General features: G+C 63.3%; 107 protein-coding genes and 1 pseudogene. 71 read left to right on the top strand and 37 right to left on the bottom strand.

Annotated features, from left to right (window positions below):
* The first annotated feature begins 273 nt into the window (after positions 1 to 273).
* On the top strand, positions 274 to 1,347 hold the full coding sequence (locus tag A3OO_RS0108800; protein WP_018407474.1) for a DUF2778 domain-containing protein: 1,074 nt from the start codon (positions 274 to 276) through the stop codon (positions 1,345 to 1,347).
* Between the two features lie 170 nt (positions 1,348 to 1,517).
* Positions 1,518 to 3,068, top strand: a complete 1,551-nt coding sequence (locus A3OO_RS0108795) for a B12-binding domain-containing radical SAM protein (protein ID WP_018407473.1) — start codon at positions 1,518 to 1,520, stop codon at positions 3,066 to 3,068.
* Positions 3,069 to 3,234: 166 nt separating this feature from the next.
* Here the strand turns inward: A3OO_RS0108795 and A3OO_RS0108790 are convergent, their stop codons facing one another.
* Positions 3,235 to 3,897 carry a tRNA1(Val) (adenine(37)-N6)-methyltransferase gene (locus tag A3OO_RS0108790; protein ID WP_245257138.1) on the bottom strand — a complete coding sequence of 221 codons (663 nt, stop codon included), beginning with the start codon at positions 3,895 to 3,897 and terminating at the stop codon, positions 3,235 to 3,237.
* Positions 3,898 to 4,154: 257 nt separating this feature from the next.
* Between A3OO_RS0108790 and A3OO_RS0108785 the strand changes: the two genes are divergently transcribed.
* Positions 4,155 to 5,165: a polyprenyl synthetase family protein gene (locus tag A3OO_RS0108785; RefSeq protein ID WP_018407471.1), complete on the top strand. Its 1,011-nt coding sequence runs from the start codon at positions 4,155 to 4,157 to the stop codon at positions 5,163 to 5,165.
* 136 nt (positions 5,166 to 5,301) lie between these two features.
* Here A3OO_RS0108785 and A3OO_RS0108780 read toward each other — a convergent pair whose 3' ends face one another.
* Together A3OO_RS0108780 and A3OO_RS0108775 are read right to left on the bottom strand one after the other, a co-directional pair.
* Positions 5,302 to 5,631 (bottom strand): PsiF family protein, encoded by a 330-nt coding sequence (locus A3OO_RS0108780; RefSeq protein WP_018407470.1) that lies wholly within the window; start codon positions 5,629 to 5,631, stop codon positions 5,302 to 5,304.
* Between the two features lie 161 nt (positions 5,632 to 5,792).
* A complete protein-coding gene (locus A3OO_RS0108775) occupies positions 5,793 to 5,963 on the bottom strand; it encodes a hypothetical protein (protein ID WP_156824782.1) in 171 nt (56 codons plus the stop codon).
* Positions 5,964 to 6,116: 153 nt separating this feature from the next.
* Here A3OO_RS0108775 and A3OO_RS0108770 point away from each other — a divergent pair, with 153 nt between their 5' ends.
* Positions 6,117 to 8,279, top strand: coding sequence for a S9 family peptidase (locus tag A3OO_RS0108770; RefSeq protein ID WP_018407468.1), 2,163 nt, complete (start codon positions 6,117 to 6,119; stop codon positions 8,277 to 8,279).
* 58 nt (positions 8,280 to 8,337) lie between these two features.
* Here A3OO_RS0108770 and A3OO_RS0108765 read toward each other — a convergent pair whose 3' ends face one another.
* Entirely contained in the window at positions 8,338 to 8,703 is a 366-nt protein-coding gene (locus A3OO_RS0108765; RefSeq protein WP_018407467.1) for a hypothetical protein, read from the bottom strand.
* Positions 8,704 to 8,853: 150 nt separating this feature from the next.
* On the opposite strand from A3OO_RS0108765, the gene A3OO_RS0108760 reads away from it, so the two are divergent.
* Complete coding sequence (locus A3OO_RS0108760; protein WP_018407466.1) at positions 8,854 to 10,152, top strand: O-acetylhomoserine aminocarboxypropyltransferase/cysteine synthase family protein; 1,299 nt, start codon at positions 8,854 to 8,856, stop codon at positions 10,150 to 10,152.
* A 208-nt stretch (positions 10,153 to 10,360) separates the two neighbouring features.
* On the opposite strand, the gene A3OO_RS0108755 is transcribed toward A3OO_RS0108760, so the two are convergent.
* Genes A3OO_RS0108755 through A3OO_RS0108745 form a run of 3 tightly spaced genes read right to left on the bottom strand, consistent with a single transcriptional unit; the run spans position 10,361 to position 13,105 of the window.
* A complete protein-coding gene (locus A3OO_RS0108755) occupies positions 10,361 to 11,416 on the bottom strand; it encodes an extracellular catalytic domain type 2 short-chain-length polyhydroxyalkanoate depolymerase (protein WP_040573761.1) in 1,056 nt (351 codons plus the stop codon).
* Between the two features lie 52 nt (positions 11,417 to 11,468).
* Positions 11,469 to 11,999 (bottom strand): bifunctional adenosylcobinamide kinase/adenosylcobinamide-phosphate guanylyltransferase, encoded by a 531-nt coding sequence (gene cobU / locus A3OO_RS0108750; protein ID WP_018407464.1) that lies wholly within the window; start codon positions 11,997 to 11,999, stop codon positions 11,469 to 11,471.
* Positions 11,996 to 13,105, bottom strand: a complete 1,110-nt coding sequence (locus tag A3OO_RS0108745; protein ID WP_026222818.1) for a cobalt-precorrin-5B (C(1))-methyltransferase — start codon at positions 13,103 to 13,105, stop codon at positions 11,996 to 11,998. Before A3OO_RS0108745 ends, cobU begins: the two co-directional genes overlap by 4 nt.
* 92 nt (positions 13,106 to 13,197) lie before the next feature.
* Here A3OO_RS0108745 and A3OO_RS0108740 point away from each other — a divergent pair, with 92 nt between their 5' ends.
* The 4 genes from A3OO_RS0108740 (at position 13,198) to A3OO_RS0108725 (ending at position 17,082) form a co-directional block, all read left to right on the top strand.
* Complete coding sequence (locus A3OO_RS0108740; protein WP_018407462.1) at positions 13,198 to 13,752, top strand: YbhB/YbcL family Raf kinase inhibitor-like protein; 555 nt, start codon at positions 13,198 to 13,200, stop codon at positions 13,750 to 13,752.
* Entirely contained in the window at positions 13,749 to 14,711 is a 963-nt protein-coding gene (gene cbiB / locus A3OO_RS0108735) for an adenosylcobinamide-phosphate synthase CbiB (RefSeq protein WP_018407461.1), read from the top strand. Before A3OO_RS0108740 ends, cbiB begins: the two co-directional genes overlap by 4 nt.
* A 153-nt stretch (positions 14,712 to 14,864) precedes the next feature.
* A complete protein-coding gene (locus A3OO_RS0108730; RefSeq protein ID WP_026222817.1) occupies positions 14,865 to 16,166 on the top strand; it encodes a polyhydroxyalkanoate depolymerase in 1,302 nt (433 codons plus the stop codon).
* Positions 16,167 to 16,242: 76 nt separating this feature from the next.
* Positions 16,243 to 17,082, top strand: coding sequence for a class I SAM-dependent methyltransferase (locus A3OO_RS0108725; protein WP_051080396.1), 840 nt, complete (start codon positions 16,243 to 16,245; stop codon positions 17,080 to 17,082).
* Between the two features lie 141 nt (positions 17,083 to 17,223).
* On the opposite strand, the gene A3OO_RS0108720 is transcribed toward A3OO_RS0108725, so the two are convergent.
* Positions 17,224 to 18,273, bottom strand: a complete 1,050-nt coding sequence (locus tag A3OO_RS0108720) for a WcbI family polysaccharide biosynthesis putative acetyltransferase (protein ID WP_040573758.1) — start codon at positions 18,271 to 18,273, stop codon at positions 17,224 to 17,226.
* Between the two features lie 162 nt (positions 18,274 to 18,435).
* Here A3OO_RS0108720 and A3OO_RS0108715 point away from each other — a divergent pair, with 162 nt between their 5' ends.
* The 4 genes from A3OO_RS0108715 (at position 18,436) to A3OO_RS0108700 (ending at position 22,168) form a co-directional block, all read left to right on the top strand.
* Positions 18,436 to 19,500, top strand: coding sequence for a GSCFA domain-containing protein (locus tag A3OO_RS0108715; protein WP_026222816.1), 1,065 nt, complete (start codon positions 18,436 to 18,438; stop codon positions 19,498 to 19,500).
* A gap of 79 nt (positions 19,501 to 19,579) precedes the next feature.
* Positions 19,580 to 20,008 (top strand): anthrone oxygenase family protein, encoded by a 429-nt coding sequence (locus A3OO_RS0108710; protein ID WP_018407456.1) that lies wholly within the window; start codon positions 19,580 to 19,582, stop codon positions 20,006 to 20,008.
* A gap of 93 nt (positions 20,009 to 20,101) precedes the next feature.
* Positions 20,102 to 21,526 (top strand): dihydrolipoyl dehydrogenase, encoded by a 1,425-nt coding sequence (gene lpdA, locus A3OO_RS0108705; protein WP_018407455.1) that lies wholly within the window; start codon positions 20,102 to 20,104, stop codon positions 21,524 to 21,526.
* A gap of 75 nt (positions 21,527 to 21,601) precedes the next feature.
* Positions 21,602 to 22,168: a hypothetical protein gene (locus tag A3OO_RS0108700; protein ID WP_018407454.1), complete on the top strand. Its 567-nt coding sequence runs from the start codon at positions 21,602 to 21,604 to the stop codon at positions 22,166 to 22,168.
* Between the two features lie 684 nt (positions 22,169 to 22,852).
* Here the strand turns inward: A3OO_RS0108700 and A3OO_RS0108690 are convergent.
* A complete protein-coding gene (locus A3OO_RS0108690; protein ID WP_018407451.1) occupies positions 22,853 to 23,464 on the bottom strand; it encodes a L,D-transpeptidase in 612 nt (203 codons plus the stop codon).
* 278 nt (positions 23,465 to 23,742) lie between these two features.
* Between A3OO_RS0108690 and A3OO_RS0108685 the strand changes: the two genes are divergently transcribed.
* Positions 23,743 to 24,645, top strand: a complete 903-nt coding sequence (locus A3OO_RS0108685; protein WP_198008855.1) for a histone deacetylase family protein — start codon at positions 23,743 to 23,745, stop codon at positions 24,643 to 24,645.
* 104 nt (positions 24,646 to 24,749) lie between these two features.
* Here A3OO_RS0108685 and ykgO read toward each other — a convergent pair whose 3' ends face one another.
* The 3 genes from ykgO to queC all read right to left on the bottom strand — a co-directional run bounded on the left by ykgO (position 24,750) and on the right by queC (position 28,141).
* A complete protein-coding gene (gene ykgO, locus A3OO_RS0108680; protein ID WP_018407448.1) occupies positions 24,750 to 24,875 on the bottom strand; it encodes a type B 50S ribosomal protein L36 in 126 nt (41 codons plus the stop codon).
* Positions 24,876 to 24,982: 107 nt separating this feature from the next.
* Positions 24,983 to 27,271, bottom strand: a complete 2,289-nt coding sequence (locus A3OO_RS0108675; RefSeq protein WP_018407447.1) for a TonB-dependent receptor — start codon at positions 27,269 to 27,271, stop codon at positions 24,983 to 24,985.
* A gap of 126 nt (positions 27,272 to 27,397) precedes the next feature.
* Positions 27,398 to 28,141: a 7-cyano-7-deazaguanine synthase QueC gene (gene queC, locus A3OO_RS0108670; protein ID WP_018407446.1), complete on the bottom strand. Its 744-nt coding sequence runs from the start codon at positions 28,139 to 28,141 to the stop codon at positions 27,398 to 27,400.
* A gap of 126 nt (positions 28,142 to 28,267) precedes the next feature.
* On the opposite strand from queC, the gene A3OO_RS0108665 reads away from it, so the two are divergent.
* Genes A3OO_RS0108665 through kdsA form a run of 3 tightly spaced genes read left to right on the top strand, consistent with a single transcriptional unit; the run spans position 28,268 to position 30,369 of the window.
* The gene (locus A3OO_RS0108665; protein WP_018407445.1) at positions 28,268 to 28,879 is read left to right on the top strand and encodes a glutathione S-transferase family protein; all 612 of its coding nucleotides are present in this window, start codon (positions 28,268 to 28,270) and stop codon (positions 28,877 to 28,879) included.
* On the top strand, positions 28,879 to 29,520 hold the full coding sequence (locus tag A3OO_RS0108660) for a uracil-DNA glycosylase family protein (RefSeq protein WP_018407444.1): 642 nt from the start codon (positions 28,879 to 28,881) through the stop codon (positions 29,518 to 29,520). Before A3OO_RS0108665 ends, A3OO_RS0108660 begins: the two co-directional genes overlap by 1 nt.
* Before the next feature lie 12 nt (positions 29,521 to 29,532).
* Positions 29,533 to 30,369, top strand: a complete 837-nt coding sequence (kdsA, locus tag A3OO_RS0108655; RefSeq protein WP_018407443.1) for a 3-deoxy-8-phosphooctulonate synthase — start codon at positions 29,533 to 29,535, stop codon at positions 30,367 to 30,369.
* A 76-nt stretch (positions 30,370 to 30,445) separates the two neighbouring features.
* On the opposite strand, the gene A3OO_RS0108650 is transcribed toward kdsA, so the two are convergent.
* Together A3OO_RS0108650 and A3OO_RS0108645 are read right to left on the bottom strand one after the other, a co-directional pair.
* On the bottom strand, positions 30,446 to 30,796 hold the full coding sequence (locus A3OO_RS0108650) for a hypothetical protein (RefSeq protein ID WP_018407442.1): 351 nt from the start codon (positions 30,794 to 30,796) through the stop codon (positions 30,446 to 30,448).
* A gap of 82 nt (positions 30,797 to 30,878) precedes the next feature.
* Complete coding sequence (locus tag A3OO_RS0108645) at positions 30,879 to 31,568, bottom strand: Crp/Fnr family transcriptional regulator (RefSeq protein WP_245257137.1); 690 nt, start codon at positions 31,566 to 31,568, stop codon at positions 30,879 to 30,881.
* A 170-nt stretch (positions 31,569 to 31,738) separates the two neighbouring features.
* Between A3OO_RS0108645 and A3OO_RS22930 the strand changes: the two genes are divergently transcribed.
* Positions 31,739 to 32,821 carry a HoxN/HupN/NixA family nickel/cobalt transporter gene (locus A3OO_RS22930; RefSeq protein ID WP_083909747.1) on the top strand — a complete coding sequence of 361 codons (1,083 nt, stop codon included), beginning with the start codon at positions 31,739 to 31,741 and terminating at the stop codon, positions 32,819 to 32,821.
* Here the strand turns inward: A3OO_RS22930 and A3OO_RS0108630 are convergent.
* The 3 genes from A3OO_RS0108630 to A3OO_RS0108620 form a co-directional block, all read right to left on the bottom strand.
* Positions 32,733 to 34,436: an adenylate/guanylate cyclase domain-containing protein gene (locus tag A3OO_RS0108630; RefSeq protein ID WP_018407438.1), complete on the bottom strand. Its 1,704-nt coding sequence runs from the start codon at positions 34,434 to 34,436 to the stop codon at positions 32,733 to 32,735. The two genes, A3OO_RS22930 and A3OO_RS0108630, sit on opposite strands and share 89 nt — an antisense overlap.
* A 108-nt stretch (positions 34,437 to 34,544) precedes the next feature.
* The gene (queF, locus tag A3OO_RS0108625; protein ID WP_018407437.1) at positions 34,545 to 35,006 is read right to left on the bottom strand and encodes a preQ(1) synthase; all 462 of its coding nucleotides are present in this window, start codon (positions 35,004 to 35,006) and stop codon (positions 34,545 to 34,547) included.
* Between the two features lie 63 nt (positions 35,007 to 35,069).
* Entirely contained in the window at positions 35,070 to 35,846 is a 777-nt protein-coding gene (locus tag A3OO_RS0108620) for a hypothetical protein (RefSeq protein ID WP_018407436.1), read from the bottom strand.
* A gap of 239 nt (positions 35,847 to 36,085) precedes the next feature.
* On the opposite strand from A3OO_RS0108620, the gene eno reads away from it, so the two are divergent.
* Together eno and A3OO_RS0108610 are read left to right on the top strand one after the other, a co-directional pair.
* Complete coding sequence (eno, locus tag A3OO_RS0108615; protein WP_018407435.1) at positions 36,086 to 37,369, top strand: phosphopyruvate hydratase; 1,284 nt, start codon at positions 36,086 to 36,088, stop codon at positions 37,367 to 37,369.
* Positions 37,370 to 37,518: 149 nt separating this feature from the next.
* Positions 37,519 to 40,227: a valine--tRNA ligase gene (locus tag A3OO_RS0108610; protein WP_026222813.1), complete on the top strand. Its 2,709-nt coding sequence runs from the start codon at positions 37,519 to 37,521 to the stop codon at positions 40,225 to 40,227.
* Here A3OO_RS0108610 and A3OO_RS0108605 read toward each other — a convergent pair.
* Entirely contained in the window at positions 40,224 to 40,988 is a 765-nt protein-coding gene (locus tag A3OO_RS0108605) for a phosphodiester glycosidase family protein (protein WP_018407433.1), read from the bottom strand. The genes A3OO_RS0108610 and A3OO_RS0108605 overlap by 4 nt on opposite strands.
* Positions 40,989 to 41,042: 54 nt before the next feature.
* Entirely contained in the window at positions 41,043 to 41,702 is a 660-nt protein-coding gene (locus A3OO_RS0108600) for a TetR/AcrR family transcriptional regulator (RefSeq protein WP_018407432.1), read from the bottom strand.
* A gap of 50 nt (positions 41,703 to 41,752) precedes the next feature.
* Here A3OO_RS0108600 and A3OO_RS0108595 point away from each other — a divergent pair, with 50 nt between their 5' ends.
* The 4 genes from A3OO_RS0108595 (at position 41,753) to ribB (ending at position 44,042) form a co-directional block, all read left to right on the top strand.
* Positions 41,753 to 41,983 carry a DUF4287 domain-containing protein gene (locus A3OO_RS0108595; RefSeq protein WP_040573753.1) on the top strand — a complete coding sequence of 77 codons (231 nt, stop codon included), beginning with the start codon at positions 41,753 to 41,755 and terminating at the stop codon, positions 41,981 to 41,983.
* A gap of 50 nt (positions 41,984 to 42,033) precedes the next feature.
* The gene (locus A3OO_RS0108590) at positions 42,034 to 42,438 is read left to right on the top strand and encodes a DoxX family protein (RefSeq protein ID WP_018407430.1); all 405 of its coding nucleotides are present in this window, start codon (positions 42,034 to 42,036) and stop codon (positions 42,436 to 42,438) included.
* 224 nt (positions 42,439 to 42,662) lie between these two features.
* A complete protein-coding gene (locus tag A3OO_RS23990; RefSeq protein ID WP_198008775.1) occupies positions 42,663 to 42,869 on the top strand; it encodes a hypothetical protein in 207 nt (68 codons plus the stop codon).
* Between the two features lie 87 nt (positions 42,870 to 42,956).
* Positions 42,957 to 44,042 carry a 3,4-dihydroxy-2-butanone-4-phosphate synthase gene (gene ribB, locus A3OO_RS0108580; RefSeq protein WP_018407428.1) on the top strand — a complete coding sequence of 362 codons (1,086 nt, stop codon included), beginning with the start codon at positions 42,957 to 42,959 and terminating at the stop codon, positions 44,040 to 44,042.
* 258 nt (positions 44,043 to 44,300) lie between these two features.
* Here the strand turns inward: ribB and A3OO_RS0108575 are convergent, their stop codons facing one another.
* Positions 44,301 to 45,287, bottom strand: coding sequence for a tyrosine recombinase XerC (locus A3OO_RS0108575; protein ID WP_018407427.1), 987 nt, complete (start codon positions 45,285 to 45,287; stop codon positions 44,301 to 44,303).
* Between the two features lie 36 nt (positions 45,288 to 45,323).
* The gene (locus A3OO_RS0108570; protein ID WP_026222812.1) at positions 45,324 to 45,647 is read right to left on the bottom strand and encodes a DUF1476 domain-containing protein; all 324 of its coding nucleotides are present in this window, start codon (positions 45,645 to 45,647) and stop codon (positions 45,324 to 45,326) included.
* 269 nt (positions 45,648 to 45,916) lie between these two features.
* On the opposite strand from A3OO_RS0108570, the gene A3OO_RS0108560 reads away from it, so the two are divergent.
* From A3OO_RS0108560 to purQ, 5 genes are all read left to right on the top strand, one after another.
* Positions 45,917 to 46,186, top strand: coding sequence for a hypothetical protein (locus A3OO_RS0108560; protein WP_026222811.1), 270 nt, complete (start codon positions 45,917 to 45,919; stop codon positions 46,184 to 46,186).
* 311 nt (positions 46,187 to 46,497) lie between these two features.
* The gene (gene purC, locus A3OO_RS0108550; protein WP_014892432.1) at positions 46,498 to 47,292 is read left to right on the top strand and encodes a phosphoribosylaminoimidazolesuccinocarboxamide synthase; all 795 of its coding nucleotides are present in this window, start codon (positions 46,498 to 46,500) and stop codon (positions 47,290 to 47,292) included.
* 50 nt (positions 47,293 to 47,342) lie between these two features.
* Positions 47,343 to 47,876, top strand: coding sequence for a Uma2 family endonuclease (locus A3OO_RS0108545; RefSeq protein WP_245257136.1), 534 nt, complete (start codon positions 47,343 to 47,345; stop codon positions 47,874 to 47,876).
* Positions 47,877 to 47,944: 68 nt separating this feature from the next.
* Positions 47,945 to 48,181: a phosphoribosylformylglycinamidine synthase subunit PurS gene (gene purS / locus A3OO_RS0108540; RefSeq protein WP_018407422.1), complete on the top strand. Its 237-nt coding sequence runs from the start codon at positions 47,945 to 47,947 to the stop codon at positions 48,179 to 48,181.
* Positions 48,181 to 48,870, top strand: a complete 690-nt coding sequence (gene purQ, locus A3OO_RS0108535; protein WP_018407421.1) for a phosphoribosylformylglycinamidine synthase subunit PurQ — start codon at positions 48,181 to 48,183, stop codon at positions 48,868 to 48,870. Before purS ends, purQ begins: the two co-directional genes overlap by 1 nt.
* Before the next feature lie 3 nt (positions 48,871 to 48,873).
* Here purQ and A3OO_RS0108530 read toward each other — a convergent pair whose 3' ends face one another.
* Positions 48,874 to 49,575 (bottom strand): winged helix-turn-helix transcriptional regulator, encoded by a 702-nt coding sequence (locus A3OO_RS0108530; protein ID WP_018407420.1) that lies wholly within the window; start codon positions 49,573 to 49,575, stop codon positions 48,874 to 48,876.
* A gap of 56 nt (positions 49,576 to 49,631) precedes the next feature.
* Between A3OO_RS0108530 and A3OO_RS0108525 the strand changes: the two genes are divergently transcribed.
* From A3OO_RS0108525 to A3OO_RS0108515, 3 genes are read left to right on the top strand one after another with little or no spacing between them, the layout of a single operon-like run.
* Positions 49,632 to 50,066, top strand: coding sequence for a VOC family protein (locus tag A3OO_RS0108525; RefSeq protein WP_018407419.1), 435 nt, complete (start codon positions 49,632 to 49,634; stop codon positions 50,064 to 50,066).
* Entirely contained in the window at positions 50,063 to 50,419 is a 357-nt protein-coding gene (locus tag A3OO_RS0108520) for a DUF1428 domain-containing protein (protein ID WP_018407418.1), read from the top strand. Before A3OO_RS0108525 ends, A3OO_RS0108520 begins: the two co-directional genes overlap by 4 nt.
* On the top strand, positions 50,416 to 51,069 hold the full coding sequence (locus tag A3OO_RS0108515; RefSeq protein WP_018407417.1) for a glutathione S-transferase family protein: 654 nt from the start codon (positions 50,416 to 50,418) through the stop codon (positions 51,067 to 51,069). Before A3OO_RS0108520 ends, A3OO_RS0108515 begins: the two co-directional genes overlap by 4 nt.
* Positions 51,070 to 51,079: 10 nt before the next feature.
* On the opposite strand, the gene holA is transcribed toward A3OO_RS0108515, so the two are convergent.
* The 4 genes from holA to A3OO_RS0108495 form a co-directional block, all read right to left on the bottom strand.
* A complete protein-coding gene (gene holA / locus A3OO_RS0108510) occupies positions 51,080 to 52,105 on the bottom strand; it encodes a DNA polymerase III subunit delta (protein ID WP_018407416.1) in 1,026 nt (341 codons plus the stop codon).
* Positions 52,106 to 52,130: 25 nt separating this feature from the next.
* The gene (locus A3OO_RS21365) at positions 52,131 to 52,760 is read right to left on the bottom strand and encodes an LPS assembly lipoprotein LptE (protein WP_342446754.1); all 630 of its coding nucleotides are present in this window, start codon (positions 52,758 to 52,760) and stop codon (positions 52,131 to 52,133) included.
* Complete coding sequence (gene leuS, locus A3OO_RS0108500; protein ID WP_018407414.1) at positions 52,747 to 55,383, bottom strand: leucine--tRNA ligase; 2,637 nt, start codon at positions 55,381 to 55,383, stop codon at positions 52,747 to 52,749. The genes A3OO_RS21365 and leuS overlap by 14 nt, the downstream gene beginning before the upstream one ends.
* Positions 55,384 to 55,528: 145 nt before the next feature.
* On the bottom strand, positions 55,529 to 56,092 hold the full coding sequence (locus A3OO_RS0108495; RefSeq protein WP_018407413.1) for an HdeD family acid-resistance protein: 564 nt from the start codon (positions 56,090 to 56,092) through the stop codon (positions 55,529 to 55,531).
* A gap of 189 nt (positions 56,093 to 56,281) precedes the next feature.
* Here A3OO_RS0108495 and A3OO_RS0108490 point away from each other — a divergent pair, with 189 nt between their 5' ends.
* Complete coding sequence (locus A3OO_RS0108490) at positions 56,282 to 56,953, top strand: YggS family pyridoxal phosphate-dependent enzyme (protein WP_018407412.1); 672 nt, start codon at positions 56,282 to 56,284, stop codon at positions 56,951 to 56,953.
* Positions 56,954 to 57,173: 220 nt separating this feature from the next.
* Here A3OO_RS0108490 and A3OO_RS0108485 read toward each other — a convergent pair whose 3' ends face one another.
* Complete coding sequence (locus A3OO_RS0108485; RefSeq protein WP_026222810.1) at positions 57,174 to 57,716, bottom strand: L,D-transpeptidase family protein; 543 nt, start codon at positions 57,714 to 57,716, stop codon at positions 57,174 to 57,176.
* Between the two features lie 80 nt (positions 57,717 to 57,796).
* On the opposite strand from A3OO_RS0108485, the gene A3OO_RS0108480 reads away from it, so the two are divergent.
* From A3OO_RS0108480 to A3OO_RS0108460, 5 genes are all read left to right on the top strand, one after another.
* Positions 57,797 to 58,429 carry a winged helix-turn-helix domain-containing protein gene (locus tag A3OO_RS0108480; protein WP_018407410.1) on the top strand — a complete coding sequence of 211 codons (633 nt, stop codon included), beginning with the start codon at positions 57,797 to 57,799 and terminating at the stop codon, positions 58,427 to 58,429.
* A 72-nt stretch (positions 58,430 to 58,501) separates the two neighbouring features.
* A complete protein-coding gene (locus A3OO_RS0108475; protein WP_018407409.1) occupies positions 58,502 to 58,972 on the top strand; it encodes a cyclic nucleotide-binding domain-containing protein in 471 nt (156 codons plus the stop codon).
* Positions 58,973 to 59,106: 134 nt separating this feature from the next.
* Positions 59,107 to 59,583, top strand: coding sequence for a hypothetical protein (locus tag A3OO_RS23985; RefSeq protein ID WP_018407408.1), 477 nt, complete (start codon positions 59,107 to 59,109; stop codon positions 59,581 to 59,583).
* A 134-nt stretch (positions 59,584 to 59,717) separates the two neighbouring features.
* Positions 59,718 to 61,358, top strand: coding sequence for an alpha-D-glucose phosphate-specific phosphoglucomutase (locus A3OO_RS0108465; protein WP_018407407.1), 1,641 nt, complete (start codon positions 59,718 to 59,720; stop codon positions 61,356 to 61,358).
* A 68-nt stretch (positions 61,359 to 61,426) separates the two neighbouring features.
* Positions 61,427 to 62,746, top strand: coding sequence for a DUF3422 family protein (locus A3OO_RS0108460; RefSeq protein WP_018407406.1), 1,320 nt, complete (start codon positions 61,427 to 61,429; stop codon positions 62,744 to 62,746).
* A 27-nt stretch (positions 62,747 to 62,773) separates the two neighbouring features.
* Here the strand turns inward: A3OO_RS0108460 and A3OO_RS0108455 are convergent, their stop codons facing one another.
* Together A3OO_RS0108455 and A3OO_RS0108450 are read right to left on the bottom strand one after the other, a co-directional pair.
* On the bottom strand, positions 62,774 to 63,031 hold the full coding sequence (locus tag A3OO_RS0108455) for an exodeoxyribonuclease VII small subunit (protein WP_018407405.1): 258 nt from the start codon (positions 63,029 to 63,031) through the stop codon (positions 62,774 to 62,776).
* A gap of 33 nt (positions 63,032 to 63,064) precedes the next feature.
* Complete coding sequence (locus tag A3OO_RS0108450) at positions 63,065 to 64,477, bottom strand: cation diffusion facilitator family transporter (RefSeq protein WP_040573749.1); 1,413 nt, start codon at positions 64,475 to 64,477, stop codon at positions 63,065 to 63,067.
* Positions 64,478 to 64,593: 116 nt separating this feature from the next.
* Between A3OO_RS0108450 and A3OO_RS0108445 the strand changes: the two genes are divergently transcribed.
* The 3 genes from A3OO_RS0108445 to A3OO_RS0108435 all read left to right on the top strand — a co-directional run bounded on the left by A3OO_RS0108445 (position 64,594) and on the right by A3OO_RS0108435 (position 66,573).
* On the top strand, positions 64,594 to 65,034 hold the full coding sequence (locus tag A3OO_RS0108445) for a VOC family protein (RefSeq protein ID WP_018407403.1): 441 nt from the start codon (positions 64,594 to 64,596) through the stop codon (positions 65,032 to 65,034).
* Positions 65,035 to 65,466: 432 nt separating this feature from the next.
* Positions 65,467 to 65,826 (top strand): hypothetical protein, encoded by a 360-nt coding sequence (locus tag A3OO_RS0108440; protein ID WP_040573748.1) that lies wholly within the window; start codon positions 65,467 to 65,469, stop codon positions 65,824 to 65,826.
* Positions 65,827 to 65,931: 105 nt separating this feature from the next.
* A complete protein-coding gene (locus tag A3OO_RS0108435) occupies positions 65,932 to 66,573 on the top strand; it encodes a DedA family protein (RefSeq protein WP_018407401.1) in 642 nt (213 codons plus the stop codon).
* A gap of 17 nt (positions 66,574 to 66,590) precedes the next feature.
* Here A3OO_RS0108435 and A3OO_RS0108430 read toward each other — a convergent pair whose 3' ends face one another.
* Positions 66,591 to 67,082 (bottom strand): DUF2244 domain-containing protein, encoded by a 492-nt coding sequence (locus A3OO_RS0108430; protein WP_018407400.1) that lies wholly within the window; start codon positions 67,080 to 67,082, stop codon positions 66,591 to 66,593.
* Positions 67,083 to 67,130: 48 nt separating this feature from the next.
* Between A3OO_RS0108430 and nth the strand changes: the two genes are divergently transcribed.
* The gene (gene nth / locus A3OO_RS0108425) at positions 67,131 to 67,832 is read left to right on the top strand and encodes an endonuclease III (protein WP_018407399.1); all 702 of its coding nucleotides are present in this window, start codon (positions 67,131 to 67,133) and stop codon (positions 67,830 to 67,832) included.
* Positions 67,833 to 68,126: 294 nt separating this feature from the next.
* Here the strand turns inward: nth and A3OO_RS0108415 are convergent, their stop codons facing one another.
* Both A3OO_RS0108415 and A3OO_RS0108410 read right to left on the bottom strand, forming a co-directional pair.
* Positions 68,127 to 68,603: a hypothetical protein gene (locus A3OO_RS0108415; protein WP_018407397.1), complete on the bottom strand. Its 477-nt coding sequence runs from the start codon at positions 68,601 to 68,603 to the stop codon at positions 68,127 to 68,129.
* A 148-nt stretch (positions 68,604 to 68,751) separates the two neighbouring features.
* Positions 68,752 to 69,600 (bottom strand): ATP-binding protein, encoded by an 849-nt coding sequence (locus tag A3OO_RS0108410; protein WP_026222809.1) that lies wholly within the window; start codon positions 69,598 to 69,600, stop codon positions 68,752 to 68,754.
* A gap of 311 nt (positions 69,601 to 69,911) precedes the next feature.
* Between A3OO_RS0108410 and A3OO_RS0108405 the strand changes: the two genes are divergently transcribed.
* From A3OO_RS0108405 to A3OO_RS0108375, 7 genes are all read left to right on the top strand, one after another.
* Positions 69,912 to 72,869 carry a bifunctional [glutamine synthetase] adenylyltransferase/[glutamine synthetase]-adenylyl-L-tyrosine phosphorylase gene (locus A3OO_RS0108405; protein WP_018407395.1) on the top strand — a complete coding sequence of 986 codons (2,958 nt, stop codon included), beginning with the start codon at positions 69,912 to 69,914 and terminating at the stop codon, positions 72,867 to 72,869.
* 125 nt (positions 72,870 to 72,994) lie between these two features.
* Complete coding sequence (locus A3OO_RS0108400; protein WP_026222808.1) at positions 72,995 to 73,897, top strand: peptidylprolyl isomerase; 903 nt, start codon at positions 72,995 to 72,997, stop codon at positions 73,895 to 73,897.
* Between the two features lie 244 nt (positions 73,898 to 74,141).
* Complete coding sequence (gene argJ / locus A3OO_RS0108395) at positions 74,142 to 75,389, top strand: bifunctional glutamate N-acetyltransferase/amino-acid acetyltransferase ArgJ (protein WP_018407393.1); 1,248 nt, start codon at positions 74,142 to 74,144, stop codon at positions 75,387 to 75,389.
* Between the two features lie 18 nt (positions 75,390 to 75,407).
* A complete protein-coding gene (locus A3OO_RS24555; RefSeq protein WP_018407392.1) occupies positions 75,408 to 75,536 on the top strand; it encodes a hypothetical protein in 129 nt (42 codons plus the stop codon).
* Positions 75,537 to 75,603: 67 nt separating this feature from the next.
* A complete protein-coding gene (locus A3OO_RS0108385; protein WP_018407391.1) occupies positions 75,604 to 76,125 on the top strand; it encodes a carboxypeptidase-like regulatory domain-containing protein in 522 nt (173 codons plus the stop codon).
* Between the two features lie 17 nt (positions 76,126 to 76,142).
* Positions 76,143 to 76,535, top strand: a complete 393-nt coding sequence (locus tag A3OO_RS0108380) for a (deoxy)nucleoside triphosphate pyrophosphohydrolase (protein WP_018407390.1) — start codon at positions 76,143 to 76,145, stop codon at positions 76,533 to 76,535.
* Positions 76,536 to 76,607: 72 nt separating this feature from the next.
* Complete coding sequence (locus tag A3OO_RS0108375) at positions 76,608 to 77,981, top strand: DUF2252 domain-containing protein (protein ID WP_018407389.1); 1,374 nt, start codon at positions 76,608 to 76,610, stop codon at positions 77,979 to 77,981.
* On the opposite strand, the gene A3OO_RS0108370 is transcribed toward A3OO_RS0108375, so the two are convergent.
* Together A3OO_RS0108370 and parE are read right to left on the bottom strand one after the other, a co-directional pair.
* Entirely contained in the window at positions 77,962 to 79,029 is a 1,068-nt protein-coding gene (locus A3OO_RS0108370; RefSeq protein WP_018407388.1) for a sensor histidine kinase, read from the bottom strand. The genes A3OO_RS0108375 and A3OO_RS0108370 overlap by 20 nt on opposite strands.
* Before the next feature lie 60 nt (positions 79,030 to 79,089).
* Positions 79,090 to 81,105 carry a DNA topoisomerase IV subunit B gene (gene parE / locus A3OO_RS0108365; RefSeq protein WP_018407387.1) on the bottom strand — a complete coding sequence of 672 codons (2,016 nt, stop codon included), beginning with the start codon at positions 81,103 to 81,105 and terminating at the stop codon, positions 79,090 to 79,092.
* 193 nt (positions 81,106 to 81,298) lie between these two features.
* Between parE and A3OO_RS0108360 the strand changes: the two genes are divergently transcribed.
* The 5 genes from A3OO_RS0108360 to A3OO_RS0108340 all read left to right on the top strand — a co-directional run bounded on the left by A3OO_RS0108360 (position 81,299) and on the right by A3OO_RS0108340 (position 86,334).
* The gene (locus A3OO_RS0108360) at positions 81,299 to 82,849 is read left to right on the top strand and encodes an alpha/beta hydrolase family protein (RefSeq protein WP_018407386.1); all 1,551 of its coding nucleotides are present in this window, start codon (positions 81,299 to 81,301) and stop codon (positions 82,847 to 82,849) included.
* Between the two features lie 15 nt (positions 82,850 to 82,864).
* On the top strand, positions 82,865 to 83,602 hold the full coding sequence (locus A3OO_RS0108355; RefSeq protein ID WP_018407385.1) for an MBL fold metallo-hydrolase: 738 nt from the start codon (positions 82,865 to 82,867) through the stop codon (positions 83,600 to 83,602).
* Positions 83,603 to 83,889: 287 nt separating this feature from the next.
* Positions 83,890 to 84,873, top strand: coding sequence for an ABC transporter substrate-binding protein (locus A3OO_RS0108350; RefSeq protein WP_018407384.1), 984 nt, complete (start codon positions 83,890 to 83,892; stop codon positions 84,871 to 84,873).
* Positions 84,870 to 85,625 carry an ABC transporter permease gene (locus A3OO_RS0108345; protein ID WP_018407383.1) on the top strand — a complete coding sequence of 252 codons (756 nt, stop codon included), beginning with the start codon at positions 84,870 to 84,872 and terminating at the stop codon, positions 85,623 to 85,625. The genes A3OO_RS0108350 and A3OO_RS0108345 overlap by 4 nt, the downstream gene beginning before the upstream one ends.
* The gene (locus A3OO_RS0108340; protein WP_018407382.1) at positions 85,567 to 86,334 is read left to right on the top strand and encodes an ABC transporter ATP-binding protein; all 768 of its coding nucleotides are present in this window, start codon (positions 85,567 to 85,569) and stop codon (positions 86,332 to 86,334) included. Before A3OO_RS0108345 ends, A3OO_RS0108340 begins: the two co-directional genes overlap by 59 nt.
* Positions 86,335 to 86,353: 19 nt before the next feature.
* On the opposite strand, the gene A3OO_RS0108335 is transcribed toward A3OO_RS0108340, so the two are convergent.
* Entirely contained in the window at positions 86,354 to 87,031 is a 678-nt protein-coding gene (locus A3OO_RS0108335; protein ID WP_018407381.1) for an SDR family oxidoreductase, read from the bottom strand.
* A 122-nt stretch (positions 87,032 to 87,153) separates the two neighbouring features.
* Here A3OO_RS0108335 and A3OO_RS0108330 point away from each other — a divergent pair, with 122 nt between their 5' ends.
* The gene (locus A3OO_RS0108330; RefSeq protein ID WP_018407380.1) at positions 87,154 to 88,314 is read left to right on the top strand and encodes a YjgN family protein; all 1,161 of its coding nucleotides are present in this window, start codon (positions 87,154 to 87,156) and stop codon (positions 88,312 to 88,314) included.
* A gap of 4 nt (positions 88,315 to 88,318) precedes the next feature.
* On the top strand, positions 88,319 to 89,383 hold the full coding sequence (locus tag A3OO_RS0108325; protein ID WP_018407379.1) for a M48 family metallopeptidase: 1,065 nt from the start codon (positions 88,319 to 88,321) through the stop codon (positions 89,381 to 89,383).
* A 6-nt stretch (positions 89,384 to 89,389) separates the two neighbouring features.
* Here A3OO_RS0108325 and rpoH read toward each other — a convergent pair whose 3' ends face one another.
* Both rpoH and A3OO_RS21360 read right to left on the bottom strand, forming a co-directional pair.
* Positions 89,390 to 90,277 carry an RNA polymerase sigma factor RpoH gene (rpoH, locus tag A3OO_RS0108320; RefSeq protein WP_018407378.1) on the bottom strand — a complete coding sequence of 296 codons (888 nt, stop codon included), beginning with the start codon at positions 90,275 to 90,277 and terminating at the stop codon, positions 89,390 to 89,392.
* A 253-nt stretch (positions 90,278 to 90,530) separates the two neighbouring features.
* Positions 90,531 to 92,035 (bottom strand): annotated as a pseudogene (locus A3OO_RS21360) (helicase HerA-like domain-containing protein).
* A 153-nt stretch (positions 92,036 to 92,188) separates the two neighbouring features.
* Between A3OO_RS21360 and A3OO_RS0108310 the strand changes: the two are divergent.
* The 15 genes from A3OO_RS0108310 to A3OO_RS0108235 all read left to right on the top strand — a co-directional run bounded on the left by A3OO_RS0108310 (position 92,189) and on the right by A3OO_RS0108235 (position 111,303).
* The gene (locus A3OO_RS0108310; RefSeq protein WP_026222806.1) at positions 92,189 to 92,542 is read left to right on the top strand and encodes a hypothetical protein; all 354 of its coding nucleotides are present in this window, start codon (positions 92,189 to 92,191) and stop codon (positions 92,540 to 92,542) included.
* Between the two features lie 71 nt (positions 92,543 to 92,613).
* Positions 92,614 to 93,261 carry an SCO family protein gene (locus A3OO_RS0108305; RefSeq protein ID WP_018407376.1) on the top strand — a complete coding sequence of 216 codons (648 nt, stop codon included), beginning with the start codon at positions 92,614 to 92,616 and terminating at the stop codon, positions 93,259 to 93,261.
* Positions 93,262 to 93,378: 117 nt separating this feature from the next.
* Entirely contained in the window at positions 93,379 to 94,146 is a 768-nt protein-coding gene (locus tag A3OO_RS0108300) for a M48 family metallopeptidase (protein ID WP_018407375.1), read from the top strand.
* A complete protein-coding gene (locus A3OO_RS0108295; RefSeq protein ID WP_018407374.1) occupies positions 94,143 to 94,670 on the top strand; it encodes a DUF3280 domain-containing protein in 528 nt (175 codons plus the stop codon). Before A3OO_RS0108300 ends, A3OO_RS0108295 begins: the two co-directional genes overlap by 4 nt.
* 15 nt (positions 94,671 to 94,685) lie before the next feature.
* Positions 94,686 to 95,678, top strand: coding sequence for a bifunctional enoyl-CoA hydratase/phosphate acetyltransferase (locus A3OO_RS0108290; RefSeq protein WP_026222805.1), 993 nt, complete (start codon positions 94,686 to 94,688; stop codon positions 95,676 to 95,678).
* A 279-nt stretch (positions 95,679 to 95,957) separates the two neighbouring features.
* The gene (gene pheS / locus A3OO_RS0108285) at positions 95,958 to 97,037 is read left to right on the top strand and encodes a phenylalanine--tRNA ligase subunit alpha (protein WP_018407372.1); all 1,080 of its coding nucleotides are present in this window, start codon (positions 95,958 to 95,960) and stop codon (positions 97,035 to 97,037) included.
* A 3-nt stretch (positions 97,038 to 97,040) separates the two neighbouring features.
* Complete coding sequence (locus A3OO_RS0108280; protein WP_018407371.1) at positions 97,041 to 97,277, top strand: DUF4160 domain-containing protein; 237 nt, start codon at positions 97,041 to 97,043, stop codon at positions 97,275 to 97,277.
* A complete protein-coding gene (locus A3OO_RS0108275; protein ID WP_040573389.1) occupies positions 97,258 to 97,533 on the top strand; it encodes a DUF2442 domain-containing protein in 276 nt (91 codons plus the stop codon). The genes A3OO_RS0108280 and A3OO_RS0108275 overlap by 20 nt, the downstream gene beginning before the upstream one ends.
* A 283-nt stretch (positions 97,534 to 97,816) precedes the next feature.
* Positions 97,817 to 100,231: a phenylalanine--tRNA ligase subunit beta gene (pheT, locus tag A3OO_RS0108265; protein WP_018407368.1), complete on the top strand. Its 2,415-nt coding sequence runs from the start codon at positions 97,817 to 97,819 to the stop codon at positions 100,229 to 100,231.
* Between the two features lie 86 nt (positions 100,232 to 100,317).
* A complete protein-coding gene (locus tag A3OO_RS0108260; RefSeq protein ID WP_156824780.1) occupies positions 100,318 to 100,614 on the top strand; it encodes a hypothetical protein in 297 nt (98 codons plus the stop codon).
* Between the two features lie 500 nt (positions 100,615 to 101,114).
* Positions 101,115 to 101,630, top strand: a complete 516-nt coding sequence (rplJ, locus tag A3OO_RS0108255; protein ID WP_018407366.1) for a 50S ribosomal protein L10 — start codon at positions 101,115 to 101,117, stop codon at positions 101,628 to 101,630.
* A gap of 42 nt (positions 101,631 to 101,672) precedes the next feature.
* Positions 101,673 to 102,050: a 50S ribosomal protein L7/L12 gene (gene rplL / locus A3OO_RS0108250; RefSeq protein ID WP_018407365.1), complete on the top strand. Its 378-nt coding sequence runs from the start codon at positions 101,673 to 101,675 to the stop codon at positions 102,048 to 102,050.
* Between the two features lie 177 nt (positions 102,051 to 102,227).
* Positions 102,228 to 106,364, top strand: coding sequence for a DNA-directed RNA polymerase subunit beta (gene rpoB / locus A3OO_RS0108245; protein WP_018407364.1), 4,137 nt, complete (start codon positions 102,228 to 102,230; stop codon positions 106,362 to 106,364).
* A 156-nt stretch (positions 106,365 to 106,520) separates the two neighbouring features.
* Positions 106,521 to 110,702, top strand: a complete 4,182-nt coding sequence (rpoC, locus tag A3OO_RS0108240) for a DNA-directed RNA polymerase subunit beta' (RefSeq protein ID WP_018407363.1) — start codon at positions 106,521 to 106,523, stop codon at positions 110,700 to 110,702.
* Positions 110,703 to 110,805: 103 nt separating this feature from the next.
* The gene (locus tag A3OO_RS0108235) at positions 110,806 to 111,303 is read left to right on the top strand and encodes a P-loop nucleotide/nucleoside kinase family protein (protein WP_026222804.1); all 498 of its coding nucleotides are present in this window, start codon (positions 110,806 to 110,808) and stop codon (positions 111,301 to 111,303) included.
* Positions 111,304 to 111,504: the final 201 nt, after the last annotated feature.

The raw sequence follows: 111,504 nt of genomic DNA, 5'->3' as shown, positions 1-111,504 counted from the left end.
CATTTGGCGCCAAAGCGGCGGCGAACTTGGCCGCGCCCTGGTGGGACATTTCGCGAAAGCCGGCATTTTCAAAGCCTTAACTATTCGTCTTTACCGTAAGCGCGGACAAGAATTCGCCCTAAAGCAGCCCAAGCAAGGCCGTTTAGTTCTGGTGAGAATATGTGAAGGCGTTCCGTGCAGTTCTGGCTTTCGCCGAACTTTGTCGCGATTTCGCGCAAATGTCAGCGAAGCTCAGAGCCTTGCGACGGAAGAGTAATTCGGAGGTAGGGGCGAATGATGCAAGGGATCGGTGCGCCAATCGATTTTATTTCTTTGGATCGTCGCATTTATTCTCGCAAGAGCTCGTCTCATCTGGTCATCGCCGGCGTCGCGCTGGCGGTGAGCCTGTCGGCGGGGTGGTGGGCGCTGTCGCAGCGCCCGGCGACCGCCAGCTCTGAGACAGCCGCGGCGTTCCACACGCAAAGCGCCTCTATCGCGCAAAACCCCTACGGGGCCATCGTCGGCCTCGGCGGCCGGCGCCAGACGCTGGCGTTCGCTGAACCGACGCTGCGCGGCGCGCTTGACGCCAGCATCCAGCCCGCGGCGCAAACGCCGTCCGCCATCGTTCCCGAGCAACAGGACGTCGACGACGCGCAGGTCGCCTCGGCGGACGATACGCCGCTGCCGCCGCGCCGCCCGGTCGAACTCACCGTCGCCAATCGCGGCCTCTACGAGGGCTCGCTGCGCCGCATGGCGCGCACCACCGTCGTGCCGGGCTCGGGACCGGACGACCGCTCGATCTTCGAGAGATTCTTCGGGCTCGGCGACGCCGCGCAATCGGCGCAAGAGGCGCGTCAGCAGCAGCCGCGCGGTCAGGCGCTCGCCTATGCGGCGCCGGACGGCGGCACGCTTTCCGACCTGAAATCCGGCATCCTAGGGGGCGTTTCGGGCGCGGCCGGCGCGGCCGTCGGACCTGCGGCGCGCTTCGACCGCTACACCGCCGTCTATGACATCTCGTCGCATACGGTTTATTTGCCCAGCGGCGCAAAACTCGAGGCGCATTCCGGCCTGCGCGAACATCTCGACGATCCGCGCTACGTTCATTTGCGCATGCGCGGCGCGACGCCGCCGCATGTTTACGATCTCAAGCCGCGCGAAGCGCTGTTCCATGGCGTCGAGGCCCTGCGTCTTACGCCGGTCGGCGGCGAAGGCGCGATCTTCGGCCGCGCCGGCCTTCTCGCGCATACCTACATGCTCGGCCCGAACGGCGATTCGAACGGCTGCGTGTCGTTCCGCGACTATCAGGCCTTCCTGCGCGCTTATAAGAACGGCGAGGTTCGCCGGCTCGCCGTCGTCGCCCATCTCTAAGCGTTTATTCTCACGCGTTAAAAACGAAAAGCGGCCCGTAGCGGCCGCTTTTTTCTTGCGCTTTTTTCTTGGGGTTTGCGCGCCGCCCTCCACTTTGGAATGATGACAAGTTCTTGTCGGTATTGCGAAGTTCATTTAGCGTACGGCTCGAAGCGCATGAGGGGATTTGCATGGCCGTTTCGATCTATCTCATCAATCCTGCTGGGGATTTTCCAACTTATTTCGGCGGCGAGGCGCTGGCGGCGTCGGGCGTGGCGGGCGGCGTGATGATGGCGGACCTCGCCACGGCGACCGTCGCGGCGCTTGCCCCCAGCGACTTCGAATTCGAGCTCTGCGAGGAGCAGGTCGAGCCGGTGAAGTTCGACCATCCCGCCGACTACATCGCGATCACCGGCAAAGTCAGCCAGCGCGGCCGGATGATCGCCATCGCCGACGAATTCCGTCGCCGCGGCAAGAAGGTCATCATTGGCGGGCCTTATGCGAGCCTTTCGCCGGCGCGACTGCGCGACCATTGCGACGTGCTGGTGAGCGGCGAGATCGAGGAAATCGCCGGCGAGATCTTCTCCGATCTTCGCGCCGGCAAGCCGAAGGACAGCTATGTCGGCGACAAGCCGTCACTCGCCGCTTCGCCGCCGCCGCGTTGGGATCTTTATCGCAACGACCGCGCGATTCTCGGCGCGGTGCAGACCTCGCGCGGCTGTCCGTTCGAATGCGAATTCTGCGACGTCATCCAATATCTGGGGCGCAAGCAGCGCCACAAGCCGATCGCCAACGTCCTCGCCGAACTCGATGCGCTGTGGGCGGCGGGCTATCGCACGGCCTTCCTCGCCGACGACAATTTCACCGCGTACCGCGCGCACTGCAAGGAGCTGCTCGCGGCGATCGCGCATTGGCGCCGCGATCGTCCGATGGAGTTCGTCACGCAGATCTCCATCGACGCGACGCGCGACGAGGAGCTGCTCGACATGTGCGTCGCGGCGGGCCTGACGCAGGTCTTCGTCGGCATCGAGACGCCCAATGTCGAAAGCCTGCGCGAGACCGGCAAGCGGCAGAATCTCAAGATCAGCCTCGTCGACGAAATCCAGAAGCTCGTCGACCATGGCATGTCGGTGATGGGCGGCATGATCGTCGGCTTCGACCATGACGGTCCGAGCGTCTTCGCCCAGCAGTATGAGTTCGCCATGGCGACGCCGATTCCGATCTTCAGCCTCGGCGCGCTGATGGCGTCGGAAGCGACGCCGCTCTTCGACCGCATCACCCGCGAGGGGCGGCTGCTCACCGGCGGCGTCGAGACCCAGGCGGTGCCGTGGAGCTCCAACATCCAGTGCCAGACGATGAGCATGGACGAGCTGCATCACGGCATGCAGAATCTCTGCAACGCGATCTACGCACCGGCCGCCTTCGGCGAACGCATGCTGCGCCTGATCAGCACTTTCGGCCGCCACCGCAAGGCGCCGGCGCCGCAGCCCTTCGATCCGAAATCGCTGCGCGAGGTCGAACAGCAGGCGATGCAGGTCGGCATGGACGTGCGCAAGATGGGCGAGGCGGAAGGCCGCATGTGGAACAAGGTCTGGGGCGCCGCCGTGCGCAAGCCGGAGACCATCACCATCGTCGCGCGCATCATGTTTCAATATGCGCAGGCGCGGCACATGTTCGACAAGGGCAATTACTGGGAGCCGCAGCTCTCGAGCCCGCCCTCGGCGTCGCAGCGCGCGGCGTAAATACTCGTTTCGCCTGAGTCGCAGGTATGTCATTCCCGACGCGCGTCTCACGCGCGATCGGGAATCCAGAGCAAAACCAGCGCTGCTGTATCGGCTCTGGATTCCCGGTCAGGCCTGCGGCCTGCCAGGAATGACAGGCCAGCGAACTGATCAACCGGGATTCATATCAGACAACGATCGCCTTCAAGATCGACAGCGGCGCTTTGGAGCCCTTGACGCCGGCGAGAAGAATGCGCGTCGCCGGCGCATCAGTCCGCGTGTGGATGGGCTGGATCGAGACGCCCCCTATTCTGCCCTCGACAGCCGCGAGACATTCCGCGAGCGCGTCGGCGCGATGGATCATCACGAAAGTTCCGCCAGGTGCGAGCAGCGCGAGACAGGCCCGGACCCAATCAATCAGCGGCGCGCTGGCGACATGCGCGCGCGCTTTCGCCGCGTCGGGCGTGACGCGCACCTTGCCGGCGTCGTGAAACGGCGGATTGGTGAGAACGAGCGCCGCCTTTTCGTCGATCAAACCAGCGGCGCGGCGCGATTTCGCCGCGAGCACGTCAGCTTGGTAAACCGTCGCCCTTGCGCCCAGCGCATTTTCGGCGACGTTTTCGCGGGCGAGCGCGCAAGATTCGGGGTCGATCTCGACAAGACCAACGATCGCGCGAGGGGCGCGCAGCGCCGCCATCAGTCCGACCGCGCCCGCCCCGGCCCCGACGTCGAGAATGAGCCCCTGCTGATGTTGCGGCGTCGCGGCGGCGAGCAGCTCGGCCTCCGTGCCGGAACGGTGGCCGGCGGCGCTTTGACGCAGGCGCAGGCGCCCGCCGAGAAAACCATCCAAACTCGCGCCTTTCATAGGAGCCGAGAGACTCACATCCGCGCGCTCCACCCTCCCCTTGAGGGGGAAAGTCGGCGCGCAGCGCCGGGGTGCGGTGAACCCAAGGTCTTTGCCGCCTGTCACCCCACCCCCCATGGCTATCGCAATGCGACCCTCCCCCTCAAGGGGAGGGTGATTGCGATAGCCAACGCCGCCGACTTGCCGCCTCCATCCCAAAGCCGTAAGTTCGCGCCAGAAAACGTAAGGCTTAAGGGGGGTCCGTGGGTATCGTCATTCCGCTCGATGAGAAAAAGGACGCCGGCCTCGACAGTCTCCTCGAACTCATCAAGCCCGACCTGGAGCGCACCAATCAGCTGATCATTCAGCGCATGGGCTCCGACGTCACGACGATTCCCGAGGTCGCCAATCATCTCATCTCCGCCGGCGGCAAGCGCCTGCGGCCAATGCTCGTTCTCGCCACCGCCGGCATGTGCGGCTACAGGGGCGACGGGCATCTGAAATTCGCCGCCGGCATTGAATTCATGCATACGGCGACGCTGCTCCACGACGACGTCGTCGACGAAAGCGACATGCGCCGCGGCAAGATCGCCGCCCGCATGCTGTGGGGCAATCAGACCTGCGTGCTCGTCGGCGACTTCCTGCTCGGCCACGCCTTCAAAATGATGGTCGAGCCCGGCGCCATCGCGCCGCTCTCCGTGGTTTCGCAAGCCGCCGCGGTGATCGCCGAAGGCGAGATCATGCAGCTCAACGCCGCGAAGGACACGACCACGACCGAGGACGCCTATATGGGCGTCATTCGCCGCAAGACGGCGGAGCTTTTCGCCGCCGCGGCCGAAGTCGGGGTGATGCTCGGCGGCAAACCGAAGGCCGATGAAGCCGCCGCGCGCAGCTATGGCATGAATCTCGGCGTCGCCTTCCAGCTCATCGACGACGCGCTCGATTATGGCGGCTCGTCCACCAAGCTCGGCAAGAACGTCGGCGACGACTTCCGCGAGGGCAAGATCACGCTCCCCGTGGTGCTCGCCTTCCGTCGCGGCAATGAGAAAGAACGTGAATTCTGGCGGCGCACGCTGGAAAAGGCCGAAATCAAAGACGGCGACGTCGAGACCGCCTGCGGTCTGATGAAGAAGCACAAGGCGCTCGACGATACGATCGAGCGCGCGGCGCATTACGGCGCCATCGCACGCGACGCGATGGAGATTTTTCCCGCATCGCCATGGAAGAGCGCGCTGCTCGAAGTCGTCGACTTCTGCATCGACCGCGTCTACTAAAGCAGGTTCCGAAAAAGTTGATCAGACTTTTTCGGTGAGAACCTGCTCCAAGTATTTTGAGCGATTCCTATCCATCACAATGTGATCGATAAGCGCTCTAGCGCCGCCGGCCGCCGGAAAGCGACCGGCGAACTTGTCATCCCTTCAGACAGTCGGATTTGAAGTGTTTGCGCTCTTTGCCGTGAAGCCCTTTGGCGTCGGCTTGCGTGCGGCAGTCTTTTTCTCGCTCCGCATGCGTCCTGGCCGGAGCGGCGCTCGTTGGCTGCGCAGCGGCCGCAGGCGCTTCGGCGCTTGGCGCCGGCGCATCTGAAGGCGCGGCGCTCTTCGGCGCGATCTCGGCGGGCGGCGCCCAGGCGGTCGGCGCGGTCGTTGGCGAAGACGCCTTCGGCTCGGCGAGCGCGGCTGCGCCGAAGGAAAGACTGGCGCAAATGACGCCGGCGGCGATGTTTTTCATGCTCGTGAACATTTTAAGTTTCTTCTGCGTTTCGAGGCGCGCCGCAGCGCCGTGTTGAGGGGTTGCGGCGCGACTCCATCACGCGCAAGCGCGCGTGCGCCATCGGCCACACCTGAAGCTTAGGCGATTTATGACAGTTTGTCTTTGACGCAGCGCAGCAGCGCCAAAAATGACTAGCGTCGCCACCACACATAGATCGCGACGCCGGCGATGACGCTCGAATAGACGATCTTCCATGCGAGCCGGCGCAGTGTGAACGCAGGGCGGACAGGAATGTCGTTGAGGCGGGAAGTCCTTCGCTCGCCGATTGAAACCGGACTGAGCGCGGCGTGGGAGTAACGCATGAATCGCTCCTCATCCAAAAGCGGATAGGTCTTGCGGCAAGGCTAAGGCGCGATTGATTTACAAATTGCTTCGATCTCAATCCGCCCGAGAGATCTCTGCGCGGCGCCGCAAGCAGTGATAAAAGCCTCGGAAAGCAATCGGCGGAGGACGACATGGCCCGCGAAACAACGGCGAAGACGTCGGATTGGCGGTTTGATCTTACAGGCGCCGCAGCGCCTCTCGCCACGCAGCGCCCCACGCGAAGAGTCATCCATGGCCGCGTGCTCGATGATCCTTACGAGTGGCTCGCTGCGAAAAACTGGCGCGAGGTGCTGCGCGACCCGAATGCGCTTCCCGACGACATCGCCGAACTGATCGAGGCGGAAAACGCTTACTGCGATCGCGTCATGGCGCCGCTCAAGAATTTACGCAGGGTGCTCGTCGCCGAAATGCGCGGCCGCATCAAGGAGGACGACAGCGAGGTTCCCGAGCCGGACGGGCCTTACGCCTATTACGAACGCTTCCACCAGGGCGCGGAACATCCGCTCTACTGCCGGACGCCGCGAGAAGGCGGGGCGGAAAGCGTGCTGCTCGATGGCGACGCGCTGGCCAAAGGCCACGACTTCTTCGATATCGGCGACGCGGCGCACGCGCCCGATCACGCGCAACTTGCCTGGAGCGTTGATGACGCCGGTTCAGAGCTATTTGACATCCGCACCAGGGCGTTGAGCGATGGCCTCGACCGCGCCGACGTCGTGAGCGACAGCGACGGCGTCATTGTCTGGCAGGCCAATTCGAAAGCCTACTACTATGTGCTGATCGACGAGAACCATCGCACCGTGCAGGTCTTTCGACACGAAGTGGGCGCCGATCCCGCCGACGACGCGCTGATCATCGAGGAGACTGACAGCGCCTGGTTCGTCAGCCTTCATGAAAGCCGCTGCAGGCGTTTCGCCATTGTGTCGATCCACGGCCATGACGCGACGGAATGCTGGCTCATCGACCTTCGCGAAGACAATCCGACGCCGCGCATTGTCGCGCCGCGCGAACCGCGCCTGCGCTACGACGTCGAGCCGCATGGCGACCTTCTTTACATTCGCGACAACGCCGACGGCGCCGATGATTTCCGCATTTCCGTCGCGCCGCTCGCAGAGCCGGGCCGCGAAAACTGGAAGGACGTCGTTCACCATCGCCACGGCGTCTTGATCGACTCCTTCACCGTTTATGCGCGCCATCTTGTCTGGCTGCTTCGGGAAAACTCCTTGCCGAAACTCGTCATCCGCGCGCTCTCCAGCAGCGAGGAACATGCGATTCACTTCGAGGAAGAAGCCTATGCGCTGTCGATCGATCCGGGACTGGAATTCGACACCGACATTCTGCGCTTCATCTATTCGTCAATGACGACGCCAGACGAGACTTATGACTACGACATGACTGCGCGCACGCGCGTCTTGCGCAAGCGCCAGGAAATTCCCTCCGGACACGATCCGAAGACCTATGTGACGCGGCGCCTGTTCGCGACGGCGCGCGACGGCGAAATCGTGCCGATCACGCTCTTGCATCGCGCCGACTTCACGCCCGGCGGAGACGGCGCGCCGCTGCTGCTCTACGGCTATGGCGCCTATGGCTATGCGCTGTCGGCGGGCTTTAACGAAGACGCGCTTTCGCTCGTCGATCGAGGCTTTGTCTATGCGCGCGCCCATATTCGCGGCGGAACCGACAAGGGCTGGCGCTGGTATGAGGACGGCAAGCTCGAGAAGAAGCAAAACAGCTTCACCGATTTCATCGATTGCGCGCGGCATCTGGTTTCGGCCGGCTACACGCGCAAAGGCGGCGTCGTCGCGCAGGGAGGATCGGCGGGCGGTCTGCTAATGGGCGCCGTCGCCAACGAGGCGCCGGAGCTGTTCGCCGGCATCATCGCCAGCGTGCCTTTCGTCGACACGTTGAATACGATGCTGCGCGACGATCTTCCGCTGACGCCGCCAGAATGGCTCGAGTGGGGCAACCCGATCGCCAGCGCCGAAGCCTATGATCGCCTCGCGTCGTACTCGCCTTACGACAATGTGCGCGCGCAACACTATCCGCCGATACTCGCCGTCGCCGGCGTGACCGATCCTCGGGTCACCTATTGGGAGCCGCTCAAATGGGTCGCGAAGCTGCGCGCGACGATGAGCGGCGGCGGACCCGTGTTGCTGTTCACCCATATGGGCGCGGGGCACGCCGGCGCCTCGGGCCGTTTCGAGGCGCTTGAAGACACGGCGCTGGAATATGCTTTCGCGCTCGCCTGCGCCGCGCGCGCCTTCAAAGACGACGGAGATGTCCTGGCGGAAGGCTGAGGCGAACCGCCGGGTCTTCTCATTTTATGGCCCGGGCGCTCTTGCCGCTGAACTGACGCTATGAACTCGGCCCCTTCTTCCGCCTGATCTCCTCGGGCGGCTGCCATTCCTGGCCGCTTTGCGTTCCTTTCTTTCCCTCGACGCCCGGCGAGCCGGCGGAGGTTCCACTCGACCCCGCCAAACCGCTTTCATTGACATCAGCCGCTTTCGGATTGTCCTTCTGCACGGCGCCCGATGGCTCGACCGGACTTCCGGCCGCCGGTCCCGAGGTTACGCCTTGATCCTGCGATGGTTGCTGCTGCGGCTGTGACTGCTGATCTGACTGTTGTTGCGGCGATTGCCCTTGCTGCTGCTCCTCGGCCAACGCCGCGGGCGCCAGAAGGGCGAGGGCGAGGCTTCCGATAACGGCTATTCCTGTCTTCATGTCGAACTCCCTGACGGGGCGCCAACGCGCAACATTCGCCCCGCGGGTAAATGGAGGAGGAGACCAAACTAGCAATGGAGAAAGGCGCGCCATGTAGCGCGGGCGTTTTCTTTGATTTATTGAGCTTACGCTCACGCCAGGAGGAAGATGATGGCCGTCGATAGCAAGCACGCCGAAACGATTGCGCTCCACGCCGGCTGGCGCGCTGATGAAACCAACGGCGCCGTCGCCGTTCCGATCTATCAGACGACCTCGTATCAGTTTCACGACACCGAGCATGCCGCCAATCTTTTTGCGCTGAAGGAGCTCGGCCACATCTATACGCGCATCGGCAACCCGACGACCGGCGTGTTGGAGGCGCGGCTCGCGGCGCTGGAGGGCGGCGTGGAGGCCCTGGCGCTGGCTTCGGGACAGGCGGCGTCGGCGCTCTCGATTCAGAATCTCGCGCGTGTCGGTGACAATGTCGTCTCGTCCACCGATCTTTACGGCGGCACCTGGAACCTCTTCGCCAATACGCTGAAGGACCAGGGCCTCGACGTGCGCTTCGTCGATCCCGCCGATCCCGAGAATTTCCGCCGCGCCACCGACGATCGCACGCGCGCCTATTACGCCGAGACTCTGCCTAATCCGAAACTCACGGTGTTTCCGATCGCCGAAGTGGCGGCGATCGGCCGGGAGCTCGGCGTTCCACTGATCATGGACAACACCGCCGCGCCGATTCTCTGCCGGCCGATCGATCATGGCGCGGCGATCGTCGTTTATTCCACGACGAAATATCTTGGCGGCCACGGCACGTCGATCGGCGGCGCCATCATCGACGCCGGCAATTTCGACTGGGAGAAATTTCCGCAGCGTCAGCCGGCGCTGAATACGCCAGATCCGAGCTATCACGGCGCCATCTGGGTTGAGGCAGTCAAGCCGATCGGACCGGTCGCCTACATCATCAAGGCGCGCGCGACGCTGTTGCGCGATCTCGGTCCGGCGCCCTCGCCCTTCAACGCTTTTCTCACGCTGCAAGGCGTCGAGACGGTGACGCTGCGCATGGAGCGTCATGTGCAGAACGCGCAGAAGGTCGTCGACTTCTTGAGCAAGCGCAGCGAAGTGACGCGGGTCATTCATCCGTCGCAGCAGACGGGCGAGATGCGCCGGCGCGCGGACGCCTATCTGAAAGGCGGCTATGGCGCGCTGCTCGGCTTCGAGCTGAAGGGCGGTCTCGACGCCGGCCGCAGATTTATCGACGCGCTGGAGATGTTCTATCACGTCGCCAATATCGGCGACGCGCGCAGCCTCGCCATCCATCCGGCGACGACGACGCATTCGCAGCTCGCCGAGGAAGCGCAGCTCGCGAGCGGCGTGACGCCCGGCTATGTGCGGCTCTCGATCGGCATTGAACATATCGACGACATCATCGCCGATCTGGAAAAGGGGCTGAAAGCGGCGGGCGGCTGATTCTCGCTCCTGCTCAGGCTCCGCAGTCGTCGTGCTTCGAGACGCCGCTTTCAGCGGCTCCTCAGCATGAGGGCTGTGTGAGGTCCCTCATCCGAGGAGCGGCCCGCAAGTCGCGGTTTACCCGACTTGCGGATTTAATGCCGATCTCGGGCAGGCCCGAGATCGAAGGGCCGCGTCTCGAAGGACGAGGGATTGACTAGCGCCTGACTCACGGCTTCGTCGCGAGCCGGTCGACGATCGCGCGAATGGCGGCGATCTGCGGACCTTTCTTTGTGTGGTGCTCGGCGTTGTCGTAGCCCCACCAGTCCCAGCAAGCGTTGGGGTTCAAAACGAAGTTCAACGTATAGAACGGCCAGCCCCATCCCCAGCGGCTGATGGTTTGCGGATAGACGACGATGATGTGGTTCGTATCCGCCCAGCGATTGTAGCCGGCGTGTTTGTAGAACGCGTCGCCAACTTCGGCCGCCTGCTGTTTGCAGCCATGCAGGGCGACATGCACGCGGCACGTCTCCAGCGCGCAGACATGCGGCACATAGGCGTAGCCGACATCGCTTAAACTGTGATTGTAGGGATTGCCGTCGGGCAAAAATTCCTTCTGATCGAACTCGACATATTTTCCGGCGGGCTGCGCGCTCGGCGGGTTGAGCGGCCCGTAAATCTGCTCGAGCATGGCTTTCGCGGCGTCGAAGTCGCAGTCGACGATGAACGGAGCCTTGTTCGCGCTGCATTCCTTATCGCCATAGTCCTCGGTCACCATGGCGTGACCCGCGCCGATATCGTTTCGATAGACGATGCGATCCGGCGGCACATAAGACGCATAATAATCGCGCGCCGCATCCATCACGACGGGATGCACGACCTCATCCTTGCGGCCGGAAAACAACCAGACGCGCGCATCGTTCAAATTGGCGACGTCGTCTATGGCCCCGGAGCGCGCGAGCGCGTCGGTGATGTTCGTAAGATGCGCTGGATCCGGGACAGGGTGGGCGGCGTCCGGCTTCATGCAATTGCTGGTCGCTTGGTTTGAACTCTGCTCCGCGCAGTCGTAAGGCACGCCGGCGACGATCCCCGCGCCTTTGACAACGCCGGAATGCGCCACATGGAATTGCAACGCCATCGCCGCGCCCGATGAAAGCCCCGACACGGAGGTCTCGGACAAATTCGCGCCGTAAGCCGGCAGGCGCTCGGCGCCCGACGCGGCTTCGGCTGCAAGACAGCACGTCACGGCGACGGCGATGTGTAATTTGCGCAAAGGAATGAACATGAACTTCTCCTTCAAAATCGCATGACCCGGAATTCGCGCCAGGCAGAAATGATCACATGATCGACGGCCCTTTCGCAAAAAGCGGATTGCCTGCGACGACGAGGACGACCCGTCCCGCACTCCGCGAAACAGCCTGATGCAATTCGCCTGCCGCATCCCGAAAAGAACGCGCCAATGCGTTATCCGGCACGATCGACAATCCAACCTCGGACGAGACGGCGACGGTCGGCGCCGAGCGGGACGACAACGCATCAACAAGCGCGTCGCGATCGCTTGAAAGATCTGCGCCGCCAAGCAGCCGATTGCTCAGCCAGAGCGTGAGACAGTCGATTAGCAGCGGTCGATCGACCGGCGCCTCGCGAATCGCGTCGACGAGCGCCTGCGCCGCTTCGACCGTGCGCCAGTCCTCGCCGCGTCTTGCGCGATGCGCGTCGACGCGCGCGCGCATTTCCTCATCCAGAATGTCCGCCGTCGCAATATAGGTCCAGGGCGACGGATGCGTGACGATGAGACTCTCCGCATATGCGCTTTTGCCTGAACGCGCGCCGCCGAGCACAAGGGTAAGATGCGGATTTTCGCTCATGTCCGGGCTCTTTGAAACGGCGTGCGGGCGAGCAGCGCCCCGTCGCGGTCGAATATGATGATCTCCAATTCGCTCTCCGCCGGATCCAGCGCCCGCGCGGCGGTTTTCCACGCGGCGCGCGCGACCGGCGCCGAAAGATCGATTCCTGCGCTTTGCCCGATCTGCAACGCTTCGAGCGCGCTATTCGCATTGGCGATGAGCGCCGCAATCTCTTCGCCCGCGCCGACCTCGCGCGCGGTTTGGGCGAGCCGCGCAAAATCAACGCTCGAGCGCCCCGAATGAAGATCGAGCCGCCCTTGCGCGAGCTTGGTCATTTTGGCGAAGCCGCCCCCGATCGTGACGCGCGCGACCGGATGGGTGCGAAGATATTTCAAAAGCCCGCCGACGAAATCGCCCATTTCAATGAGGGACGTCTCCGGCAGATCATAAAGCCGCGTCACCGCCGCTTCGGAGGTCGAGCCTGTCGTGCCGGCGACATGCGTCAAGCCGCTGGCGCGGGCCACATCGACGCCGCGATGGATGCTGTCGATCCAGGCGGCGCAGGAAAACGGCGTGACGATGCCGGTCGTGCCGAGAATGGAGAGTCCGCCAACGATGCCGAGCCGTCCATTCAGCGTATGCTTGGCCAATTCCTCCCCGCCAGGGACCGAAATTTCAATGTCGGCGTCCGCGCCGACCCCGATCTTCGCGCTCGCCTCGATGATCGTCTCAACCATCATCTTACGCGGCGTGGGATTGATTGCCGGCTCGCCGGGCGCCAGGGGAAGCCCCGGACGGGTCACGACGCCGACGCCCTCTCCCGCGAAAAACCGCACGCCCGCGCCGGGAACGCCGCGGCGCACTTGCGCGCATATCAGGGCGCCGTGAGTGACGTCCGGATCGTCGCCGGCGTCCTTGACGACGCCAGCACGGGCGAAATCCTCACCGCGTTCAAAGGTCGCCAGCGCGAAGGCGACGCGCTTTCCCGAGGGCAACGCGATCTCGACCGGATCGGGAGGCGGCGCATCCGTCATCAGCGCCTCGAAGGCGGCGCGCGTCGCGGCGGTCGCGCAGGCCCCCGTCGTCCAGCCGCGGCGCAAAGGACGCCCACTTCCCGCATCGCTCATGCGCCCTCTTTACCGCGAAGCGCGAGCGCGCGACACCGGCGCGCCGATCCGCTAAAGATGCGGCGATTTCCAGATTTGAGGAGCACGCTTACATGTTGCGCAGCGTTTCATCCTTTCTCGGTCTTATTGCGCTGGCCGCCGACTCGAGCGGCGCCCAGGCGTTCGAGCTCACAAGCCCCGACGTCGCCGAAGGCAAGACGATCGATATGAGGCATGTCTATGATTCCATGAGCTGCACCGGTGAGAATATCTCGCCGGAGCTCCACTGGAGCGACCCGCCTGCGGGCACCAAGAGCTTCGCCGTCCTCGTGCATGACCCCGATGCGCCGACGGGCGGCGCCGGGTTTTGGCACTGGCTCGTCGTCGATATTCCGGCCGACGTTCGCGGATTGAAGCGCGGCGCCGGCGACGCTTCGGGGAAAAATCTGCCGTCCGGCGCGCAGCAATTGGAGACGGACTTTGGCGACAAGGCCTATGGCGGTCCCTGCCCGCCGCCTGGCAAGCCGCACCGTTACGTTTTCACCGTCTATGCGCTCAAGACCGAAAAGCTCGGCGACGCCGCGCATGGCCGCACCGCCGTCGCCGGCTTCACCATCAATCAGAATGCGCTGGCCAAAGCCTCGATCACCGCGCTTTTTGGACGGTGAATTTCGGCGTTGCGCTTCTGGCGCTCGCCATCGAGGCGGGCGCCGGCTATCCGGATGCGCTTTTTCGCAGGATCGGCCATCCGGTGACGTGGATGGGCGCGCTGATCGCCGCGCTCGACCGAGGGCTGAACAGTGAGGCCGACTCCTTCGGGCTGCGGCGGCTGAAAGGCGCTCTGGCGCTCGCCGCGCTTCTTGTCATCGCGGTTGGGAGCGGCGCGCTGATGGAACGCGCGGCGCTCGCGCTTCCGCTCGGCTGGATTGCGCTCGCTGTCGTTGCATCCAGCCTTCTGGCGCAGCGCAGCCTACATGCGCATGTCGCCGCGGTCGCGGAGGCGCTGGCGATCTCGGTGGAAGACGGCCGGACGGCGGTGGCGAAAATCGTCGGACGCGACGTATCAGCGCTCGACGAATCCGGCGTCGCCCGCGCCGCCATCGAGAGCCTTGCCGAGAATTTCTCCGACGGCGTCGTCGCGCCGGCGCTCTGGCTCGCAGTTTTCGGCTTACCCGGCGCGCTCGCCTACAAGGCCGTCAACACCGCCGATAGCATGATCGGCCATAAGTCGGCGCGCTATCTCGCCTTCGGCTGGGCCGCGGCCCGCTGCGACGATCTAATGAATGTTCTCCCCGCGCGCGCGGCGGCGGGCCTGCTGACGGTCGGCGCCTTGGCCGTGAGCGGCGCCTCTCCGGCCAAGGCGCTGGCGGCGGCCTGGCGTGATGCGCCAAAGCACGCCTCTCCCAACGCCGGATGGCCCGAAGCGGCGGCGGCTGGCGCTCTTGGTCTCAAGCTCGGCGGTCCCCGATCCTACGGCGGGGCTGAGGCGGTGGACGGAGCGAGTCTTGGCGACGGCAGGCGCGAGGCCAATGCGGCGGATATTCGCCGCGCTTTGTCGCTCTATGAAATTTCAACCGCCACGCTCTGGTTTTCGCTTGCAGTCTGCGCCTTGGCTGCGAGAATATGACAGAACTGCAAATTTTCAGGTCCATGGCGCCACAGCTCTGCTCGCCAGATTTCTAACCTTGCCCATCTTGAATGTGTTATTAGTTAGATTGTGCGGTGCAGCATGAAACGCAGCGCGGCGGCTGCGACGGGGGTGGCGGGGAGAAGCGTAAAGATGGACCGTATGTCGTACCAGCTATACGAAATGTTGCACTTGGCTTTCGCGCCGGCACGGGCGGCGACGGACGCGATGTTGCACGCGATGAAGAATCCGCTCAATCCGCTGCATCACACGTCGTTCGGCCGCAACGTCGCCGCCTCGGCGGAACTGTTCGAGCGCATGACCCGCCGCTACGGGAAACCCCTGTTCGGCCTGGACACGACGATTGTCGATGGCGCCGAGGTCGAAATCGTCGAGGAGGTTGTCTGGAGCCGTCCGTTTTGCGGCCTGCTGCATTTCAAGCGGCTGTTTACTGGTCCGGCGCCCCGACAGTCGAAATTGCTGATTGTCGCGCCGATGTCCGGCCACTACGCCACGCTGCTGCGCGGCACGGTCGAGGCGTTCCTGCCGACCTACGACGTCTACATCACGGATTGGAGCGACGCGCGCACGGTGCCGCTCGTCGACGGCTCCTTCGATCTCGATGATTACATCGATTATCTCAGCGAAATCATGCGTTTCCTTGCCCTGAACGGGCCTGAAACGCCCTTGCATACGCTTGGCGTCTGTCAGGCGTCAGTGCCGCTCATCTGCGCGATCGCCGCAATGGAGGCGGGCAACGATCCTGACGTCCCCGAATCCATGGTGCTGGTCGGCGGCCCTATCGACACAAGGGTGAATCCGACGGCCGTCAACAAGCTGGCGCAGCAGCGCGGGATGGATTGGTTCCGCAGCCATTGCATCCACAGCGTGCCGTTTCCGCACGCCGGCATGGGACGCCAAGTCTATCCGGGCTTTCTGCAGCTCTCCGGCTTCATGTCGATGAATTTCGAGCGCCATATCTCGGCCCATCTCGAAATGTTCAACCATCTCGTCGAGGGGGACGGCGACTCCGCCGAAAGACACCGCGATTTTTACGACGAATATCTCGCGGTGATGGACCTGACCGCAGAATTCTATCTGCAAACCGTGGATCGCATCTTCGTCCGCCACGAGGTGCCGCTCGGCCTGTTGCGCCACCGGGACCATCTCATCGACCTCAAAGCAATCAGCCGCACGGCGCTCTTTGCGGTCGAGGGTGAAAAGGACGACATTTCCGGCGTCGGCCAGACCGAAGCCGCGCTGGATCTGTGCGCCAATATTCCTGCCGCCCGGAAACGCCATTATGTCCAGAAAGGCGTCGGCCATTACGGCGTCTTCAACGGCTCGCGCTTTCGCGACGAGATTGCGCCGCGCATCCGCGCATTCGCGGCCGACATGGAAAGTCTCGAGGGCTTAGGGACGACGCGTCCTCGCCTTGCATGGAGCGCGGAATAAAGGCAAACTCCGCGCCCTCGCCGCGATTAGAGTGGGCGCTTTCGCGCGCCAGATCCAATCATCCAAGGAACATTCGATGGACGTGCAGGACGCAGCCTCGCGCGAAGCGCTGCAAAAAGAAATTGACGCCATTCATTGGTATCATGAGTTCGATTTCGGAAACGGGCTGCGCGCCCTCAGCGTGTCGCAGGCCGACGATCATCGCCGCATCTGGCGCTTTATCGAGAGCGAGCTCGACAAGATCGATTTCGCCGGCAAGAGCGTGCTCGAAATCGGCTGCTGGGACGGATACTGGAGCTTTTACGCCGAGCGGCGGGGCGCCAAGCGCGTTGTCGCCACCGACGACGTGAGCCAGAACTGGGCGAGCGGCGCCGGGCTGCGCCTCGCCAAGAAGCTTCTAAACTCCAATGTCGAGATCAATCAGAGCGTTTCGATCTACGAAGCCTCGAAGCTCAATGAGACCTTCGACATCATCATCTGTCTCGGCGTCTATTACCACCTTGTCGACCCCTTCGCGGGATTCGCCGAAGTGCGGCATCTCATGCACGAAGGATCAATCGCGATTTTCGAAGGCGACGCGACGCTCGAATTGCGACCCGACACTTTTTATTGGGACATGTCGGACTCGGCGAAGTCCTGCTTCGTGCCGACGCAGTGGGGCCTCAACCACATGCTGAAGACAACCTATATGGATGTCGTCGCGCAGAGCTGGATGCGTCCGCCGCCGGCATTCAAGGTCAATGTCGATCCGGCGCATCTTTTCGGTTTCACGGGCGCGCTGGATCCTTCAGGCTTCCCGCCCCTGAAACATCGCGAGCGCATTCTCACCGTGGTGAAGCCGTTCAGCGGCGAAAATCCGCTGCATCCCTATAAGCCGCCGTTCAATCTCGCGAAATTCGACACGCGCTGGAAATAGTACGGATATCCATGCATTTGGGCCGTGTCATTCCCGGCAGGCCAAAGGGCTGACCGGGAATCCAGGGCCGATCAAGCGCGCTGGTCTTGCTCTGGATTCCCGATCGCACGCTTTGCGCGCGTCGGGAATGACGCAAGCAGCTTACAGCGTAGGCGTGAGGCCCGCGACGAAATTCTCGCGCGCCAATCTCATCAGCAATCCGCTCGTCGCCTCGTCGGCGACCCAGGCGTCGACACGCGGATTGCTGAGCTGCGAGGGATCGTGGCCGCTATAGATCTTGTAGCAGGACGCGATGTACTGCGGCAACGTCAGGAAGTCGCCCACCGTCGTCGATATATGGTGGTTCTGCAGCTTGAACATATAGCCGCCCTGCGCCCCATATCGCTTCGCGATCGACGGATAGATCGGGAAGATCTCGCTGCGCGCGAGATCATGAATGGCGTAATAGTTGAAATTCACTGTCCGCGGATTCAGTCCGACCCTCTCGAAAAGCTTCTTGGAGAGATCGAACAGCACAAAGCTCATCGGATGCACGGTGCTGTACATGAAGACGCCGCGGCGCGACCAGTTCATCAGCTCGGCCGAAAGATCGAGGCCATATCTGTCGCGCGTCGCATCGAGCAGTTCGCGCGAGGCGTCGTTCCACATGTCGAAATAGCCGAGCGCGTCAAAGACGTTCTCGTTGAAGAGCGCATTCGCCATCTCGACCGACAAGCCCTTGCGATAGGCGAAAAGCGCGATCGCCGAATGGTAGGGACCGATCGGCCCGCAAACGAAACCATGCATGCGCGCCAGATCGTGAATATAGACGAGATCGGGATGAAAGGCCGCAAAGGTGATCGCAGGAAAGATCATCGTCTTCGGCAGGCGCTTGCATAATTCTTCTGAACCACCGCCGCGCACATGACCGTCAAGAAAGTCATGCGAGAAGACGTAGTCGTAAGTCTCCAGCGTCTTGGCGAAGAGGCCCATCGTCGAGCGGGCGCGGGCGATCATCGAAAAATGGTCGACGGTCGCGCTCGGATCGAGCACTTTCATCGCATAGGCGACGCCGAAACTCTGGCAATTGCCGATGATGGCGATCCGCGGCCCGGTGTTGCGCATGACGCGGCCGGTGATCTTCGCGAGCCGCGGCTCGACGGCGTATTGCCGCCAGGATTTTAGAATCTGTCTGTCAACCTGCGTTAACATGCGGTCTTTCATGGATTGGCGACGGCGCGGGCGTTCTCAGCGGCGCCGCCGGGTGACAAGCGGTCGGGCGCCGTTTATGTTGCGACGCCAGAGGGCGGCTCGCGAACGACGCGGGAAAAGCTCGATCCGCGACCATCGGCCGGATCAGAAAGGAGTGCGACCATGGCGGAGAACCCCTATAGCTCCCTACCCGACCATCGCTTTTGGCGCAAGGCGGTGACCTCGCTGCCGCCCTTCGCGCTCGATCCAATCATTCGCACGCCTTTTAAGATTTCGCCGCAGGACAAAGTCGCGACGGGCGGCAGCTGCTTCGCGCAGGAGATCGCCATGGGCCTGCAGGCGAGCGGATTCCATTATTATCTCGCCGAGCAGCCGCCGGCCGGCATGTCTGCGGATGAGGCGCTGCGCCGCAACTACTCAATGTATTCCTGCCGCTACGGCAATCTCTACACGACCGCGCAGCTGCTGCAATTGATCGAACGCGCCTATGGACGCTTCACGCCGCAGCTCGATCACTGGAACAGGCCGGAGGACGGCCGCGTCGTCGATCCGTTCCGTCCGCGCATCGAACCAGACGGATACGCCACTGTTGACGAGATGCGCGCCGATCGCGAGCGGCATCTCGCCGCGGTCCGCCACATGCTCGAGACGATGGACGTCTTCGTTTTCACATTCGGCCATACCGAGACCTGGCGCCACAAGCCCGACGGCGCGATCCTGCAGCTTGCGCCGGGCGTCGCCGGCGGCGCCTGGGATCCGAGCGTCTACGAGTTCTACAATATGACCGTCAGCGAAGTCGTGCGCGACTTCATGGCCGCCGTCGACCGCATTCGCGAGGTCAATCCCAAGGTTCGCATCGTGCTGAGCGTGTCGCCGGTCGGCATTATCGCGACCTATGAAGACCGGCACGTTATTGAGTCGAACTGCGCCGTCAAGGCGATTCTGCGCGCCGCCGCCGACGAGGTGGTCCGGGCCAGGCCGAACATCGCCTATCTCCCGTCCTATGATCTCGCCACCGTTTCCCCGAACGTGCCGATGTTCTATCGGGAGGATACGAGACGCATCAATCCCTATGGCGTCGATCGCGCCATGAGGGTGTTCTTCGACCATTTCACCGATCGCCGAAAAGAGCAGGATGCGGTGAAGGCGGTGAAAATCGACGTCGCCGCTGAAGCCGAGAGCAACTCCCGCGTCGTCTGCGACGAGGAAGCGATCGAGTCAGCTTAAGAGACAACGGCGGCGGGTCGGCGGTCGGGGTCGATTCGCCAGGAACGCCGAGTCATGCCGACCGCCAAAGGACGCTTGAATGATTATTGGTTCGCTTGCGCTCGCGACAGCTGGCGCTTTCACCGGCGCCTCGCTCTATGTCAATTACGTCGAACAGCCGGCGCGGCTTGCGCTCACTGACGACGCGCTGATCAAGGAGTGGGAGCCCTCCGATCATCGCGGCTTCATTGTGCTCGCAAGTTTTGCCGCGCTTGCCGCGCTCTTCGGCTTCATCGCGTTTCGAGAGCTCGACGACGTCAGATGGCTGTTCGGCGCCCTCGTCGCGATTGCGAGCTGGCCCTACACCTATCTTGCCATCGTGCCGCTCAACAATCGCATCCTGGCGCTGATCCAGGCCGACGCGGCGCATGAAGCGCGCAAGGTGATCAATCTTTGGGGTCGCTTGGAGCTGGGTCAAACCGCGCTCGGCCTCGTCGCAACGCTCATCTACGTTTGGGCCGCCGGCTGATTTCCGAGAGCGGCGTTTAGCCAAAGTTCATCTCGGATGCGTTCATCTAAGAACGGATCTTGGAAGCGGCCACATATTTGAATTGCGGATGACATGACCTACGATCTTATCGTGATCGGTTCCGGTCCAGGCGGTTACGTATGCGCGATCCGCGCGGCGCAACTTGGATTGAAGACGGCCGTCGTCGAGAAGGATCCGACGTTCGGCGGCACATGCCTCAATGTCGGCTGCATTCCGTCGAAGGCGCTGCTCCACGCTTCACATATGTTCGAAGAAGCGGCGCATGGACTGGCGCCGCTTGGCGTCATCGTCGATCCGCCGCGCCTCGATCTTGCGGCGATGATGAAGCACAAGGACGACACCGTTGGCGCGAACGTCAATGGCGTCGCCTTCCTGTTTAGAAAACACAAGATCGAGTCGTTTCGCGGCGTCGGCCGGCTGAAAGGCGCCGGGCGAGTCGAGGTCACGAGCGCGGACGGCGCGGTTCAGACGCTGGAAACGAAGAACATTGTTCTCGCCACCGGTTCGGCTGTCGCGCCGCTGCGCGACGCCTCCGGCGCGGAGATCGCGATCGACGAGAAGCTGATCCTTTCGTCGACCGGCGCTTTGGCCCTGGCGAAGACGCCGAAGCGGCTGGTCGTCGTCGGCGCGGGCGTCATCGGACTGGAGCTTGGATCGGTCTGGCGGCGGCTTGGGGCCGAAGTGATTGCGATCGAATATCTCGATCGCATCCTGCCCGGCTTCGATCTCGAGATCGCCGCACGCTTCCAGAAGATCCTCGAAAAACAGGGCTTCGAATTCCGGCTCGCCTCTAAGGTGACTGGCGTGCGGCGCGAGGGAACCGGCAAGGCCGAGCGCGCTGTCGTCTCCTATTCGTCGGTCGATGGCGCGACATCCGACACGATCGAGGCCGACGCCGTGCTCATCGCGACCGGCCGCATCCCGTTCACACAGGGCCTCGGACTCGAGGACGCCGGCGTCGCCCTGGAGCGCGGACGCATCGTCATCGACGAAGGTTTCGCGACCAATGTTCCGGGAGTCTACGCCATCGGCGACGTGGTGCGCGGGCCGATGCTCGCCCATAAGGCTGAGGACGAAGGCATCGCCATCGCCGAAATCCTCGCCGGACAGGCCGGGCATGTGAATTACGGCGTCATTCCCAGCGTCGTCTACACGATGCCGGAAGTCGCAGCGGTCGGCATCACCGAGGAAGAGGCCAAATCCGGAGGGATCGAGGTCGCGATCGGCAAATTTCCCTTTACCGCCAATGGCCGCGCGCGCGCGATGCGCGCGACCGACGGTTTCGTGAAGATCATCGCCGACGCGGCGACCGACCGTGTGCTCGGCGTCCATATTGTTGGCGCGGCGGCCGGCGAATTGATCGCTGAAGCTGCTGTGTTGATGGAATTTTCCGGCTCGTCGGAAGATCTCGCGCGCACCTGCCACGCCCATCCGACGCTCTCGGAGGCGATGCGCGAGGCGGCCTTCGCCGTCGCCAAACGCGCCATCCACATTTGAGCTTGTCTAAGTCGGCCGTCGTGGTCCACGCCAAGCGCTGGCGCTACGCGCCCGCCGCATGCGAGAGGAAGACGTATGGAAAATTGGAAACAGCGCCTGAGGGAGGCGTTTTGGTTCGCGCTCGCCGTCCTCTTTCTGGTCGAAACCTGGCTGTGGTATCATTTCAGCGAATGGCTGCACGATCTTGGACGCGCGCTAGGGCTTGAACGTTACGAGCAGCAGTTCAAGGACTTCGTCGCGACGCTTACGCCCCTAAAAACATTGGCGATATTTATCGCGCCAGCGTTCGCGATTATCCCGGCCAAGCTGGTTGGTTTTGAGTTAATCGCGCATGGTCATGTGTTCACGGGGCTTTTGGCGATTCTTCTCGCCAAAACACTGGCGCTCGGCGTCATGTCGTTTCTTTTCGATATCTGCCGGGACAAGCTGATGCAGATCGACCGCTTCCGTCAGATCTATTCAATTGTCCTCGAGATTCGCGCCTGGGCGGCCAGACTGGTCGCGCCGTTCAAGCAACGCGTCTGTGAGGCCGCCGACGCGATGTGCGGGCGAATAGAAACGTTCATCGGCGTTGAAGCAGGCTCGCTGACGCGCAGCGTCGCGCGCATGCGCGAACTGGCGCGTCAGAAACGGTCCGCCTGATTATTCGCAGATTGCATATCCAAAGCAGAAATCGTCGCCGTTGGGCGACGGTCGGGAGAGAATTGTCGTGGCGCTTGCAACACCAGCCGCGAACAGGAACAGCATCAAAACGTACAAAACCAAATTGCGCATGACAGGCCCAGCCTTCCGCCTCTCGCTGCAACAGTTATAAAAACTTGAAAGGCGCGGCGCTCCGAGTCTCCGCTCTTTCGAGCATTGATTTTGGGCACGCCGGCCTTTCAGAACAGAAACGCAAATGTCGCGCGCGCGTTCCACGATTTGAGCGACCGAATGAAAATTTTTACTGGCAAATCGCATAGCCGTAGCAAGGGTCCGAGGGTTTCGCTTGCGCGGACGACGCGAGGTAAGCGCCCGCGCCGGCGACTTCCAGCAACAGAATGCTGACCACCAGGACTAAGCAGCCCATGCTTGTCGTCGGACGCATAATCAATCCCCTTCTTCGATCGCCCGCACCCCGCGAACATTCGCGACATTAAGGTCCGCTTTACCAAGGCGCCGTGCGAGAGCGCACACGGGCGAATGCCGGGGCGGGGCGTCGAGAAACCTCGGTCATACTCGCGCGGGCGCGGAGCGACTGCGCCCGGGAATCGTATGGCAAAAAAGACGACGCCCTCGCGCGCTGGGCGGAGGGCGTCGCAGGAAGCTTGATAAACGGGCGAAGCCTTAGAGGACGACGACCTTGGTGCCGACCTTCACGCGGTTGTAAAGATCGATCGCATCGATGTCGCGCATGCGGATGCAGCCCGAGGATACGGCCTGTCCGATCTTGTCCGGCTCATTAGTGCCATGGATACGATAGAGCGTATCCCTGCCGTTCTGATAAAGGTAGAGCGCGCGCGAGCCGAGCGGATTGTCGGGACCGCCCGGCAGACCGCCGGCGTCCGCCGTCGGCTGGAGATGCGGCCAACGCTCGAGCATGTCTTTTGGCGGGATCCACCGCGGCCATTCCTGCATGCCGCCCACATAGGCCCGGCCGGTGAAGGCCATCGCGTCCTGACCGGTGGCGACGCCGTAGCGCACCGCCTTTCCGCCCGGCAAGACATAGTAAAGAAATTTCGAGCGGTTATCGACGATGATCGAACCGACGGGCTCGTTCGTCTTATAATCGACGAGGTAGCGTTCGTATTGCGAACTCACCCCAGCCTTGGGAGCAAGCGCCATGAATTCGGCGTCGCGACCGTTAAGCCTCGGATCGGGAAGAGGCGTTCCGCCGTTGCAACCCGCCAGAAAAACAGCGAGAAGCGCAGACGCCGCTGTCACATATCTGAAACTCATTTCAGGCACTCCTTTCCGCCGCAAAACAGTTGTTACGATTTTCTTATCATGAACTTTGGCGCTGGGATCACGTCTTCCGAATTATTCCCTTACTGTTGCGCCGGCGCCACGCTAACCGCCGCGGCCCCGCGCTTGAGCTTTACTGTTTCTTTTTCATGGACAGGAGGCCGCGGAAGGCCGAAAATCCATGCGTTGACTGGCGTAGCGTCGCCCGCTTGGATTGCGTCGCAGCATTGAAAACCCTCCTCGTCACACATGAAAGCGGGCTCCTTCACGAGATGGGTCCCGGCCATCCCGAAGCTCCCGAACGGTTGCGGGCGATCCAGCGCGGCTTGGAGCAAGAGCGATTCGCGTCGCTGAGCCGGATGAGCGCGCCCCAAGCGCAAGCGGAATCCCTGCAACGCGTCCATCCCCAATCCTATCTTGCCGCCCTTGCGCACGCGGCGCCGCGCGAAGGCTATTCGGCGCTCGACAGCGACACGCTGATGTGTCCGCAGACGATCGAAGCGGTTTGGCGCGCCGCCGGCGGCGCCGTCGCGGCAGTGGACGAAGTCATGTCGGGACGGGCCGACAACGCCTTCGTCGCCGTCCGCCCGCCTGGGCATCACGCCGGCGTGCACAATCCGATGGGGTTTTGCTTCGTCAACAATATCGCCGTGGCCGCGCGCCACGCGCTGGCGGCGCATGGGGCGGAACGGGTGGCGATCGTCGACTTCGACGTCCATCACGGCAATGGCACGCAAGAGATTTTCTGGGCCGACGACAAAGTGCTGTTCTGCTCGACGCATCAGGCGCCCTTTTATCCAGGCACGGGCGGACGTAATGAGACGGGCGACCATGACAACATCGTCAATGCGCCGCTCCTCGCCGGCTCGACGGGGCACGCCTTTGGCGAAGCGCTCGCCGACCGAATCCTGCCGCGGGTGCGCGATTTCGCGCCCGACCTGATCCTGATATCGGCGGGCTTCGACGCCCATGAGCGCGATCCGCTCGGCGGCCTACGGCTCCGCGAGACGGATTTCGGCGACGCGACCAAACGGCTGATGGATATCGCCGACCGGCGCTGCGGCGGCCGCATCGTCTCAATGCTCGAAGGCGGCTATGACGTCGACGCTCTGAGCCGCAGCGTCAACGCGCATGTGCTGGCGCTCATGGGCGTTGCGGAGAACACGAACGCCTAGCGCGGCGGCCGGTAGCCTGCGCAACCTAAGCGATAATGCAAAAGGGCCGCGAGCTGACGCTCCGGCCCTTCTTCATGCGTCTGGATCAACAGGCGTGGCGGAACTCAGCCCTGGCGGGCCTTATAGCGCTTCTGCACCTTGTTGATGATGTAGACGCGGCCTTTGCGGCGCACGATCTGGTTGGCGCGATGGCGCGAACGCAGAGATTTCAAAGAGTTGCGGACTTTCATCGGTCTATCCCCGGCAATGGTGAACTGGCCGGGATAACGCCCAGCGCTTCGTTGGCCCCGCCTATGCCCTATTTCGCCCCGGCGATCAAGCCGAAACGCCTAGAACGTCAAAAGCGCGCATTGGCGAAAAACCGCAGATTCGCCCCCGGGAGCAGCACCTCATCCTTGCGGAAGGAGACGCTGTTGCGGATGTCCTCGTTGAGGAGATTGTCGCCGACGAGTCCCAGCCGCAACTCGCGGCTCAGCGGATCGCCCGGATCGAGCAGCATGCGGTAGCTGATTTCGGCCTTCAGCAGATTATAGCCCTTCGTTGGCGTTTCATTGGTCAGGTCGATGTTGCGCTGCGCGAAGGCGTGCAAAAAATTGACCCGCAGCAGCCAATTCGAATCTCGCCAGAACAATCCGCCGCCGAGCCGCACGGGCGGGATGCGGGGGACGTTGCCGCCGCCCACGAATGTCGCCCGCACCACGTCAAACTGGTGCTCCGCCCCGAAAACGCCGCCTGCCAGCGTCGCGACGTCGAGTTGGCTTTGAAACTCGCCGCCCCGGAAGAGCGCATTGCGCTGCGAATAGATCGCCTCGCGCAGATCGCCCTCGCCTTCCAAGGCGCAGCTCGCAATATCTTCCTCGCAGACCGCGCCGGTGAGATTTCGGAAGATAAAGCCGTCGAAGCGCGTGAGGTAGGCTGTCGCCTCGAAGCGGAATGGGCCGACTGGGCGGCGCAAGCCGATTTCGATGGTCTTCGCCCCTTCAATTCGAAGATTCGGATTGCCGATGTCGAAAGTGCCCGTCGCCTCATGGATTCCGCGCGAAAAGAGCTCGGGCGCGCGCGGCGCGCGTTCGACATATTGGGCGGTCAGACTGGCGACGACGCCTTGCGGCAGATCCTGGAGGAACCCAAAGGCCCCGCTCTTTGGCGTGAAATTTCGCACGCGGGCGACTTGCAGCGCCGGATCAGCGAGGGGTTCGGGAAATGCGTCGAAGACGAGGAGTTCGGGAAATGCGCCGGAGACGGTCGCGTGTTCTATGCGTCCGGCCAGCTGCATTCTCGATGTGTCGGTCAGTCTGAATTCATTGAACCAATAGCCGGCGACGCTTCGCGTCCGATTGGGGTCGAAGAGCCCGCCCTCGCGTCCTGGCGAAGTCAGGATCTGATGCATCCCCTGCACGCCGAAGGCGCTGGTCAGAGTCGCGAAGGACAAGTCGACCGGGCGAAGCTGGGTTTCGACCCGCGCCTCGAGATCCTTGTTGGTGAAGGTCTGCTGAACGCCGTCGAAGCCCCCCTCATTGGCGAGTTCGTGGTGCTTGTAGTCGGTCAGACCCGCCCAGAAGCGGACCGCTTCGATATAGGCCGACTGCGGACGGAACTCGCCCTTGGTCGTCACGCGCGTCTGGCGAAGTTCGATGCGCGTATTGGTCTCCGTCGGCTCAATGCCAGGGATGCGATAGCGCGAGTTGAACTGCGTCACCGCGACGCCGACGAAGCCGCCGTCGAAGAAATAGGAGCCGCCCACCGAACCGCCGGCCGAGCGCATTGACGAATTGGGCTGGCGTCCGAAGACCGGCGGCGGCGGATCCGGCGGAAAAAGGTATGGATAGCCGGGAATAAGGTAGTCGCTGCTGCGACGGCCATGGACATCCATGTGGAAGGCGACGTTGCCGCGGCCGACGTCGAGCAGAGTCGCGTTCTCGAGCGAGTTGTCGACGGTCATCACCGCGCCGCGAGTCTCGACGACCGAGCAACCCTCCGTCTCGGCCGTTGGGATGAGCGCGAGACGGCACGGCAAGGCCGTGGGAATGCGGTTGTTTTCGACATTGACGACGCCGCCGATCGCTTGCGACCCCCAGCGAAGCGTCGCCGGGCCGCGCACCACCTCGATTTGGCTCGCGGCGACGGGATCGAGCGGTACGGCGTGATCCTCGCCAAGTTCCGAGACGCCGCTGTTGCTGACGCCGTTTTCCTGGATTCGCACCCGGTAATTGTCGAGACCGCGCACGATGGGACGGCTCGCCGCGCCGGGCGCGAAGGTCGATCCGGTGACGCCCGGCTTGGCGAAGAGCACGTCGCCAAGCGTCGCGCCCGGCGAGCGCCGCAGCTCCTCATTGGTGACGACCGTGACCGTCGCGAATTGATCGGCGACGATGGGAAGGACGCCTAGCGGCGCCACGGCCGGTTCGCGCGGCTCGGGTCCGCTCGGGCCGGCGACGCTGCGGTTGCGCCCGCCGGGCGCTGGGGGAGTCTGTGGCGGGGAGACGATTTTGGCGCGCTTGATCGGACTCACGGAGCCGACTTCAATCGGCGGCAAGGCCTGCTGAGCCAAGGCGCTCGCGACGCTGATGAAAATCCCGACTACGGCGCCGCCGGCTGCTGCGCCGGCCAAAACGCTCTTCCTCATGGACGCCCGCTCTCGCTGATTATGTTATAACATAACATAGCCGAGGCGGGCTGAGCCGTGTCAATACGCTGTGGCTCGGCGTGAGCAGGTCGGCGCCGACTGTGGCCTCGGCGCCACACTCGAAGATCAGAAGGTCTCGGCCGTCGCGCTCGTCTGTCCGGCGCGATAGTTCTCCCAGCCATGCGCGCGCAACTTACAGGCGGGGCATTCGCCGCAGCCATAGCCCCAGTCGAAGCGGCGGCCCCTCTCGCCGAGATAGCAAGTGTGGGTTTCTTCGACGATGAGCCGCACCAGCGCTTCGCCGCCGAGCGATTCCGCCAATCGCCAGGTCGCCGCCTTGTCGATCCACATCAGCGGCGTATGAATATTCATGCTGCGATCCATGCCGAGACTGAGCGCCTGCGCCATGGCGCGGATCGTCTGGTCGCGGCAGTCTGGATAGCCAGAATAGTCGGTCTCGCACATGCCGCCGACGAGATCGTTGACGCCGCGGCGATAGGCGAGCGCCGCGGCGAAGGTCAGAAACAGCAGATTGCGCCCTGGAACGAATGTGTTGGGAAGCCCGTCGGCGGCGAAGGCGATCTCCGCGTTGCGCGTCAACGCCGTCTCGGAAATCGCGCCGAGCGCTTCGATCGAAATCGTGCGATCTTCGCCAAGCCGCTCGGCCCAAAGCGGCGAAAGCCGCGCGAGCCCTTCCCGCAAACCGGCCCGGCGCGAGAGTTCGACGCGGTGGCGCTGGCCGTAATCGAATCCGACCGTCTCGACGCGCTCGAAGCGTGACAGCGCCCAGGCAAGGCAGGTGGTGGAATCCTGCCCGCCGGAAAACAGCACGAGCGCGGCGGAGGAGTGAGTCGGGAGATCGTTCGTCATCGCGCCTAACTTACGTTACGGCTGCGAAACTGCGAGCCGCCCAGCGGGCGCGCCTCTTGAAAGTTTGACGGCGCCCTCACCAATCGCGTCCGGTCCACCCATATTCGAGCCGAAACCGAGGCGGAGATGCTGCTCTATAATACGCCGCTGGCGCCCAATCCCAGACGCGTCCGCATTTTTCTGGCTGAGAAAAACGTCACGATTCCCCTTCGCGACGTCAACCTCATGTCCCATGAGCACAAGCAGGAGTCCTATGCGGCGGTCAATGCGCTGGAGGAAGTTCCGGCGCTCGTGCTCGACGACGGCGCGAAGCTCACAGAGTCGGTCGCCATCTGCCGCTACATCGAGTCGCTATATCCGGAGCCGCCGCTTTTCGGGCGCGACGCGCGGGAAACTGCCTTCGTCGAAATGTGGCAGCGCCGGGTGGAATTCCGCCTGTTCACGCCGGTGGCGCTGGCCTTCCGGCACAGCCATCCGGCGCTGGCGCGGCTCGAGTCTCCGCAGCTCCCGCAATTGGCCGAGCATCAGCGGCCGCGCGCGCAACAGATGATGCGCTTTCTCGATGGCGAACTCGCCTCGCGGCGCTTCATCGCCTCGGATGAATTCACGATCGCCGATATCACCGCCATCGTCGCCATGGATCTGACGAAGGTCGCCCGGGTCGAGATCCCTGACGCACTACCAAATCTCTCCCGCTGGCGGGCGGACGTCTCGGCGCGCCCGAGCGTCGTTCCCTGATGCGGCGCGTGTCGGGCAGGAAACTCGATGAGATCACGGCGTGCATCCGCGCCTGCCGCGTCTGCGCCGAAACGCCCGAGGGCGTAAAGCTGCCGCATGAGCCGCGCCCGGTGTTGCGCGTCTCGCCCACCGCCCGGCTGCTGCTCGCGAGCCAGGCGCCCGGCAATCTCGTCAATGTGACCGGCGTTCCTTTCAACGATCCCTCTGGAGATCGTCTGCGCGACTGGATGGGCGTGGATCGCGAGACCTTCTATGACGTCTCGCGTATCGCCATCGTGCCCATGGGCTTTTGCTTTCCGGGTTACGACGCCGCCGGGGGCGACCTGCCGCCGCGCCCCGAGTGTCGCCCGCGCTGGCACGACTCGCTGTTCGCAGCGCTGCCGCAGATCGAGACGGTCGTCGCAATCGGCAGATATGCGCAGGACTATCATTTCGAGCGGCTCGGCCACGCTTTGCCGAGGAGCGCGAGCGTCGCCGAGATCGTCGCGCGCTGGCGCGAATTTGCGAGCGCTAGGCCGCTGATTTTTCCCCTCCCCCATCCATCCTGGCGCAATATCGGCTGGTTGAAGCGAAATCCCTGGTTCGAAGCCGACGTCTTGCCGGCGCTGCGCGCCGAGGTCGCGCGGCTCGTGAAAACATGACAAAAACCCGGGGTGACAAGCATAATCATCGGAGATGGCCCGCGCCGCGTCGAGATCGGCAATGATCGGCCGCTGACGCTTATCGCCGGCCCCTGCGCGCTTGAAAGCGCGGACATGGGGCTCAAGGTCGCTGAAGAGCTTGCCCGGCTCGGCGAGCGGCTGAAGATCGGCGTCGTCTTCAAGGCGTCCTTCGACAAGGCGAACCGCACCAGCGGCGAAGCGGCGCGGGGCGTCGGCCTCGACGCCGCGCTACCGATCTTTGCTGAAATCAAGGAAAAGACCGGCCTCCAGATAACGACCGACGTGCATGAAGCATGGCAATGCGCGCGCGTCGCCGAGGTCGCCGACCTCTTGCAGATTCCCGCCTTCCTCTCCCGGCAGACCGATCTCATCGTCGCCGCGGCGAAAACCGGACGCCCCGTCAATATCAAGAAGGGTCCGTTCCTGGCGCCGTGGGACATGGTCCACGCCGTCGAGAAAGCGCGTGAGGCCGGCGCCGCCGGCGTCCTCGTCACCGAGCGGGGGACGAGCTTCGGCTATAACGCGCTTGTCGCCGATATGCGCTCGCTACCGATTTTAAGGGAGACCGGCGCGCCCGTCGTCTTCGACGCGACGCATGCCGTGCAGCAGCCGGGCGGACAAGGGACGTCGTCGGGCGGCGAGCGGCGTTTCGTTGCAACGCTCGCCCGCGCCGCGGTCGCCGTCGGCGTCGCGGCGCTTTTCATCGAGACGCATCCCGATCCGGGCGCGGCGATCTCGGACGGCGCGACGCAAATTCCGCTCGGCGAACTCGAAACAATGGTCAAGGAGCTGATGGCGTTCGACCGTCTGGCGAAAAAGCGCGTCTGAAGAAGGTCGGAGCAATTCCTATGCGCCTGTCATTCCTCCGACGGGCCGAAAGCCTGATCGGGAGGGGGCGTCGGCGTTAATCCGCCTCCGCGTAATCGGTCAGCCAGCCGACCGCGATGATGATAAGGCCCATGCCGGCAAAAAAAGCGAAGGCCGGCTTGACGCTGAAAATATCGGGAAGAAAAGCGATGGCGATGAGCGCTGGGCCGACGATCCTTTCGACCCAGCCATGAAGCGCGAAGGCCAATCGCCGAAAGACGCCGAGCGGAAATTTCGTCACGAGCGTCATCGCCAGATGCACGCCCGCAAGCAGCCAGGCGAGCTTCGCCGGCAGGCCACCGAAGCCAAGCACGGCTGGCGCGGCCAGGAAAATCAAAACCGTCAGATAGTCGAGATAGCCATGCAGGCGCGCCGGGAGCGGTTTCATTGTGGTTTCTCCGCATTGGCGGCGCGGATCGGCCGCCGCGCTTGTCGTTACCGCGCGGCGCAGTGGCGGTCTGTCATCTTGATCACAGATCGCCGCCTTTTTCCTTCGCCAGGGATTGCAGCGCGACGTGATTGACGCAGATGAGGTCGCGCCGATAGTCGAGCGCCCCCCGGCGCCGCAAATCATTCATGATCCGCGTCACGACTGGGCGGCTGGCATGGACGAGATCGGCGATGTCCTGCTGCGTGAGCCGGATCTCGAGCGAATAGCCATGCGGACAGGGCGCGCCAAAGGCGAGCGCAAGCTCCCCCAGCGTCTCGATCAGCCGCGCGGCGACTGACTTGGTCTGGCGGTCGATCAGCCTGCGCTCGGCGCGTTCCCGCGACGCCTCCAGTCCGGCGCTCAGGAAGCTCGCGAACGATGGGCTTTTCGCGAGGAGACGGGCCACGTCCGAAGGGTCGAACATCAGGACGCACGTTTCGCCGATGGCGCTTGCGGCATGCGCCGAGGCTCGCCCTGGCGAAACGCGCCCGAAGAGTTCGCCGGCGCCCGCGATGGCAAGCGTGATCTGCGCTCCGCTTTCCGCGACATGAGAAAGCCTGACGACGCCCCGCATCAAACAATAGAGAAAGCCCGGCTCCTCGCCTTGCCGATACAGCGTTTCGCCATCGGAGAGTTCCGCTTCCCGCAGCGAAGGCGCGCAGAGCCGCCACTCGGCGATATTCTCTTCCGACAGCATGTCGTTCCCCGGCGCTTCCGCCTGATCGCGCATCCTATCAAAATCGAAGCTGCGCAAACCATCTTGCTCAAGAGACGGTCTGGCGAAGGCGATCCGCGAAGCCTTGCGCGCAGCCAACGGATGGTCGAGAAGCGCTGACCAACGTATGAACTTTCATAATTAAGCGATTACGCTAGAATGCTGCATTGCTCAGGCGGGGGGTCATGGCGCTCAATCCTTTCGACGACCAAGGCGAAAATTTCAAAGCCAAGGCTGCGGCGACCTATGGCTTGATTATCGTGGCGAATGTCTTCGCCTGGACTTGGGCGTGGACGGCCTTCTCGGATCGGCCGGGCCTGATGGGAGCGGCCGTTCTGGCCTTTATGTTCGGACTTCGCCACGCGTTCGACGCCGATCACATCGCCGCCATCGACAATGTCGTCCGCAAATTGATGCAGGACGGCAAGACGCCCTATTCCGTCGGATTTTTCTTCTCGCTCGGCCACTCCACCTTCGTCACCCTCGCTTCGGTCATGATGGCGGCGGCGGCCGTGGCCATGCAGGGCCAGGCGCGTGACTTTCAGGCCCTAGGAGGCGCCATCGGCACGATGGCGTCTGCTTCGTTCCTCATTGTCATCGGCCTTGCAAACCTGCTCCTGCTCAGGGGCATCTGGTCGGCCTACAACCGCGCCCGACTTGGCGAGCCGGTGCTCGAAGCGGACCTCGACCGTCTGCTCAACGGGCGAGGCTTGTTCACCCGGGTTTTCCGCCCGCTGTTCCGCTTCGTGTCGCGGTCATGGCACATGTATGTCGTTGGATTTATATTCGGATTGGGCTTCGACACGGCGACGGAGATCGGCCTGCTCGGGATTTCGGCGGCGCAGGCCGCGCAAGGCATGTCATTTTCGACGATTCTGGTGTTTCCCGCCCTGTTCACCGCCGGCATGACCTTGATGGACACCACGGATAGCCTCGTGATGACTGGAGCCTACGGCTGGGCGTTCGACCATCCGTTGAGGAAACTTTGGTACAATCTGGTCATGACCGCGATGTCGGTGATCGTCGCCATTTTCATCGGCGGCATCGAAGCGCTCGGCTTGATCGGCGATAAGCTCGGCTTCGAAGGCGGCCTTTGGCGCCTCGTTCAAGGGCTTAACGACAATCTCGCCAATTTCGGCTTTGCGATCGCCGCGATCCTGATCGCGAGCTGGCTCATCTCTATGCTCGCCTATCGAAGCCAGGGACAAATGAAGGCGTATCGCGGCGCAGTTGGGATGGACTATCCGGCGCGCCGCCAGGAGTCGTGAACTCCAAAATTCCCGGCATCTGCGTCTTTTTGCCGATCAGGAAGAACGAGCGCGTCGCCTCTTTGCCCTTTAATTCGATAGTCCCGCCGTCGAGGAATACGTAATCGTCGCTGAGACGCACCTTCACCGCTTCGGACACGTGAATCTTGTCGGGCTTGGAAGTCGATTCGAATCGGCTGGCGACATTCACGACATCGCCCCATAGATCGTAGGAAAACCGTTTTTTCCCCACGACGCCGGCCGCCACCGTGCCGGTGTGCACGCCCATGCGCATTTTGAGCGGGTAAGAGAGCCCTTCCGCGAAACTCATGATGAAACTTTGCGCGTCTAAAGCGAAGTCCGCGATATGCTGACAGTGCAACGGGTCCCGGTTCGGGACTCCGCCGACCACCATGTAGCTGTCGCCAATCGTCTTGATTTTTTCGACGCCGTGCTTTTCGACCAGTTCGTCGAATTTCTCGAAGAGGACGTTGAGCATGTTGACGGTGGCATGCGGACCAAGCTTTGCCGAAAGTTCGGTGAAACCGACAATGTCGGAGAAAAACACCGTAACTTCAGGGAAAACTTCCGCGATCGTCTCCTCGCCGCCCCGCAGCCTTTCAGCGATTGCGGCGGGAAGAATATTGTGGAGCAGCTTTTCCGAACGCGAGCGTTCGATCTCGAGGTCCGACAAGGCTTTGCCCGAAAGCTTTATCTTGTCTTCGAGCTTGTCGAACGCGACGTTCAGATTTGCAGCCATCGTGTTGACGGTGGTGGCGAGTTCGCTGATCTCGTCGCTTCCGAAGACCGATGCTTGAGCCGCCAGATTTCCCGAGCCAATCTCGCGAACGACCGACATGAGATGCGACGCTCGAACCGCGAAGCGGTTGCGCAAAAAAATCAGGGACAGAACAACCACGCCAAACAATCCGATATTCAAGTAAGAGTTGGCTTCAAACAATTGGCTGGCGAACGCCTGTTCTTGGGAAATTCGTCCGGCGTATCTCTGCCGAATCAAGTTCTGCATCTGCGCAATTCTCAGAGTCAGATCTCCATTGAGCTTGCGATATTCATCGCTGAACAGCAGCTTTGTCGCTAAAGCGCGATCGGGCTTGCCCTTGCGGGAATAGGTTCCAGCGCCATCATCGAATTCGCCATCCACCGCATGCATTGCGGCGCGTTCGATCGCGACTACTTTTTCCATGAAGCTTCGCGCTTCCTTAAGCTTGTTCAATTCATGCGCGGTGATATTCTGGCTTAGGAAGCGCTCCTCGATGGAAACCGCGCGGTCGCTTTTCTTCTCGGGCGGCGGAATGATTCCGCCATTCACGAGGTCCCAATAGCCAGCATCATAGTCTTTCGGTCGAGCGACTTTGCCGTTTAGTATGTCTTCGATCGTGTTGTACCACTCAACGCGTCTCGGATCGTTGCTGGAGATGTAACCTCGCGCAAAGCGAGTCTGCCACTGCGAGGAAAAAACCAAATCCTCAGCAAGCGTGGTCAAGGATTGCAATTCGCGGTGCGATGTCTCCAGATTCTTCTGAGCTTTTTCCAGAAAAACGCCCAGCGCCAAATTGCCGCCCGCGAGAGCGACGAGCAACAGGAAGAAGATCGAGAAAAACGTCCGAAGCTTCATGTTCTCTGGGTCCCGCGATCGGACGGTCTCTTTGTCAGGAGACGGCTGTGACCCATAGGTGATTTACTGGCGGACGCACAAGGTTGGGCTTTGCGGCGGCCCAAACGTCTAGCCTCGCCCCCGGTATGGCGGCACGCCCTGATCGGGAAGCCACAGCCCTTCGGGCGGGGCGCCGGTCTGCCAGAAGACGTCGATCGGCATGCCGCCGCGCGGATACCAATAGCCGCCGATGCGCAGCCATTTCGGCGCCATCGCCGCAACGAGATCGCGCGCGATCCGCAGCGTGCAGTCTTCGTGAAAGGCGCCGTGGTTTCGGAAACTTCCAAGGTAAAGCTTCAGCGCCTTCGACTCGACCAGCCATTCGGCCGGGACATAGTCGATAACGATATGCGCGAAATCAGGCTGTCCCGTCACCGGGCAAAGCGAGGTGAACTCCGGCGCGGTGAAGCGCACGAGATAGGTCTCGTCTTTGTGGGGATTGGGAACGAGATCGAGTTCGGCCTCGTCCGGCGAAGCCGGCAGCGCGGCCGTGCGGCCGAGCAGCGCGGCGCCCTTATGCGTCTTGGTCATGCGAGTAACTTGGTCATGCGCGTAACAAAGGCGCGATCGCCGCCGCGTCAAGCGCCAAACGGCTCACGGGTCGCGCGAGTCGGGACATTCGCCCGCGCGCAAAGTGATCGGATGCGCCGACATCCAGCCGGAGAGAAGGCGATTCTCGGGGCTCTCCAGCGCCTTCAGCATTTCGATGCGCACCATTTCGAGCCATTTCTCGCGCCTGTCCGGCGTGTTCATCTCCGCCGGCACGGCGATTTCGAGCGCCTTCACCGCGAATTGATAGGGCAAGGTGTTCCACAAGGCGACGCCGCCGCGGTCGAGCATCGCCGAAACGTCTTTTTCGGGCATATGCGCGATCTGCTCCTGTTCTGGGATCGGCACGGCGCCCGGCATCCCGCTTTTGGGCGCTACGATCGCGACGCCGTTGCGATAAAAGCGATTCTGCTTCACGCCGCTGCGCGCCGCGATCAGATTGCCGCCGATGACAAAGCTGGCGCCTGTGCTGTCGAGCGCGCATTTCAACGTCCGGTCGAAACAATGGCCGGCGCCGACCATCAGCGCGCTGCATCCGGTTTCGACCCAGCGCGCCAGAGTTTCCGGCTTGACGTCGAGCACATAGGCGAGGCCAGGCATACTCTCGTGCTGATATTCGCACCGCTGCACGAGGCTCGCCGGCCAGCCCAGAAAATCTTCCTGCGCCGGCGCGCAATTGCCTCGGACGGGAGATTTCTCCAAAACCGCCTTGGCGGCGGCGACGTGCTCCGGCGATTGAGCCCAAGCGCTGGCCGGACTGCAAAGCCCAAAGCAAAGGGTGAACACGACGCCACGCGCGAATCGCGTTGTGCTTAGGGCCATCCGAACCTCCCGCCGACCGTCGCGCTTGGCGGCGAACGTCCGCTCATTAATCAAGCTCAAGGATAGGGAGGTCCCCTCCCCAGTCAACGGATTTCACCGGCGCGTCTCGCCGCGGCGCAGCACAGATCCCACAAAAGCCCGCACCGGACGCAGAACCTTTTTACGGCTGAGGCTTTTCCGGACGGCGCAATAGGTCTAAGAAGTCGCGCCGCTCCGCGCCGCATCATGAAGAGGCATCCATGACCGAGATCGTCGACATCCACGCCCGCGAAATTCTGGATTCTCGCGGGAACCCGACCGTCGAGGTCGACGTCACCCTGGAGGATGGATCGTCTGGACGCGCGGCGGTGCCGTCCGGCGCCTCGACCGGCGCGCATGAAGCGGCGGAAAAGCGCGATGGCGACAAGTCTCGCTATCTCGGCAAGGGCGTGCTCACGGCGGTCGACAACGTCAACGACGAAATCGCCGGCGCGCTGCTCGGCTTCGAAGCTGAGGAACAGGTCGCCCTCGACGAGGCGATGATCAAGCTCGACGGGACGCCGAACAAGTCGCGACTCGGCGCCAACGCCATTCTCGGCGTCTCGCTCGCGGTCGCCAAGGCGGCGGCCGAGGCCTCGGCGCTGCCGCTCTATCGCTACGTCGGCGGCGTGCAGGCGCGGGTTCTGCCGACCCCGATGATGAACATCGTCAACGGCGGCGTGCACGCCGACAATCCGATCGATTTCCAGGAATTCATGATCATGCCGACCGGCGCGCCGAATGTGCGCGACGCCATCCGCTGGGGCGCGGAGATTTTCCACACGCTCAAGGCGGCGCTCAAGAAAGCCGGGCTCAGCACCTCGGTCGGCGATGAAGGCGGTTTCGCGCCCAATCTTCCCTCCGCCGAAGCGGCGCTCGACTTCATCATGAAGGCGATCGAAACGGCGGGCTTCAAGCCCGGCGTCGACGTGCATCTTTGCTCCGACTGCGCCGCGACGGAATTCTTCAAGGACGGCAAATATGTCTATGAAGGCGAGGGCGTGACGCGCTCGATCGACGAGCAGGTCGCCTATCTTGCCAAGCTCGCCAGCGCCTATCCGATCGTGTCGATCGAGGATGGCATGGCCGAAGACGATTGGGAGGGCTGGAAGAAGCTCACCGACGCGATCGGCGACAAAGTTCAGCTCGTCGGCGACGATCTTTTCGTCACCAATGTCGTGCGCCTCAATGAGGGCATTAAGTTGGGCGTCGCCAATTCGCTGCTCGTCAAAGTCAATCAGATCGGCACGCTGACCGAGACGCTCGCTTCGGTCGAGACCGCGCATCGCGCCGGCTACACCACCGTCTTCTCGCATCGCTCCGGCGAGACCGAGGATTCGACCATCGCCGATCTCGTCGTCGCGACGAACAGCGGCCAGATCAAGACCGGCTCGCTCGCCCGCTCCGACCGCACCGCCAAATACAACCAGCTCATCCGCATCGAGGAGGAGCTGGGCGACGCGGCGATCTACGCCGGCAAAGGCGCGCTCAAGGCGCTGGCGTAACCCTCTCCCCCGCCCTCCCCCGCTTCGCGGGAGAGGGAGTAGATTCGAGCCTTCACTGACGTGCGACGAAACGCCGATCGTTAGCGTCCCCTCTCCCGCCAAGCGGGGGAGGGACAGGGTGGGGGCCAAAAGGCTCCTGCCCAATGACCATGGAAAAAACCTTCGCTCCCGCCTCAATTGAATCGCGCATCCGCGACGCGTGGGAAGAGGCGCAAGCCTTTCGCGCCGGACGGCCCGAACGCGCGCGGGCGGCGCCCTACTCCATCGTCATTCCGCCGCCGAACGTCACCGGCAGCCTGCATATGGGCCATGCGCTCAATAATACGCTGCAGGACATTCTGGTGCGCTATCGCCGCATGAAGGGCGACGACGTGCTGTGGCAGCCGGGCACCGACCACGCGGGCATCGCGACGCAAATGGTCGTCGAGCGCCAGCTGATGGAGCGCCAGGAGCATCGCCGCGAACTCGGACGCGAGAAATTCGTCGAGCGCGTGTGGGAATGGAAGGCGGAGTCAGGCGGCAAGATCGTCGAGCAGCTGAAGCAGCTCGGCGCCAGTTGCGACTGGTCGCGCGAACGCTTCACGCTCGATGAGGGCCTATCACGCGCGGTCGTGAAAGTTTTCGTGCAGCTCTATCGCGACGGCCTGCTCTACAAGGACAAGCGCCTCGTCAATTGGGACCCGGCGCTGCACACGGCGATTTCCGATCTGGAAGTGCAGCAGGTGGAAGTGAGGGGCCACCTCTGGCGCTTCAAATATCCCATCGTCGACGACGCTGGGAACGAGACCGGCGAATATATTGTCGTCGCCACGACGCGCCCCGAGACGATGCTTGGCGACACGGCGGTCGCCGTGCATCCGGAAGACGAGCGGTATACGGCGCTCGTCGGCAAGCGCGTGCGTCTGCCATTGGTCGGCAGGCTGATCCCGATCGTCGCCGACGAATATTCCGATCCCGAGAAGGGCACCGGCGCGGTGAAAATCACCCCGGCGCATGACTTCAACGATTTCGAGGTCGGCAAGCGGCATGGGCTGCGTCTCGTCAACGTGCTCGACCCGCAGGCGCAGATGACGCTTGCCGCCAGCGCCGAGTTTCACGAAGGCGTCGACCCCTCTCCCGAACTCACGGCGACGGTCTCCGTCCTCGACGGGCTCGACCGTTTCGCGGCGCGCAAGCGCGTCGTCGAAATGATGGAGGCGCGCGAGCTGCTCGAGGGCGTCGACGACCATAAGCACATGGTGCCGCATGGCGACCGCTCGGGCGCGGTGCTCGAGCCGCGTCTCACCGACCAGTGGTATGTCGACGCGAAGACTCTCGCGCAGCCGGCGCTCAAAGCCGTGCGCGAAGGCCGCACGAGCTTCGTGCCGAAGAATTGGGAGAAGACCTATTTCGAGTGGCTGGAGAATATCCAGCCCTGGTGCGTGTCGCGCCAACTCTGGTGGGGCCATCGCATCCCCGCCTGGTATGACGAGGACGGCAACGCCTATGTCGAAGAGACGGAAGAAGCGGCGCTTGCCACGGCGCGCGCCAAACGCGGCGATGGCGTGACTCTGACGCGCGACGAAGACGTGCTCGACACCTGGTTCTCTTCCGCGCTTTGGCCCTTCTCGACTCTCGGCTGGCCGGAGAAGACGCCGGAGCTTGCGCGTTATTATCCGACGAGCGCCCTCGTCACCGGCTTCGACATCATCTTCTTCTGGGTCGCCCGCATGATGATGATGGGCCTCTATTTCATGGACGAGGTCCCCTTCCGCGACGTCTATATCCATGCGCTCGTTCGCGACGAGAAGGGCGCGAAAATGAGTAAGTCGAAGGGCAACGTCATCGACCCGCTGCGCCTCATCGACGAATATGGCGCCGACGCGCTCCGCTTCACGCTCGCGGCGATGGCGGCGCAGGGACGCGACATCAAGCTCTCGACGCAGCGCGTCGAAGGCTATCGCAATTTCGCGACGAAGCTGTGGAACGCCTCCCGCTTCGCCGAGATCAACGGCTGCGTGCGCGTCGCGGGCTACGATCCGCGCGCCAATAAGATCACCCTGAACCGCTGGATTGTCGGCGAAGCGACGCGCACGACGGCGGACGTGAGCGCGGCGATCGAGGCCTATCGCTTCAACGACGCGGCGAACGCGGTCTATCGCTTCGTCTGGAGCGTCTTCTGCGACTGGTATGTCGAGCTCGCGAAGCCGCTGCTGCAGGGCGTCGACGGCGCGGACAAGGACGAGACTCGCGCGACGACCGCCTTCGTTCTCGACCAGATTTACGCGCTGCTGCATCCTTTCATGCCCTTCCTCACCGAGGAGCTCTGGGCGATCAAGGGCGCGGACGGTCCCAAGCGCGAGACGATGCTGGCGCTCGCCAGTTGGCCGTCGCTCACGGGACTCGAAGATGCGGAGGCCGAAAGCGAAATCGGCTGGGTCGTCGACCTTATTTCCGAAGTGCGCTCGCTGCGTGCGGAAATGAATTTGACGAGCGAGACGGAGCTGCTGCTGATCGGCGCAGATGACGCGCTGAAAGCGCGCGCGACGCGCTGGGACGAGACGATCCTCAAGATGGCGCGCCTCTCGCAAATCGGCTTCGCTGAGGCGGCGCCAAAGAGCAGCGCGCAAATCATCGTGCGCGGCGGCGTCGCCGCCATGCCGCTCGAAGGCGTGATCGACCTTGGCGCCGAGAGGGCGCGACTGGCGAAAGAGATCGGCAAGCTCGAAGGCGAGTTGAAGAAGCTGGACGCCAAACTCGCCAATGAGGGCTTCCTCGCCAAGGCCGAAGAAGAGGTGATCGACGAGCACCGCGAACGGCGTGAAGAGACGGCGGCGCGCGTCGAAAAGCTCAATGCGGCGCTTACGCGACTGAGCTAGCGGTTCGCCTTCTCGACGACGCCGAGGATCGGCCCCATGGTCGGCGCGAAACGGTCGTGACGCGAGAGCGACGGCGCATAGAGCGCCGACGCCGAGCCGCCATCGAGAAACAGCGCGTCATGGCAATGCAGGCGATCGCGAAAAAGCAGCGCAAATTCATGAAACGTCACCGGCCGGTTGGAGATCGCGAAGCGCGCGACATGGCCGTCCTCGACGCAGACGCCGTTGCGAAATTTCTGCGACATGCCGTTCCCATGAATGCGGGGATGAATGCGCCCGCCGATGACGAGCATCGGCCCCGATTGCGTGGCGAATTGCGCCCGCTGAGGGTTCTTTAGGAAGCGCGCGGTCTCGGCGACGCCGGCGCGCGCGCCGTCGACCCAGAACACGCCATTGGGCTTCAGATGGAAATTGCCGGCGCCCGGGCGCGTATTCGCGACGCTCAGCGTGCGGCCGTTTTCGACATAGAGGCCGACCGGCGTCCGATCTTCCGCATACATGCCGGCGTTCATGGCGAAAACGAGCGTTTCGCCCTTGTTCGCCAGTCCGTCCGCGAGCCGCGCGAAAGAGCCATAGATTTCGCCTTTCTCGTCGCGCAGAAAGAGCCGAATGTCGCTCTTGCGCGCGTCGAAGTCGCATACTGTGTAGGCGGCGCCGCCCTCCTCGATATCGGCGCAGGGGCCGGGCTCGGCCGCGGCGGTCGGCGCAAGCCAGAGGACGAAGAGAAGAGCGAGCGGCGAAAGGCGTCTGAACTTCTTCATGAGCCTCCTCATAGCAGCCGCCTCGATCCGGAATCGGCGCGAGCGGATCTGGCGTCAATCGCTCGAGGCCGCCCAGTCTTGTCGCGCATTCGCATTCACCAGCGTTAGCACGAGCGTTTCAGATAGCCATTTTTGATATCGATCCGGCGTCCAACCGCCATCACGGACCAGCATGCGATAGACATCGCGACTCGTATACATCCAGAGGATGCGCCGAGCCTCGATCAGTTGGAGCCCTTTCCGCTGCTTTTCCGCCGCGAACAGCAAACTCACCCGCTTTTCCTGCATCTCAAATCGGGTCCTCTCGAAATCTTGCTCCATTTTTCGAAGAGCGGGCGAGAAGGCCGAAGCGCCCCGAATCAATCCAAGCTCCGCGCTTTCGCTCTCGTAAATGGCGCGTGCGACATGGGCTGACATCGCGATTGATTCGACGGGGTCGGTCACCCCTTCCAGCCTTGCAACGGCTTCCTGAAATTGTGGGCCGAATAGGCCGGCATGCATCAGCGCGTGGAGCAATCCCTCCTTTGACTTGAACAGCGAATAAACAGTGGCGGCGGCCACGCCGCCCTTTTCGGCGATCCTAGCGATGGTGACCCCGTCTATTCCCTGACTTGCGAAAAGCTCCTTCGCGGCGTCGAGAACTCGGGTCCGGGTGCTTTCCGCCGACCGGCTCCGGAGTTTCGATGCGTATGGCCGCTTGCCCTGTTCGGACATATTAGATATATCTCACTATATTGAATATATATAACATGGAGCGATTGCGCATGACGTTCCAGGCTTATCTCGACAATATCCGAGCGAAGACGGGCAAGGGGGTCGACGACTTTAAGAATCTCGCGGACGAGAAGGGCTTCACTCAACAAGGGAAATTGAAGGAAGGCGTCAAAGCCGGCGAGATCGTCAAGTGGCTCAGCGACGATTTTGGTCTGGGTCGCGGCCACGCGATGGCCATCTACGCGGCGCTCAAGCCCGCAAAAGCGCCCCTGACTCGATGACCGCGCAGCAAATTCGTCGATGCCGCGAGCCTGAACGGAGGGAAACTCATATGACGCAAGAAAATACGACAGCAACTCGCAAATGGTCGCGGTGGGCCGGCTACGGTCTGAGCGGACTTGTAATCCTCTTCATGCTGATGGACGTGACAATGAAGCTCGCGCAGCTCCCTGTCGTCTTGGAAACGACTGTTCAGCTCGGGTGGCCTGCCACGACGGTGAATTCAGTAGGGCTCGTCTTGCTCGCATGCACGGCGCTGTATGCCTATCCCAGAACATCAGTGCTCGGAGCGATCCTTCTCACTGCTTATCTCGGCGGGGCCGTCGCGACTCATGCGCGCATTGGGAGCCCTCTTTTCAGTCACACGCTCTTTGGAGTTTATGTCGGCTTCATGCTTTGGGGCGCTCTCTACTTAAGGAATGATCGCATACGCACGCTCGTCCCATACTGTCGATGAACGACCTTCATGATCCGACGGAACGGGCGCGACCTGCAGTCGACAGCGACGCGATTCCTCGAAGCGGCTTCTCCGTTCCGAATCTTGGTTGCGATATTCAGCCGACGATCTGCGTGATCGTCCAAACGCACGTCGCTTCCCTCGTTAGCGATGCCCTGCAAGCGATCGAGAAGCTCGCAACGATAGGAATTTTCAACGCTCTTTTCGCCGATGAATGTCGCGTTATGCTCACAGATCATGGGCGATCGATCTATCGAGACGTCCGCGAGGCGATCGACGGGATCGTGAGCGGAGTATACGATGTCGTCCCGACCAATGACTTGGCGATCGCCGGCCGCGTCTTGGATCTCGCCTATGCCGCCGATGGCGATGTCCCCCGGACAATGATCGTTCCCCCCACATCGCTGAGCCTCGACGCCACCTCCGCCTGACTGTTTGAATCCCGCCTGCGCCCGGAGTAAATCTCCACGTCCTGGCCCCCGGCGCAGAGCTGCGCCGGCCCCACACCGGAGCCACCTTTGTCCCATTCCATCACTGAAGCCGTCGAGGCCGTGGCGCGCGGCGAGATCGTCGTCGTCACCGATGACGACGATCGCGAAAACGAAGGCGACCTCGTCGTCGCCGCGTCGCTCTGCACGCCCGAGAAAATGGCCTTCATCATCCGCCATACGAGTGGCATCGTCTGCGCGCCGCTCACGCTCGAGGAGGCGCGCCGTCTGCATCTTGCGCCCATGGTCGCGGAAAACGACGCGCCGCTCGCCACCGCATTCACCGTCACCGTCGATGCGCGCCACGGGCTCACCACCGGCATTTCCGCCGAGCAACGCTGCAATACGGTGCGCGCGCTCGCCAATGGCAATATGGGCGCGAGCGACTTCGTGCGGCCCGGCCACGTCTTCCCGCTGATCGCCAAGGACGGCGGGGTGCTGATGCGCTCCGGACATACGGAAGCCGCCGTCGATCTGTGCAAGCTCGCCGGCCTGCCGCCCGTCGGCGTCATCTGCGAGCTCGCCAATGACGACGGCACGGTGATGACCGGCCGCCAGATCGAGGAATTCGCGCGCGCGCACGCCCTCAAACTCGTGTCGGTTTCCGATCTTATCGCGTTCCGACAGGCGCGCGAAAAGCTCGTCGAGCGCGTCGCAACCTTCCCGGTCGAGACGGAGGCCGGGGAAATGATCGGCCACGCCTATGTGACGCCGTTCGACAGCGTGCAGCACTTCGCCTTCGTGCTGGGCGCGATCGGCGACGGACGCGACGTGCCGACGCGACTGCATCGCGCCGATATTCTCGCCGATGTGTTCGGGGGCGCCGACACGATCAAGAAGACGCTGCATCGCTTTGCGCGCGAAGGGCGCGGCGTGCTCGTCTATCTGCGCGACGGCGCGGCGGGCGTCCCGGCGAATATCGTCGGACGGGGCCAGGAGGAAAACGCCGAGGAAACGCGCAAGCGGCAGTGGCTCGACGTCGGTCTCGGCGCCCAGATTTTGAAGGACCTCGGCGTTTCCTCGATCCGTCTGCGCTCCTCGTCGTCAAAGCCCCGCGCATTCGTTGGGCTCTCGGGCTTTGGAATCGAGATCAGCGCGGTGGAGCCGGTAGAGTGAGAGTTGCGCACGCTGCGCGAAATTGGAGCGGCGTCGACGGTGCTACCCTCCCCTTGAGGGGGAGGGTTGGCGTGAAGCGCTGGGGTGGGGTGGAGCCGCATCTCAAAATATTGTCGCTCTACGAGCGGTTCGGTGCGCGCCATCCTTTCCAGTCATCCGAGCTGTCACCCCACCCCGCATTGCTTCGCAATGCGACCCTCCCCCTCAAGGGGAGGGTAGAGTTCGCGGCTCCTCAGGGCTTTCACGCGACCTTCAGTTTCACTTCGCGCGCGGATGCGCCGAGCGATAAGCGTCGAGGAGCCGCGTCTTGTCGACGGCGGTATAAATCTGCGTCGTCGAGAGCGAGGCGTGGCCGAGCAATTCCTGAATCGTGCGCAGATCGCCGCCACGACCCAGAAGATGCGTTGCAAAGGAATGGCGCAGCGCATGCGGCGTCGCGCTCTCCGGCAGGCCGAGCGCCCCGCGCAGGCGCTGGACGGCGAGCTGGATGATGCGCGGCGAGAGCGGCCCGCCGCGCGCGCCCACAAACAGCGGCCCGCCGGCAAGATCATAGGGACAGAGCGCGAGATAGGCCTCGATCGCCGAGCGCACCGGCGCGATGACCGGCACGGTCCGGCTTTTGCCGCCCTTCCCCAGGATCGTGATCCGATCGGCGGCGCCGACCGGCGCCTCGGCGCTCCCGATCGACAGCGCCTCGGAAATTCGCAGTCCGGCGCCGTAGAGCAGCGCCAGCACGGCGGCGTCCCGGGCGATCACCCAGGGCTCTCGCGCTTCGCCCGCTCTTTGTTCGGGGTCCACGACGTCGCGGGCGTCGGGCACGGTGAGCGCCTTGGGGAGGCTGTGCGGGCGCTTCGGCGGCCGGACGGCGCCAAAGACGTCCGTACGGGCGAGGCCCTTCTTCTCAATGAAGCGCAGAAAATTGCGAACGGCGGCGAGCGCCCGCAGCAGCGACCGGCTTTCCAAGCCATCGCGGCGACGCTTGGCCATAAAAGCGCGCAAGTCGGGGGGTTGAAGCGACTTAAGCGCGGCCGCGTCTGGCCGTTCACCCGTATGCTGCGCCAGAAAAGCCAAGAACGTGGCGAGGTCCCGGCCATAGGCCTCGACCGTGTGCCGGGAGGCGCGCCGCTCGCCGGCAAGATAGCGCAACCATAGCGCCGCTTCCTCGGCGATCGCCGGCGCCGCCTGAAAATAGGAGGCGTCGGGAAGCGGCTTCTGTCGAGGCGCTCTTAAGGGCGAATCGCGCATAAGCGACTATCGCCCAAGAAAATGAATAAAGGCCCGTTACTGGCCCGACTTGATCTCGGCTTTCGCCTTGGTCAGCATCTCGTCCATGGTGCGGCGGATCTGATGCTCGGACTGGTTCACGCCCGCCGCTTCAAAATCCTTCTTGACCAAAGCCACGACCCGCTCATCGGCGTCGGCGGTCACTTCCGCAGCGACCAAGGCGTCGGCGTAGGCCTGCGCCTCGGCGCCTGTCTTGCCGAGTTTTTCGGCCGCCCAGAGGCCAAGCAGCTTGTTGCGGCGCGCTTCGGCGCGGAACTGCAGCTCCTCTTCATGGACAAAGCGTTTTTCGAAGGAATCTTCGCGCTGGTCGAACGTGCTCATGTCCATCCTCGGCCGGGTTGTTCTTATAATCAGGACTCGGCGATCATGCGCCGCATCGGCGTGGGCTCGATATATGCGTATTCGCGCGCAAAGCCAATGCCGGAAAGCGTGATCCTGGCCACGACGAAACCGCCCCCCGCCCCTGCCCGCCACGGTGCGAGCGCGAACAGAGCCGCGCGCCGCGCCGAATTGCAATAAGCGCGCCGGTGCGGCTATTTGTCGAGGCGTAGTGTTTTCCGTCCGGCCATCAGACACCGCAGGAGCGTTTCATGAAGAAATTTGCATGCGCTATGTTATTCGCCTTGGCGCTTACGAGCCCGGCCTTCGCTCAGAAAATGACGAGCGACGACCTCAAATGGATCAATCAGTGCATCAGCGATAACAAAGGCGAGGAAGGCGGAACGCCCGACATTATCCGCGCATATTGCATATGCATGAACGAGAAGATGGACGACAACGAAACCCGGTCCGTCACCCAATGGGAAAAGGCCAATCCCGAGGCCCAGCAGGACTGCGAGAAGAAGGCCGGCTGGAAATAGCCAAGGACGCTTCCGTTTGCGCCATGAGCGTCGCAGGGGCGAGCGGGCGCGGTCGGAAAATCATCGACCAGATGCTCAAATTACGGGCGCCGACGCGTGCGAAGGACTGACACGGCGACGGCGACGGTGGGCCGCCGCCCTCTCAGTTTCATTGTATCGTCTTTCCCTTTGCGATAGAGTGCCCTGTCGGCTTGTCACTGGCCGCCAAAGACGCTAGGACCGCCGGTGCTCGCGGCAGGGCGCACGCCCGCCGCCGCTCCCACCCAGAAGCCGGCATGGGTTCACACTTCGGAGGAGCGACGACCCGCCACATGGACTTCCTCAAGCCCCGGTTGATCCCAATGAACCGCCGACGCCGCATCTACGAAGGCAAGGCCAAGGTCCTCTATGAGGGCCCGGAGCCCGGCACTTTGATTCAGCACTTCAAGGACGACGCCACGGCCTTCAACGCGAAGAAACACGAGGTGATCGACGGGAAGGGCGTGCTCAACAACCGGATCTCCGAATATATCTTCCAGCATTTGAACAGCATCGGCGTGCCGACCCACTTCATCCGCCGGCTGAACATGCGCGAGCAGCTCATCCGCGAGGTGGAAATCATTCCGCTCGAAGTCGTCGTGCGCAATGTCGCGGCCGGCTCGCTGGCCAAGCGTCTCGGGATGGAAGAGGGCACGCAGCTGCCCCGCTCTATCATCGAATTCTATTATAAGAACGACGCGCTCGACGATCCGATGGTGTCCGAGGAGCATATCACCGCCTTCGGCTGGGCGACTCCCCAGGAGATCGACGACGTCATGGCGCTCGCCATCCGCGTCAATGATTTTCTCTCCGGGCTTTTCCTCGGCGTCGGCATCCGCCTCGTCGACTTCAAGATGGAATGCGGTCGGCTTTGGGAAGGCGACATGATGCGAATCGTCGTCGCCGACGAGATTTCGCCCGACAGCTGCCGGCTGTGGGATATCAAGTCGAACGACAAGCTCGACAAGGATCGCTTCCGCCGCGATTTGGGCGGGCTGGTCGAGGCTTATACCGAAGTCGCGCGCCGTCTCGGCATCATGCAGGAAAACGAGACGATCCGCACCGGCGCGCCGAAGCTCGTTCAGTAGGAAAATCCCAAAGGGCCGCCATGGGCGTTCCTCATTTCGATTCAGGTCCGATGCGCGCGGAGGAATTCTTCGCGTTCACCGCGACGCGTCCCGACGACGAAAAATGGGAGCTGATCGAAGGGGAGCCGGTTTTGAACGCGTCGGCAAGTTTTCTTCACCAGATCATTGCCAGCAATTTGATCGTAGCGCTCGGCCGATTCGCCCGGGAAACTGATGCAGTTTGGGCGGTAGTGCCTGGCATCGGCGTACGTATCTCCCCCATGAGCGTCCCCGTGCCCGATGTGCTCGTCCGTCCGCAGACCGCCACAGGGATCGAATGCGACGACATGATCGTCGCCTTCGAAATTCTTTCCCCGTCGACCGCCAACTACGACCTGCGGTGGAAACGGAAAGCCTACGCCTCCCTGCCCTCGCTCCTGCAATATGTCGTGATCGCGCAAGATGCGCTTGAAGTCGTGTCCTTCGAACGCGCCAAAGGCTTCACCGAACGCCGTTTCGAGACAGCGGAGAGCGTGCTCGACCTGCCCGTCATCGGCGCGTGCATCAACTTGCGCGAGATTTACCGCGGCACGGGTCTGCTCTAACGCGCCGGCTTGCGCTTCGCGCGTCGAGCCAGTAACCGTTCCGCCATCTTCTGAAGTTGGAATAGCGCATGAAAGCTCGCGTCGTCGTCACCCTCAAATCCGGCGTCCTCGATCCGCAAGGCAAGGCGATCGAAGGCGCGCTGAAATCGCTTGGCGTCGAAGGCGTCGCGAGCGTGCGGCAGGGCAAGGTGTTCGACGTGGAGCTCGCCGGCGCCGACGCCAGCGCCGCCAAGGCGCAGTTGCAGGCGGCCTGCGAGAAGCTGCTCGCCAATACCGTGATCGAAAACTATCAGATCGATCTGTGATGAAATCCGCCGTCGTCGTTTTTCCCGGCTCCAATCGCGAAAGCGACATGGCCCGCGCCTTGACGCAGGCGACCGGGTGCCCGCCATCGATGCTGTGGCACGCCGACCACGAGCTCCCCGCCGGGACTGACCTCGTCGTATTGCCCGGAGGCTTTTCCTACGGCGATTATCTGCGCTGCGGCGCCATCGCAGGCCGCGCCGCCATCATGGATGCGGTGCGCGCGCATGCCGCGCGCGGCGGACTGGTGCTGGGCGTCTGCAACGGCTTCCAGATTCTCTGCGAAAGCGGGCTTCTGCCGGGCGTGCTGATGCGCAACGCCAATTTGCGCTTCGTCTGCCGGATGCAGCATCTGAGGGTCGAACGCAACGACACAGCCTTCACGCGGCAATACGCAAAAGGTCAGACGATCGAAGTCTGCATCGCGCATGGCGAGGGCAATTACGAAGCCGACGATGCGACGATCGAGCGTCTGGAGGGCGAAGGCCTCGTCGCCTTCCGCTATTGCGACTCCGCCGGCAAGGTCGGTGGCGAGGCCAATCCCAACGGCTCGCGCAACGATATCGCCGGCATTTATTCGGACGGGCGCAATGTGCTTGGCCTGATGCCGCATCCCGAAAATCTCATCGACGCGCTCGTCGGCGGAACCGACGGCCGCGGGCTTTTCGAAAGCCTCGCCAGCGCGGCGTGATCCTCACGCTTTTTGTGGCAGCGGAAAGAGCTTGGTGAAGCGTTCGGCGAGCGCGCGGTCGCCCTCGACCCAAAGCGCCTTCTCAGCCTCAAGCGCCTCAAGCGGCGCGCCGCCATAGACCGCCGCGGCGATCGCCCTCGCCGGCCCGGCGAAGACGACGTCGGCGCCATCCAACGATTGCCGCGCGGCCTCGCATGCGCCGCCATGGATATGCACGAGGAACGTCTCGTCGCCGATGCGAAAGCCGATGCGCGCGTTCAGTCCCTTCGCCCTGCTCGCGTCGAACATCGTCTTGAACGACAGCATCAGCGAGGCGGCGCTGAGAGGCAGCGTCGGGTCATGCAGCGGCGAGCGCGCCGCCCAGCGGCCGAGAACGCTCAAAGCCGGCTCAATCTCGTAGCCCCAGGGCGTCAATTCATAGACATGGGACGCCGCCGGGGGCGGCAGCTTGCGCCGTATCAGCGCGCCGATTTCTTCCAGCCGCTCCAGCCGCTGCGTCAGCACATTGGCGCTGATTCCGGGAAGATCGGCGCGCAGGTCGCTGAATCTTTTCGGCCCGAACATCAATTCGCGCATCACCAGCAGCGCCCAGCGCTCGCCAATAAGATCAAGCGCATGGGCTGCGCCGCAGGCGTCGTCATAGGTGCGCGCGGAAGAGCGGATCCTATCCGCAATCGTCTTTTTAGTTATTTTTACTAACTTCATCGTTGCATTTTATAACTTCTGCGGTAGGTTCGGCAACGGCGGTTTGAGGAGCGTCCATGTCCAAGCTTATTTTCATCAATCTTCCGGTCGCCGATCTGCCCAGGGCGACCGCTTTCTACGAGGCGGTCGGGGCCAGGAAGAACCCGCAGTTCTCCGACCACACCGGGTCCTGCCTGGTTTTCTCAGACACCATTCATGCGATGCTTTTGACGCATGAGAAGTTTCGGCAATTCACGACGAAACAGATCGCCGATGCGCATATGAGCGCCGAAGTTCTGATCTGCATTTCGGCCGACAGCCGCGCCGATGTTGACGCCGTCGTTGAAAAGGCGACGCGCGCCGGCGGCGCGGCGGATCCCACGCCGACCCAGGATTTCGGCTTCATGTATGGCCGCAGCTTCGAAGATCTCGACGGTCATATCTGGGAGATTATGTGGATGGACGCCGAGGCGGCGTCGAAGGCGTGTCAGAAAGAAGGAGCGACGCAATGAGCTATGTCGACGGTTTCGTGATTCCCGTGCCAACGGGCAAAAAGGAAGATTACCATAAGGCCGCCGCGCAGATGTGGCCCATCATGAAGGAGTGGGGCGCGCTACACGTCGTCGAATGTTGGGGCGACGACGTGCCCGACGGCAAAGTCACCGACTTCAAACGCGCCGTCGCCGCCGAGAACGGCGAAAACGTCGTGTTCTCGTGGGTTCTGTGGCCGTCCAAAGACGTGCGCGACGCGGCGCACAAGAAAATGCACGAAGACCCGCGCATGAAGGACATGCCGATGCCATTCGACGGCAAGCGCATGATCTTCGGCGGCTTCAGCGTCCTGCTCGACGAAAGCGCGTCATGACGCTCGCGCTCTATGGCCATCCGTTTTCGTCCTACACGCAAAAGGCGCTCATTGCGCTTTATGAGAACGACACGGCTTTCCAGTTTCGCTCGCTCGAAGACAAGCAGGCGGCAGCGGAATGGGCCGCGCTTTGGCCGATCAAACGCTTTCCGCTTCTGCTCGATGATGATCGCAGCGTTGTGGAGGCCAGCGTGATCATCGAATACCTCGACCTCCATCATCCTGGCCCAAGCCCTCTCCTGCCGACGGACCGGCAGGCAGCGGTCGATGTCCGCTTCATGGATCGGTTCTTCGACAATTACATCATGACGCCAATGCAGAAAATCGTGTTGGATCGTCTGCGCGCGGAAGAAGATCGCGATTCATTTGGAGTCGCTGAAGCGCGTCGGGCGCTGGACACGGCATACGGCTGGCTAAACGAGAAGATGAAAGTTCGCGAATGGGCGGCGGGAGAGGATTTCTCGCTCGCCGATTGCGCGGCGGCGCCCGCGCTTTTCTACGCCGACTGGGCGCACCCCATCGACAACGCGCTGGTCAATGTAATGGCCTATCGCCAGCGGCTGCTCGCGCGTCCCTCCTTCGCGAGAGCCGTGGACGAAGCAAGACCTTATCGCGCTTATTTTCCGCTCGGCGCGCCGGATCGGGACTGACGCCGCCCGCTCATCGCCGCGCCGCGCGCGCGACGTTCCACAGCGCGCGCTCGGCCTCCATCTGCGCCACGCCGGCGTTGGCGCGCGCCCGCATCTGCGCGGCGCGCAGCGGCTCGATCAGCGCGCCGAGACGCGCGGATGACCAGCTCTTGAGCTGTTCATCCATCAGCGCGCGGTGCATGAAGCCAAAGCCCGCGCGCATCAGCGCCGAAACGCCGGCGTCAGGTCGCCCGCCCTCGCGCTCCATGGCGAGACGGGCGCGGTGAAGCGCCACGGCGTAGCGCAGCGCCCCGATGACAAGCTGCTGCGCGTCGCCGTCCTGCGCGAAATAGGCGTCGAGGGCAGCGCCGATATCGGCGGCGCCCGCGAAAGCCGCCGTCACCATGCGATCCGACGCGATGTTCGAGGCATGCGCGACGATCGCTTCAACGTCCTGTGCTTCGACATGTTCGCGGCCGTGCATATAGAGCGCGAGCTTTTCAAGCTCGGCGCGACTCATCAGCCGGTCTTCCCCAAGCGCGCCGAGCAGCAGGCCGCGGGCCTCGGGACTGGCGACAAGGCCGGCGTCGCGCAGGCTGCGCTCGATCAGCGCCTGCAAATCCGCTTCCGCGTCGGGCTGGCACTCGATCGCCGCGCCCTGCTTGGCGCCCTCGACCAGCTTGCGCAGCTGCGCGTCGCGTCTGAGCGCGCCAGCTGTGAGCACCACCGTGCAATGCGCCGGCGGCGCGCCGATAAGCGACGTCAGCGCCGGAATGACGGATTTGCCGCCGGTCTCGACGAGGATGGCGCGCCGTCCGCCAAAGAGCGGCGTGGTGTTGGCCTCGTCGAGAAGCGCAAGCGGGTCGGAGGCGACGCCATCGCCGCTCATCTCGACGAATTGGAAAGGATCGCGGCGATCGTCGACCCGCTTCTCGACAAGCGCGAGCGCGCGCTCACGCACCATGCCCGCGTCGGAGCCGAAGACCAGGAAAAGAAAGACGCCCTCGGGCGGCGCGGCGATGAAGCGTTCGGCGTCGCGACTCTTGACCGCCGTCATGAGGCGCTATCGTCCGCCTCCGCCCTCAATAGCGAACGACGGCGGGAGCCGGGACAGACGACAGGCGCGTGGCGAGCACGGTGGCGATTCTGGTGCGGATCGAATCGGCGATGACCCGCGCGTTACGGATCTCTGCATCGCGTGCGGCGCGCACATTGGAGAAGCGGTTCGAGAAACGATCGTAGCTCGCGACGTTGAAAGCGATGCCTTTCGTGACCTCCACCTCATCAGGGATGGTGACGAGCCGATATTCGGCGTCGACGATCACCGTCGCCGACGTGGCGCGGCCGGTCACGGTGTCGAGAATCGGCGTCTGCACGCGCTCGCGGAGCACAACCATCAGCCTATAGTGCGGCGGCGGCTGCGAACCGGTGCCGTTCAGGCCGAAAATCAGCTCATTTCGGACATAGTGGCCGAGCCGCTGCGGAATTTCGTCGACCGCGATCGACTGCAGCTCGGCCGCCAGCGGCGCGGAGTCGAGCCCAAATCCTGCCGGCGCATAAAGCGGCTGGATGCAGCCGGCGAGCGGCAGGGCGAGCAGCGCTGCGCACATCATCGCCAAGCGCCGGAACCGGGCAATCGGCAGGTCGGCAGTCGGCAGTCGTCCGAATGCCGATTGCCGATTGCCGACTGCCGCTTTGCTAAACGACCACATTGACGATCCTTTTCGGAACGAGAATGAACTTCCTCAGCGGCTTGCCTTCCATGGCGCGCTGAACGCCATCTTGCGCCAAAGCCTCTTTGCGAATCGTTTCTTCGTCGGCGTCATGGGCGACAAGAATTTCGGCGCGCTTTTTGCCGTTGACCTGCACCGGCAGGCTTATCATCTCCTGGGCCAACAGGGTAGGATCGGCCGCCGGCCAAGACGCTTCAGCAACCAGACCTTTGTGGCCCAAATCGGCCCAGCATTCCTCGGCGACATGCGGCGTCATCGGCGCGACAAGCCGAATGAGCGCGTCCGCCGCCTCGCGGAAGGCGAAGGCGAGATCGTCCGGAACGGGCGTTTCGGTCACGGCGTCGAGCGCGCTCGTCAGCTCATTGGCGAATTCGCGGATGCGGGCGATAGCGCTGTTAAACCGCAGCCGCTCGATATTTTCGCTCGCCTGGGCGATCGAACGATGCGTCGCCTTGCGCACGGCGAGCGCGAGATCGTGAAAGGCCGCCAGCGGCTCGGCACCAACGGGCGCGGCCACATGCCCCAGTTCGCCGGTCAGCCGCCACAGGCGCTGCACGAAGCGCCATGCGCCCTGCGCGCCTTCGTCCGACCAGATGACGTCGCGATCGGGCGGGCTGTCGGACAGGACGAAGAGGCGCGCCGTATCCGCGCCATAGCTCGCCACGATATCGTCGGGATCGACCGTGTTCTTCTTCGACTTCGACATTTTTTCGATCGGGCCGATGCCGATCTCCACGTCGCCGTCGACGAGAAAGGCGCGGCGGCCGCCGTCCTTGGCTTCGATCCGGACATCATACGGCGCGACCCACTGGCCGTCCGGCGCGCGATAGGTCTCATGCACGACCATGCCCTGGGTGAAGAGGCCGGCGAAGGGCTCCGCCACCGCGGCGTGGCCGCTGTCGCGCATGGCGCGCGCGAAGAAGCGCGAATAGAGAAGATGCAAAATCGCGTGCTCGATGCCGCCGATATATTGATCGACCGGCAGCCAGCGCGCGAGCGCCTCGGCGCTCGCCGGCGCCGTCTCATTATGCGGATCGGCGAAGCGGGCGTAATACCAGGACGAGTCGACGAACGTGTCCATCGTGTCGGTCTCGCGCCGCGCCGGCACGCCGCAAGTGGGACAGGGGACATTTTTCCAGGTCGCGTGGCGATCGAGCGGATTGCCGGGCTGGTCGAAGGAGACGTCGTCGGGCAGCCGCACCGGCAGATCGGCCTCGGGAACCGGCACCGGGCCGCAGGTCTCGCAATGGATGATCGGGATCGGGCAACCCCAATAACGCTGGCGCGAAATCCCCCAGTCGCGCAGCTTGTAATTCACCTTCCGCTCGCCTTGGGGATGGCCAAACAGCGCCGTCGTCGTCAGACGGTTCGCGACGTCGTCCTTCGCCTGCGGCACGGTCATGCCGTCGAGAAAGCCGGAATTGACCAGCCTCCCCTCGGCCTCGAAGGCTTCGCCGCTTGTCGCAATCTGCTTTTCGAGCTCTTGAGGAACGAGGTCTTCCGGGCAGACGACGACCTTGAAGCCGAGTTCATATTTCGTCGCGAAATCGAGGTCGCGCTGGTCGTGCGCGGGGCAGCCGAAGATCGCGCCCGTGCCGTAGTCCATCAGAATGAAATTCGCGACATAGACCGGCAGCGTCGAGTTCGGGTCGAACGGATGAACGACGCGCAGCCCCGTGTCGTAGCCCATCTTTTCCGCGGTCTCGATCGCTTCCGCGGACGTCGCGCCGCGCCGACACTCCTCGGCGAAGGCGGCGAGCGCCGGGTCCTTCTGCGCGGCGGCCTTCGCCAGCGGATGGTCCGCGGCGAGCGCGACGAATTTCGCTCCAAACAGCGTGTCGGCGCGGGTGGTGAAGACTTCGATTTCTTGTGTTGCTCCGAGCGGCTGGGCGAGCGCGAAGCGCACGAGCATGCCTTCCGAGCGCCCGATCCAGTTGCGCTGCATGAGCCGCACTTTGTCGGGCCAGCGCTCGAGATCGTCGAGCGCGGAGAGCAGCTCTTCCGAATAGTCGGTGATCTTGAAGAACCACTGCGTCAGCTCGCGCTGCTCGACGAGCGCGCCCGAACGCCAGCCGCGGCCGTCGATCACCTGCTCATTGGCGAGCACGGTCATGTCGACGGGGTCCCAATTCACTTTCGACTTCTTGCGGTCGACGATGCCGGCTTTCAGGAAATCGAGGAAAAGCTTCTGCTGGCGCCCGTAATATTCGGGATCGCAGGTCGCGATCTCGCGCGACCAGTCGAGCGACAGCCCCAGCGTTTTGAGCTGCGCCCGCATCGCCGCGATATTGGCGTAGGTCCATTGCGCCGGATGCGCGCCGGTCTGCGCCGCGGCGTTTTCGGCGGGCAGGCCGAACGCGTCCCACCCCATCGGATGCAGGACGTCGAAACCCCTGGCGCGCATGAAGCGCGCGATGACGTCGCCCATCGAGTAATTGCGCACATGGCCCATGTGCAGCCGACCCGAGGGATAGGGAAACATCTCGAGCACGTAATATTTGGGCGCGTCAGCGCCGGCGCCTGCCTTAAAAGACTGTTTTTCTTCCCAAATCTTTTGCCAGCGCGGCTCCGACTCGGCAAAATTATAGCGTTCGGGTCTCATTTTGCTGGCGCGTCCGGTCAAAAGGCTTGCGGGATTGTGCCTCTAATGCCGGTCGGTCGGAGGGATGTCAAAGGCAGGAGCCGTTCGCAGAGGCGCGAAAAAGCTCGGGGGCCGCAAGCACGGCCCCCTACAGTTCGCCATGAACTCAGGCCTTCGCCGAAAGCCCGACGGTGATCCAGCTGACGCCCTCGAAGATCAGATTGATCGCGAGGAAGAGGCCAAGGATGTAGAGGCCCGACATCGGCCACTGGGCCAGGATCATGCCGCCCAGCACGATGCTGATCACTCCCGAGAACGCCACGAGGCCCCACGGGCCGACGTCGCGGATGTGCCAGGCGAGGATCAGCTTGAACAGGCCGGCGGCGATCAGCGCGACGCCGATGATCGCCGTCAACGACACCGCCGCGAGCAAGGGATCGCGGAAGACCAGAAAGCCCGCGACGATCGTGATAAGCCCGATCGCTCCCCAGAGCAGCGCCCTGGTCCAGGGCCGGATCTGAACGGCCGTGATAATCTCCATCGCGCCGGCCACGAGCATCGCCGCGCCGACATAGAACACGGTCACGAGCGTGGCGGTCGTGACGTCGTAGAGTGCGAACAATCCGCCGATGAGCATGAGCGCGCCAAGCGCGACGATCCATCCCCATTTGCGGCGCAGATGATGCAGATGCATCGAGCGCCCGTCGTAAGTCAGGCTGTCATTGACCATTATCGGCCTCCAATTCGGTGGGAACAATCCTTGGTAGGCGGGACGCGTTTCTCAATAATGAACGTGTGCGACAATCCCGCCCTTCCGCCCGCCGGAAGCTTAACGCGCCGGACTGCACGAAGTTCCGCGCTGCGAAGGCGTAAAACATTCGGCGCTTGACCCGGCCGCTGAAATCGCGATTTTCGCGCCATGGGAGCCGCCGATCGCCTTGAATCGACTCGCGAAGCGATTCGCCGCGCTGCAGAGGACTGTGGCCGCGATCCTGGCGCCATTCGCCTCGTCTGCGTCACCAAGACCTTTCCGGCCGAGGACGTGGCGCCGCTGCTGGAAGCGGGCCATCGCATTTTCGGGGAAAACCGCGTGCAGGAGGCTTTGTCGAAGTGGCCGCCGTTGCGTGAAAAGTATCCGGACATCGAATTGCATCTCATCGGCCCGCTGCAGTCGAATAAGACGCGCGACGCGGTCGAGATCTTCGACGTCATAGAGAGCGTCGACCGCGAAAAGATCGCCAAGGCGCTGTCCGAGGAAATCGACAGGACCGGCAAGCGACCGCAGCTTTTCGTGCAGGTCAACACCGGCGCCGAGCAGCAAAAGACCGGCGTCCTTCCCGAAAACGCCGACAGCTTTCTGGCCGCCTGTCGCGACGCTTATGGGCTGCAGATCGAAGGGCTGATGTGCGTGCCGCCGCTCGACCAGCAGGCCTCGCCGCATTTCGCGCTGCTCGCCGACATCGCCGCGCGCAATGGAATCGCCGAACTCTCCATGGGCATGAGTTCGGATTTCGAACTCGCGATCCAGTTAGGGGCGACCTATGTCCGGGTCGGCTCGGCGATCATGGGCGAGCGCGACTATCCCGCGTGAGACGGCGGCCCCTCCCAGACTCGCGCGGATGATGGCGGCCCGGGCCCCCACCCCAGCCCTCCCCCGCTCCGCGGGAGAGGGAGTTAGGTTCGGCGTTTCATCAGCACTGGCGTCACGCTTCAACGCTGCGGTCGCGCCATTCAATCCCCCGAATGCCGCTCGTTAGCGTCCCCTCTCCCGCGAAGCGGGGGAGGGACAGGGAGGGGGGCCGTTACGGCGCCTATCCGATCAACAGCGAGACCTTGCGTCCCAAACGTGGCAGAAGCCGCGCCATGTCGCGGGCGCGCAATGCGACGCAGCCGGCTGTGGGCGAAAGATCATCCGTGGCGATGTGAAAGAAAATCGCGCTGCCGCGACCGCGCACCCGAGGACGAAGATTATAGCCCACAACGCCGACGGCGTCATAGAGCGCGTCCTTGCGCCACATTTCCTCATGGCCGAGGCGCGACGGCGCCCGCAGCGGTTTGTTGTAAAGGAAGGAGCGCGGATCGTCGCACCAGAGATCGTGCGGCCGGGTGCGCCGCCATGGCAGACGCAAGGGCGCGGGCGCGCGCAGGTAGAAATAGAGGAGCGGCCAACAGCCGGCCGGACTCGCGCCGTCGCCTTCGCGCTTGTTGCGCACAACGCCGCTGCGGCCGAGCGCGCAAGGAAGAACGAGCGAGCCGGCGATCAGCCTTCCCTCGTGCGGGCGGCCGCCAATGCGCCGCGCGACGCGCAGCAAGTCCAGTTCGGCTGGTTTCGTCCGGTTCGTTCGTAGAGGCATGATACGTTATATGCGCCGCGCGCCGGCGCGTCCGAGCGCTATAGCAGGAATATCCTTTTGACGCGGAGCGCCACCAACTGATGTCCCTTTCGCGCACTTTGAGCATCGCCGCCAACGCCCCGTTGCGGGCGATGCTCGTCGAGCAATTCGCCGCGCTCGGCCGCTATGCGCTGCGCGACGGCCAGCTCGGCGCGCCGGGAGACGATTGGCCGGATGCGGCGATCGTGGACGAATCCCATTGCGACCCCAAAGCGCTTGCCGATGTGCGCGCGCGGGGCTGCAGGACCCGCGTCGTGCTCATCGCCGATGAGCCGAAATCGCCGCCGCTGGGGGTCGACGCCGTCGTGACGCGTCCCATCCGCTTTGCGGAATTGGTGGCGCTCATCGATTCCGCGCCGGCGCGGGCCGCAGTCGGCCCCTATCATTTTGAGGCCGGGGAACTCCGGGCGCCTTCTGGCGCGCGCTTGAAGCTGACCGAAAAAGAGACGGCGATTCTCGCGAGGCTGGCGCGCGCCCATGGCGCGGCGGTCTCGCGCGAGGCGCTGCTTCGCGACGTGTGGGGCTACGGTCCGAATATGTCGACCCGGACGCTGGAAACGCACATTCATCGTCTAAGACGCAAACTCGAGCCATCGCCCGAACAGCCGCGCTGGCTCAAAACGCAAGGCGACGGTTACCGGCTCGCCGCCAGCGAAGAAGACCCCGCGTCTTAACGCTTACGCCACGCTTACGCCCCGCCGCCAGCGCATGTAGAGATAGCGCGGGGGACGCCGAACAAAAATGACATGACGCTGGACGACGATATCGACAATCTCGCGCGCATCCCTCTCTTTTCGATCTTCGAGCCGAACGCCCTGCGTATGCTCGCGCTTTCCGCAGAAACGCGCCTGCTGCGCGCCGGCGACGTCCTGTTTCGACGCGGCGAAATATCGGACGGCGGCTATGTGCTCACCGTGGGGTCCATCGAGCTGACCGCCGCAAACGACGGACATCCTCAGTCGAAGATCGTCCGGCCCTGGACGCTGATCGGCGAAACCGCCCTCCTCGCGCCCTCGACGCGCCCCGCCGGCGCGATCGCGCAGGAGCCGGCCACGGTGCTTAAGATTCTGCGGCCATTGTTTCATTTGATCTTGGAGCAGCATCCGGCGACCGCCGCTCGCGTGCGCGACTTCTTTCGTTGCAGGCTTTTGGATTTCATCCACGATATCGGCGCCGAGGCGTCGGCGACTGACAGCGACGTTGGCCGCTTAAGGTAAACGCCAAAAAAAGTCACGTTTCAGCCTCTCGCAGCGGATCAATTTGCGCCTAACTAAGTTGTTAGTGCAGCGTGAGCTCCAGAGGAGCGCGCGACGCCGCGCGGCGGGACACCGCGCCAGGAGGAGGATGAACGATGCGAAAAGGCCTGAAATTGGCGCTGTCCGGCGCGCTCTGCAGCGCGACATTGGCGACCGCCGTTCCGGAAGAAGCGATCGCCGGGCCGATGAGCGCGCCCGATCGGTCGATTGTCGCACCTTCGAGCCCGGTCGAAAATGTTTGGTATCGTCGCGGCTGGGGCAATCGCGGCGGCTGGGGTTATCGCGGCGGCTGGGGCCGGCGCTACGGCTACCGGCGCGGCTATTACAACCCCGGCGGCGCCATCGCCGCAGGCGTGGGCCTCGGACTTCTGGGCGCCGGCCTCGCGGCTTCGAGCGGTTATGGCGGCTACGGCTACCCCTATGGCTATTACCCGGCCGCCTACAGCGGATGGGGAGATCCCTGGGGCGGCTGGGGCGGTGGCTGGGGCGGCGGCGGCTGGGGAGGCGGCTGGGGCGGCGGTTGGGGTGGTGGCTGGGGCGGCGGCGGCTGGGGCGGCGGCTGGGGCTGGTAAGCTCAACATTTCTCCAGGCAGTCTAAACGGCGGCGCGTGACTCGCGCCGCCTTTTTGCCGTTGCCGAAGACGAATTATAGAAGCGGACGCCGCGCCCCCGCGGCGCCGACAAACTCGCGAGGCCTCCGCTCCAAATGGGGAATTCACAGGCGACCACCATCGCAACGACGCCGTTTGCTGATCAACGCCCGGGCACATCCGGCCTGCGCAAGAAAGTCGATGTCTTCAAGCAGCGCCACTATCTTGAAAACTTCATTCAATCGATTTTCGACAGTCTGGAGGGCTATCAGGGCGCAACGCTCGTGGTCGGCGGCGACGGCCGCTATTACAACCGCGAGGCGATTCAAAAGATCCTGAAGATCGCCGCGGCTAACGGCGTCGGCCGCGTCATCATCGGACAAAGCGGCATATTATCGACGCCCGCAGCGTCGGCGCTCATTCGCGCGCTTATGGCCTTCGGCGGAATCGTGCTGTCCGCCAGCCACAACCCCGGCGGCCCGCACGGCGACTTCGGCGTCAAATATAATGTCGCGAATGGCGGTCCGGCGCCCGAGAAGGTGACGGACGCCATTTATGCGCGCACGCGCGAGATTACCTCGTTCAAGATCGTCGAAGCCCAAGACGTCGATATCGACAGGCTCGGCGAAACGCGCGTCGGCGACATGCGCGTCGATGTCGTCGACAGCGTGGCGAATTACAAAGCGCTGATGCAGACGCTCTTTGATTTCGATCGCATCAGCGACGCTTTTCGGTCGGGCTTCACCTTCACATTCGACGCCATGTCGGCCGTCACCGGCCCCTACGCGCGCGTGCTGTTCGAAGAGGATCTCGGGGCGCGGCCGGGCAGCGTCATCAATGCGACGCCGCTGCCCGATTTCGGCGGCCATCATCCCGACCCCAATCTCGTCCACGCCAGGCATCTTTATGATCTCGCCATGTCGGACGCCGCTCCGGATCTTTGCGCCGCGTCGGATGGCGACGGCGACCGCAATCTCATCATCGGCCGCGGCCGTTTCGTCACGCCCTCGGACAGTCTCGCGATCCTCGCCGCCAACGCCACGATTGCGCCTGGCTATCGCAAAGGCGTCACAGGAATTGCGCGATCGATGCCGACAAGCGCCGCCGCCGACCGCGTCGCGGAAAGGCTCGGCGTCCCGCTCTACGAGACACCGACGGGGTGGAAATATTTCGGCAATCTGCTCGACGCGGGTCTCGTGACGATCTGCGGCGAGGAAAGCGCCGGCGCGGGCTCCGACCATGTGCGCGAGAAAGACGGGCTATGGGCGGTGCTGTTCTGGCTCGACATTCTCGCGGCGCGCAAAGAGAGCGTCGACGCCATCGTCCGACAACATTGGACGACCTATGGGCGCAATTATTATTCGCGTCACGACTATGAGGAAGTCGCAAGCGACGGCGCCCATGCGCTGATCGACGCGCTGCGCCAACGTCTGCCGACTCTCAAGGGCCAATATTTCGGCGGCCTTGAAGTCGCGACGGCCGATGACTTCGCCTATCACGATCCGGTCGACGGCTCGGACTCGAAGCATCAGGGCCTGCGGGTGATTTTCACTGATGGCTCGCGGATCGTTTACCGGCTATCGGGCACCGGCACGGCCGGCGCGACGCTGCGGGTTTACATCGAGCGCTACGAACCCGATCCCGCGCGGCAGCATATGGAGACTGAGGCGGCGCTCGCCGATCTCGTAGGCCTATCGCGCGAACTCGCCGACATCGAACGCTATACGCAGCGCGCTGCGCCGAGCGTCATCACCTGAGCCGCAGGCCGCGAATAGGATTTAGTCGCGTGAATGATGCAGCCCGCCAATGCGAGCCAAGAGACGCAATGGAAATCAGCGAAGACGAACCCAAGACTCTCAGCGAGCATCCATTTCGCGAGGCGGTTCTCGCGGAACTGCACGCGCGGCCGTTCCTGCCGCTCGACGCGCCGCGGCGCATCTATCACTACGCCTTCGCCACCGACCACGAAGCGGCGGCCGCCGATCGTGAAGCGATCAGCGCGCTCGCGCTCGCGCATGGCGTGCTGGCGCCGGATCCGGGCGCGCGATTCCACTACTTTATCTTTGGCGATTGGCGGCTTCGCTGGGAGCAACATAGCGAATTCACCACCTACAGCTGGTCGACCGGCGTCGGCGCCGATATCCCCTTCGCGCATGCCGACCCGTTCAAAGCGGGCGAAATCTCCTTTACGCCGCCGGGCGTTCTCATCGTCGCGACGCAGCTCTGCGTCGTCGACGGCGCGCGATCGGTCGAAGAGCTTGCATCCTATTTCAATTCGCAGAGTCTCTGCGTCGTCGGCGTCGAAGATCGCGACGCGCAGGTTCTGACCGACTTCGCCGTCGACGCGTACGGCTTTACGCGCATGATGATCCGCAGCAAGGCGCTGCCGCGTTTCGAAGCCGGCCGTCTCGCGCAGCGGGTCCTCGAGATCGAAACTTATCGTACGATGGCGCTGCTCGGCCTGCCGCTCGCGCGGCAAGTGTCGCCGCAGCTCGCCAACATGGAGCGAGAGCTTTCGGGCATCACCGAAGCGCTGAACGAAGCGCATGACATGCGCGTCAATTACCTTTTGCTGAAGCGGCTCTCGGACCTGCTCGCGAGCAGTCAGGCGCTGTCGACGCGCACGGCCTTCCGTTTCGACGCGAGCCGCGCCTATCGCGCGCTGGTGAAGAACCGCCTCTCCCAGCTGCAGGAACGGCGCGAAGGACAATATGTGACGATTTCTGATTTCCTCAATGCGCGCCTTGATCCAGCGATCGAAACCTGCAACGCCGTCGAGGCGCGCCAAATGCGCTTCTCGGCGCAGGTCGAGCGCGCGACCGATCTGATGCGCACCGGCATCACGCTGGAGATGGAGCGGCAGAACGGCGCGCTGCTTGAAGAGATGAACCGCCGCACGCGGTTGCAGATGCGGCTCAACCGCATCGTGCAGGGAATCACGATCGCCGGACTCGCCTATTTTCTCACTGGACTCTTCAGCTTTGTCGCCAAGGGGCTCAAGGCCGCTGGCGCGCTTCCGCCGCAGGTTTCCGCCGATCTCGTCGCCGCACTGGCGATGCCGATCGCCGTGCTCATCGCGATCGCGTTCATGGCCCGCGTCCTCAGATTGTCGCGAGAGGCGGCGGAGGAGGAACACTTGGATTAACGCTTGGATTAGCACTTGGATTAACGTCTATTCGACGTCGAAGGGCGCGACTCCTGTCGGCTGGCCGTTTTCGCCAAGCGTGATTTTCTCGATGCGGGCTTCGGCCTCGGCGAGAAGCGCCTCGCAGCGCGCCTGCAGCGCCTTGCCGCGCGCATAGAGCTTCACCGACTCGTCGAGCGAGACGGCGCCTTTCTCCAGGTCGCCGACGATGCGCTCGAGCTCCTGCATCGCCTGTTCGAAAGGCATCGAGGCGATGTCAGCGGCGGCGTCCGACTGCTGTGTCATGGCGTCTCTCATAGACGAAGCGGGCATCCTTGGCTATGCGGCGGCTGAGCGATCGCCCGGCTCGGCGCGGCCGACGATGCGCAGAATCGATGGAAATTCCTCGCGTGTGCGGCGCTCGATTTCGTCGAGCGCATCATGGGCGCTTTGCACGGAGACGGCCACGTCGAGACGGCAGCGGAAGTTGACGACGATGCCTCCGGCCGTTTCGCGGACTCGCACGTCCCGCACTTGCGCCGGCGGTCGGGTCTGAGCGGCGACGCGCGCGAGCGCCGCCTCGATGGCCCCAGCAGTTGCGGGATCGGCGACCTGCGCCGCGAGCAATTGCAGCTCGAGCGGCTCGATATGCGTGTCGACTTCGGCGTCGGCGCCGAATTCGTCGCGCAGGGCGCTCTCGAAGTCGGCGGCGATCGCATGCGCGCGGCCGAGCGGCATGGCGCCATCGAGTTCGACGTCGACGCCGATCGATAGCCGGCCCTCGATCTGCTGGGCGATGACATGATGGGCATGGATGTGGCGACGCGCCCCAACCAGCAGGATGCGTTCCGCGATCGTTTCGTCGTCAAGCGCTCGCGGCTCAATCGACAGTGTGACCCGGGCGCGCGGCGTGACTCCGGCGATCGCTTCTGCGACGGCCGATTTGATGCGCGCCGCCTGTTCGACGCGCAAGCCGCGCGAAACGCCAATCGTCGCTTCGCCGACGATGTCAGGGCCAATCGTGCGCAGTCGCAGCGAATCGATCGCGATGACGCCCGGCACGTCGACGATCGCCCTCTCGAGATGCGGCGCCATTTCGCGTGGCGCGGCGTCGAGCAAAGTGTCGATGGTGCGACGGCCCAATCGAAAGCCCGCGACGGCGATGAAAACGGCGACGCCCAAGGCGGCGAGCGCGTCGCCGCGCTCGAACCCGTAATGCGCCGCAACGAGACCGAGCAGCACCAGCGCCGATGACACCAGATCGCTCGAAAAATGCAGCGCGTCAGCGGCCAGAGCGTCGCTGCCCTCTTCCTTTGCGATCCGCCGCAACTGCCGCGAGCGAACAAAATCGACGATGATCGAGACGACCAGAACGCCATAGATCGGCCAGCCGGCGTCGATCACGACATCCGTCTCCTGCAGCCGCCTCCAGGCTTCGCCGACGATGAACAAGGCGAGGCCGAAGAGGAAGCCGGTTTGGATCAGCGCGGCCAGCGCCTCATATTTGCCATGGCCATAGTGATGTTCCTCGTCCGCTGGCTTCTCTGCTTCGCGCACCGCGAAGAAGGTCAGCACTGTCGCGCCAGTGTCCACGAAGGCGTGCCCAGACTCGGACAGCAGCGCAAGCGAGCCAGACCACAGACCGGCCGCGAGTTTCGCCGCCGCAAGCAAAGCGCTGGCGGCGATCGACGCCTTGGCGGCCGCCAGCTTGACGCTCGTCGCCGCTCGAGGAAGAGCCTTCGTCTCGGTCACGTCGATAGGCACCTATGTTTGGGGAGCGCCAGCGCTCTAGCAGGCGCTCGGCGTGGGCGCAAATCCGCGCCATGGCACGCTATTATTACGGCGGACGCATCAGATAGGAGCCGCATATGAGATTTCTGCACACCATGATCAGAGTCGGCGACCTCGACCGCGCGCTGGAGTTTTTTTGCGGCATGCTTGGTCTGCAGGAGGTGCGCCGCACCCAGAACGAGAAGGCCCGCTATACGCTCGTCTATCTCGCCGCGCCCGAGGACGTCGCGCAAGCCAAGGAAAATGGAGCGCCGACGATCGAACTCACCCATAACTGGGACGAACATGCGTATGCCGGCGGGCTGAATTTTGGTCACCTCGCCTTCGCCGTTGAGAATATTTACGACGTCTGCGCGCGACTGAAGGCGGCGGGCGTGACGATCAATCGGCCGCCGCGCGACGGCCATATGGCCTTCGTGCAATCGCCGGATTTGATCTCCATCGAGTTGTTGCAGAAGGGCGCGCCGCTGCCGCCAACGGAACCCTGGGTTTCGGCGCCCAACATCGGCGCTTGGTAGAGGCAAGGCTACTGCGGCGCCACAGGATCTTTTGCGCCGCAGCTACGAATTTTTCAGCTTCTCGGAACTATTGCTCTAGCCACGAGTTGAGTCCCGAGTCGTGCTGCGGCCTCAGCTCGGCTGATCACTATGTTGTTGATATACCGGCGAACTTCGTCGTGAAGCTGTCACGGCCTTCAGTTAGAAGGCAGCAGCGCGCGGCATGGGAGCAAAGTCTCTCGGCTTTTGCGCCGACAGCCTTGTTCGCCGGGTTGAGAGATCCCGTCCGATCGTCGGACGCGGAATTTTTTCAGCACTCATACAGATAACGTTCAGCTTGACTGGATAGCTTGGCGGGTACGAACGCCCCAACGGGCGTGGACACTGTCGCGGAGATAAACCGCGGCCAACAAAGGGTTCCGAAACATGGAACGTCCAAGGGCGGAGGTCGTCATGGTCATCGTGGATCTGATCAATTCCTGCTCGAACGACAAGGTGGCGCATGCCGCCCTGGCTTGCATTGGCGGCGGCTTCGCCGAGCGCGTACGCGCCGCGGCTGAAGAGAAAGGCGTCAGCGTTGGCAGATTCGTCGCGATGGCGGTGCGCGATTTCGCGAGCCGGTCGGATGAAGCCGCGCAGGAGGCGCTTCGGGCCAAGGTTGTCCGCGACGACCAGCCTTTGCTCCGAGGATTGCGGGAGGTCCTTCAAGTGGCGCTGGAGCGCGACCCCTTCGTCTTTGACAGCGAGGCTATGGCAGCGACGCCGCCCTACGCCTTCAGCGCCGCGCGAGAGAACGCGCTGCAATATCACTGACCCTTTCGATTGACGTCCTAAAAATGGCGGCCTCGCTTCGGCGACGTCGCCATTTGCGCATTTAGGCCTACATGAGAGTGGCATAGGACACTTTCCGGGCCAGGGATGACGCATTTTCTCGATCAGTCTCAGATCGCCGCGATCCTCTCGACCTACGGCTATTGGGCGATCTTTATCGTCGTGGCTCTGGAAAGCGCCGGCATACCGCTGCCTGGAGAAACCATGCTCGTCGGCGCCGCAATCTACGCGCGGCTGTCCGGAGCGATCGCCATTGAAAATATCGTCGTAGCCGCCGCTGCGGGCGCGATCGTCGGCGACAATGTCGGTTATTGGCTGGGGCGGGAGTATGGAACGAAGCTTCTCGAACGTTACGGCCATCATGTCGGGCTCGGGCCGGAAAAGCTGCGCCTCGGCCAATATCTCTTCTATCGTTGGGGCGGCGCGATCGTTTTTTTCGGCCGCTTCATCGCGTTGCTGCGCATTCTCGCGGCCTCGCTCGCCGGCGCAAACCATCTGCCGCCAGGCCGCTTCTTCGTCTATAACGCGACGGGCGGCGTCGTTTGGGCGTGCGTGTTCGGCTTTGGCGCTTATTACCTCACCGCTGGCTTCGAAAAAATCGAGGGCCCGATCGCCATGGCGCTCGTCGGCGGACTCGTCATCGGGCTGTTTGTGCTTTGGCGCTACTATAAGCGGCACGAGGCGCGGCTGATGCGGGAAGCCGACGCCATGCTGAGCCAGCGACGCTAGATCCGCTCATGTCCGTTCTAGCCGAAACGGGCGCCCATGCGCGCGTCGATGAGCGCGCGGTTCAGTTCCCGCGCCAGCTCCGCTTTCTGATCCGGCCCTAAAAAGGCGCCGATCTCGATGCATTCGCCGCGCGAGATCAGCGCCACCCGCTCCGTCCCGAATTCTTCGTGGACCGTCTGTTCCAGCCGCACCCAAGAAGGGTTGAAGCGCCATTCCTTTCGCTGTCCGCGCGCGCCGATTTGCGCGAAAACCAGCTCCAGCGGCGTAAGGTCGAGCGTCTCATGACTGCGGGCGGCGTGGAAGCTTGCGCGGAAGGCGAAATAGAGTCCGACCGCGTCGAGGCCCATGAAGCCGGCGACGGGCCAGGCGCCCATGAAGAAGAAGGGCAGCGCAAACAGGGCCTGTCCGAAACAGAAAATCACGATGAAAAGGTAGAAGGCGTGCGGCGTCATCGACCGATGCGGCGTCAGCCGCGCTTCGTAAATTTTCCGCTCGAAGGGGTCGGACATTTCTCCTGCCGGCTTTGTCCCTCAGATTCTAAAAGTTATAACGCGCCGATGGCGGAAACAATCAGTCAGCGCGCGCGCGTCGCTAAAAAACCACGAGCCGGTCGGCGGCCGGCTGCCGCTGAAGCTGCGCGCATCGAAGAGATTTTTGCGCGTCTCGCAGCCGCGAATCCTGAACCCAAGACCGAACTCGGTTACAAAAACCCGTTTACGCTGCTCGTCGCCGTCGTGCTATCCGCGCAAGCGACCGATGCAGGGGTCAACAAGGCGACTCCCGCGCTCTTCGCGCTCGCCGACACGCCCGCCAAAATGGCGGCGCTCGGCGAGGAGCGCGTGCGCGATCTCATCAAGACGATCGGCCTATATCGCGCCAAGGCGAAAAATATCGTCGCCCTGTCACGATTGCTGATCGAACGGCATGGCGGCGACGTGCCGCGCACGCGCGAGGAATTGACCGCGCTCCCAGGCGTCGGCGGCAAGACCGCGAACGTCGTGCTCAATGTCGCCTTCGGCGAGCCGGTGATCGCGGTCGACACGCATATTTTTCGAGTCTCCAACCGGCTGCCGCTCGCTAGCGGCAAGACGCCCGAAGAGGTCGAAGCAGGACTCGCGAGGATCACGCCAGAGAAATATCTGCTTCACGCGCATCACTGGCTCATTCTGCACGGACGCTATGTGTGCAAGGCGCGCACGCCAGAATGCCCGCGCTGCCTGATCGCCGATCTCTGCCGGTTCAAAGCCAAGACGCTCTGATCTTCCGATCCTTGCAGCCCTACGCGCAATAAGGACAAAGTCACAGACGCTCGGCGGGCGACGTGGGATTGTTTAAAATCAAACCCAAGGGCCGAACGCCGTCGGAGAGGAATCGCGATGAATTACAAAATGGCGATCATCATTATGGGCGGGTTGCTGCTTGTCGCCGCCATGATCCCCTATGCCTACCAACCGCGATGCGCGACTGCGGAATGCACGCCGGAGCGTCCGTATTAATCCGCCAGACGGCGATCCGAGACGCCTGCCGTGCAGGCGTCTCGCAATGTTCTCGCGTCAATTGACCTGGCAGGTCGACTCATATCTTCCGCAGGCCCGGGCGTCGCCTCTGTCGCAGCTCTGCTTCCAGGTCCGGCAACCCGGCTTTTTCCACGGCTGGCTTTCAAATTCGCTCGTCCGTTTACGTACAGGCACGCAATTATCCGTTTCCGGAACGGGCCGCGTTCCGGGCGGGCAGCCATGCATCGAATGGCCTTCCTCGCCGCGACCCGGCCGCTGTCGCTGGCCGCTGTCGACGCAGAACTTCTGGGAGATGAAGCACGTCACCCTCCCGCCGTCTCGGCAAGAAGACGTGGCGGTTTGATAATGAACATTGCTGCTGCCGTAATTGCCTTCGAGCCTTCGAACCTCCACCAGTCCCTTGTTGTTGGCCTTTGAAAGCGCTTCGTCTCTGGAATAGCCGCTGGCCGAAGCCTGCAACACCCCGCAGAAAGCAAAGGCGCTTCCAGAAAGAGAAACCAGCGAGAGAAACATTGTGGTCGAGATAAGCGCAATACGTCTGAAGTTCATTCTGCCCCCCATTTTAGCCCAGCTCAGGCTAAGCCTGACGCGGCGCGAAAGCTAGCAAGCGCGAAAAAAAACCGGGGCGAAGTCAGGCGGGACGCGTAAACGCCGGACGATGCTAGCACAAATCCTTCCCCAGTCGCCCCGCGAGATCCTGCACGAACTGCCAGGCGACACGGCCCGAGCGCGCGCCGCGGGTGATCGACCATTCCAGCGCCTCGGCGCGGATCGTCGCTTCTGGCGCGCCGAGGCCAAAATGACCGGCGTAGCCGAAGACCATCGCCAGATAGTCGTCCTGGCTGCAATTGTGAAAGCCGATCCAAAGCCCGAAGCGGTCTGAGAGCGAGATTTTCTCCTCGATCACCTCGCCGGGGTGGATGGCGGTGGCGCTTTCGTTCTCCATCATGTCGCGCGGCAACAGATGGCGGCGATTCGACGTGGCGTAAAACAGCACATTGTCCGGCCGCCCTTCGACGCCGCCTTCGAGAGCGGTCTTGAGCGCCTTGTAGCTCGTCTCCGCGCCGTCAAACGACAGGTCGTCGCAAAAGACGATGAAGCGGAAGGGCGCCTGCGCCAGCGCGCCGAGCAGCGTGGGCAGCGCTTCAATATCCTCGCGATGGATTTCGATGAGTTTCAGGCCCTTCTCGGCCAGCGCGCCATGAATTGACTTCACCAGCGAGGATTTGCCCATGCCCCGCGCGCCCCACATCAGCGCGTTGTTGGCGGGCAGGCCTTGCGCGAAGCGGCTGGTGTTGGCGAGAAGCATGTCGCGCTGACGGTCGACTCCCTTGAGCAGCGCCAGATCGACCCGATTGACCCGGCTGACGGGATGGAACGCCTCGCCGGCGGCGCGCCAGACGAACGCCTCGGCGACGGAGAAATCCGGCGCGGACGGCTGCGGCGGGGCCAAGCGCTCCAGCGCCCCGGCGATGCGGGCGAGCAACTGCGCGACATCCTCTTCCGACATGAAATTTTTCTCATCATATGGCGCCAGGCTCTCTCGTCCTTCGAGATGCGTGCTCCGCACGCTCCTCAGGATGAGGGAGCTTGTAGCTCGCGTCAGTCCGTATGCGAGTGATGGCGTCAAGCCCTTTGATTTCGCGGAACCAAGGCCCCCTCATCCTGAGGAGCGCCCGTAGGGCGCGTCTCGAAGGACGAGGGGGCCTGCTCCTTTTCCCATTGACGACCGCTTGTCGACTCTCAAAGCTGATTTAGGGGGATAGCCGGATTATATCCCGGCGCAAAGCCGCTTTCTCGCTGCCCAAAAAGGAAGGTTCCTTGACGTCAAACGCCAACGCCCTTTTGGACCGCGCCAAGGTCGTCATTCAGCCTCTCGACGCGCAGAGGGCCGAAGAGGCGCTCGCCCGCGTGTTGGAGAAGGACGGAGCCGCCGATAGCGCGCTGGCGGCGCTTTTGCTGGAGCGGCCGCAAGCGCGCGATCTGCTGCTCGGCGTGTTCGGCTCGTCGCCCTATCTGACCGACCTTTCCGCCCGCGATCCGGCGCGGCTCGCCCGCATCCTCATCAGCGATCCCGCGCAGCGCGTCGAGGCGCTGATCGAAGAAACGCGCAACATCGAAACCCAAGACGAAGCCGAGCTGATGCGCCTGCTGCGCCTCACAAAGCAGGACGCCGCGCTCGTCATCGCCCTCGCCGATCTTGCCAAAGTCTGGGACATGCCGGAGGCGACGCGAGCGCTGACGCGAATCGCCGACGCCACGCTTTCCGCCGCCATTCGCTTCACGCTGCGCGCCGCCGCGCTCGCCGGCAAGATCGAACTCGCCGATCAGCGCGACCCCGAACGCGGATCGGGTTGGATTTTTCTCGGCATGGGCAAGGGGGGCGCCTTTGAGCTGAACTACTCCTCCGACATCGATCTCATCGTGTTCTTCGACCGTTCGCGCGCGCGCCTCGCCGACCCATCGGAGGACGTCGATTTCTTCGTCAAACTGACGAAGCGGATCGTGCGGATCATGAGCGAGCGCACCGTCGATGGCTATGTGTTTCGCGCCGATCTGCGGCTGCGTCCCGACCCGGGCGCGACGCCCATCGCCATCCCGCTCGAAGCGGCGCTGAGCTATTACGAAAGCATGGGCCAGAACTGGGAGCGCGCCGCCTATATCAAGGCGCGGCCGGTCGCGGGCGACATCTTCGCCGGCGAACAATTTCTGCAGGAGCTCGCGCCCTTCATCTGGCGCAAATATTTCGACTTCGCCGCCATCGCCGACGTGCATTCGATCAAGCGGCAGATTCACGCGCATAAGGGACATGGCAAGATCGCCGTCGCCGGTCACAACATCAAGCTCGGACGCGGCGGCATTCGCGAAATCGAATTCTTCGTGCAGACGCAGCAGCTCATCACCGGCGGTCGCGATCGGCGCCTGCGCGGGCGCTCGACTCTGGCGATGCTTGACCAGCTCGTCGAGAGCGGCTGGGTGGCGCGCGAGGCGCGCGACGATCTGCGCGAAGCCTATCTCTTTCTGCGCGACGTCGAGCATCGCATTCAGATGGTCGCCGACGAGCAGAGGCACACGCTGCCCGAGACTGAAGACGGAGTCGCCGTCATCGGCGCCATGATGGGCTTTTCAGGCTACGCCGACTTTGCCGAAGCGCTGCTGAAGCGGCTCGACGTGGTGCAGAGCCATTATGCGAAACTCTTCGAAAGCGCGCCGCAGCTCACCTCGTCGGCCGGAAATCTCGTCTTCACCGGCGACGACGACGATCCGGGGACGATCGAGACGCTCGCCAATATGGGCTTCGCCAACCCCAAGACGGTGACGGCGACCATTCGCGGCTGGCACTTCGGCCGCTATGCCGCGACCCGCTCGACCATCGCGCGCGAACGGCTGACGGAGCTGACGCCCATCCTGCTCGAAGCCATCGCCGCGACGGAGAACGCCGACGCCGCCTTTCTCGCCTTCGACAGGCTCATCGCAAAACTGCCGGCAGGCGTGCAGCTCTTTTCCCTGCTCGTCTCGCAGCCGCGACTTCTCAAACTGCTTGCCGCAATTACGGGCGCGGCGCCCAAGCTCGCCGAAACAATCTCCCGGCGCCCGCGCGTGCTCGACGCGCTCATGGAGCCGGCTTTTTTCGAGACGGTGCCGACGCAAAGCGAATTGGAGGAACGCCTCGCCTCGCAATTCGCCGAGGCGCGCTCCTATGAAGACGCGCTCGACCGCGCCCGCATCTTCGGACAGGAGCAGAAATTCCTCATCGGCGTACGCATTCTGACCGGATCCGTGTCGGTCGCTGAGGCCGGCTTCGCTTATACCCGCCTCGCCGAAACGCTGATCGCCCGGCTCTTCGCGCGCGTCTGCGAGGAATTCGCCAAAACGCATGGAACGATCGATGGCGGCGCGTGCGCGGTCGTCGCCATGGGCAAGCTTGGCGGATGCGAGATGACGGCCGCGTCCGATCTCGATCTGATGCTGCTCTACGACGCCGACCCACTGGCGGAATCAAAGGGTGGCGGACGGCCGATTTCAACGCAGCAATATTACGGCCGTCTCACGCAGAGGCTGATCAGCGCCCTTTCCGCTCCTACGGCCGAAGGCCTGCTCTATGAGGCGGATTTTCGTTTGCGCCCTTCCGGCAACAGCGGACCGCTCGCAGTAAGTCTCGCCGCCTTTTCGGATTATCAGGCCCATGAAGCGTGGACATGGGAGCACATGGCCTTGACCCGCGCCCGCGTCGTCGCGGGTCCTGAGGCGTTCACACAAAGCGTCGAAGCGGCGATCCGCGTGGCGCTGACGCGTCCGCGCGACGCGCAAAAACTCAAAGACGACGTTTTGTCCATGCGCCGGCGGATCGAAAAGGAAAAGGGCGCGACAAGCCCTTGGGAATTGAAGCAGGTTCCCGGTGGATTGATCGACGTCGAGTTTGTCGCGCAATATTTGATGCTGCTGCATGGCCCGCAGCGTCCTGAGCTTTTTTCAACGAACACAACAGTCGCCCTGCAGCGTGTAAAAGACGCCGGGTTTATCGACGCCGGCGCGGCGGACGCGCTGGCGGAGGCCTCAAAGCTCTACCAAGGGCTGACGCAATTGCTGCGGCTTGCCATCGACGACGCTTTCCGTCCCGCCGACGCCCCACGCGGACTGGCGGAGCTGTTGCTGCGCGTCGGCGACGCGCCAGATCTTTCCAATCTGGAAGCGCTGCTCGCCGATACGCAGAAGAGAACCCGGGAAATTTTCACGAGCGTCGTCGGAGAGGTCGCCGAGCGCCCGGTTTCGGCGTAGCCGGGAGTTGTCAGAACCGGCTCCTCGGGCATAGATACGCCGGATTCCTCGCGCAGGAGCATTTTCCGCCGGCGGCGACGGCCGCTTTTGTTCAGGGCCGGCCCGGCCTCTTTTTGGAGCACATCATGTCTCACGCCCGCAAGAATGCGCGTTCTCTCGCCCGTGCCGCGCTCGGAGCGACCGCGCTCGCCGCCCTGCTGGCGATGAGCGCCGTCGGCGCGACATCTGCGGTCGCGAAAACCCTCGCCAAGGTCAATGGCGTCGAGATCACCGACGAGGACCTGAAGCTTGCGATGGAGGATCTTGGCGCCGCCATTCCGCGTCAGCTCGAAGGAAAGGCGCGTGAAACCTATGTGCTCGACTTCCTGATCGACGAGCAGCTCGTCGTGCAGAAGGCGCAGGCCGACAAGCTCGCCGAAACGCCGGAATTCGCCAAAAAGCTCGCCTATTTGCGCGACAAGGCGCTGATGGAGACGCTGCTCGGCGACGTCGCCAAGAATGCGGCGACTGCAGCGGCCGTCAAGCAGACCTATGACGAAGCGGCGAAAAACCAGAAGCCCGAAACCGAATATCACGCGCACCACATTCTGGTGCCGACCGAAGAAGAGGCGAAGGCCGCGCTGAAGCGCATCAAGGCCGGCGAGGATTTCGGCAAAGTCGCGACCGAACTTTCCAAGGACCCCGGCGCCAAGGGCGGCGACCTCGGCTGGTTCACGAAGGACCGCATGGTGCCGGAGTTCGGCGACGCGGCGGCGAAGATGGAGCCGGGCCAGGTCTCCGATCCGATCAAGACGCAATTCGGATGGCACGTCATTAAGCTCGACGAGAAACGCCCGAAAGTCTTCCCGCCGCTCGATGAGGTGAAGGATCAGGTCGCCCGCTACGTCGTGCAGAAGGCGCAGAGCGAACTCGTCATGAAGTTGCGCGACGGCGCCAAGATCGAACGCGCCGACGCGCCGGCCGAGGGCTCTCCCGGCGCCAAGCCCGCTCCGGCGCAGAAGCCCGCCGAAGCGCCGAAGAAGAAGTAGGCGCCCAGGCGCCCTCGCCCTTTTCTGAGGGCAGGCCGACTGGACGGACAGAGCGGCAGATCCTGAATAAGGGGCTGGCCTACGCAGCAGCGAGGCCGGTCCCTCCCCCTCTTACGGCCCATCTCGTGCGACATGATTTCGATGCGCGAGGTGACAAAGCAGGTCCGCCGCCAGTCACAGCCTTGACGCGCGACTCGCGCAGGGTCCAAACCGCGCAGATCAACTCCGACTCTCAGGGCTGAAAATGGCTCACGACGCTCCCGTTTCACCGCTCGCGCCAACATCCGCGCCCGAAATCCCGCCGCTCGAGGGCGTTCGCTTCGCCGTCGGCGCCGCGGGCGTGCGCTACGCCGGACGCACCGATGTGATGCTGGCGTTGCTCGATCCGGGAACGACGGTCGCGGGCGTCTTCACCAAATCCAAATGTCCCTCTGCGCCGGTGGACTGGTGCCGAGACCGGCTCAAAGGCGGCAAGGCGCGCGCACTGCTCGTCAATTCCGGAAACGCCAACGCCTTCACCGGCAAGACCGGCGCACAGGCGGTCAAATTCTCGGCGAAGCTCGCCGCCGCGGCGACCGGCGCGCCCGAACGGCAGATTTTTCTGGCGTCCACGGGGGTCATCGGCGAGCCGCTCGACGCGCATAAATTCGATGGCGTGCTGGAGAGGCTCGCGCAGGAGGCGCGGCCCGACGGCTGGCTGGACGCCGCGCGCGCCATCATGACGACCGACACCTATCCGAAACTTACCACCCGGACGACGACGATCGCCGGCGTCGAAGTGACGATCAGCGGCTTCGCCAAGGGCGCGGGCATGATCGCGCCCGACATGGCGACGATGCTCGCCTTCGTCTTCACCGACGCCGCCGTCGGCGCCGAGGCGCTGCAGGCGCTGCTTGAGAGCGGCGTAAAGGGCAGCTTCAACGCCATCACGGTCGACGGCGACACGTCGACCTCAGACACGCTGCTGCTCTTTGCGACAGGCGCGGCGAAGACGCGAGGCGCGCCGAAGATCGAAAAGGCGAGCGACAAGCGACTGATCGAATTCAAGCGTGCGCTGGACGCCGTGCTGCTCGATCTCGCCCATCAAGTAGTGAAGGACGGCGAAGGCGCGCGCAAATTCGTTGAAGTGACGGTGACGGGCGCCGATAGCGCCAAGGCGGCGAAGCGCGTCGCCTTCTCCATCGCCAATTCGCCGCTTGTGAAGACGGCGATCGCCGGCGAGGACGCCAATTGGGGCCGCATCGTCATGGCCGTCGGCAAGGCCGGCGAGAAGGCCGACCGCGACAGGCTCGCGATCTGGTTTGGCGGCGTGCGCGTCGCCCACAAGGGGGTGCGCGACCCCGAATATGACGAAGGAGAGGTTTCGCAGATCATGAAGCGCGACGACATCGTCATCAACGTGGATCTTGGACTCGGCAAAGGCGCGGCGACCGTGTGGACCTGCGATCTCACCAAGGACTATGTCGCGATCAACGGCGATTACAGGAGCTGATCCGCCGGATCGGGCGCGATGACCATCGTGATTCCCGACCTCGCGCCAGCGACGGCGGCTGAGCGGTCGCTGTGCGTCGCAGTCGTCAGAACGATGCATGACGTGCTAGATTGCCTCATCGCCGCCGAAGCCGCCTCGCCGGTCTGATCCGGAGGCGTGCGGCGTCGGCGCAGGTCCAAGTGTGTGATCTGCGTTCTCGTGGAGCGTTATTGTCATGCGTTGCGTCAAGCTTCTCTTCGTGGCGCCGCTCGCCCTGCTTTCAGCCTGCAACGCCGCGCGCGGCCCCTCGCCAGGCGTCGGCTTCGATCCGTCGCAGGCGAATTACATCAGAGCGCCCGGCAGGGGCGTCATCGCCGGACAGGCCTTTCTGCGCGATGGCTCGGGGCAATCGAATGTGCGCTACGCCGCGGGCGAAACCGTGAGGCTGATACCGGCCACGACCTATGCACAGAGCCGCATCAAGAATTTTTACGGCTCGGTGAAATTCCTCCCGGCCGCGTCAATCCCGAAGGTCGAGCCGGACACCCAATACGCCTCTCTGACCCGCACGACGACAACGGAGTCGAACGGACGATTCACCTTCGAAAATGTCGCCCCCGGACGCTATTATCTCACCACCCAGCTCATCTGGAAGCCGAAGGATGCGCCCACGCCTGAAGGCGGCGCGATGTATGAAGAAGTGACGCTCACCGGCAAGGAAAACGGCCCGGTGAAAGTCGTTCTCTCCGGCAATTGAGCGCGCCTGTGGCTCTATTGCTCGTCGTGGCGGCGGCGCTCGTCGACGCCGACAACCGCGTGCTGATCGCGCAACGTCCCGAAGGCAAGAAGCTCGCCGGTCTGTGGGAGTTTCCCGGCGGCAAGCTAGATCCCGGCGAGCGGCCGGAAGACGCTCTCGCCCGCGAACTCGAAGAAGAACTCGGCGTGCGGGTCTGCGCGCCCTGCCTCGCGCCTTTGACCTTCGCGAGCCACGCCTACGACGACTTCCATCTTCTGATGCCGCTCTACGTCTGCCGTAAGTGGGAGGGCTTTGTTTCGCCGATGGAGGGACAGGCGGTGAAATGGGCGCGCGCCCGCGATCTGCGCAACTATCCGATGCCGCCCGCCGACGCGCCGCTGATTGGACCGCTGATCGATCTGCTGGGCTGATCGCGATGGCGCGCTGACCCAGCCGATCTATATGCCGTCATCGCCTCTTCATTTTTTTGGAGATTGCCGACAATGAACATTGAAACGCAGACTGGCGTCGCTGAGCGCGGTCTTGATCGTCGCGCCCGCCATGCGGCTGGGAAAACTTTGCGCCAGCTCGTCCGGCGCGAAAGCCTGGCGGATTTTACGCCTGCCGCAAACCGAAACGCTCTCGCGATCATCGCCGAGACCGAACGGGATCGAATCCAATCCTTGATTCCGCTTCGCCGCAAATCCATGGCGGAGTCGCCGCACGCCTTCCTGCGCGGCGCCGCCGATGTGATGGCCGCCGATCTTTCGACGCAACCGGCGCCCGGCATTCTCGCGCAGGTCTGCGGCGACTGCCATTTGATGAATTTCGGCGCCTTCGTCTCGCCGGAAGGACATCCGCTGTTCGACGTGAATGATTTCGATGAGACGCTGCCTAAGATCGATGTCACGATCGATGTGCGCCGCTTGGCGACAAGCGCCGTCGTCGCAGCCCTTGGCGCCGGCAAGAGCGAGCAGACAGCAAGATCCACGGCGCGCGCCGCCGTCAAAGCCTACCGCCGCGCGGTGACCAAACTCGCCGCCTTGTCGCCGCTCGAGGCGTGGAATACCCGCGTGCCGCTGCGTGACGTCGCCGCCGGCCTCCGCGATCGGGTTCTCCACGACGCCGTGCACGCAGCGATCGCGTCGCACAAAAACGAAGATGATTATGCGGACAATTTTCCAAGGGTCGCGAAAGACTCTTCCGGCGACTGGCGAGTCGAGGACAAGCCGCCGCGGCTCTTCCATCTCGATGACGGCGAGGCCAATCAATTCGACGTCAACGGACTCATTGCCGCCGCCTTCGCGAACTTGCCGCCGCACGTCGCCTCTTTGTTGCACCGCTATGGTTTGTGCGACATCGCTTTCAAGGCCGTTGGCGTCGGCAGCGTCGGCACCTATTGCACGATCGCGTTGTTCATGAGTCCGGACGATGAGCGGCTCTTCCTTCAAATCAAGGAAGCGAAGCGCTCAGTGCTGGAACGCTTCGGCCTTGGCGCATCGCCCGGCGCGCAGGCCAAGCGCGTCGTGGAAGGCCAGCGCATGATGCAGGCGGCGTCGGACATATTTTTGGGGCCCATGCTCGACCCTGCGTCTAAGCGCGAATTCTACATGCGCCAGCTGAAGACGCGCCGTTTGGGCGGACTTACCGAATTGCTGCAGAATCATGACCTTCTGGATTACGCGAAACTATGCGGGCGCACCTTGGCGCGCGCGCATGCGCGTTCCGCCGACGCCGTGACTCTCGCCGGATACATGGGCAAGAGCGAGGCATTCGACGACGCTCTCGCGTCCTTCGCGATGCTCTATGCGCAGCAAAACGCGAAGGACTACGAAGCATTCTGTAAGCAGCGAGGCGTTACGCCTGCTCGTCCCTGACGGTCGCGTAGCTCGCCGGAATCGACAGCGTCCAAATCAATCCATCGGGCGGAAAGTTGAGCGTGGCCGTCCCATCCAGCGCCTGCGAGACAAGTCGCTTGATGACCTTATGGCCGAAGCCTTCGCGCGGCGGCATCGCCACAGCCGGGCCGCCGCTCTCGCGCCATTCGATATTGAGCCGCCCGTCTTCGAAGCGCCATGTCAGCGAGACGGCGCCGTCCGGCCGTGACAGGCCGCCAAAGCTTAGCGCGTTCGTGGCGAGTTCATGCAAAGCGAGGCCGATGTTCTGCGCCGCCTCCGGCTTCAGCATGATTTTCGGGCCATCGATCGTCGCGCGCGACGACACGTCGCCCTGCGGCACGTCCATGCAATAGGCGAGCTGAGCGCGCACCAATTCGCGCATCGAGGCGCCGCGCCAATCCTGCGACACGAGCAGATCATGCGCCATCGACAGCGCCTGCAGGCGGGCGCCGAACTTGCGCTGAAAATCTTCGACGGAGGGCGAACCGGCGGCCGTCTGCCGCGACATCGCCTGCACGACGGCGAGCAGGTTCTTCGAGCGATGCACGAGTTCGCGCAAGAGCACGCGCACATGCTGCTCGCGCTGCTTGCGCGGCGTGATGTCGCGCGCGGTGCCGAGAATGCGGACCGCGCGGCCTTCGTCGAAAAAAGTGCGGCCGCGCACCGAGACCCAGCGCTCGATGCGGTCGGTCTGACCGATGACGCGATATTCGATCTCGTAATCGCCCTCGTGCGTAGGATCGAGCGCGACGCCGACAGCCTCTTTCGTACGCTTCTTGTCCTGCGGATGCAGCGCGCTGCGGAAAATCTCGAAACTCGCCGGAACGCCTTCTGGAAGGCCCCACAGGCGGCGCACGCGCTCGTCGATATGGACTTCGCCCGTCAGGAGGTTCCAGTCCCAGATGCCGGTGCGCCCGGCGTCGAGCGCAAGCTGCATCCGCTCCAGGGCGAAGGCCTGCTCGTCGCAGAAGGACCGCGGGGCGCGCGCATCCTCGGTCGTCGTTGGGCGAATTTCCGTGTCGGTCACGCGGCGCCTGTCTGTTGGGAGGCCGGCAGCATACTCCCAGATGCGTCCGGGCGCGAGCGGTTAGATATCGACCAGCTCCGTCGCGAACGCGGCGCGCTCCTGGATGAAGGCGAAGCGCGCTTCCGGCCTGTTGCCCATCAGCCGCTCGACGCAGTCCGCTGTCTCCTCGCGATCTTCCGGCTCCACGACGACTTTGAGGAGCGTGCGCTTGCTCGGGTCCATCGTCGTTTCCTTGAGCTGAGCCGCACTCATCTCGCCAAGCCCCTTGAAGCGGCCGGTCTCGATTTTTCCCTTCCCGGTCAGCTCCTTGGCGATCAATTCGTCGCGATGTTCATTGTCCCGCGCGTAAACGGTCTTCGCGCCCTGCGTCAGCTTATAGAGCGGCGGCTGCGCCAGATAGAGATGGCCGTTCTCGATGAGGCGCGGCATCTGCCGATAGAAGAAGGTGATGAGCAGCGAGGCGATGTGCGCGCCGTCGACGTCGGCGTCGGTCATCACGATCACCTTCTCGTAGCGCAGATCCTCATCGCGGTAATGCGCGCCCAGTCCGCAGCCGAGCGCCTGGGTCAGATCGGCGAGCTGCTGATTGGCGAGAAGCTTGTCCTTCGTCGCCGAGGCGACGTTCAAAATCTTGCCACGCAGCGGCAAAATGGCCTGCGTCGTGCGGTTGCGCGCCTCCTTCGCCGAGCCGCCGGCGGAGTCGCCTTCGACGATGAACAGCTCCGAGCCCTGCGCCGAATTATTCGTGCAGTCGACGAGCTTGCCGGGCAGCCGGAGTTTGCGGGTCGCGGTCTTGCGGGCGATGTCCTTCTCGGCGCGCCGGCGCAGGCGCTCCTCGGCGCGCTCCACGGCGAAGTCCAAGAGCTTATTGGCCTGCGAGGGGGCTCCGGCGAGCCAATGGTCGAAGGCGTCGCGCACCGCGCTTTCGACGATGCGCGCCGCCTCGGCGCTCATCAGCCGGCTTTTGTTCTGGCCCTGAAACTCCGGCTCGCGAATGAAGACAGAGATCATCGCGGCCGACTGGCCCATGAGATCGTCGGCGCCGATGTCCTTGGCGCGCTTCGTCTGTCCGACTCGCTCGGCGTGATCCTTAAGCGCCTTTAGGAGCGCGGCGCGAAACCCTGCCTCATGCGTGCCGCCGTCGGGCGTCGGAATCGTGTTGCAATAGGAATGGACAAAGCCGTCATCCTCGGCGAGCCAGGAGACCGCCCATTCCAGCGAACCATGGCCGCCTTCGCGCGTGATCTTGCCGACGAAGGGCTGATCGGCGACGAGTTCCTTCCCATGGATTTCGCGCGCCAGATAATCCTTCAGGCCGCCGGGAAAGCGCAGCACCGCCTCAGGCGGCGTATCGGCGCCGGGGTCGATCAGCGAAGGATCGCAGCGCCAGCGAATTTCGACGCCGCCGAAGAGATAGGCCTTGGAGCGCGACATGCGGAAGAGCCGCGCCGGCTTCCAATGCGCGCCGGCGCCGAAAATCTGCGCGTCGGGCTTGAAGCGCACCTTGGTCCCGCGCCGATTGTTGACGCGGCCAAGCGTCTTGAGCTTGCCGAGCGGCAGGCCCCGCGAAAACTCCTGGCCGTAAAGCTGGCCGGCGATCGCCACTTCGACTTCAAGCTTTTCGGACAGCGCATTGACGACCGAGACGCCGACGCCGTGCAGACCGCCGGAGGTCTGATAGGCGCCGGAATCGAACTTGCCGCCCGCATGAAGCGTGGTCATCACCACTTCCAGCGCCGACTTCTTGGGAAATTTCGGATGGGACTCGACCGGAATGCCGCGGCCGTTGTCGATCACCGTGAGCCAGCCCTCTGTTTCCAGCGTCACTTCGATGAAGGTCGCATGGCCGGCCACGGCCTCGTCCATGGCGTTGTCCAGCACCTCGGCGAAGAGGTGATGCATCGCCGCCTCGTCGGTGCCGCCGATATACATGCCGGGGCGCCGGCGGACGGGCTCGAGCCCCTCCAGCACTTCGATCGAGGCGGCGGAATATTCCGCCGGCCCGCGCTTTGGGGCGGGTTTCGACGCGGGCGCCTTGCGCGGCGCGCCGCTGAAAAGATCGGGTTTTGATGCCATGAGCGATCTTAGCGCGATTCGCGACAGGGTGGGTCGGTTCGGCGCACGCGCATTCGCGTGGACGACACAGGAATTCACAAAAAAGGCAGACGAGGCTTGCGCTTGTCGCACAGGCGACGCTGAGGCATGCTCGCGCCCCAGCTAAATACTCACTTAAGGATTTTTGCTCAACCGAAAAAATTGGAGCTAATCCATGGCGCAAAATAAACAATTGGCGGTGTACGAGGTCGCCCCTCCACCTGCCGCCGAGGCCTTCACCCCCGCGTTCTTCGTCGAAAGCACTGCGCCCGATAATATCGACGACAAGGAAAGTGCGCCGTCAACTCCTGAAAATTGCGAATCTTCGGACATCGAAAAGATCGTCAAGGTATTGGCCAAACAGGAGAAGCCTAAACTCCTGATTACCGTCCACGGCTTCAACACGCCGCGAAAGAAAGTTCTTGAAACTTTCAAAGAATCTTTCATCGCGTTGAACGACGACGATGAGCTCAAAAACCGCGGCCTCGTTTGCATCGGTTATCGTTGGCCGTCGGAAGCGATGGGAACCCCTTGGCGAAGCGGTTTGAACGCCGCGCCATTATTCCTCCTTGGCATTCTCTTCGTCTCGCTCGCCGCCGTATATCTCGTGAACTTCTCTTTCGAAATTTGCGACTGGTGGAAGCTCACGCGCGTCGTCGTGACGGCCGTGACGGCGGCGATGGCCATCATTCCCCTCACCCTTTTTGGCTTGCGGCTCATCGTCTATTTTCGTGACGGCTTTCGAGCGACGAATTACGGCGTGCCGGACCTCGTCAATCTTATCCGAGACATCGACGACAGACTTCCCAAACGGCCGAACGATGACCCCGACGATCTTATCGGAAGGGTCGAGCTGTCTTTTATCGGCCATAGCATGGGCGGCTTCGTCGTCACCAACGCCGTGCGCATTCTCTCCGACGTGTTTTCCCCACTCGCGATCGCCGCCATGCGCCACCGCCCGGAGATGCTGGGAAGCGAAGAGGAGCGCAGGCAGCGCGAGCTCAGATCGAAGATTGGAAAGAATTTTATATTGCGCCGCCTCGTGCTGGTCTCGCCCGACATTCCCTCAGAGGTGCTGCTGTTGGGCCGCAGCAATGCGCTGCATTCGTCGTTGATCCGCTTTCAGGAGGCGCATCTTTTCTCCAATGAAGGCGACGAAGTTCTGCGCAACATTTCGACGACGGCGAATTTTTTCTCGCTGCCGACGAAGAGCCGCAGCTTCGGCTATCGGCTCGGCAATGTCGGCGTGCTGACCGGCTGGGGATTATCCGAACAGCTGACGCTCGGCAATCTGCGCGTCGGCGCGCGCACCCTTTACGAGCTTTACGCTGAACTCGACGCCGTGCAGTCGGAGGAGTCATTCGCGCAGAGGCTGACCTATTTCGACTGCACCGACAGCATCGACGCCGAGGGTCGTGGGGTGGTGACGAACGCTGCGCCCGGCACGCCGCCGAATCTGTCCTGGCTTGGACATCTGCGCTTGCTTTGGGTCTATGTCAGAGGCGAGGTTGACGTCCACTCCGGCTATTTCCTGAAGCCGAGCCTGGTACGTCGGCTCATTTATCGATTCGCGTCCATCGGCTATGGCGATACTGAGGAGCTTTACGGCGGTCTCGCAGCGTTGAGCGCGGAATGTGAAAAATATCAGATCAAGGCGCTGAAGCCGGGCCAGAGCAGCGTCGCGGCCGCCGCGGCGGAAGACGCGAAAGCAGCCGTATCGTCATGAGCGTCAGGGGGTGAGATGGAAACGAAGGTCGATGAAATCGCCGAGCGCGTCTACCGCTTTTCGACCTACGCGCCAGAGATCGCGGCGCCGGCCGGTTTCACCTTCAACCAGTTCCTCATCGACGCCGACGAGCCGCTGCTCTTCCATTGCGGCCCGCGTGCGCTGTTTCCGCGCGTGTCGAAGGCCTTGGCCGCGATCATGCCGATCGAACGGCTGCGCTGGATTTCCTTCGGCCACGTCGAAGCCGATGAATGCGGGTCGATGAATCTGTGGCTCGCGGCTGCGCCGCAGGCGCAAGTGGTTCATGGCCAGACCGCCTGCATGGTGTCGCTGAACGATCTCGCCGACCGGCCGCCGCGCGCTCTTGGCACTGGCGAGGTCATGGACATCGGCGGAAGGCGCGTGCGCTACATCGATACGCCGCATGTGCCGCATGCGTGGGAATCGGGGCTGATCTATGAGGAGACGACCCGCACGCTGTTTTGCGGCGATCTTCTCACGCAAATCGGTGAAGGGCCGGCCGTCACGAAAGAGAGTGTGCTCGAAGCGGCGATGATGGCGGAGAATGCCTTCCAGGCCACGTCGCTGACGCCGATGACAGGCCCGACGATCCGCATGCTCGCGGCGTTGGAGCCACGTCGCCTCGCCGTGATGCACGGCTCCAGTTTCGAAGGCGATGGCGCCGCCCTGCTCTCGCAGCTCGCGGATTTTTATGACGCGGCGCTTGCGGCGAATCGACAAAACTCTCCTTGAAGGCAACCGTCATGGCGGGGCGAAACCGTCGAAAACGGCGTTGGCACACCGAACCGTCATGGCCGGGCTTGTCCCGGCCATCCACGTGTCGACATTGCGTGCGCCTTGCAGCCGTTGCTTAACGTCCCGGCGCGGATGCCCGCGACAAGCGCGGGCATGACGCGGAGAGTTTGCGTCAGCGGCTTCGGCGGTAGCTCCTCGACAACGGATATAGCCCAGCCTAACGCGGCGCATCGACGCCATATAGATCCTGCGGTAAGACATTCAGCCAAAATCCTAGGGAAAACATGCAACGCTTCTTCGTCGCTCTCGCCGCCTGCCTCGCCAGCGTCTTTCTCCTCGCCGCGCCGGCGCAGGCGGAAAAACTGCGCATCGCGCTGCAAAAGACCGGCACGCTTGGCTGGGAACTTGCCGTCGCTAAGGCGTTCGGCCTCGATAAGGACGCGAAGCTCGATATCGACGCCACCGAGCTCGCCTCGACCGACGCCGGCAAGATCGCCATCCAGGGCGGCGGCGCCGACGTCATCATCTCCGATTGGCTATGGGTCGTCCGCCAGCGCGCGGAGGGCGCGAAGCTGACCTTCTACCCGCACTCATCGGCGATCGGCGCGGTCATGACCAAGAACCCCGCGATCAAGAGCGTCAAGGACCTCGCCGGCAAGACGCTCGGCGTCGCCGGCGGGCCGCTCGACAAGAGCTGGCTCATGCTTAAGGCCTATGCGCTCAAGAACGACGTCGATCTCGACAAGACCGCAACCGTGCTTTATGGCGCGCCGCCGCTCATCGCCGAAAAGGCGCTGGAGGGCGAGATCGACGCGGCGCTCGAATTCTGGAATTTCGCCGCCGATCTTGAGGCGCAAGGCTTCACGCGCGCCGTCGAACTCACCGACGTCGAAAAGGCGCTCGGCGCCAAGGGCGACGTCGTCGTCACCGGCTATGTCTTCGACGAACGCTTCGCGGCGAAGAACAGGGACGCGCTGGCGCGGTTCTTCTCGATGACGAAGAAAGCTAAGGAGCTGATCGCGACTTCGGACAAGGCTTGGGACGTGGTCAAGACGCAGCGCCTTCGCGGCGAGGACGCCAAGACAGTCGACATCTACCGCAAGCGCTATGTCGCCAGCTTGCCGAAACGCCCGATCGCGCAGGAAGAGGCCGACGCCCGGACGCTCTATGGCGCGCTCGCTGCGCTCGGCGGCGAAAAGCTCGTCGGGCCGAGCCAGACGCTTGATCCGGGGACCTTCTACAAGGGCGCCGAGGTCAAGCCGAATTGATCCGGTTCATCTCGCTTGCGGCTCTACTCCTGCTTTGGCAGATCGGCGCGTGGCTTTCAGATCCGCGCCGACTTCCGGGACCGATGGCCGTTTTCGAGAAGATTTATGAAGAGGCGGTCTCCGGCGCGCTGTTCTCCAATCTCTCGATCACGCTGGCGCGCGTCGTCGCCGCCTTCGCGCTCGCCATGAGTTTCGGCGCGGCGATCGGCTATGTCATGGGTCGCAACAGGCTCGCCGACCGGCTGCTCGATCCCTGGCTCGTCACGCTGCTCAATCTGCCGGCGCTGGTCGTCATCGTGCTCGCCTATGTCTGGGCCGGCCTCACGGAAGTCGCCGCGATCGGCGCCGTCGCGCTCAACAAGCTGCCCAACGCCATCGTCGTCGTGCGCGAAGGCGCCCGCGCGCTTGATCCGCAGCTTGAGGACATGGCGCATGTGTTTCGCTTTTCTCCCGCCGCGCGCTTCAGGCATCTCGTCCTGCCGCAGCTCGCGCCCTATCTTGCGGCGGCGACGCGTTCCGGCCTGTCGCTCGTCTGGAAGATCGTTCTCGTCGTCGAACTGCTGGGGCGCTCGAACGGCGTCGGATTCGAAATCAACATGGCCTTTCAGCTCTTTGACATGAGGCTTCTGCTTGCTTACGCGCTTCCCTTCGTCGCGCTGATGCTCGGCGTCGAAACCTTTCTGGTGCAGCCTCTTGAACGACACGTCTCCCGCTGGCGGCGCGACGTCTCTCGACGTCTCGATCGCGACTAAGGATTATCATTCCGCCAGCGGCCGGCCGCTTCGGGCGCTCGAAGGGCTACGGCTGATGCTGCCCGCGGGACAGGCAGGCGCGGTCGTCGGCCCTTCCGGCTGCGGCAAGACGACTCTGCTGCGCCTCATCGCCGGCCTCGACAAGGACTATGTCGGAACGATTGTCCTGCCCGAACACGGCCGGCTCGGCATGGTTTTTCAAGAGCCGCGATTGCTGCCCTGGCGCAGCGTCATCGACAATATCCGAATCTCCGCGCCGCATGCGCGCGAAGACGACATCGCCGCGCTCCTCGACGAACTCGGTCTCGCTGAGCACGCGGCGCATTTCCCGCGCGAGCTTTCGCTCGGCCTCGCGCGGCGGGTCGCTCTTGCGCGGGCGCTCGCCGTCAAGCCGGACCTCCTGTTGCTGGACGAACCGCTCGTTTCGCTTGACGCGGCGCTTGCCCGAGATCTGCGCGAGATGATCGCAAGGCTCATCGATGAGCGGCGCATCACGACGCTGATCGTGACGCACGATCTGCGCGAGGCGATTGCGCTTGGAGACAGGCTGTTCCTGTTGTCGGCGCGTCCCGCCCATGTCGTCGCCACGATCGATGTGCCGGCGCCGCGAAGGGCGTTGGAGAAAGAGACGGCGGCGACGCTTGAAGCGCAGGCGAAAGACGCGTTTGCTGCGGCGCGCGCCGGGTCATCTCACCCGAGACATCCTTAGCGCTTGAGCGTGTCCTGCTTCACCAGGGAATGTTTTCGCCGCGGTAGTCGAGATAGCGGCGCGTGTCAGCGAGCGTCAGCGACTCGGCGACACGAATGATTCCGGCCACGCTGTCGCGCACGTCGAGCGTGGCGTCCGCCCCGCCCATGTCGGTGCGCACCCAGCCGGGGTGCATCGCGACGACGATGACGCCTTCCGCCTTCAGATCGGCGGCGAGACATTGCGCGATCTTGTTCAGCCCCGCTTTAGACACGCGGTAGGCGACATTGAATGTCCCTTCCAGCGACATCGACCCGAGTATGCTCGACATCATGACGATGCGGGGACGGGCGCTGCGCTTTATAAGCGGCAGAAAGGCCTGAACGACGCGCAGCGGACCCAGCGTATTGACCGAGAGAAGATCGAGCGCGCCTTCGAAATCCATATCGGTGGAGGATTGGCGCTGCGGCCCATAGGCGCCGGCGTTGACGATGAGCGCGTCGATAGGATCGGAAACCCGCGCGGCGGCGGCCTTGATCTGCGCCTCGTCGCGCACGTCGAACTGCAATGTCGTCGCCTCAGGCGCGGCCGCTTTCAGCGCCGCCACGCCCGCCGCGCTACGCGCGCTCGCGGTCACGCGCTCCCCTCGTGCTGAAAGCTGACGCGCAGCCTCCAATCCAATGCCGCGGCTCGCGCCGGCGATGAGCCAATGGGACATGTTTTATCCACCCGCGTTCTTAAATTGATCTCTTCTTAATATAGCGTCGATGCGGCGCGGGACAGGCTTGCCCAAGGTCATGTGGCGGTGCAGTATTCGCCCTGTTCAAGGGGGCTTTTTTCATGAACGACATGACAGTAGACGCGGCGCAGCGCGCGCCGGAGTCGAGCGATATTGTTTTCACGGGCCACGACGACGAATTTCGCGACCTTCTGCGCAAAGGCGCGCTCCTTGAGATCGTCACCTTCGGCTTCTACCGCTTTTGGCTGGCGACCAAAATCCGCCAGCATCTGTGGTCGCATACGGTGCTGGACGGCGACGCCTTCGCCTATCTCGGCACGGCGCGCGAATTGCTCATCGGCTTCCTTTTCGCCATCGCGATTCTTGCGCCTATCTATCTCGCGTCTTTCCTGCTCGGCGTCGAAGCGGAACGCGCACAATCGTTCGCATCGTCCGTGTTCGGCGTTTTCTTTCTGACCTTTTGGCAGTTTGCGATCTATCGGGCGCGGCGCTACCGCTTGCATCGCACCGCCTGGCGAGGGCTGCGCTTTCACATGGAAGGCTCCGGCGTTTCCTATGCGCTGCGCGCCATGGGCTGGGGCTTCGTCAGCGTCGTCACGCTCGGGTTAGCGCTGCCGTGGATGCAGGCTGCATTGGAACGCTACAAGATGCGCCACACCTATTACGGCGATCTTCGTGGCGACTTCATTGCAACCGGCGGCAGTTTCTTCAAACAGGGCTGGCTGCTTTGGATCGGCGCCGCCTTCACGGCGGCTGCTTACTTGGTGGGGCCTGTCCTCTATGAACTCACGAAGCAAGGCGCTTGGTTCTTGTTGATGCTGCCGACCCTTCCAGCCTTGGTCTTCATATATGCGCGGTTTAAGGCCCTGCAGTGGAAGTGGTGGCTGGAAGGCGTGCGCATCGGCGACGTGCGGGCGGCCTCGACCCTGGAGCGCCACGCCCTGACTAGAAATTATTGGATTTTCGTCGGCCTTTTCTTCGCTTCGCTGCTGGCGGCGGGGATCGGCGCGGCGCTCGCCATCGCCTTCCTGCCCAAAATCCTCGGCGTCGTCTTGGCTGTATTCTTCTATCTTGCACTGATCGTGCAATATTCGATTCTGTGGCGAACCTACTTCGTCCAGCGGGTGTGGCGGATCGTCGTCAATTCGCTAACGATTCACAATTTGCACGCCGCGCAAGAGGTCGCGATGCGGCTCGACGCGTCGCCGCCCACCGCGCTCGGCGAAGGCTTCGCCGATAGTCTCGACGTCGCAGGATTCTGACGGCGTGAACGAAAAATTCGAGGCGATCTATTTCGACGGTGTCGTCAACAAGAAGCGCCGCGTCTCGCTCGCTTTCGGTCCGACGCTGGAAATATGCGAGGACGGCGCGGTTCTCTCCGCGTGGTCTTACGCCGACGTGCGCCGCATCCCCGCGCCAGCCGACCTGATGCGGCTGCGGGCGATTGGCGCCGCGCAATTGGCGCATCTCGACATCCGCGACGGCGACACTCAGCGCGAGGTCGAACGCCATTGTCCGAAGCTCGCGGATGACGCGGCGCACGACGGTTCGACGCTCAAAATCGTGGCGTGGTCGCTCGCCGCGACCGCTTCGATCGTCGGCCTCGTTTGGTTCGGCGTTCCCTTCGCCGCCGACCGCTTAGCGCCGCTCGTGCCCATTTCATGGGAAAACCGTATTGGCGAAGTGGCCGAACGCCAGATGCGCCAAATGTTCGACGGCAAGAACTGCACACCGCCCAAGGGCTCGGCCGCGCTCGTGAAGCTCTCCAAACGCTTGCAGGACGCGTCCGGCCTTCACGTGACGGCGACCATCGAGGCGCTCTCCGAAAGAACGCCAAACGCCTTCGCCCTTCCAGGGGGTAAGGTGTTCGTCCTTGCGGGACTGTTGGAGAAGGCGCAGTCGCAGGATGAAATCCTGGGCGTGTTGGCGCATGAACTCGGTCATTTGCAGAACCGCGATCACCTGCGCCGCATCATCGCCGATGGCGGAACCGCCTATCTCTTCGGCCTGCTGTTTGGCGACGTGGCCGGCGGCGGCGCCGTGGTTTTCGCCGGCAAGACTTTGCTGAACGCCGCCAATTCGCGGGAAGCGGAGGCGCGGGCCGACGCATTCGCTGCGCAAACGCTCGCCCGCCTCGGCCGGCCCGCGAAACCGATGGGCGAATTGCTGCTGCGCGTCACAGGCAACGAAAAAGACGGCTTCCTCACCATCCTCCACGATCACCCCTTGAGCGAAGACAGACTCGCCAAGCTCTCGGCCGCGGACAAAGCCACGGCCGATCCCGTGCTCACAGACGACGAATGGAAGGCGCTGAAGACGATCTGCGACTAGCCCTATCTACGGCGCCGCCGGCGCGGGCGCCGCTTCGATCCGCGCGACGCCGTCGCGCACCGCCGCCTGCACCTTCTCGAAGGCGCGCACCTCGATCTGGCGCACGCGCTCACGCGACACGCCGAATTCCTCGGAGAGCGTTTCGAGCGTGACAGGATCGTCGGACAGTCGGCGCGCCTCGAAGATGCGCCGCTCGCGCGGATTGAGCACGTCAAGCGCGCCGCGCAGCGCCTTCAGGCGATTGTCGCTTTCTTCGTGGGCGACCAGCAGATGCTCTTGATCGACGCTATCGTCGACAAGCCAGTCCTGCCATTCGCCTTCGCCCTCCTCGCGCAAAGGCGTGTTGAGCGACGAGTCGCCGCCCATGCGGCGATTCATGTCGATGACGTCCTGCTTGGACACGCCAAGCCGATGCGCGATCTTTTCGACATTCTCGGGCTTCAGGTCGCCTTCCTCGAAGGCCGAGATGCGGCTCTTGGCCTTGCGAAGATTGAAGAAGAGCTTCTTCTGACTCGCGGTGGTGCCCATTTTGACGAGCGACCAGGAGCGCAAAATATACTCTTGGATGGAGGCGCGGATCCACCACATTGCATAGGTCGCAAGGCGGAAGCCGCGCTCGGGCTCGAAGCGCTTGACGGCCTGCATGAGGCCGACATTGCCTTCGGAAACGATTTCCCCGATCGGCAAGCCGTAGCCGCGATAGCCCATGGCGATTTTCGCCACGAGCCGCAGATGCGACGTGATCAATTCCTGCGCGGCTTTTGCGTCTTCATGCTCGCGCCAGCGCTTGGCAAGCATATATTCCTGCTGCGGCTCCAACATTGGAAACCGCCTGATTTCAGAAAGATAGCGGGCTAGGCCGTCTTCTGAGACGATTGGCAAGGCATTCGCCATAAGTCCCTCCTGACGAACCCCCTGAGTAAGGCGGGTCCGCGAAGCGCGGCCACAAAACGCCGGCCGCGACAGGGGGTCATTATAGGGCGCCCCTAGTGGGCTGGAAAATGACAATTGCGTGAAGGGAGGCTAAAGCACGGATTAAGATTCAGCAATGTGAATGACGCGTTTCAAAGGCTCGGCCGCGCGAGTTTGGCCGCGCAAGTTTGGCGAAGATTCTGCCCGTATGATTCCGCAATCTTCGGGCGCGAATTCACTTCGACATGCCGCCCAGCACGCCGCGCAGAATTTGGCGCGCGATCTGTGTCCCGGCGGACCGCGCCGCCGATTGAATCGCGGCGCGCGCCGCGAGTTCCGCGGGCGACATGCGCTTCTTGTCGCCCTTGCCAAAAATGCCGCCCAATATGCCGCCGAGCGCGCCGAGCAGACCGCCGCCCGCGCCGCTTTCGGCCTCGCCCTTGCCCTTGGCGCGCGCTTGCAGCATTTCGAATGCGGACTCGCGATCGACCATCGTGTCGTATTTTCCCCCGAAGGCGCTCGCGGCCATGACGGCCTTCCGCTCCTGCGGCGATATCGGTCCAACGCGGGCGGACGGCGGCGCGATCAACGTTCGTTCGACGACTTCGGGCGTTCCTTTGGCGTCGAGCATCGACACCAGCGCTTCGCCAACGCCAAGCTGCATGATCGCCTCAGCTTCCTCGAGGGCGCGATTGTCGCGAAAGGTCTCGGCGGCGGCGCGCACCGCCTTCTGATCGCGGGGCGTGAATGCGCGCAGCACATGTTGAATGCGGTTGCCGAGTTGGCCCAGAACCGTGTCCGGCACGTCGAGCGGATTTTGGGTGATGAAATAGACGCCGAGAGACGCACGACCTGCTCAATGGCGGACAGCAGCGCCTTCGGCGCGTCGGTGAACAGAAGATGCGCCTCGTCGAAGAAGAAAACGAGCTTCGGCTTGTCGAGATCGCCGACTTCCGGCAGGGCTTCGAACAGCTCGGAAAGCATCCAAAGAAGGAAGGTCGCGTAGAGCCGCGGCGCGCGCATCAACTTGTCTGCGGCGAGAATATTGATGACCCCGCGTCCGTCGCGATCGACTCGCAGGAAATCCATGATGTCGAGCGCCGGCTCGCCGAAGAAACTTGCGCCGCCCTGCGTCTCCAGCACCAACAGCTGCCGCTGAATGGCGCCGACGCTCGCGGGCGCCACATTTCCGTATTTCTGTTTGTAGGCCGCGGCGTTCTCCGCAACATGCGCGAGCATCGCCCGCAAATCCTTCAAATCGAGCAGCAACATGCCCTGCTCGTCCGCAACCCTGAAAACGACATTCAGAACGCCCTCTTGGACGTCGTTCAAATCGAGCAGGCGCGAAAGAAGCAGCGGCCCCATTTCCGAGATCGAAGCCCGAACCGGGTGTCCCTGTTCGCCAAAAACGTCCCAGAAGGCGACGGGAAACCGGTCGGGCTCGTAGAGAACGCCAATCTCCTTGGCGCGCGCGACGAAGGCCGACTTGCCTTCGCCCGGCTGCGACAGGCCCGCAAGATCGCCTTTGACGTCGGCGAGAAAGACGCAGGTTCCGGCGTTCGAGAAGCCCTCGGCGAGCCGCTGCAGCGAAACGGTTTTGCCGCCGCCGGTTGCGCCCGCGATCAAGCCATGGCGATTGCCAAGCGCGAGCAGAAGGTAGTGGTAAGCCTGCGGCTTCCCATCCTTCATGCTTGCGCCGACGAGGATTTTGCCTGGGACGGCGCTCGGGGTTTCGCTCATGGTTAAAGCGCTTTCACAGTCAGGAATCGCAATTGCGCGAAGCTACACCATCGGCGCAGGACGCGCATGTCCGCCCCGTGCGGCTCAGTCTGGGCGCGACGGCGCTTGGCGAATGCAAAAGGGCGCGATAAGTTCGCGCCGGGAGAAAATCCAATGAAGCTACGCTTGGCGATGATCGGCGTCGTCGCCGCCGCCGGCGTCGCGCAGGCGGTCGGCGCGACGAAGCCGCGAACGGCGCCGGCGAAGCTGGCGCAAACCGTCGATCTGGAGAATCAGCGTCCCGTGCCGCTGAAAAGCTTCGAGATCGTCATGGCGGCAAAAAACAAAACGGCGCCGGAGGCCATCGTCGGCAAGCTCGATAAGCCGCTGGCCGCCGGAGGCCGCACGCGGTTTCCCATCACCGGCGCCAGAGGCTGCCGCTTTGAGGCGCGTTGGGCGTTCGACGACGCGAAAGATTCAGGCGACGTGGACTTATGCAATGACGCCCATATAGTTTTCGCGGATTAATCCTATTCGCGGTCCGCTCAGCGGACCCGCTGCGGCGCGCGCCGCCCATGACAACAATCAGGAAACGCACGATGGCCAACGGATCGAAGGGTGGCGCAAAGGGAGTCAAGCGCGGCGCAAAGGGCGCACAATCCACAAGCGGACCAGGCATCTCGAGGCCGCTGCTGATCGGCGTCGGCGCTGTCTTCGCGTTCATGTTCGTCGCCTTTGTCTACTTCACCAGCGGCAAGCCCACGACGTCGACGGAAACCATCGGCGGACCTTTTCAGCTCACCGCACATACCGGGCAGCGGGTGACAGAGCAGGATTTCCTCGGACGCCCCTTCCTCGTTTTCTTCGGCTATACGCACTGTCCCGACATTTGTCACACCACGCTCTTCGAGATGTCGGAGATCTTGCGGGCGATGGGGCCGGATGCGAAAGTCGGCGCGCTGTTCGTCACCGTCGATCCGGAGCGAGACACGCCCGAGGCTCTCAAAGATTATCTCTCCAATTTCGATCCGCGCATCATTGGCGTCACCGGTCCGCGCGCTTCGCTCGATCCCGTGTTGCGCGAATATCGTATCTTCTCCAAGCGTGCGCCCGGCAAGGAAGAGGACTATTCCGTCGACCACACCACTGTCGTGTATCTGATGGACAAGAACGGCCGCTTTGTAAGCCCGTTCAACGTGGCGCGACGCCCTGCCGAAGCCGCGCGTGAGCTTGAACGCCATCTGTAGCGCGTGCAGTCGCCTGCACCGGAGAGCGCGCAAAAAGGCAACGCAAGGGAAATATTTTCATCAAGCTGCAATTTTGGAACTCGCGACTCATATGGCCTTTGCGCTAGCATGAGCGTTATGCTTCGACTCCTGCGCCAAGGACCGACGCCGACTGGCGGCGCGTCAATTCTCACATTGGTCCACGCCGGCGAAACAATTCTCGTCGCTTTGCGTCGGTCACAGAATGCGCGGCGGTTCACTTTGCGTGTGCGCTTCGCTGCACGCGATGCGGTGTTGACGATGCCGAAGCGGGCGTCATTGCGCGATGCGCGAGATTTCGCCCAGCGCCACGCCGCCTGGCTCGCTTCGCGTCTCGACAGGCTTCCTGCAACCATTCCTTTCGCGCATGGGTCGGTCGCGCCTCTGCGCGGCGTCGATCATATGATCGCCCATCATCCGGACCGCCGAGGGGTCACTTGGATCGAGCCGAGAGACGATGCCGAGGCTCCCTTCGCGCTTTGCGTCGCCGGCCAGACCGAACATGTGCACCGCCGCGTTCAGGACCACCTGAAGCGGGAGGCGCGACGCGACCTTGAAGAGGCCGTCGCCCGCCACACGGGCGCACTGAGTCTGCCGCCCCGCGGCGTCGGCCTGCGCGATCCGATCAGCCGATGGGGATCATGTTCGGCCTCCGGCTCGTTGAACTTTTCCTGGCGGCTGATCATGGCGCCGCCATTCGTCCTCGATTACCTCGCCGCCCACGAGGTCGCGCATCTCGTGCATCTCGATCATTCGCCGCGATTTTGGAAGCTGACGCGGCGGCTTTGCGCCGACACGGATCACGCCGAAGCCTGGCTCTCCGCCCATGGCGCGCACCTCCACAAATATGGAGCCAAGGCGCGATGATCGACCGCCGCGGCCTGCTCGGATTCGCCCTGCTCCTGCCCCTCCCGATGTCGCAAGCCGCGTCGGCGCTGGCCGAAGAGCCGCGTAAACGCCTACTCGTTCTCGATTTTGAGCTGGTCGACACGTCAAACGAGCCTGTCGACCAAAGCGCCGAACATGCAAAGCGACTGGCGCGGGCGCGTGACGACATCGGCGCGGGACTCGCCGCGCGGCGCGTCTATGACGTCGTCGACCGGGCGCCCATCGCGGCGGATCTCGACGCGATCTTGAAACAAACCTACATTCGCACCTGCAACGGCTGCGAATTGTCGCTCGCCCGCAAGGCCGGCGCCGATCTCGTTCTGACGGGCGTCGTCAATAAGGTCAGCACGCTGATCCTCAGCATGGGCGTGTCAATCGCGCGCGTCTCGACGGGCGAACTGATCTATCATCAAGGGTTCGATTTTCGCGGGGATAATGATCAATCCTGGGCGCGCACGACGAAATTCTTCGTCGATCGTATTGCCCGAGATCCGCTGAATTGAGCCAAGGAGGCCCGTATGAGCCAGAGCGCTGGCTGTGAACCGACGGCGACGTCGCGCCCGCCCTGGTCGATGGTGGCGCAGGCCCGCGCGCGCGGCGCCTTGCTTGACGCCCTCGTGCGGCGGGCGCAGGCGCTGCCGCCCATCCGCATGGGCGTCATCCATCCTTGCGACGCGCGCTCGGTCGAAGGCGCGATCGCCGCGCGCGACAAAGGGCTGATCGTCCCGACTCTTATCGGACCGCGGGCGAAGATCGAGGCGGCCGCGCGCGCGAGCGGGGTCTCGCTCGAAGGCGTCGAGATCGTCGATGCGCCACACAGCCACGCCGCCGCCGATCAAGCGGTGGAGCTCGTGCGCCGCGGCCGGCTGCACGCGCTGATGAAAGGCGCGCTGCACACGGATGAACTGATGACTGCGGTCATACGCGACGGCGCGGGACTGCGCACGGACCGGCGGATCAGCCATGTCTTTGTGATCGACGCGCCGTATTATCATAAGTTGCTGCTCGTCACCGACGCCGCGATCAACATTGCGCCGACGCTCGACACCAAGCGCGACATCGTGCGCAACGCAATCGATCTCGCGCATGCGATCGGCATCGAGCGTCCCAAGGTGGCGCTACTTTCGGCCGTGGAGACGGTCGAAGGAAAGATCCCGTCGACCATCGAGGCGGCGGCGCTCTGCAAGATGGCCGACCGCGGCCAGATCGCCGGCGCCGCGCTTGACGGTCCGCTGGCCTTCGACAACGCCATCTCGCGCGAGGCGGCCGATGCCAAGCACATTGAGTCCGAAGTCGCCGGCGACGCGGACATTCTGGTGGCGCCCGATCTCGAGGCGGGCAATATCCTGGCGAAGCAGCTCGTCTTCCTCGGCGGCGCCGACACCGCGGGACTGGTCCTCGGCGCGCGCGTCCCGATCGTGCTGACGAGCCGCGCCGACGACGTCGATTCGCGCGTCGTCTCTTCGGCGCTGGCGCAGATTTTCACCCATCGGCCGCGCGCCGCGCCGTAGACCGCGCTGCGATCAAGTGGGCCCGGTTTTTCGCGCAAAGCGGGCGCGCCCAAATGCGGCGCGATCTGTCGTTCTCGACAGATCGCCGCCCGCATGGCAGAACGCAGCGCAAGATTTCCCGAAAAGGGCGGCTGACCTTCGCCCGCATGCTTCGAGACGGCTCCTGCGGAGCCTCCTCAGCATGAGGGCGCAAGCGGCGCGCTTTACGTTTCCCTATCCTGAGGATCCCGCGGAGCGGGCGTCTCGAAGGACGAGGAAACGTCCACATTAGAAACCAATATGACCGACCTCGCCAAACTCGAAGAAGATACGCTGCGCCAAATCGACGAGGCCGCCGACGAGGCGGCGCTCGAAGCCGTGCGCCTCTCCTCGCTCGGCAAGAAGGGCGCGATTTCGGCGCTGCTCGCAACGCTCGGCAAAATGTCGCCCGAAGAGCGCAAGACCGAGGGCGCGAAGATCAATGCGCTAAAAGACAAGGCGGCCGAGGCGATCGCCGCGCGACGCGAACGGCTTGCTGAAGCGGCTTTGGAAGCGCGCCTTACGGCCGAGACGCTCGATATGACGCTGCCTGCGCCGGCGGGTCCGCTGGAGCGCGGGCGCATCCATCCGATTTCGCAGGTCACGGACGAACTCTCCATCATCTTTGCCGATATGGGCTTCGCGGTCGCCGAGGGACCGGACATCGAGAGCGACGACTATAATTTCACCAAGCTCAACTTCCCCGAAGGGCATCCCGCGCGGGAGATGCAGGACACGTTCTTTCTGACCACCGACTCAGGCGAGAAGCGGCTGCTGCGCACCCATACGAGCCCGGTGCAGGTGCGCACCATGTTGTCGCAGCAGCCGCCGATCCGAGTCATCTGCCCTGGCCGGGTCTACCGCTGCGACTTCGACCAGACACATACGCCGATGTTCCATCAGATCGAGGGGCTCGTCATCGATGAGACGACGCATCTTGGGCATCTCAAATGGACGCTCGAAGAATTCCTAAGGAGCTTCTTCGAGGTGAAGGGCGTCAAGCTGCGCTTTCGGCCCTCCTTCTTCCCCTTCACCGAACCCTCGATGGAGGTCGATGTTCAATGCCGGCGCCAGGGCGGCGAAATTCGCTTCGGCGAGGGCGAAGACTGGATGGAGATTCTGGGCTGCGGCATGGTGCATCCCAATGTGCTGAGAAATTGCGGCATCGATCCCGACCGCTATCAGGGCTTCGCCTTCGGCGTCGGCGTCGACCGGCTGGCGATGCTGAAATATGGCATGTCGGATCTGCGCGCCTTCTTCGACGCCGATACGCGCTGGCTAGAGCACTATGGGTTCAGGCCGCTGGATTTCCCGACGCTTGCGGGCGGGTTGAGCAGCTAGAATATGCCGACGGTGCTGAGGTGGAAGGGATACCGCTTCTTCTTCTATTCTGCGGATGGCTGGGAGCCGGCGCACGTCCATGTGACCAAAGACGCGAAGGAAGCGAAAATCTGGCTTGAGAACGTTAGCGTCGCCGTGAATATGGGCTTCACGGCCCAGGATCTGAATGAGATCGTCAAGAAGACGCGCGAGGAGCGTGAGTCCTTTCTGAGGTCGTGGAATGACTACTTTGCAAATTGAGGTCGAAGACGCCCGGCCTACCGAGGCGTCATGCGACGACAGCTTCCTCACTGTCGCGCTGGCTGATGGGCGCATATTGCGCGCGCCGCTGTGGTGGTATCCGCGTCTTGCTCAGGCTTCGCCGGAGGCGCGTCGGTCCGTGGAGCTGTCTCCTTTGGGGATGCACTGGTCGCAGATCGACGAGGATATCAGCGTCGCGAGCATGCTGCGCGGGCAGAAGGCGCCAGGCGCGGTCTCGCCGGAGAAAGCCGCTTGACCGCTATTGCAACAGCAGAGACAGGCTCGCCGTCTGAAGCATGATGAATTCACGCGCTCAACTCCGGACGCCGGCGGCTTGAGCAGCTAACGACAATCTCTCCGCGTCATGGCCGGGCTTGTCGCGGCCATCCACGCAAAGACACATAGTAATAGAGATACGAGACAAAAATGGCGCCGCTCACTTTCATCATTCCGCGGCCTCACGGCGTGGATGCCCGCGACAAGCGCGGGCATGACGAGCCCTTGGCGCCTGCGCTCGACAACTTCAAAGTTCTCAACAAATGAAACTCACCCTCTCCTGGCTCAAGGAACATCTCGACACGTCGGCCTCGCTCAGCGAGATCGTCGAAACGCTGACGCGCATCGGCCTTGAGGTCGAATATGTGCACGACCCGGCCGCGCAGCTGAAAGATTTCACCATCGCGCGGGTGATCGGGGCGAAGCCGCATCCGAACGCCGATCGTTTGCGGGTCTGCATGGTCGATACGGGAAGCGGCGCGCCGGTTCAGGTCGTCTGCGGCGCGCCGAACGCCCGCAACGGCATGAAGAGCGTCTTTTCAGCCCCAGGGACATATATTCCAGGAAAGAAGATCACGCTTGGCAAGGGCGTCATCCGCGGCGTCGAGTCGCTCGGCATGCTGTGCTCTGCGGCCGAACTCGAACTTTCCAACGACCATGAAGGCATCATCGATCTGCCTGACGACGCGCCGGTCGGCGCCGTCTATGCGCAATGGGCCGGGCTCGACGATCCGATCATCGAGATCAATCTGACGCCCAATCGCCCCGACGCCGCCGGCGTCTACGGCATCGCGCGCGACCTTGCCGCGGCGGGCCTGGGCGTCCTCAAGACCAAGGACATTGCGCCAATCGAGGGCAGGTTCCCCTGCCCCGTCGGCGTGACGCTGGATTTCGCGCAGGAGGACAGGCATCTAGCGCCCTTCTTCGGCCTCCGCCTCGTGCGCGGCGTCAAAAACGGACCCAGCCCCGCCTGGCTGCAGGCGAGGTTGCGCGAAATCGGCCTTCGGCCGATCAACGCGCTGGTCGACGTCACCAACTTCCTCACCTTCGATCGCGCGCGGCCGCTGCACGTCTTCGACGGGAAAAAAGTGAAGGGCGATCTTGTCGTGCGCCTTGCGCGAAAAGGCGAGAGCCTGCACGCGCTCGACGGGCGGACATACGAACTCGACGAGAGCATGGTGGTCATCTGCGACGAGGCCGGACCGGAATCGCTTGCGGGCGTCATGGGCGGCGAGGCCTCAGGCTGCGATGAATCGACGACCGACGTGCTGATTGAGACGGCGCTGTGGGACCCGATGAATATCGCGCTCACCGGCCGCAAGCTCGGCATTGTCACCGACGCGCGCTACCGTTTCGAGCGCGGCGTCGATCCGGCCTTTGCACTGCCGGGGATCGAGCTTGCGACGCAGCTCGTGCTGGAATTCTGCGGCGGCGAGCCGTCTGAACTCACGCTCGCCGGCGAACTGCCGCTGCTCTCCCGCGCGATCAATTTCCCCTGGAGCGAAACCAAGCGGCTCACGGGCCTCGACGCGCCGCGTGAAGAAGCGGCGAAGATTCTCGAGCGCCTCGGCTTCAGCGTCGAGAACGCCGACGCCGACATCGCCCATGTCGCCGCGCCGAGCTGGCGTCCGGATATCGAGGGCAAGGCCGACATCGTCGAGGAAATCGTGCGCATGATCGGCGTCGACAATGTGCCCTCGACGCCGCTGCCGCGCGCCGAGGGCGTCGCGCCGCCCGTGCTGACCATGATGCAGAAGCGCGCCCGCAACGCGCGCCGCGCGCTCGCCGGCCAGGGCCTCGTCGAGGCGGTGACGTGGTCCTTCGTCTCCAAGGAGCAGGCGGAGGCGTTTGGCGGCTGCAAGCCGTCGCTGGCGCTCGCCAATCCGATCGCCGCCAATCTTTCCGACATGCGGCCGAGCCTGTTGCCGGGCCTTGTCGCGGCCGCCGGCCGCAACGCCGCGCGCGGGCTTGGCGATCAGAACCTCTTCGAAGCCGGCCAGATCTTCCTCGACGCGACCGAGACCGGCCAGCGCCTCGCGGCGGCGGGCGTGCGGCGCGGATTGGCGGGCGCCGGCCGCCACTGGTCGGCGCTAGCGCGCGCGGCCGGCGCCTTCGACGCCAAGGCCGACGCCATGGCGCTGCTGAATGCGCTCGGCGTCGCGGCCGGCGGCCTGCAGATCGTCTCCGGCGGGCCGGCATGGTTTCACCCCGGCCGCTCGGCGACGCTGCAATTTGGACCAAAGAACATCGTCGGCCATTTCGGCGAATTGCATCCGCGCGCGCTGAAAGTCATGGATGTCGAGGGACCCATCGCGGCTTTCGAGATCATTCTCGACGCGCTCCCCGCGCCCAAGGCGAAGCCGACGAAAATCAAGCCGAAGCTGGACATTTCGGATCTTCAGCCGGTTTCGCGCGATTTCGCCTTTATCGTCGATCGGGCAGCGGCCGCCGGCGATCTGGTGAAGGCGGCGCAGGGCGCCGACCGGACTCTGATCGCCGATGTCGCAGTCTTCGACGTCTACGAAGGCAAGGGCGTCCCCGAGGGCAAAAAATCGATCGGCATCGCCGTCACCCTGCAGCCGCGCGAAAAGACTCTGACGGACGCGGAGATCGAGGCGGTGGCCCAGAAAATCGTGGCGGAGGCGCAAAAGAAATGCGGCGCGACGCTGAGGGGATGAGGGGCCGTCGTCTCCAGCGACATGAAGCGAGCCGTGAAGCAGCCGCTGGATGGCTTTTTCGCGAAGCCCCTCGCCGCGGCCTGACCTTGGCGATTGCGGCATTCCTTGCTGTCCTCGCTGCTCCCGCCCTCGCCGCGCCGCGAAGCATCGACGATTGCGAAGCGATCAAGGAGGCGGACTCCTATAACCGCTGCCTCGCCTCCTTCGGGCCGATGCGCGGCCAGCATGGAGCGACCTATCCCGGCGTCGCCGCCGAAGGCGGCCACAGCGGGAAAGCTACAAACCGCAGCGCCTCTCGCCCGCCGTCTCGCTCTGGCGCCGCGCGGATTTCCGCCAGCCGGGGCGGCCGCGTTCGGATGGAGTTCACGCCGGGACGGCGGTAACGCGGCTGAACTGGGTGAGAAACGTCGTTTTTCCCCTTGGCAAACTGCTCCACTCCCCTTAAATAGACGATCCGGGGCTGGCCAATCGACCTGCGGCCCCCTTTTCAGTTTTGAGCTTCCGCCTCGACTCAAGTCCTTCCAGGGCTTAGGAAAAGGCGGTGGATAGGCCGGCGGACCCGGGGGTTCTCCCTCGTGTCCCGTCCGGCCATGTCCTGTCCGAGACTGCCGGCGCACGCAAGGGGCTTCAACCCTGTAGCGGCTCAATCGGCCCAAGGAAAGGCGGAGCGATCCGTCTTCTCGAAGGCGGCCTGCACAGACGGGGAAACCGGAATTTTAGAGGCCGCAAGCGGGCTTCCCGCGTGCGTCCTTCGAATTTGGTTCGCGCCCCTTCAACCGCCGCGGCGTTGCGCCGTGACGGGGACAGGATCTACGGCGCCGCGCGCCTCAAGCGAGCGGCATGTCGCAACCGGCGGGATTTCCCGCCAGTAGAGAGAGCAACCGTGGACAGAGCGGAGAAAAAGGAAGCGGTCGCGGCGTTACGCGAAGTCTTTTCGAAGACCGGCGTCGTCGTCGTCGCTCACTACTCCGGCCTGACCGTGGCCCAGCTGCAAAACCTGCGCAAGCAGGCCCGCAATGCTGGCGCGACGGTCCAGGTCGCGAAGAACCGCCTCGCCAAGATCGCTCTCGATGGCGCCGACGTCGCCTCTATCGCGCCCCTGCTCAAGGGGCCGACCCTGATCGCCTATTCGGACGATCCGGTGGCGGCGCCGAAAGTCGCCGTGGCCTTCGCCAAGGACAACAACAAGTTTGTCATCCTGGGCGGCGCCATGGGCAAGACTGCTCTGAATCCGGACAGCGTCAAGTCGCTTGCGACGATGCCGTCCCTCGACGAACTGCGCGCCAAGCTCGTGGGCCTTATCCAGGCGCCCGCGACCAAGATCGCTCAGCTCTCGACCGCGCCAGCCGCCAAGCTCGCGCGCGTCTTCGGAGCCTACGCCAATCGAGACGCGGCCTAAGAGGCCGAGAACCAGACAAACCAAATTCAAAGGACGCAACAAATGGCAAATCTTGAAAAGATCGTCGAAGACCTCTCGGCGCTGACCGTCCTCGAGGCGGCTGAACTCGCGAAGCTCCTCGAAGAGAAGTGGGGCGTTTCCGCCGCCGCCGCCGTCGCCGTCGCCGCCGCTCCTGGCGCCGCCGCCGCTGCGCCGGTCGTGGAAGAGAAGACCGAGTTCAACGTGATCCTGGCCGCGGCCGGCGAGAAGAAGATCGAGGTCATCAAGGAAGTCCGCGCGATCACCGGCCTCGGCCTGAAGGAGGCAAAGGACCTGGTCGAAGGCGCGCCCAAGCCCGTCAAGGAAGGCGCGACGAAGGACGAGGCCGAGAAGATCAAGGCCGCCCTCGAAAAGGTCGGCGCCAAGGTCGAACTCAAGTAATTCCTCTGCCGCCTTTGGCGGCGTTGCGATCGTCGCAGCCCCGGCGCGCCGGGGCTGCGGCCAATAAACAAAAGGCGCTCACGGACGCGGGAACCCGCCGCAAGACGAGCGCCTGACGGGCAAGGACCTCTCGCAGCGGGATGGTCGGCCAACGAAGAAAGAGGCTCGAAAAGCGACATGGCTCAGACGTCGGCGAGAAAGTTCACCGGTCGCAAGCGCATCCGCAAATTCTTCGGACATATCCGCGAAGCGGCGGAAATGCCGAATCTGATCGAGGTCCAAAAGGCCTCCTACGATCAGTTCCTCCTTGTCGACGAGCCGAAAGGCGGCCGTCCTGACGAGGGGCTGCAGTCCGTCTTCAAGTCCGTCTTTCCGATCTCCGACTTCTCGCAGGTCTCCCTGCTCGAATTCGTGCGTTACGAGTTCGAACAGCCGAAATATGACGTCGACGAGTGCCGCCAGCGCGGCATGACCTACGCTGCGCCGCTCAAAGTGACGCTGCGCCTCATCGTGTTCGATGTCGATCCCGATACGCAGGCGAAGTCGGTCAAGGACATCAAGGAGCAGGACGTCTACATGGGCGACATGCCCTTCATGACGTCGAACGGCACCTTCGTCGTCAACGGCACCGAGCGCGTCATCGTCTCGCAGATGCATCGCTCGCCGGGCGTGTTCTTCGACCACGACAAGGGCAAGAGCCATTCTTCGGGCAAGCTGCTGTTCGCCGCCCGCATCATTCCCTATCGCGGATCCTGGCTCGACATCGAGTTCGACGCCAAGGACATCGTCTATGCGCGCATCGACCGCCGCCGCAAGATTCCGGTGACGTCGCTCCTGTTCGCGCTTGGCCTCGACGGCGAAGAGATTCTGTCGACCTTCTACAAGACCATCCTGTACACGCAGGACGGCGAGAACTGGCGCATGCCGTTCGACGCCGAGCGCATCAAGGGCGTGAAGGCTGTCGCCGATATGGTCGACGCCGACACCGGCCAGGTGATTCTCGAAGCCGGCAAGAAGCTGGCCGTGCGCGCCGCGCGCCAACTCGCCGAGAAGGGCGTGAAGGCGATTCGCGTCGCGCCCGAAGAGCTCTACGGCCAATATCTCGCGCAGGACCTCTTCGACCCCGCCACCGGCGAGATCTTCGCCGAAGCGGGCGAGGAGATCACCGTGAAGACGCTGCCGCTGCTGATCGAAAAAGGCTTCGATGAGCTGCCGGTGCTCGACATCGACCACATCAATATCGGTCCGTACATCCGCAATACGCTCGCCGTCGACAAGAACTCGATTCGCGAAGAGGCGCTGTTCGACATCTACCGCGTCATGCGTCCCGGCGAGCCGCCGACGATGGACACGGCGGAAAACATGTTCCACTCGCTGTTCTTCGATCCGGAGCGCTATGATCTCTCGGCCGTCGGCCGCGTGAAGATGAACATGCGCCTCGATCTCGACGCGCCGGATACGACGCGGACGCTGCGTCGCGAGGATATCCTCGCGGTCGTCAAGGCGCTCGTCGATCTGCGCGATGGTCGCGGCGAAATCGACGACATCGACCATCTCGGCAATCGCCGCGTGCGTTCGGTCGGCGAGCTGATGGAGAATCAGTATCGCCTCGGCCTGCTGCGCATGGAGCGCGCCATCAAGGAGCGCATGTCGTCGGTCGATATCGACACGGTCATGCCGCAGGATCTGATCAACGCCAAGCCGGCGGCGGCCGCCGTGCGCGAATTCTTCGGTTCGTCGCAGCTGTCGCAGTTCATGGACCAGACCAATCCTCTGTCGGAGATCACGCATAAGCGTCGTCTCTCGGCGCTTGGCCCGGGCGGACTGACTCGTGAAAGAGCGGGCTTCGAGGTGCGCGACGTGCACCCGACGCATTACGGCCGCATCTGTCCGATCGAGACGCCGGAAGGTCCGAACATCGGCCTGATCAATTCGCTCGCGACTTTCGCCCGCGTCAACAAATACGGCTTCATCGAAGCGCCGTATCGCCGCGTGCGCGACAGCAAGGTGACCGGCGAAGTCGCCTATCTGTCGGCGATGGAGGAGGCGAAATATCACGTCGCTCAGGCGAACGCGCAGGTCGACAAGGACGGCAATCTGACGGAAGACCTCGTGCTCTGCCGCCACGCCGGCGACGTCATGCTCGTGCCGCGCGAGAAGGTCGACGCGATGGACGTGTCGCCCAAGCAGCTCGTGTCGGTGGCCGCGGCGCTCATTCCGTTCCTTGAGAACGATGACGCCAACCGCGCGCTGATGGGCTCGAACATGCAGCGCCAGGCCGTGCCGCTCGTCAAGGCCGACGCGCCGCTCGTCGGCACCGGCATGGAGCCGATCGTGGCGCGCGACTCTGGCGCCGCCATTTCGGCGCGCCGCACCGGCGTGGTCGATCAGATCGACGCGACCCGTATCGTCATCCGCGCGACCGAAGAACTTGATCCGGGCAAGCCCGGCGTCGACATCTATCGGCTGATGAAGTTCCAGCGCTCGAACCAGTCGACCTGCATCAACCAGAAGCCGCTCGTTCGCGTCGGCGACCTTGTGGTGAAGGGCGACATCATCGCCGACGGTCCGTCGACCGACCTTGGCGATCTGGCGCTCGGGCGAAATGTGCTCGTCGCCTTCATGCCTTGGAACGGCTACAACTTCGAGGATTCGATCCTCCTGAACGAGCGCATCGTCAAGGACGACGTGTTCACCTCGATTCACATCGATGAATTCGAGGTGATGGCGCGCGACACGAAGCTCGGTCCGGAAGAGATCACCCGCGATATTCCCAACGTTTCGGAAGAGACGTTGAAGAATCTCGACGAGGCGGGGATCGTTTACATCGGCGCCGAAGTGCAGGCGGGCGACATTCTCGTCGGCAAGATCACGCCCAAGGGCGAAAGCCCGATGACGCCGGAAGAGAAACTCCTGCGCGCCATCTTCGGCGAAAAGGCCTCCGACGTGCGCGACACATCGCTGCGCGTGCCGCCGGGCGTTCAGGGAACCATCGTCGAAGTGCGCGTGTTCAATCGCCACGGCGTCGAGAAGGACGAGCGCGCCCAGGCGATCGAACGCGAGGAGATCGAGCGTCTCGCCAAGGACCGCGACGACGAGCTCGCGATCCTGGACCGCAACGTCTATACGCGTCTTTGTGAAACGTTGATCGGCAAGGTCGGTATCGCCGGCCCGAAGTCCTTCAAGAAGGGCGAGAAGCTGACTCAGGCGATCCTCGACGAATATCCCCGCTCGCAGTGGTGGACCTTCGTCGTCGAGGATGACGCGCTGATGGCGTCGATCGAAGCCGTGCGCAAGCAATATGACGAGTCGAAGAAGGGGCTTGAGAACCGCTTCCTCGACAAGGTCGAGAAACTGCAGCGTGGCGACGAACTGCCGCCCGGCGTGATGAAGATGGTCAAAGTCTTCGTCGCGGTGAAGCGCAAGATTCAGCCCGGCGACAAGATGGCCGGCCGTCACGGCAACAAGGGCGTCGTTTCGCGCATCGTGCCGCAGGAAGACATGCCGTTCCTCGAGGACGGCACGCCTGTCGACATCGTGCTCAATCCGCTCGGCGTGCCGAGCCGGATGAATGTCGGACAGATTCTCGAGACGCATCTCGGCTGGGCCTGCGCCGGTCTCGGCAAGCAGGTCGGCCAGGCCGTTGACGCGTATTATCGCAGCAAAGACATCAAGCCTTTGCGCAAAGCGTTGACGGAAATCTACGGCGAAGATCCGGAACTCGCCTCGCTCAGCGAGACGAGCCTTGTGGAAGTCGGCAAGGATTTGAAGCGCGGGGTTCCGATCGCGACGCCGGTGTTCGACGGCGCGCGCGAGAAGGACATCGTCGAAATGCTGGAGAAGGCGGGACTGGCCTCGTCAGGTCAGGTGAGGCTCTTCGACGGACGCACCGGCGAGACCTTCGACCGTAAGGTGACCGTCGGCTACATCTATATGCTGAAGCTGCATCATCTCGTCGACGATAAGATCCACGCGCGCTCCATCGGCCCCTACTCGCTCGTCACCCAGCAACCGCTGGGCGGCAAGGCGCAGTTCGGCGGTCAGCGCTTCGGCGAAATGGAGGTCTGGGCGCTCGAAGCCTATGGCGCCGCGTACACGCTGCAGGAGATGCTGACCGTGAAGTCGGACGACGTCGCCGGCCGCACCAAGGTCTATGAGTCGATCGTGCGCGGCGACGACACCTTCGAATCGGGCATTCCGGAGAGCTTCAACGTGCTCATCAAGGAGATGCGCTCGCTGGCGCTGAACGTCGAACTGACCAACGCGGAGCCGGAAGAGGAAGCGCCGCCCACAGCGGCCGAGGCGGCGGAGTAATCCCTGCCGATGAAGCTGCAGAACGTCATTGCGAGCGAAGCGAAGCAGTCCAGGATTGCTTCGCCGTTTCGCGTCTCGCGGTGACGCTCTGAATAAGAATTTCACGGCGCGCGGAAAGGGCTCGAAGCCGCATTCGCAGCGCCCTAGGAGAAGACCATGAATCAGCAAGAGGTCATGAATCTCTTCAATCCGGTCGTGGCGACGCAGGCCTTCGACCAGATTCAGATTTCGATCGCAAGCCCGGAGAAGATTCTTTCCTGGTCTTACGGCGAGATCAAAAAGCCCGAGACGATCAACTACCGCACGTTCAAGCCAGAGCGCGACGGATTATTCTGCGCGCGCATCTTCGGTCCGATCAAGGACTATGAGTGCCTGTGCGGCAAATATAAGCGGATGAAATACAAGGGCGTCATTTGCGAAAAGTGCGGCGTCGAGGTCACCCTCGCGCGTGTGCGGCGCGACCGCATGGGCCACATCTCGCTCGCCGCGCCCGTCGCCCACATCTGGTTTCTGAAGTCGCTGCCCTCGCGCATCGGCCTGTTGCTCGACATGACGCTCAAGGATCTTGAGCGAATCCTCTATTTCGAGTCGTATATCGTCCTCGACGCGGGCCTGACGCCGCTCAAAGAGCGTCAGTTGCTGTCGGAAGACGAATATGTGCGCGCGCAAGACGAATATGGCCAGGACACGTTCACGGCCATGATCGGCGCGGAAGCGATCCGCAAACTTCTTGAGTCGATGGACCTGGAAGCGATCGCGGCGTCGCTGCGCATCGAGATCTCCGAAGCGAAGACCGAGCTCAAGCCCAAGAAGCTGGCCAAGCGCCTCAAGATCATCGAGGCTTTCCTCCAGTCGGGCAATCGCCCCGAATGGATGATTCTCAAGGAAGTTCCGGTCATTCCGCCGGATCTGCGTCCGCTCGTGCCGCTGGACGGCGGCCGCTTCGCGACCTCGGATCTGAACGATCTCTACCGCCGCGTCATCAACCGCAACAATCGTCTGAAGCGGCTGATCGAATTGCGCGCGCCGGACATCATCATCCGCAACGAGAAGCGCATGTTGCAGGAGGCCGTCGACGCGCTGTTCGACAACGGCCGCCGCGGACGCGTGATCACGGGCGCCAACAAGCGTCCGCTGAAGTCGCTCGCCGACATGCTGAAGGGCAAGCAGGGCCGCTTCCGGCAGAACCTGCTCGGCAAGCGCGTCGATTATTCCGGCCGTTCGGTGATCGTCGTCGGTCCGGAGCTGAAGCTGCATCAGTGCGGCCTGCCCAAGAAGATGGCGCTCGAGCTGTTCAAGCCCTTCATCTATTCGCGTCTCGACGCCAAGGGCTATTCGGCGACCGTCAAGCAGGCGAAGAAGCTCGTCGAAAAGGAAAAGCCGGAAGTCTGGGACATCCTCGACGAGGTTATTCGCGAGCATCCGGTGCTGCTGAATCGCGCGCCCACTCTGCATCGTCTCGGCATTCAGGCGTTCGAGCCGGTGCTGATCGAGGGCAAGGCGATCCAGCTGCATCCGCTCGTCTGCGCCGCCTTCAACGCCGACTTCGACGGCGACCAGATGGCCGTTCACGTGCCGCTGTCGCTCGAAGCGCAGCTCGAAGCGCGCGTGCTGATGATGTCGACGAACAACATCTTGCACCCGGCCAATGGTCAGCCGATCATCGTGCCGTCGCAGGATATCGTTCTCGGCCTCTATTATCTCACGCTTGAGCGCGACGGCGAACCCGGACAGGGCATGGCTTTCTCGAGCCAGGGCGAGATTGAGCACGCGATCGCCGCCAAGGCGGTCACGCTCCACACCAAGATCAAGGGCCGCGCCTGGACCTATGATGAAAAGGGCAAGCGCGTGTCGAAGATTTTCGACACGACGCCCGGCCGCATGATGCTCGGCCAGCTCATGCCGAGACACGACAAGATTCCCTTCGACGTCGTCAACAGACTGATGACCAAGAAGGAAATCTCGAACATGATCGACACCGTCTACCGCAACTGCGGTCAGAAGGAGACGGTCATCTTCTGCGATCGCATCATGTCGCTTGGCTTCCGCGAAGCCTTCAAGGCGGGAATCTCCTTCGGCAAGGACGACATGGTCGTGCCGGAAAACAAGGAGGCGATCGTCTCCGAGACGCGCGCGGCGGCCAAGGAATATGAGCAGCAGTATAATGACGGCCTGATCACTCAGGGCGAAAAATACAACAAGGTCGTCGACGCCTGGATGAAGTGCACCGACAAGCTCGCTGAGGAGATGATGCAGCGCATCTCGTCGGTGAGCAAAGACGAGCACGGCCGCGACATGCCGATCAACTCGATCTATATGATGTCGCATTCCGGCGCGCGCGGCTCGCCGCAGCAGATGAAGCAGCTCGCCGCGATGCGCGGACTGATGGCCAAGCCCTCGGGCGAGATCATCGAGAGCCCGATCATCTCGAACTTCAAGGAAGGCCTCACCGTCCTTGAATACTTCAACTCCACGCACGGCGCCCGCAAGGGTCTCGCCGACACGGCGTTGAAGACCGCGAACTCGGGCTATCTCACGCGCCGTCTCGTTGACGTCGCGCAGGATTCGATCATCTCATCGACCGACTGCGGCTCCCAGAACGGCATCCGCATGCGCGCGATCATCGACGCGGGACAGGTCGTCGCCTCGCTGACGTCGCGCATCCTCGGCCGCACCGCGGCGGAGCCTCTGATGTCGCAGGACGGCAAGACCGTGATTGTGCCGGCCGGCGAGATGATCCAGGAGCAGCACATCGACGCGATCAACGCCGCCGGCATTCAGGAGGTGAAGATCCGCTCGGTCCTGACCTGCGAGGCCAAGAATGGCGTCTGCGGCAAGTGCTATGGACGCGATCTGGCGCGCGGCACGCCCGTCAACATGGGCGAAGCCGTCGGCGTCATCGCGGCGCAGTCGATCGGCGAGCCGGGCACGCAGCTCACCATGCGCACCTTCCATATCGGCGGCGCGGCGCAGCTGGCTGACCAGTCGTTCATCGAGTCGAACTTCGAGGGCAAGGTGCATGTGCGCAATCGCCATCTCGCCCGCAACTCGGACGGCGACCTCATCGTCATGGCGCGTAACGTCGCCATCGTGATCCTCGGCCCGAATGGCGAGGAGCGGGCGGTGAACCGCCTCCTCTATGGCGCCAAAATGAAGGTCGACGAGGGCGACAAGGTGAAGCGCGGCCAGCGACTGGCCGAGTGGGACCCCTACACGCGTCCGATCATCAGCGAAGTCGACGGCGTCATCGGCTTCGAGGAACTCGTCGAAGGGCAATCGATGTCGGAGACGGTCGACGAATCGACCGGCATCACCAAGCGCATGGTCATGGACTACCGCCTCAACCTGCGTTCGGCGAGCCTGAAGCCCTCGATCCTGATCAAGGGCGCCGATGGCAAGATCGTCAAACTGGCCCGCGGCGGCGACGCTCGCTACTTGCTGCCCGTCGACTCGATCATCGCCGTCGAACCCGGCGGCACGGTGAAGGCCGGCGACATTGTCGCGCGTATTTCGGTGGAGAGCGCCAAGACCCGCGACATCACCGGCGGTCTGCCGCGCGTCGCGGAGCTTTTCGAGGCGCGCCGTCCGAAGGATCACGCGATCATCGCGGAAATCTCCGGCACGGTCGCCTTCGGCAAGGACTACAAGAACAAGCAGCGCATCACCATCACGCCGACCGAGGAAGGCGCGGATCCGGTCGAATATCTGATCCCGAAGGGCAAGCATATCCATCTTCAGGATGGCGACGTCGTCGAGAAGGGCGATTACATCGTCGACGGCAATCCGGCGCCGCATGACATTTTGGCGATCAAGGGCGTGGAGGAGCTTGCAGCTTACCTCGTCAACGAGATCCAGGAGGTCTACCGGCTGCAGGGCGTCAACATCAACGACAAGCACATCGAAGTGATCGTGCGTCAGATGTTGCAGAAGATCGACATCGTCGATCCGGGCGACACCGGCTTCCTCGAAGGCGAGCAAGTCGACAAGCTGGAGCTCGAGGAGGCGAACGCCAAGGCGCTCGAGAATGGCGGCAAGCCTGCGACAGGCACGCCGGTGCTTCTCGGCATCACCAAGGCCTCGCTGCAGACGCGCTCCTTCTTCTCGGCCGCCTCCTTCCAGGAAACGACCCGCGTCCTCACCGAGGCCGCCGTCAACGGCAAGATCGATCCGCTGGTCGGCCTCAAGGAGAACGTCATCGTTGGCCGGCTCATTCCGGCCGGCACCGGCGCTGCGATGTCCAAGTTCCGCGCCGTCGCGGGCGGGCGCGACGAACTCATCATCGAGCAGCGCGGCGCCGAAGCGGCCGAGCCTGCGCCGGCGCTGCCGCCGGCGGAGTGAGATCGCCTACACGCTAAACTCGAAAAGGCCGCCCTCGCCGGGCGGCCTTTTTCGATATAACGCCGAGTTTCGTTTTCGAATTCCGACGTGGCGGATGACGATCGTGACTACGCATCAACCCACCCTCCATTTGGTCTGCGGCAAGATCGCCGCCGGCAAATCGACGCTCTGCAATCGCCTCGCCGCGGCGCCGGCGACCTTGCTGGTCAGCGAAGATAGGTGGATGAAACGCCTTTACGGTCCCGAGATGCATTCGGTAGAGGATTATGTGCGTTACTCGGCGCGCTTACGCGATGTGATAGGCCCGCATATAGAGGATGTGCTGCGCGCGGGACTGTCGGTCATCCTGGATTTCCCCGCGAACACCGTCGCTACCCGGCAATGGATGCACGGCATTTTGGAGAACGCCGGCGTCGCGCATCAGCTTCATTATCTAAAAGCGTCAGACGCTCTTTGCAGAGCGCGCATGCATGCGCGTTACGCTCGCGGCGAGCACGAGTTTCTTGTAACAGACGAACAGTTCGATTTAATCACGAGCTATTTTGCGCCTCCGGCGCAGGCCGAGGGTTTCAATACCATTGTCTATCGAGAATCGGACTGATGCATACCCCGCCCAATCTCAGGAAACACGACATTCCCCAATTCCTCCTGCGCGCGGGCAATCAGGGCTTCCTCATTGGCCTTGTAGTATCGGCAGCCGACGATGGGGCCTATCACGCCGATCAAAAAGCCGGCGATCCTGATGGGTGGCCCTCCACTTTCTTGATCTTGGCGCCGAGCGCATGCGTGTGACCAGCATAGA

The sequence above is a fragment of the Methylocystis rosea SV97 genome (genome assembly GCF_000372845.1).
GTDB classification, from domain to species: domain Bacteria; phylum Pseudomonadota; class Alphaproteobacteria; order Rhizobiales; family Beijerinckiaceae; genus Methylocystis; species Methylocystis rosea.
Note: the sequence above shows the minus strand (reverse complement) of the source record. Positions and strands in the feature narration are given on the sequence as shown.

Bases quoted from the DNA above. Each gene is read 5' to 3' on its own strand.
- A3OO_RS0108410 (WP_026222809.1), bottom strand. From the start codon at position 69,600: ATGTCGGAAGAGGATGTCGCGCAGTTGCTCGCCCGCATCGCCGGGGCG.
- rpoH (WP_018407378.1), bottom strand. From the start codon at position 90,277: ATGGCGAATGCCTTGCCAATCGTCTCAGAAGACGGCCTAGCCCGCTAT.
- eno (WP_018407435.1), top strand. From the start codon at position 36,086: ATGACCGAGATCGTCGACATCCACGCCCGCGAAATTCTGGATTCTCGC.
- A3OO_RS0108780 (WP_018407470.1), bottom strand. From the start codon at position 5,631: ATGTTCACGAGCATGAAAAACATCGCCGCCGGCGTCATTTGCGCCAGT.
- A3OO_RS0108280 (WP_018407371.1), top strand. From the start codon at position 97,041: ATGCCGACGGTGCTGAGGTGGAAGGGATACCGCTTCTTCTTCTATTCT.
- A3OO_RS0108295 (WP_018407374.1), top strand. From the start codon at position 94,143: ATGATCGACCGCCGCGGCCTGCTCGGATTCGCCCTGCTCCTGCCCCTC.
- A3OO_RS23985 (WP_018407408.1), top strand. From the start codon at position 59,107: ATGCGAAAAGGCCTGAAATTGGCGCTGTCCGGCGCGCTCTGCAGCGCG.
- A3OO_RS0108480 (WP_018407410.1), top strand. From the start codon at position 57,797: ATGTCCCTTTCGCGCACTTTGAGCATCGCCGCCAACGCCCCGTTGCGG.
- A3OO_RS0108720 (WP_040573758.1), bottom strand. From the start codon at position 18,273: ATGTTAACGCAGGTTGACAGACAGATTCTAAAATCCTGGCGGCAATAC.
- A3OO_RS0108795 (WP_018407473.1), top strand. From the start codon at position 1,518: ATGGCCGTTTCGATCTATCTCATCAATCCTGCTGGGGATTTTCCAACT.
- A3OO_RS0108665 (WP_018407445.1), top strand. From the start codon at position 28,268: ATGCTGCTCTATAATACGCCGCTGGCGCCCAATCCCAGACGCGTCCGC.
- A3OO_RS0108620 (WP_018407436.1), bottom strand. From the start codon at position 35,846: ATGGCCCTAAGCACAACGCGATTCGCGCGTGGCGTCGTGTTCACCCTT.
- holA (WP_018407416.1), bottom strand. From the start codon at position 52,105: ATGACGGCGGTCAAGAGTCGCGACGCCGAACGCTTCATCGCCGCGCCG.
- A3OO_RS0108740 (WP_018407462.1), top strand. From the start codon at position 13,198: ATGTTGCGCAGCGTTTCATCCTTTCTCGGTCTTATTGCGCTGGCCGCC.
- A3OO_RS23990 (WP_198008775.1), top strand. From the start codon at position 42,663: ATGCTCACAGATCATGGGCGATCGATCTATCGAGACGTCCGCGAGGCG.
- A3OO_RS21365 (WP_342446754.1), bottom strand. From the start codon at position 52,760: ATGTGGTCGTTTAGCAAAGCGGCAGTCGGCAATCGGCAATCGGCATTC.
- A3OO_RS0108660 (WP_018407444.1), top strand. From the start codon at position 28,879: ATGCGGCGCGTGTCGGGCAGGAAACTCGATGAGATCACGGCGTGCATC.
- A3OO_RS0108440 (WP_040573748.1), top strand. From the start codon at position 65,467: ATGGTCATCGTGGATCTGATCAATTCCTGCTCGAACGACAAGGTGGCG.
- A3OO_RS0108445 (WP_018407403.1), top strand. From the start codon at position 64,594: ATGAGATTTCTGCACACCATGATCAGAGTCGGCGACCTCGACCGCGCG.
- A3OO_RS0108800 (WP_018407474.1), top strand. From the start codon at position 274: ATGATGCAAGGGATCGGTGCGCCAATCGATTTTATTTCTTTGGATCGT.
- A3OO_RS22930 (WP_083909747.1), top strand. From the start codon at position 31,739: ATGGCGCTCAATCCTTTCGACGACCAAGGCGAAAATTTCAAAGCCAAG.
- A3OO_RS0108610 (WP_026222813.1), top strand. From the start codon at position 37,519: ATGGAAAAAACCTTCGCTCCCGCCTCAATTGAATCGCGCATCCGCGAC.
- A3OO_RS0108305 (WP_018407376.1), top strand. From the start codon at position 92,614: ATGGCCAACGGATCGAAGGGTGGCGCAAAGGGAGTCAAGCGCGGCGCA.
- A3OO_RS0108590 (WP_018407430.1), top strand. From the start codon at position 42,034: ATGACGCAAGAAAATACGACAGCAACTCGCAAATGGTCGCGGTGGGCC.
- queF (WP_018407437.1), bottom strand. From the start codon at position 35,006: ATGACCAAGACGCATAAGGGCGCCGCGCTGCTCGGCCGCACGGCCGCG.
- parE (WP_018407387.1), bottom strand. From the start codon at position 81,105: ATGGCATCAAAACCCGATCTTTTCAGCGGCGCGCCGCGCAAGGCGCCC.
- A3OO_RS0108435 (WP_018407401.1), top strand. From the start codon at position 65,932: ATGACGCATTTTCTCGATCAGTCTCAGATCGCCGCGATCCTCTCGACC.
- A3OO_RS0108560 (WP_026222811.1), top strand. From the start codon at position 45,917: ATGAAGAAATTTGCATGCGCTATGTTATTCGCCTTGGCGCTTACGAGC.
- queC (WP_018407446.1), bottom strand. From the start codon at position 28,141: ATGACGAACGATCTCCCGACTCACTCCTCCGCCGCGCTCGTGCTGTTT.
- A3OO_RS0108310 (WP_026222806.1), top strand. From the start codon at position 92,189: ATGAAGCTACGCTTGGCGATGATCGGCGTCGTCGCCGCCGCCGGCGTC.
- A3OO_RS0108605 (WP_018407433.1), bottom strand. From the start codon at position 40,988: ATGAAGAAGTTCAGACGCCTTTCGCCGCTCGCTCTTCTCTTCGTCCTC.
- A3OO_RS0108690 (WP_018407451.1), bottom strand. From the start codon at position 23,464: ATGAGTTTCAGATATGTGACAGCGGCGTCTGCGCTTCTCGCTGTTTTT.
- A3OO_RS0108375 (WP_018407389.1), top strand. From the start codon at position 76,608: ATGAACATTGAAACGCAGACTGGCGTCGCTGAGCGCGGTCTTGATCGT.
- A3OO_RS0108595 (WP_040573753.1), top strand. From the start codon at position 41,753: ATGACGTTCCAGGCTTATCTCGACAATATCCGAGCGAAGACGGGCAAG.
- rpoB (WP_018407364.1), top strand. From the start codon at position 102,228: ATGGCTCAGACGTCGGCGAGAAAGTTCACCGGTCGCAAGCGCATCCGC.
- ykgO (WP_018407448.1), bottom strand. From the start codon at position 24,875: ATGAAAGTCCGCAACTCTTTGAAATCTCTGCGTTCGCGCCATCGCGCC.
- A3OO_RS0108770 (WP_018407468.1), top strand. From the start codon at position 6,117: ATGGCCCGCGAAACAACGGCGAAGACGTCGGATTGGCGGTTTGATCTT.
- purQ (WP_018407421.1), top strand. From the start codon at position 48,181: ATGAAATCCGCCGTCGTCGTTTTTCCCGGCTCCAATCGCGAAAGCGAC.
- A3OO_RS0108570 (WP_026222812.1), bottom strand. From the start codon at position 45,647: ATGAGCACGTTCGACCAGCGCGAAGATTCCTTCGAAAAACGCTTTGTC.
- A3OO_RS0108710 (WP_018407456.1), top strand. From the start codon at position 19,580: ATGATTATTGGTTCGCTTGCGCTCGCGACAGCTGGCGCTTTCACCGGC.
- A3OO_RS0108275 (WP_040573389.1), top strand. From the start codon at position 97,258: ATGACTACTTTGCAAATTGAGGTCGAAGACGCCCGGCCTACCGAGGCG.
- A3OO_RS0108460 (WP_018407406.1), top strand. From the start codon at position 61,427: ATGGAAATCAGCGAAGACGAACCCAAGACTCTCAGCGAGCATCCATTT.
- A3OO_RS0108520 (WP_018407418.1), top strand. From the start codon at position 50,063: ATGAGCTATGTCGACGGTTTCGTGATTCCCGTGCCAACGGGCAAAAAG.
- A3OO_RS0108525 (WP_018407419.1), top strand. From the start codon at position 49,632: ATGTCCAAGCTTATTTTCATCAATCTTCCGGTCGCCGATCTGCCCAGG.
- purC (WP_014892432.1), top strand. From the start codon at position 46,498: ATGGACTTCCTCAAGCCCCGGTTGATCCCAATGAACCGCCGACGCCGC.
- A3OO_RS0108745 (WP_026222818.1), bottom strand. From the start codon at position 13,105: ATGAGCGATGCGGGAAGTGGGCGTCCTTTGCGCCGCGGCTGGACGACG.
- A3OO_RS0108530 (WP_018407420.1), bottom strand. From the start codon at position 49,575: ATGAAGTTAGTAAAAATAACTAAAAAGACGATTGCGGATAGGATCCGC.
- pheS (WP_018407372.1), top strand. From the start codon at position 95,958: ATGACCGACCTCGCCAAACTCGAAGAAGATACGCTGCGCCAAATCGAC.
- A3OO_RS0108545 (WP_245257136.1), top strand. From the start codon at position 47,343: ATGCGCGCGGAGGAATTCTTCGCGTTCACCGCGACGCGTCCCGACGAC.
- A3OO_RS0108700 (WP_018407454.1), top strand. From the start codon at position 21,602: ATGGAAAATTGGAAACAGCGCCTGAGGGAGGCGTTTTGGTTCGCGCTC.
- A3OO_RS0108755 (WP_040573761.1), bottom strand. From the start codon at position 11,416: ATGTTCATTCCTTTGCGCAAATTACACATCGCCGTCGCCGTGACGTGC.
- A3OO_RS0108490 (WP_018407412.1), top strand. From the start codon at position 56,282: ATGGGAGCCGCCGATCGCCTTGAATCGACTCGCGAAGCGATTCGCCGC.
- A3OO_RS0108600 (WP_018407432.1), bottom strand. From the start codon at position 41,702: ATGTCCGAACAGGGCAAGCGGCCATACGCATCGAAACTCCGGAGCCGG.
- purS (WP_018407422.1), top strand. From the start codon at position 47,945: ATGAAAGCTCGCGTCGTCGTCACCCTCAAATCCGGCGTCCTCGATCCG.
- lpdA (WP_018407455.1), top strand. From the start codon at position 20,102: ATGACCTACGATCTTATCGTGATCGGTTCCGGTCCAGGCGGTTACGTA.
- pheT (WP_018407368.1), top strand. From the start codon at position 97,817: ATGAAACTCACCCTCTCCTGGCTCAAGGAACATCTCGACACGTCGGCC.
- A3OO_RS0108355 (WP_018407385.1), top strand. From the start codon at position 82,865: ATGGAAACGAAGGTCGATGAAATCGCCGAGCGCGTCTACCGCTTTTCG.
- A3OO_RS0108675 (WP_018407447.1), bottom strand. From the start codon at position 27,271: ATGAGGAAGAGCGTTTTGGCCGGCGCAGCAGCCGGCGGCGCCGTAGTC.
- cobU (WP_018407464.1), bottom strand. From the start codon at position 11,999: ATGAGCGAAAATCCGCATCTTACCCTTGTGCTCGGCGGCGCGCGTTCA.
- A3OO_RS0108335 (WP_018407381.1), bottom strand. From the start codon at position 87,031: ATGTCCCATTGGCTCATCGCCGGCGCGAGCCGCGGCATTGGATTGGAG.
- A3OO_RS0108685 (WP_198008855.1), top strand. From the start codon at position 23,743: ATGGGTCCCGGCCATCCCGAAGCTCCCGAACGGTTGCGGGCGATCCAG.
- A3OO_RS0108430 (WP_018407400.1), bottom strand. From the start codon at position 67,082: ATGTCCGACCCCTTCGAGCGGAAAATTTACGAAGCGCGGCTGACGCCG.
- A3OO_RS0108350 (WP_018407384.1), top strand. From the start codon at position 83,890: ATGCAACGCTTCTTCGTCGCTCTCGCCGCCTGCCTCGCCAGCGTCTTT.
- argJ (WP_018407393.1), top strand. From the start codon at position 74,142: ATGGCTCACGACGCTCCCGTTTCACCGCTCGCGCCAACATCCGCGCCC.
- A3OO_RS0108455 (WP_018407405.1), bottom strand. From the start codon at position 63,031: ATGACACAGCAGTCGGACGCCGCCGCTGACATCGCCTCGATGCCTTTC.
- nth (WP_018407399.1), top strand. From the start codon at position 67,131: ATGGCGGAAACAATCAGTCAGCGCGCGCGCGTCGCTAAAAAACCACGA.
- A3OO_RS0108730 (WP_026222817.1), top strand. From the start codon at position 14,865: ATGGACCGTATGTCGTACCAGCTATACGAAATGTTGCACTTGGCTTTC.
- A3OO_RS0108495 (WP_018407413.1), bottom strand. From the start codon at position 56,092: ATGGTCAATGACAGCCTGACTTACGACGGGCGCTCGATGCATCTGCAT.
- A3OO_RS0108485 (WP_026222810.1), bottom strand. From the start codon at position 57,716: ATGCCTCTACGAACGAACCGGACGAAACCAGCCGAACTGGACTTGCTG.
- A3OO_RS0108360 (WP_018407386.1), top strand. From the start codon at position 81,299: ATGGCGCAAAATAAACAATTGGCGGTGTACGAGGTCGCCCCTCCACCT.
- A3OO_RS0108765 (WP_018407467.1), bottom strand. From the start codon at position 8,703: ATGAAGACAGGAATAGCCGTTATCGGAAGCCTCGCCCTCGCCCTTCTG.
- A3OO_RS0108775 (WP_156824782.1), bottom strand. From the start codon at position 5,963: ATGCGTTACTCCCACGCCGCGCTCAGTCCGGTTTCAATCGGCGAGCGA.
- A3OO_RS0108330 (WP_018407380.1), top strand. From the start codon at position 87,154: ATGAACGACATGACAGTAGACGCGGCGCAGCGCGCGCCGGAGTCGAGC.
- A3OO_RS0108515 (WP_018407417.1), top strand. From the start codon at position 50,416: ATGACGCTCGCGCTCTATGGCCATCCGTTTTCGTCCTACACGCAAAAG.
- A3OO_RS24555 (WP_018407392.1), top strand. From the start codon at position 75,408: ATGACCATCGTGATTCCCGACCTCGCGCCAGCGACGGCGGCTGAGCGG.
- A3OO_RS0108650 (WP_018407442.1), bottom strand. From the start codon at position 30,796: ATGAAACCGCTCCCGGCGCGCCTGCATGGCTATCTCGACTATCTGACG.
- A3OO_RS0108630 (WP_018407438.1), bottom strand. From the start codon at position 34,436: ATGAAGCTTCGGACGTTTTTCTCGATCTTCTTCCTGTTGCTCGTCGCT.
- A3OO_RS0108385 (WP_018407391.1), top strand. From the start codon at position 75,604: ATGCGTTGCGTCAAGCTTCTCTTCGTGGCGCCGCTCGCCCTGCTTTCA.
- A3OO_RS0108415 (WP_018407397.1), bottom strand. From the start codon at position 68,603: ATGTTTCTCTCGCTGGTTTCTCTTTCTGGAAGCGCCTTTGCTTTCTGC.
- A3OO_RS0108290 (WP_026222805.1), top strand. From the start codon at position 94,686: ATGAGCCAGAGCGCTGGCTGTGAACCGACGGCGACGTCGCGCCCGCCC.
- A3OO_RS0108725 (WP_051080396.1), top strand. From the start codon at position 16,243: ATGGACGTGCAGGACGCAGCCTCGCGCGAAGCGCTGCAAAAAGAAATT.
- A3OO_RS0108400 (WP_026222808.1), top strand. From the start codon at position 72,995: ATGTCTCACGCCCGCAAGAATGCGCGTTCTCTCGCCCGTGCCGCGCTC.
- A3OO_RS0108465 (WP_018407407.1), top strand. From the start codon at position 59,718: ATGGGGAATTCACAGGCGACCACCATCGCAACGACGCCGTTTGCTGAT.
- A3OO_RS0108300 (WP_018407375.1), top strand. From the start codon at position 93,379: ATGCTTCGACTCCTGCGCCAAGGACCGACGCCGACTGGCGGCGCGTCA.
- rplL (WP_018407365.1), top strand. From the start codon at position 101,673: ATGGCAAATCTTGAAAAGATCGTCGAAGACCTCTCGGCGCTGACCGTC.
- A3OO_RS0108715 (WP_026222816.1), top strand. From the start codon at position 18,436: ATGGCGGAGAACCCCTATAGCTCCCTACCCGACCATCGCTTTTGGCGC.
- A3OO_RS0108575 (WP_018407427.1), bottom strand. From the start codon at position 45,287: ATGCGCGATTCGCCCTTAAGAGCGCCTCGACAGAAGCCGCTTCCCGAC.
- rpoC (WP_018407363.1), top strand. From the start codon at position 106,521: ATGAATCAGCAAGAGGTCATGAATCTCTTCAATCCGGTCGTGGCGACG.
- leuS (WP_018407414.1), bottom strand. From the start codon at position 55,383: ATGAGACCCGAACGCTATAATTTTGCCGAGTCGGAGCCGCGCTGGCAA.
- A3OO_RS0108645 (WP_245257137.1), bottom strand. From the start codon at position 31,568: ATGCGCGATCAGGCGGAAGCGCCGGGGAACGACATGCTGTCGGAAGAG.
- A3OO_RS0108475 (WP_018407409.1), top strand. From the start codon at position 58,502: ATGACGCTGGACGACGATATCGACAATCTCGCGCGCATCCCTCTCTTT.
- A3OO_RS0108760 (WP_018407466.1), top strand. From the start codon at position 8,854: ATGGCCGTCGATAGCAAGCACGCCGAAACGATTGCGCTCCACGCCGGC.